Source organism: Serratia sp. PL7, from assembly GCF_945957435.1.
This window is the reverse complement of record NZ_CAMFLB010000018.1, coordinates 115,344-201,812: the sequence shown is the minus strand read 5'-3', so window position 1 is coordinate 201,812 and position 86,469 is coordinate 115,344. Positions and strand designations below refer to the sequence as shown.

Genomic DNA, 86,469 nt, shown 5'->3' with positions numbered 1-86,469 from the left:
CATTATTTGCGGCTCAGGCTGCCACGGCGGAACAGGTTACGGCGAATGCGCGTCATACCCGGTTTAGGTTTGCGCGGTTCATCCAGGCTGGCAAGCACCAGCTCCAGCACCCGTTCGGCAACATCACGGTGGCGCTGAGCCACGGCAAGCACCGGGCATTCCAGGAAATCCAATAGCTCATGATCACCAAAGGTGGCAATCGCCAGATCCGCCGGTAAACGCCCACGCTGTTTCAGCGTTACGTCCATCACGCCCTGCAACAGCGAGAACGAGGTGGTAAACAGCGCCTGTGGCATCGGATGGGTTTTCAGCCATTCCGCAAACAGCACACCCGCTGCTTCACGTTCATAGCTGTTGGCATACAGATAATCCACCTGCCGCTCATCATCCTGCCAGGCCTGGCGGAAACCCTGCTCACGCAAGAAGCTGACCGAAAGCTCAGGCAAAGCTCCCAGATACAACACCGACTTGGCGGGGAAAGTGCGTAACTCCTGTGCCAAGGCAAAGGCGTCTTCCTGATCGGCGCCCACCACGCTGATAAAGTGTTCACGATCCAGAGCGCGATCCAACGCGATAATCGGGAAAGGATCGTTAGCCCAGCGTTGATAGAAAGGATGCTCCGGCGGTAACGCGGTGGAGACGATGATCGCATCAACCTGGCGTTGCAGCAGGTGCTCAATGCAACGCATTTCATTATCCGGCTGATCTTCCGAGCAGGCGATCAACAGTTGGTAACCACGCTGACGCGCCTGGCGCTCCAGGTAGTTGGCGATGCGGGTATAGCTGGTATTTTCCAGATCCGGGATCACCAGGCCGATAGAACGAGTGCGGCCTGCACGCAGCCCTGCCGCTACGGCATTCGGGTGATAATTGTGCTCCCTGACCACGGCCATCACTTTTTCGACGGTTTTATCGCTGACACGATACTGCTTCGCCTTGCCGTTGATGACATAACTGGCCGTAGTGCGCGAAACGCCTGCGAGACGCGCGATTTCATCCAGTTTCACGTTAACCCCTTTAAATGACTCTCAAAATGACAATGGATCGTGTGGCGTTGTTTACCCCACGCTTTCAATATACGACTAAACATGCAGCGAACCGAAAGCAGAAGGGTAATGAGTAACCATGATAGTCACTATGGTTATTCAACCCGTAATGGCGATCTAACAGCAGAAAACACGGCCGAGCAACCGCTTTCGCCCAAAGGTGCCAGCAAATGGGCAAAAAATTAAAAAGAAAGGGCGCAGCAAACCTGCCACGCCCCGGATGCAGTGCAGAAAACCCGCTATCAGCGCATAATCTTGTCGCCGCGCGACACGCCAACAATCCCCGATCGGGCCACTTCAACGATTTCTGCCACTTCACGTACGGCGTTGAGGAAGGCATCCAGCTTGTCGCTGGTCCCCGCCAACTGCACGGTGTAAAGCGAGGAGGTGACATCCACAATCTGGCCACGGAAGATATCCGTGCTGCGTTTCACCTCTTCACGCCCGTAGCCACTAGCCTGCAGCTTCACCAACATGATTTCACGCTCAACGTGAGCCCCCTGCACCAGCTCACTGACGCGTAAAACGTCAACCAGCTTATGCAACTGCTTCTCTATCTGCTCCAGTACCTTTTCATCACCCACCGTCTGGATCGTCATGCGTGACAAGGTTGGGTCATCGGTAGGAGCAACCGTCAGGCTTTCGATGTTGTAGCCACGCTGAGAGAACAGCCCGACGACGCGCGACAACGCACCGGATTCGTTTTCCAGTAATACCGATAAAATACGGCGCTTCATCAGGTTCTCTCCGTTTTGCTTAGCCACATTTCGTCCATGCTTCCACCGCGGATCTGCATTGGATAAACATGTTCGGTCTCGTCGACGGTCACATCGACAAACACCAGACGTTCTTTTTCAGCCAGCGCCTGCGCCAGCTTGCTTTCCAGCTCATCCGGGGTACGAATGGCGATGCCAACATGGCCATAGGCCTCGGCCAGCTTGACGAAGTCCGGCAAGGAATCCATATAGGACTGAGAATGGCGGCCAGAATAGATCATGTCCTGCCACTGCTTCACCATGCCCAGGTAGCGGTTATTCAGGTTGACCACCACTACCGGCAAATTGTACTGCAGAGCCGTGGACAACTCCTGGATATTCATCTGGATGCTGCCGTCACCGGTGACGCACACCACCGTTTCGTCTGGCAGTGCCAGTTTTACCCCTAGGGCGGCTGGTAAGCCAAAGCCCATGGTGCCCAGACCACCCGAGTTGATCCAACGACGCGGTTTATCGAACGGATAATAAAGCGCGGCAAACATCTGATGCTGGCCAACGTCGGAGGTGACATAGGCATCACCCTTGGTCAGGCGGTGCAGCGTTTCGATCACCGCCTGAGGTTTGATGGTGCCACTGTCTTTGTTGTAGCCCAGGCAATCACGTGCGCGCCACTGCTCAATGGACTGCCACCAGTCACGCAGCGCATCGAAATCCTGCGCTTTGTCCTCATGCGCCAGCAGTTCCAGCATCTGCGTCAGGACCTGTTTGGCATCGCCAACGATAGGAATATCGGCATCCACCGTCTTCGAAATGGAGGTCGGGTCGATATCGATATGCAGCACCGTGGCATCCGGGCAATATTTGGCCAGGTTATTGGTAGTGCGATCGTCAAAGCGCACCCCTACGGCAAAAATCACGTCGGAATGATGCATGGTCTTGTTGGCTTCATAGGTGCCGTGCATGCCCAGCATACCGACGCTTTGGCGGTGAGTCCCGGGGAACGCCCCCAGCCCCATCAGCGTACAGGTGACCGGCAGGTTCAGCTTTTCCGCCAGTTGCAGCAACTCTCCATGGCACTCCGAATTGATGGCACCGCCGCCCACGTACATGATCGGCTTTTTAGCCGCCAGAATGGTCTGTAGGGCGCGTTTGATTTGCCCGCGGTGGCCTTGCACCGTCGGGTTGTAGGAACGCATGCTGACGTCCTGCGGATACGCGTAAGGCATTCTTATCGCCGGGCCGACGATATCCTTCGGCAGATCGACCACCACCGGGCCAGGGCGGCCGGTAGAGGCCAGGTAGAACGCCTTTTTCAGCACGGAAGGAATGTCTTCGGTACGCTTGACCAGGAAGCTGTGTTTTACCACCGGGCGGGAGATACCCACCATGTCGCACTCCTGGAAGGCATCGTAACCAATCAGCGAGCTCGGCACCTGGCCAGATAGCACCACCATCGGGATGGAATCCATATAGGCGGTGGCGATGCCAGTAATGGCGTTGGTAGCCCCAGGGCCAGAAGTGACCAGCACTACGCCCACTTCGCCGGTCGCTCGTGCATAGCCATCGGCCATATGCACCGCCCCTTGCTCGTGGCGTACCAGAATATGATCGATGCCCCCCACCGTGTGCAGGGCATCATAGATATCGAGTACCGCCCCGCCCGGATAGCCGAATACATGCTTAACGCCCTGATCGATCAGCGATCGGACGACCATCTCGGCTCCTGACAATATTTCCATGGGTTTGCCTCCAGGCTTACATAGCTTGTTCTTGTCTGACGCCGGAACGTAGCGCCTGTCCTGTCTGGGGCATGGCCCCAAAAATCTTATGGACGTTTTGGACTCTTAACATAGCGTCAGAATATGGGGCAGGCAAACGGCAAAATGGCTTATCACCGGCAAGGGTATTGCCATCAGGCTGGAGAAGTGCGGCTTGGCAAAACTATGCACTAGCTGAGCGGTTGTTCATCTAGGCATTATTTCGAGGGTGGGGGTAATTACAGAACTAAATCAGGCAAGGGCGACTGGGGATTTTTCGTCCGCCTGCCGCCCCTATCATCACTTTTCCTGATACATCGACTCTATCTCATGCTGATAACGCTGTAGGATCACCTTGCGACGCAGCTTCAGGGTCGGGGTGAGTTCCCCCAATTCCATCGAGAAGGCCGCCGGCAGCAGGGTAAATTTCTTCACCTGCTCAAACAGGGCTAACTCTTTTTGCATCTCCCGCAGACGCTTTTCGAACATTTCGATGATATGGCTGTTGCGCAGCAGTTCGAGCCGATCCTGATACTTCAGATTGACCGATTTGGCATACTCTTCCAACGACTCGAAACTTGGGACGATCAACGCGGAGACAAATTTGCGTGCATCGGCAACGATCGCGACCTGTTCGATAAAGCGATCCTGCGCCAGGGTGCCTTCCAGCATCTGTGGCGCAATGTATTTGCCGCCGGAGGTCTTCATCAGATCCTTCAGCCGCTCGGTAATAAACAGGTTGCCGCTATCGTCGATCATGCCGGCATCGCCGGTTTTCAGCCAGCCGTCAGCGGTAAAGCTATCGGCCGTCTCCAACGGTTTATTGAAATAGCCGCGCATCACGATTGGCCCCCGCACCTGGATTTCATTTTCATCGCCAATGCGCACTTCCACACCGGGCAGTGGCTTGCCGATCGAACCAAATCGGAAGTTGTTTTCTTCCCAGCAGGAGACCGTGGCACAGGTTTCCGTCATGCCGTAGCCGTATTTGATGTTGATGCCCATCGCCTGGAAAAACAGAATCACGTTGTCATCAAGTTTGGCACCGGCCGCTGGCAAGAAGCGCACCCGCCCTCCCAGGATCCCCCGAAGCTTGCTTAACACCAGCTTGTCAGCCCAGCGGTGAGACAGATCGAACAGCTTGCCTAACGGTTTCCCTGCCCTTTCCTGGAGGAACTTGCGTTCACCGCAGACGATGGCCCAGTGGAATAAGGCACGCCGCAACCAAGGCGCACGAGCGACCTTTTCATGCACCGCACTGAAGATTTTTTCATAAAAGCGTGGCACTGCGCACATCAGGGTCGGTTTGACATCGGCCATCGCTTCCCGCACCCAGTCGGTATTGGGCAGATAAACGTTCTGCGCGCCCGAATGCATGATAAAGAAGCTCCAGGCACGTTCAAACACATGTGACAACGGCAGGAAACTGAGGGAAACGTCATCCGCGGTTACCGTCAGGCGATCGTCATGCAGTTGAAGCTGTGCGGCCATATTGCGGTAATCAAGCATCACGCCTTTCGGCTCTCCGGTGGTGCCTGAGGTGTAGATCAGGGTAAACAAGTCCTGCAAATCGCGCTCGGCGATTCTTTGCTGACGCAGGACATCGAAACGCTCGATATCCGCAAGACGTTCGAAATGATGCAGATGTTGAGCAATCTCACAGCCGCGCAAATCGGCTGAAGCATCAAAGACAATAATATGGGTCAGTTGCGGGCATACGCCACGCAGCGCAATCGCGGCATCCAGCTGTTCTTGCTCGCCGACAAACAGAATGCGGATATCCGCATCATTAACGATAAATGCCGCCTGAGCCGGAGTGTTGGTGGCATAAAGCGGCACGCTGACCGCCCGCAGTTCGAGGATCGCCAGATCGGCCAACGACCAGGCCATGCTGTTGTTGGCAAAAATCGCGATACGTTCCTGTACTTCGACGCCCAATGCCAGCAAGGCGCAGGCAATATGTTGCATATGCGCCCCGACCTGCGACCAGGTCAGCCGTGTTTCTCCCTGCGGGGACCACTGACGGAAAGCCGTATGTTCGGCACGGTTAGCAATGTGATGCTGTATACGTTCGACCTGATGGTAATGCTGCAAGGTATTGGTCATAGCGCTCTATGCCTGAAATTAATCAATCAGTTAACCGCGATTGGAGCGGAAGCTCTCACATCTCAGCTTACACGTGTTTACTTTTTTTGCGCAGTCTACCTAGTCTCCGGCTGTGGGAAAAGGGATTTCAGCGTAGAAGTGTGAGCCAAAACGCGCTTGTGCTCACTTCTCTTGATCTTGGACAAAAGGGAGTGCAAAAGGTTTACGCCAAACAGACAAAGTGGGATCGACGACCAGAAGGGAGAGGTGACAGCTTAAAATAGCGGCGGTATCCTTTGGGGCAGAATAGAGTTTCACTCGCTCAAATTAATTAACCCTGGTGGGTGAATGATATTTCCACGGCGTTATTAGCCGGAATTATCTTAGTTTTACTTGAGCCTATTCTTATTATTCTTTCGCGCTATCCATTATCAACCCGACGCACTCGAAAGCGCGCTGGGCCAATAAATCACTAATTAGCGCAATACACCCGCTTGGCTAAGTACGGACTTCATCCACTGATGGCCTTCATCACGTTCGGCGGACTCATGCCAGGAAAGATAACAGGTGGCGGTTTTTCTCTCCCAAGGCAGCGGAATTAATTTTAGCTGCAAGGCTTGTGCGTGCTGTTGGGCAAACCAACGAGGAGCGATTGCCACCATCTCGGTCATGGCGACTAGATTCAATACGCTGAACAGGTCGGTACATTGCTGGGTGACGCTGCGTTGTAGGGTTTCGTCAAGATAGTAGGGTTTGCTAAAGGAACAAAAACGCTCTAAGGCGATGACGGCATGATGTTCCGCCAGCATCTGTTTCTGGCTAATGGTACCCACCAGGCGTGGGTGAGACTGCGCGGCAACCAGGGTCAATTCATCATCGAACAAGGCAATATCCTGAAACTCGGGATGTTCAAGGCGGCTATAGCCAATGACAAACTCGGTTTCCTGATAGCGTAACTGATGCTCGATGTTATTGCTCATGTAAGACTTGGTCTGTATCTGCACGTTGGGAGCCATGCTCTTGACGTTGTTGATTATTTTGGCAGTCAGACGAATATCTAGCGGGCTGCAGATAGAAAGCATAAAGAGGCGTTCACTGCTCAGGGCGTCAAAGCCAGCGCCTGGCAGCTCATTTTGTACCAGCTGCAGTGCCTGGCGTACCGGGCCAAAAAGTTGGCGGGCGCGCATGGTAGGCTGAATGCCACGGCCGAAGCGAACAAACAGCTCGTCGTTGAACATGAGCTTCAAACGCGACACGGCATTGCTGACCGCCGGTTGCGACATCCCTAAGGAATTTGCCGCCTTGGTAATATTCTGCATCTGCATAACCGCATCAAAAACAGTGAGTAAATTAAGATCCACACTGCGCAAATGAATATCACCGTTTTCTTTCCTCAAGACAGTTCCTGAATTATATTCGGACATATCCAAACTCCACTAAGTCCCATGTAGATAATCCCGCTAGCGCGCAGGGGAATAACGGGAAAAGACACGCTACGTTATTCCCACACAGCGAAATTAGTTATCCCTTTTGACTACTCTTGTAAGATAGCAATCGGGCATCATCCTATAAAAATATGACACAGCGGTGCATATTAGGCATTGTTCGTCGTCGGGTAGCCTTGGCACATCGGTTCGCAACTCGCCGATGGCACACAAACAAAATTGGCAGGCAAAACACCTGAGTTATGGATACCTGTTTGGTACACATCAACCTCTGGATCAGACCATAAAATGAGTTAATGGACAATCATACCAGAGCAAAATAGGTCTCTTTAGCCTCACTTAATTGATTGTAGCGGCTCAGTTCAGCGCTAAAAATACGAATTACGAATGAATTAACGACAACAAATTGACACCATGAATGCCAAGCCCACAACATCAGCTTCCCATCAAACCACGTTTGCTGGTTTTTTGCGCCAACGATAAATTTTAACCGAGTAGTCTTGCTAATCAATGCGGCAGTGCCACTTTCAAACCATTTATGCTAATAAACCCCCGATCACCTGTGGATTTAACGCTGGCCCTTGCGGATTTTACCGAATTTCCAACTGGTGCTATCCCTGTTGGTGCCACGCTTTTCAATACCCCTGTTTTAATCAGGTGTTGACATGCCCCGGCCAATAAAGTATCAAATTAGGCAACGAAACAATTTTAGAGAAGCTGACCGCCATGATCCGTACCCACCGTCTACTAGGCCTACTACTAAACGCATCTTATGTGCGCGGTACGCTGGTGGACGGGGTTCAAAGCTGATTCAGCCCATCATCTGCAAAACCCGCGCTACTGCGCGGGTTTTTTTTTACCCGCTTAGCGTGAAACAAACACGACAAGGAACAACACGATGAGCCAACAAGTCATTATTTTCGATACCACATTGCGTGATGGTGAACAGGCGCTGCAGGCAAGCCTGAGCGTTAAAGAAAAAATCCAGATCGCCATGGCGCTGGAAAGAATGGGTGTCGATGTAATGGAGGTCGGCTTCCCAGTCTCCTCCCCTGGGGACTTCGAGTCGGTACAGACCATTGCCCGCCAGATCAAAAACAGCCGCGTTTGTGGTCTGGCACGCTGTGTTGATAACGACATTGACGTCGCTGCCGAAGCATTACGCGTAGCCGAGGCCTTCCGTATTCACGTCTTCCTGGCCACCTCCACCCTGCATATCGAATCCAAATTAAAGCGCTCTTTCGACCAGGTGCTGGAAATGGCGGTGCGCTCAGTGAAACGCGCCCGTAACTATACCGATGACGTAGAGTTTTCCTGTGAAGACGCTGGCCGTACCCCGATTGATAACCTGTGCCGCGTGGTAGAAGCCGCCATCAACGCCGGTGCCACTACCATTAATATCCCTGATACCGTTGGCTACACCACGCCAAACCAGTTCGGCGGCATCATCACTACGCTGTACGACCGCGTGCCTAATATTGATAAGGCGATCATCTCCGTCCACTGCCACGACGACTTGGGCATGGCCGTGGGTAACTCTATCGCAGCCGTCCAGGCCGGTGCCCGCCAGGTAGAAGGCACCTTGAACGGCATCGGCGAACGTGCCGGTAACTGTTCACTGGAAGAAGTGATCATGGCCATCAAGGTGCGTCAGGACTTTATGCAGGTGCACACCAATATCAATCATCAGGAAATCTACCGCACCAGTCAGTTGGTCAGCCAGCTGTGCAATATGCCTATCCCGGCCAACAAGGCCATCGTCGGTTCCAACGCCTTCGCTCACTCCTCCGGTATCCACCAGGATGGCGTGCTGAAAAACCGCGAAAACTACGAAATCATGACCCCTCAGACCATCGGTCTGAAAGATGTCCAGTTGAACCTGACCTCCCGTTCCGGCCGCGCGGCGGTAAAACACCGTATGGAAGAGATGGGCTACAAGGAACAGGATTACAATCTGGACGTGCTGTACGCGGCTTTCCTGAAGCTGGCAGATAAGAAAGGCCAGGTGTTTGACTACGATCTGGAAGCCCTGGCATTTATCAATAAGCAGCAAGAAGAGCCTGAGCATTTCAGCCTGGAATACTTCAGCGTGCAGTCTGGCAGCAGCATTATGGCTACCGCCTCGGTCAAACTGAAATGTGGCGAGGAAGAGAAGTCCGAAGCCGCTACGGGCAACGGCCCGGTCGATGCTGTTTACCAAGCCATCAACCGTATTACCGGCTACCCGATTGAGCTGGTGAAATATCAACTGACCGCCAAAGGCCAGGGCCGCGACGCGCTGGGCCAGGTTGATATCGTGGTGTCTTACAATGGCCGCCGCTTCCATGGCGTGGGCCTGGCAACCGATATTGTGGAATCCTCTGCCAAGGCGATGATCCACGTATTGAACAATATCTGGCGCTCTCAGCAAGTAGAAAAAGAAAAGCAGCGCTTGCAGCAAACCAAACAGCAAAATAATCAGGAAACGGTGTGAACATGACTAAGACTTACCACATTGCCGTCTTGCCCGGAGACGGAATCGGCCCGGAAGTAATGGCCCAGGCCCACAAAGTGTTGGATGCCGTGCGCCAACGCTTTGGTATCCGCATTACCACCAGTGAATATGACGTCGGTGGCATTGCCATCGATCGCCACAGCACCCCACTGCCTGCTGCAACCGTTGCCGGCTGCGAGCAGGCCGATGCCATCCTGTTCGGCTCGGTAGGCGGCCCCAAATGGGAGCACCTGCCACCGGCAGAGCAGCCGGAGCGCGGTGCGCTGCTGCCGCTGCGTAAGCACTTCAAACTGTTCAGCAACCTGCGCCCTGCCCGCCTGTACCAAGGGCTGGAAGATTTTTGCCCGCTGCGTGCCGATATTGCCGCGCGTGGCTTCGACATTCTGTGCGTACGTGAGTTAACCGGCGGCATCTACTTTGGCCAACCCAAAGGCCGTGAAGGCCAGGGAATGCATGAGCGCGCCTTTGATACCGAGGTCTACCACCGCTTTGAGATCGAACGCATCGCCCGTATCGCCTTCGAGTCCGCCCGCAAACGCCGCAATATCGTCACCTCGATTGATAAAGCCAACGTGTTGCAAAGCTCCATCCTGTGGCGTGAAGTTGTGAGTCAGGTAGCCAAGGACTATCCGGATGTGTCGCTGTCGCATATGTATATCGACAACGCCACCATGCAGTTAATCAAAGACCCATCCCAGTTCGACGTGTTGCTGTGCTCCAACCTGTTCGGCGATATCCTGTCGGACGAATGCGCCATGATCACTGGCTCGATGGGCATGCTGCCGTCCGCCAGCCTGAACGAACAAGGCTTTGGCCTGTACGAACCCGCCGGGGGTTCCGCACCTGACATCGCGGGCAAAAACATTGCCAACCCGATCGCGCAAATTCTGTCTGCCACCCTGCTATTGCGTTACAGCCTGGGTGCCGATGAAGCCGCAGATGCGATCGAGCGCGCCATTAATCAGGCATTGGAACAGGGCTACCGTACCGCCGATCTGGCCGGTGCCGGCAAAGCCATCGGCACCAATGAAATGGGCGATATCATTGCCCGCTTCGTGGCTGAGGGGGCGTAAATCATGGCCAAGACCTTATATCAGAAATTATACGATGCCCACGTGGTGCATGAAGCGCCAAACGAGACACCGCTGCTGTACATCGATCGGCATCTGGTGCATGAAGTGACCTCCCCACAGGCCTTCGACGGCCTGCGTGCCATGGGCCGCAAAGTGCGTCAGCCGGGCAAGACATTTGCCACCATGGATCACAACGTGTCGACCCAGACCAAAGACATCAACGCCAGCGGCGAGATGGCTCGCATTCAAATGCAGGAGCTGATCAAGAACTGTGCAGAGTTCGGCGTCTCACTGTATGACCTGAACCACCCCTTCCAGGGCATTGTGCACGTTATCGGCCCTGAGCAAGGCATGACGCTGCCGGGCATGACCATCGTCTGTGGTGACTCCCATACCGCCACGCACGGTGCCTTTGGCTCGCTGGCGTTCGGTATCGGTACTTCGGAAGTGGAACACGTGCTGGCGACCCAAACCCTGAAGCAGGGCCGCGCCAAGACGATGAAGATTGAAGTCACCGGCGATGCGGCAGAAGGTATCACCGCCAAAGATATCGTGCTGGCCGTGATCGGCAAAACCGGCAGCGCTGGTGGTACTGGCCACGTAGTTGAATTCTGTGGCAAAGCGATCGAAGCGTTGAGCATGGAAGGCCGCATGACGCTGTGCAACATGGCGATTGAGATGGGTGCCAAAGCGGGCCTGGTTGCGCCAGACGACACCACCTTCAATTACCTGAAAGGCCGCCAGTTCGCTCCTACCGGGGAAAACTGGGAGCAGGCCGTGGCCTACTGGCGCACCATGAAGTCCGACGCCGAAGCCAAATTCGATACCACCATCACCTTGCGGGCGGAAGATATCGCGCCACAGGTCACCTGGGGCACCAACCCTGGGCAGGTTATCGCGGTCGATCAGGCGATCCCAACCCCCGATTCCTTTAGCGATCCGGTGGAACGTGCCTCAGCTGAAAAAGCGTTGGCCTATATGGACCTGAAACCCGGCATCAAGCTGACTGACGTCGCAATCGACAAAGTGTTTATCGGTTCTTGCACCAATTCACGCATCGAAGATCTGCGTGCCGCAGCCGCCATTGCCAAAGGCCGTAAAGTGGCCGCAGGCGTGCAGGCGATTGTGGTGCCTGGCTCCGGCCCGGTGAAAGCACAGGCGGAAGAGGAAGGTCTGGACAAGATCTTTATCGAAGCGGGTTTCGAATGGCGTCTGCCAGGCTGCTCCATGTGCCTGGCGATGAACAACGACCGTCTGAACCCTGGCGAACGCTGTGCCTCAACCAGCAACCGTAACTTCGAAGGGCGTCAGGGCCGCGGTGGGCGTACCCATCTGGTCAGCCCGGCGATGGCTGCTGCTGCTGCCGTTACCGGCCATTTTGCCGACATCCGTGAATTGCACTAAGGAGCACCAGCGTGGCTAAATTTACTCAACATACCGGCTTAGTGGTGCCTCTGGACGCGGCCAACGTCGATACCGACGCCATTATCCCTAAGCAGTTTCTGCAGAAAGTCACCCGCACCGGTTTCGGCCAGCACCTGTTCAACGACTGGCGCTTCCTGGACGATGCGGGTCAACAGCCAAATCCTGAGTTTGTGCTGAACCTTCCGCGCTATAAAGGGGCCAGCATCCTGTTAGCCCGGGAAAACTTTGGCTGTGGCTCATCCCGTGAGCACGCGCCATGGGCACTGACTGATTACGGCTTCAAGGTAGTAATTGCACCAAGCTTTGCGGATATCTTCTACGGCAACTCGTTCAACAACCAGCTGCTGCCGGTCACGCTGAGCGAACAGGATGTGGATACTCTGTTTAAGCTGGTGGCAGAACACGAAGGCACGGAGTTCGTGGTCGATCTGGAAAACCAGACGGTGAACGCCGGGGGCAAAAGCTACCCGTTTGAGATCGACAGCTTCCGCCGCCACTGCATGATTAACGGTTTGGACAGCATTGGCCTGACGTTGCAGCACGAAGCGGAGATTTCCCGCTACGAAGCGCAGCAACCGGCGTTTCTGAACTAAACCTCAGCCTCACCCGCCGCCCGGCGGGTGAGGCTTTCATCAAAATCACCAATAGCCTAACCACTTCCACCATACCCCACCAATCAGCGCCCAGATCAGCAGGTTGACCACGCTCATGATAAAGCCGGTTTTCCACCATTCCCCCAGGGTGGCATAGCCCGACCCAAAGATGATCGGCGCGGTACCGGTAGCATAATGGGTTAACGACATCATCAGCGAAGACGAGAAGGCCAGGATCAGGCCAAGCAGAGCCGGAGGCGCACCAAGGGCAATACCTGCGGCAAAGAACGCGGCGAACATGGCGGTCACGTGCGCGGTGGTACTGGCAAAGAAGTAATGCGAATAGAGATAGACGAGCGTTAGCAGAATGGTCCCTCCGACCCAGCTCATCCCCATATGATCGATACCCGAACCTACCGTTTGTGACAGCCAGGCAATCAGACCCAGTTTGCCGAGGTAGGTCGCCATCATCACCAAGGCGGCAAACCAGACCACGGTATCCCAGGCCCCTTTGTGCTTCAGCACGTCGTCCCAGCTCAGTACGCCAGTTGCCAGCAGGATCGCCAAACCAATCACCGCTGCCGTCGTTGGGTTAACCGCCAGTGCGGGGCCAAAAATCATCGCCGGAACTCCGGCCCACATCACCAGCAACAGGGCAAACACACCCAGCGTGATTTTCTCTGGCAGGGTTATCCGCCCCAGAGTTTGCAGCTTATCTTGTGCAAACAATGGCGCATCCGGGGTGCTTTTGATTTCAGGTGGATACAACCAATAAACTACCAGCGGCATGACGATCAGCGAACAAATCGCCGGTACCAGCGCCGCTACCGCCCACATACCCCAGGTCAGTTCAAACTCCGAACCGGCACCTTTGGCGATCAAATTGACAATCAGCGGGTTAGGCGCGGTAGCAGTAATAAACATCGCCGAGGTGATCGGGTTGATGTTGTAGTTCACCAGCGAGAGATAGCGGCCAATCTTGCCGGAGGTGTTCAGCTCGGGCTTGGAGCCAAAGCTGTCCGCTATCGATTTCATTATCGGGTGAATGATCCCGCCGCCACGGGCGGTATTGCTCGGCGTAACCGGTGCCAGCACGGTTTCCGCCAGGGTTAACGCATAGGCGATCCCCAGCGTTTTCTTGCCAAACAGCGAGATAAAGTAGTAGCCAATGCGCGATCCCAGGCCGGTTTTATTCAGGCTCAGGGAGATCATGATCGAGAAACCGATCAGCCAGATGAGTTGGTTGGAGAACCCGCTCAGTGCATCGTCCAGCGCGGCCCCCGGCTTGCCAGGGTTGGTCACTCCCGTCACGGCCACCAGCGCAATGGCAATGATGGATACGGCGCCGATCGGCATCGCCTTGCCGATAATGGCAATGATGGTACCAATAAACAGTGCCAGCAAATGCCAGGCATTCGGTGCCACCCCTTCAGGGACGGGGATCACAAACCAGATCAGCAGAGCAGCGATAACGGCACAGAGGGAGGGAACAGGTTTGAGCGGCGTTAGTTTATCCATAACATACCCACTTTTTTCAACGGGATCGGCATCTCAATAGCAAGATGGATAAGAGCGTGAAGCTCACGCTCTGAGTCCGTTTATCTTAGTGAGAATGGAGCGGTTTTCTCAATGATATGTATCAACTAACCGGGTGTTACAGCTCACACTTCGCGAACTTTGGCACACATCCACAGCGCCAGGATGGCAAGCAGAGTAATCAGGTAGTAAACCGCAGAGTGCCCAAAGTTTTCCACCAACGCGCCTTGCAGTACACCGGCCAGGATCACCCCCGTCGAAATGCTGTTGGTAAACATGGTGGTCGCGGCACCGGGCCGCCCCGGCATCAGATCCTGAAAATACAACATGCCGATCCCGGCAACAATGCCGATAAACACCGCGTTGAACAGTTGCAACACCATCAACGCCAGTTGGAACTTAAACAGCACCAGCCCGGCATAAAACAGCACGCCTGCTGCCACTGCAAACAGCATCATATTGCGTTTGCCAAAGCGTTTGACGTAATACCCCGCCAGCAGCATAGCCGGGATCTCCAGCCCGGCCGCGGTGCCCATCAGCCAACCTGCCAGCCGTTCTGGCAAGCCCAGATCGGCAGTGATGTACAGTGGCATATCGATGATATACATGGTGTTGCAGGTCCACATCAGCATCGAGGCCACAAACAGCAGGCGCACATCGGGATCGCGCCAGGCGCTGATTGGCGCGATAGGCGGAGAATCTACGCTGATCTCAACGTTGGCGCGGGGCACCGAAGGCAATATCAGCCACACCAGCAGCACGCTGACGACAAAAATCCCCGCCGCAATTATAAACATCACGGTAAAGCCGTAGTTCAGTGCCAACATAAACGACAGCGGCGGGCCGATCACCCAGGCCAGTGAAAGCTGAGCACGCATCACCGAACTGAACATCACTACTTCACGTGCCGAGCTGTCCGCATACTCACGCGCCAGGGCAAAAATCTGCGGCATGGCGGTATTGGCAATCGCGGCCAGCAATACACCAGCAGTGATCAAGGTCAGATAATCACGGTTGAACGCAAACAACAGGCTATTGCCCACCGCCATGGCACAGCACACTAGGATCAGCTTGCGCCGATCGCCACGGGTATCCGAACGCTTGGCCAACAGGAAGCTGACGGCAATCCCGGCGATGGCATTCACGGTATAGAACATACCCACCCATAACGGGCGCACCTTTACCTCGGTGGTCAAAAACAGGCTCAGCGTGGGGGCTTGCAGCGCTCCGGCAATGCCGGTCAGGAAGGCTATCAACAAGAAGGCGGCAAAAACGGGATTAAAACGGCGCGGCAACCAGCGTCTGAAACTCATGGCGATATCCCTATCCAGAAATAAAGAAGGCTATGCTACAGAAGGAAAATTGCCGAAGGAAGTCAAGACGGCAGATAAAAATGCCAGTGGGTTGCCCCACTGGCTGGTGAAAAGCACCATTACTCAGAAACACTTTGCGGTGAACGTCAGATACGCTCACGGTATTGCTTGTCGCTCAGCGTGGCGATGTCCCACTGGGTCAAATGGGCCAGCATCTCCAGCCGCGCCTGTTCAGGTACCACCCGCAGCCAATCGGCCTGCTGGCGGCGGATCGCGGTGAAATAACGCTGATAAAACTGTTTAGTTAACAGAACCGTCATTTGTTATCCCTCCGCTGATTCAACTGCCCTCATTATCGGCGTAATATAGGGAAAGATAAATTGACGACTTGATGCCAGAGAGTTCCTCTTTTATGTCCACCTCACGCCTGCAACAACAGTTCATCCGCCTGTGGCAACGCTGCCATGGACAAACCACCGAAACCACGCTGCAAGAGTTGGCAGAGGTGCTCAGTTGCTCCCGTCGCCATGTTCGCTCGCTACTGGGAGCCATGCAGCACGAGGGCTGGCTGACATGGCAGGCCGAATCCGGCCGGGGTAAACGTTCGCAGCTCAGCTTCCACTACACCGGGTTGGCATTGCAACAACAGCGTGCCGAAGAATTGCTGGAACAGGATCGCATCGATCAGTTAGTCCAGTTGGTGGGCGATAAAGACGTGGTACGCCAAATGCTGCTTTCCCAGCTGGGACGCAGCTTCCGCCAGGGGAAACATATCCTGCGCGTGCTCTACTATCGTCAGCTTTACAACCTGTTGCCCGGCTCGGCACTACGCCGTTCAGAAACTCACCTGGCAAGACAGATTTTCAACGGCCTGACGAGGGTAAACGAGGAAAACGGGGAACTGGAACCCGATCTTTCGCATCATTGGCAAACAATCACCCCTTTGCACTGGCGCTTTTATCTACGTCCGGCGATCCATTTTCACCATGGCCGTGAGCTGGAAATGGAAGATGTGATCCAGTCGCTCAACCGCCTGATCCCACAACCGCTATTTTCACATATCGACAGGATCGACTCGCCCACGCCCTATGTCATCGATGTGCATCTGCACACGCCGGACTACTGGCTGCCCTGGCTGCTAAGCAGCGTACATGCCATGATCCTGCCGCGCGAATGGCAGAGCCTGCCGGATTTTGCCCGCCATCCGATCGGCACCGGCCCCTATCGCGTGATACACAACAATCAGAGCCAGATGAAAATCCATGCCTTTGACGACTACTTTGGCTATCGCGCCCTGATCGATGAGGTCAACATTTGGGTATTACCGGAAATCACCGAAGAGCTGGCCCACTCCGGCGTCCAACTGCAGGGAGATGATACCGGTAGGAACGAGCTGGAAAGCCGTCTCGAAGAAGGCTGTTATTTTCTGCTGTTCGACCAGCGTTCGGCACTGGCGGCCGACCCGGAGATCCGCAGTTGGCTAAGCGAACTGATCAATCCGATCGCGCTGCTGAGCCATGCCGGGCCGCTCTACCAGCGTTACTGGGCTCCGGCCTATGGCATTCTCCCGCGCTGGTTACATAACCGTGTGTTGGGGCAGCAACCCAAGCCTGCGGGCTTAACTGAATTGACCCTGACCTTCTACAGCGAACATTCCGAGTTCCACGCAATCAAGCAGGCTATCGCCTCTCTGCTGGCTGAGCAGGGCATCAAACTCAATGTACAGGTCGTGGATTATGAAGCCTGGCATAAGGGCAAAGCGCAAAGCGATCTGTGGTTAGGCAGCGCCAACTTCACCCTGCCGCTGGAGTTTTCGCTATTTGCCACGCTGTATGAACTGCCGTTGATCCAACACTGTTTGACGGAGGATATCGCGCAGGATGCCGCTCAGTGGCGAGAAAATCGCCTGTCCATGGCCGAATTTTGCCAGCGCCTGGTCAGCAACCATCAGTTGCATCCGTTATTCCACCACTGGCTGCAACTGCATGGTCAACGCAGTATGCGTGGGGTACGAATGAATACCCTCGGCTGGTTCGATTTTAAATCTGCCTGGTTTGCGCCGCCGGAAGCATAATCGCCTTTCACCCACGCCGCTAAGCCTCTACAATAGCGCCGACTCAACGGGGTGCGGATAACCCGCCAATTTTTGGCCAACGGTTTTCCGCTGAGAGCACACCCGTCGAACCTGATCCGGTCAATACCGGCGGAGGGATTTGAGCATGGCGCGTTAACCTTCGTTAACCCAGTCCTCAGATACCTTTGCCCCCTTTACTATTAGGAGTGCAAAGTGGTCAAAAAATACCTGCCCTGTTTATTACTGCTAGCGGCGATGCCCGTCCTGGCCAAGCCAACGCTGACGGTCTACACCTACGACTCTTTCGCTGCCGACTGGGGCCCTGGCCCGGCGGTAAAAAAAGCCTTTGAGGCCGAATGTGACTGCGAATTGAAATTCGTGGCGCTGGAAGACGGCGTGTCGTTACTCAATCGCCTGAGAATGGAAGGCAAAAACAGCGCCGCCGACGTGGTTTTGGGGCTGGACAACAACCTGCTGCAAGCCGCGCAGCAAACGGATCTGTTCTCCGCCAGCCAAGTCGATACTAGCAAGCTCACGGTTCCCGGTGGCTGGCACAACCAGACCTTCGTTCCCTACGACTATGGCTACTTTGCTTTCGTCTACAACAAAGACAAGCTGAAGAACCCGCCGACCAGCCTGAAAGAGTTGGTAAGCAGCGATCGCCCCCTGAAGATCATCTATCAGGATCCGCGCACCAGCACACCAGGTCTTGGCCTGCTGCTCTGGATGCAGAAAGTATATGGCGACGAGGCACCGCTTGCCTGGCAACGGTTGGCGAAGAAAACCGTCACCGTTACCAAAGGCTGGAGTGAAGCCTACGGCCTGTTCCTGAAAGGGGAAGGCGACATGGTACTGAGCTACACCACCTCCCCCGCCTACCATCTGATCGAAGAGAAAAAAGACCTCTATGCGGCGGCCAACTTCAGCGAAGGCCACTACCTGCAAATCGAAGTCGCTGGCAAGCTAAAGGCCAGCAAACAGCCGGAACTGGCCGAGCGCTTCATGCAGTTTATGGTCTCCCCGGCCTTCCAGAACACCATTCCCACCGGCAACTGGATGTACCCGGTGATCAAGACGGAACTGCCCGCCGGTTTCGAACAGATGAGCGTGCCGCAAACGGCATTGCAATTCAGTGCCGAGGAAGTGGCACAACAGCGTGGTAACTGGATCCGAGCATGGCAAACTGCCGTCAGCCACTGATCCCCCGCTGGTTATGGCCGGGGCTGATGGCCGCAGGTCTGATCCTGCTGATCGCGTTGGCGGCCATGGGCTCGCTGTGGCGTCATGCGCCAGAAAGTGATTGGCGCAGCCTGTGGCAAGACAGCTACCTGTGGCATGTAGTGCGCTTTACCTTTTGGCAGGCGCTACTCTCTGCCGTGATCTCGGTGGTGCCTGCCATCTGGCTGGCCCGAGCGTTATACCGGCGGCGCTTCCCTGGCCGTAATCTGCTGCTGCGGCTGTGCGCCATGACGCTGGTGCTGCCGGTGCTGGTGGCTGTATTTGGCATGCTGAGCGTCTACGGCAGGCAAGGCTGGCTGGCAACGCTGTGTGGTTGGCTGGGCGTGAACTACAGCTTTTCGCCTTATGGCCTGCAAGGCATCCTGCTGGCGCATCTGTTCTTTAATATGCCGCTGGCCACCCGCCTTCTGCTACAGGCGCTGGAGAACATCCCCACCGAGCAGCGCCAACTGGCCGCACAGCTGGGGATGAACGGCTGGCAGCAGTTCCGCTTTGTGGAATGGCCTGCGTTACGCCGCCAGATCCTCCCCAGCGGCGCACTGGTGTTTATGTTGTGTTTTGCCAGCTTTGCAACCGTGCTGTCGTTGGGCGGCGGGCCACAGGCCACCACCATAGAGCTAGCGATCTATCAGGCCTTGAGTTACGACTACGATCTCAGCCGCGCGGCACTGCTAGCGCTGATCCAACTGGCTTGCTGCCTGGGGCTGGTGGTGCTCAGCCAGCGTTTGAGCCAGGCTCTGCCGGTTGGCCATACCCACGCCCAGCGCTGGCGCGATCCGCAGGACAGTCTGGGGCGGCGCATTAGCGATACGCTATTTATTGTCGCTGCGCTACTGTTACTGCTACCTCCGTTGCTGGCGGTGATCATCGATGGTGCCAACCAGACGCTGGTCACCGTGCTGCAACAGCCCATTCTCTGGCAGGCCCTGTTCACCTCGCTACGTATCGCACTAGGCGCGGGCATTTTGTGCGTGGTATTGACCATGATGCTGCTATGGAGCAGCCGTGAGCTGAAGCTGCGGCAACGGGCCGCCTGGGGACAGACGCTGGAACTGAGTGGCATGGTGATCCTCGCAATGCCGGGCATTGTGCTGGCTACCGGTTTCTTCCTGTTGCTGAGCGATACCACTGGGCTACCGCAATCGCCTTATGCGCTGGTGATCCTCACCAATGCATTGATGGCGGTGCCCTACGCGCTGAAAGTGCTGGAAAACCCGATGCGCGATCTGGCCGAGCGTTATAATCCACTATGCTTGTCTCTGGATATCCACGGCTGGCAGCGGCTGCGCTGGATCGAGCTGAAAGCGTTGCAACGCCCGCTGGCGCAGGCTTTGGCCTTTGCCTGTGTGCTGTCGATTGGCGATTTCGGCGTGGTAGCGCTGTTCGGCAACGAGCAGTTCCGTACCCTGCCTTTTTATCTCTATCAGCAGATTGGCGCATATCGCAGCAACGACGGGGCCGTGACCGCTCTGCTGCTACTGCTGCTCTGTTTCCTGCTGTTTACCCTGATTGAACGTTTACCGGGCCGCCATGCTGACGCTTGAAAAACTGACCTATCTGTACGAACACCTGCCGATGCGTTTTGACCTGCGCATTCAGCCGGGAGAACACGTTGCGGTGCTGGGCCCTAGTGGCGCAGGCAAAAGTACCTTGCTCAGCCTGATCGCCGGTTTTCTGCCGGCGGCCAGCGGCAAACTGTGGCTCAACGGAAGCGATCATACCGCTTCGCCCCCCGCCAAACGCCCGGTGTCAATGCTGTTCCAGGAAAACAACCTGTTTGCCCACCTGACTGTCAGGCAAAACATCGGCCTAGGGCTGGATCCTGGCCTGCGCCTAACCGCCGCACAGCAGGAACAACTGGCACAGATTGCCCAACAGGTCGGATTGGAGGGGCATCTGCAGCGCCTACCGTCGCAACTTTCCGGCGGGCAGCGGCAGCGGGCAGCCTTGGCGCGTTGCCTGATCCGCCAGCAGCCGATCCTGCTGCTCGACGAGCCTTTCTCTGCACTCGATCCGGCACTGCGCAGTGAGATGCTGCAACTACTGCAAAACGTCTGCGACCAGCGCCAACTCACGTTGCTGATGGTTTCACATAATCTTGAGGATGCCGCCCGCATCGCGCCGCGTACGTTGCTGGTCGTGGATGGGCGGATTTATTACGACGGCCCAACGCAGGCATTGGTAAGCGGCAGCGCACCGGAAGCCAAGGTGCTGGGTATTCCGGTTAAACCGTGATCTACTACGCGTTTTTTATGCTGAACCAATAAACCTGTTGTGCGAATTTTGCACCTGTGGTTTTATAAAATTCTGTTTTTTACTACTGATGATAAGGCTCCCTGTGATCGCATCCTCGCTGACCTCGACCCTACTAACAACCGCGCTACCAGCCGCGGTGGTCGTCGTGCGTGTGGTGGTGGTCGTCGGCAACGCGCCGTAGGGTCCGAATCAACGCATCGATTCCCAAACCCCGCCGGCGCAAACCGGGCGGGGTTTCTTGTTTTAGTCCCCCTGCCCAGAAAAGCTAACCGGCCCAGAGAAAAGGATAGGCACATGGCAACTTCGGGCACGCCACACCAAGGCCAACGTATTACCGGCGCACAGCTGATCGTGCATCTGCTGGAGCGTCAGGGTATCACCACTATTGCAGGCATTCCCGGTGGCGCAGCGCTGCCGCTGTACGATGCTCTGAGCCAAAGCACCGTCATCCAGCACGTGCTGGCCCGCCACGAGCAAGGGGCCGGTTTTATGGCGCAGGGCATGGCACGTACCAACGGCAAGGCGGCGGTCTGTATCGCTTCCAGCGGCCCAGGAGCCACCAATCTGGTGACCGCCATTGCCGACGCCAAGCTCGATTCGATCCCGCTGGTGTGCATTACCGGCCAGGTATCTTCCTCGATGATCGGCACCGATGCCTTCCAGGAAGTGGATACCTACGGCATTTCCATTCCCATCACCAAATACAACCACCTGGTCCGTGATATCAGCGATCTGCCGCAGGTGATCTGCGACGCATTCCGCATTGCCGAATCCGGCCGTCCAGGTCCGGTGTGGATCGACATCCCGAAAGACGTGCAAACCGCCGAAATTGAGTGGGATTTGTTACCGCCAATGGCCGTTCCAGACGCCCCACCGGCCTTTGATAGCAAGCAGGTCGAACAGGCTGCTGCAATGATCAACCAGGCCAAGCGCCCTATTCTGTATCTGGGTGGTGGCATCATCTGCGCAGAAGCCCATAAACCGGCGCTGGAAATGGCCGAGCGCTCCAACCTGCCAACCACCATGACGCTGATGGCATTGGGCGCAATGCCGGTAGAACACCCGCTGTCATTAGGCATGTTGGGGATGCATGCCGCGCGCAGCACCAACTTTATCCTGCAAGAAGCCGACCTGCTGATCGTGCTGGGCGCCCGCTTCGACGACCGGGCAATCGGTAAAACCGAGCAATTCTGCCCGAACGCCAAAATTATCCACGTGGACATCGACCGTGCCGAACTGGGCAAGGTTAAACAGGCCAATATTGCCATCCATGCCGATGTCGGCCAGGTGCTGCAACAGCTGTTACCGATGATCGAAGCACAGCCGCGTACCGAATGGATGAACACCGTTAACGATCTGAAGCGTGAATTCCCGATCAACATGCCAAATGTGGCTGATCCATTGAGCCATTACGGGCTGGTTAAAGCCGCAGCACGCTGCGTGGACGAAAGTGCCATTATCACCACCGATGTAGGCCAGCATCAGATGTGGGTAGCCCAGGCGTATCCACTGAGCCGCCCGCGCCAGTGGCTGACCTCCGGCGGTTTGGGCACCATGGGCTTTGGTTTACCTGCTGCGATTGGTGCAGCCCTGGCAGAGCCTCAGCGCAAGGTGCTGTGTTTTTCCGGTGACGGCAGCCTGATGATGAATATTCAAGAGATGGCGACCGCCGTTGAACACAATCTGGACGTGAAAATCATCCTGATGAACAACCAGGCCTTGGGATTGGTACACCAGCAGCAGACGCTGTTCTATCAACAGCATATCTTTGCCGCCACCTATCCAAAGCGTACCGATTTCCTGAAGATTGCCGCCGGGTTTGGCCTGGACACCTGCGATTTGAATGCCGAGGCAGATCCACAGGCCGCGTTGCTGGCGGCGATCCAACGCCCTGGCCCTTGCCTGATCCACGCGCTGATCGATATCAACGAAAAAGTTTACCCAATGGTGCCACCGGGTGCCGCCAACATCGAAATGATTGGAGAATAAGCCATGCAATCACTACAAAAGAATCCACAGGTGATCCTGGAGTTGGCGGTACGGAACCATCCGGGCGTAATGACCCACGTTTGTGGCCTGTTTGCCCGCCGTGCCTTTAACGTGGAAGGTATTTTATGTATGCCGCTGAAAGATGGAACCCAGAGCCGTATTTGGCTATTGGTGGCCGACGATCAGCGCCTGGTGCAGATGATCAGCCAGGTTGAAAAGCTGGAGGATGTATTACAGGTGAAACGCCATAGCGAAGATATGCGGGTGTTTGAGCAGTTGGAGGCGTTCTTCCAGTAAGCTTTCGCGGCTGAATGTTAAAGGCCGGGAGTGGTTAGCCCCCGGCCTTAGCTACGTTTCCATTATCAGTTCAGTAACTGAAGCACATAACGGATCAGTTCCAGCAACGCGATCAGCGCCCCAAGAACGATGATTGCCTTATCGATATCAATCATCCGGTTACTCCATAACATGGAGTGAGCCACCGCCGCTTACCCTTACATTGCCTGTCACAGCGCAGCACTCAGTTGTTAGATGAATGCGGCTTCACTCCGGCCAGAGCATCGGATAACGGCACCACCCGTACACCCGACCAGGGCTTGAATATGTACATGCGCACACCGAAGTAAAGACAGCAACAGAGCTAACCCGCTGATTATATCTTAATCAGTCCAAGGCACGACATACTAGATATCCGATTTCTGAGCTTTTGACATCAGAGGGTATCAAAGATAAAATTGATCCTGTTAGATGAATGCGGCTTCAACCGGTCAGAGTTACCCACTCGACACCGGGAAATAAAAAAACCGACCTCACCAGTCGGTTTTTTTACGCCTGAAATCAGCCCGCCAGCACTTTCCACAGCAGATGTCGATATACCGGCATCAACGCCTGCTGATGCATATAATAGAAACACACCAGCGCCCCTACCCAGCTAGCAATACAGGCCAACCGCAGCCGCTTCGGCGTTAGCCAGCGTGTCAGCTTATCAGCACTGCGCTTTCCTTCACGCCACCAGCGCCAACTCAGCCAGGCCGCCAGCCAGAACAGCACCACCACGCCAAACAACAGCCATTTGAATAACGCGCTGTTGGCGCTGGCAGGAATATCGATCGCGACCCCCGCTAGAATGCCGGGGAAGAAATAGACCGGCGGCCAGGTCAGGCAGCCGATGATATTGGGCAGGGCAAATTTGTAGGGAGGCAGATCGAGCATGCCGGCCACCATTGGCACCAGCGGGCGCGTCGGGCCCACAAAGCGGCCAATCAAAATGGTAACGACACTGTGCTGATGCAGCGCATGCTCGGTTTTATCCAGCATCGCCTTGTTCTTTTTCAGAAACGACCAGCGGTGCAGCGGTCCTTTGAAAGCCCGGCCGATAAAGTAGGAAATCCAATCCCCCAATAGGCAACCGACAATGCCAGCTCCCCAGGCCATATAAAAGTCCACCTGTCCGCTGCCGATCAGTGCGCCAATGCTGGCCATCATCACCGTGCCCGGCAATAACAAACCGACCAACGCCAGCGACTCCAGGAACGCCACCAACATGACCACCACCAGGGTGAAAGCCAATGACTGGGTGATCAACTGCTGTAAATAGGCTTCCATTAAACCTCTGTTGGTAAGCTAAACGTATGGGCGAAGGATTGTCCGGCTCGGGCCAGGGGGAGTCAATCGTTGAATTGTATGTAGATTTAGCCAATCCGGCCAGTAATAGACAATGACTGTATAAAAACCCATACTATAAACATCTATAGATCACCGATGCTCAGAAACTAGTGACATCTCTACAACAGGGTTTCTTACTCACCCGCCATTGGCGTGATACGCCCGCCGGTACCGAAGTTGAGTTCTGGCTGGCAACCGATAGCGGGCCACAACGGCTACGGCTGGCCCCACAGACCTCCGTGGCATTCATTCCCGCCGAACAGCGTCAGCGGGCCGAGTTGCTGCTGCGTGAAGAGCGGCATGTCGAGCTGAAACCCTTGCCACTGCAGGATTTCCATTCCCGTCCGGTGATGGGCCTTTATTGCCGCCAGCATCGTCAGTTGATCAAGCTGGAAAAACTGCTCAAAGAGGGGGGTGTCAACGTGTTTGAGGCCGATATCCGCCCGCCGGAACGCTATCTGATGGAGCGCTTTATCACCGCCCCGGTGTGGTTCAACGGCCAACCCGACGGTAACGGCCTGTGGCTCAACGCCCAGATGAAGCCCGCCCCAGACTATCGCCCCTCTTTAAAGCTGGTATCACTGGATATCGAAACCACCGCCCATGGCGAGCTTTACTCCATCGCGCTGGAAGGCTGTGGCCAGCGCCAAGTGTATATGCTCGGCCCGGCCAACGGCGGCACTGAGGCGCTGGATTTCGAGCTGGAATACTGCAACAGCCGTCCACAAATGCTGGAACGCCTGAACCAATGGCTGGAGCAGCACGATCCCGACGCCATTATCGGCTGGAACCTGGTGCAGTTCGATCTGCGGGTGCTGCAGAAACACGCCGAACGTTATCAGATCCCCCTGCGCTTTGGCCGTGGTGGTAACCTGTTGGAATGGCGCGAGCACGGCTTTAAGCAAAACCACTTCTTCGCCTCGGCCTCCGGGCGATTAATTATCGACGGTATCGAGGCGCTGAAATCGGCCACCTGGAACTTCCCGTCCTTCAGCCTGGAATATGTGGCGCAAACGCTGCTTGGGGAAGGGAAATCGATCGACAACCCTTACCAGCGGATGGCGGAAATAGACCGCCGGTTTGCCGAAGATAAACCCGCTCTGGCCCGCTATAACCTAAAAGACTGCGAGTTGGTGACGCGTATTTTCGCCAAAACCGAGCTGTTGACCTTCCTCCTCGAACGCGCCACCGTGACCGGCTTGGCGGCCGATCGCAGCGGCGGTTCGGTAGCAGCCTTCAACCATCTTTATATCCCGCGCATGCATCGTCAGGGCTATGTGGCCCCTAACCTTGGGGAGTTGCCGGAAGAGCACAGCCCCGGCGGCTTTGTGATGGATTCACAGCCCGGCCTGTATGATTCGGTGCTGGTACTGGATTACAAAAGCCTGTATCCGTCGATCATCCGCACCTTCCTGATCGATCCCGTCGGGCTGGTAGAAGGCATGCAGCACCCGGATGATGAAAACTCGGTGCCGGGTTTTCGCCAGGCTCGCTTCTCCCGCACCAAACACTGTCTTCCCGAGATTGTTCGCCAGATCTGGCAGGGGCGCGAAGCGGCCAAGCGCCACAACAACAAACCGCTGTCGCAGGCGCTCAAGATCATCATGAATGCCTTCTACGGCGTGCTGGGATCGAGCGGCTGTCGCTTCTTCGATCCCCGGCTGGCCTCGTCGATCACCCTGCGCGGCCACGAGATCATGCGCCAGACGCGGGAGTTGATCGAAGCTAAAGGTTACCAGGTGATCTACGGCGATACGGACTCGACTTTTGTCTGGCTGAAAAAGGCCCACAGTGAACAGCAGGCCGCCGAGATTGGCCGCGAACTGCTCGATCACGTCAATCAATGGTGGCAGCAGTATCTGCAACAGCAATATGGGCTGGAAAATGCGCTGGAGCTGGAGTTTGAAACCCACTATTCCCGCTTTTTAATGCCCACCATCCGCGGTGCCGAGCAGGGCAGCAAAAAACGCTACGCCGGGTTGATCAGCAAACCGGACGGTAGTGAAGAGATGGTGTATAAAGGGTTGGAAACGGTACGCACCGACTGGACCCCGCTGGCGCAGCAGTTTCAGCAACAGCTCTATCAACGCATCTTCAAGCGCCAGCCCTATCAGGACTTTGTGCGCGATTACGTGGCCAAAACGCTGAACGGCGAATTTGACGACCGGCTGGTATACCGCAAACGCCTGCGGCGCAAACTGGACGACTATCAACGCAATGTCCCACCCCACGCCCGTGCAGCCAGGCTGGCCGATGACTATAATCGTCAACAGGGGCGGCCTCTGCAATATCAGAACGGTGGCTGGATCAGCTATGTAATGACGCTAGCCGGGCCAGAACCTCTGGAAACCCGGCAATCTGCGATCGATTACGATCATTATCTCGAACGTCAGTTGCAACCGGTGGCAGACGCTATACTTCCCTTCCTGTACGACGATTTTTCGGCGTTGGTCACCAGGCAGATAGGCCTGTTCTGAGCGGTCAAAACAGAGGGTAATGCCACCCCATGGGGAAACCCTTTCTTTTCACTGGTGTTAGTCGGCATTTGGGAAGAAAAAATCATCGGGTTTTACAGGTGACGAATGCGCCGCCTTCCATTACCATAGCGCCCTTCCCAAATTCTGAACCACTATTCACAACATCGTTGTCGCCATGCCGTCACCAGACGTCTGGCGTAACAGGCTATTACCCGCTAAATGAAAATAAAGCTCGCCAACCGGTAACAACGCGGTAGCAGGCAAGATGCCGGGAATAGCCAGCAGTTGAAACAGGTTACCCAGGGCTTATCTGCCGGGTAGCAAGACTTACTTAATAAGAATCGAGCCGACAAACTATGCCTTTTACACTTGGTCAACGCTGGATCAGCGATACGGAAAGCGAATTGGGACTGGGAACCGTGGTAGCACTTGACGTGCGCATGGTCACCCTGCTTTTCCCCGCAACCGGTGAAAACCGCCTCTATGCCAGAAACGACTCGCCAATCACCCGCGTGATGTTTAACCCGGGCGACACCATCAGCAACCACGAAGGCTGGCAGTTGCAGGTGGAGGAAGTCAAAGAGGATAACGGCCTGTTGACCTATATCGGCACGCGTCTGGACACCCAGGAAAGCGGCGTCGCTATGCGTGAAGTGCTGCTGGACAGCAAGCTGACCTTCAGTAAACCACAAGACCGCCTGTTTGCCGGTCAGATTGACCGCATGGATCGCTTTGCGCTGCGTTTCCGCGCCCGCAAATACCAGAGCGAGCAGTATCGCCTGCCGTTCGCTGGCCTGCGTGGTATGCGCGCCAGCCTGATCCCGCACCAATTGCATATCGCCTACGAGGTCGGCCAGCGCCATGCACCGCGCGTTCTATTGGCCGATGAAGTGGGCCTGGGTAAAACCATCGAAGCCGGGATGATTATTCATCAGCAACTGCTGGCTGGCCGCGCCGAACGTGTGCTGATCGTGGTACCGGAAACCCTGCAACATCAGTGGCTGGTTGAAATGATGCGTCGCTTCAACCTCTATTTCTCACTGTTTGACGATAGCCGTTACTCCGAAGCGATGCTAGACAGCAGCAACCCGTTCGAAACCGAACAGTTGGTGATCTGCTCGCTGGATTTCGTGCGTCGCAACAAACAGCGCCTTGAGCAGTTGGCCGATGCCCACTGGGATCTGCTGGTGGTAGACGAAGCTCATCATCTGGCCTGGAGCGAAGACGCGCCGAGCCGTGAATATCAGGTGATTGAACAGTTGGCGGAGCACATCCCGGGCGTACTGCTGCTGACGGCCACCCCGGAGCAGCTTGGCCAGCAAAGCCACTTTGCCCGCTTGCGCCTGCTGGATCCCAGCCGTTTCCATGACTACCAAGAGTTTGTCACCGATCAACAGAAATACCGTCCGGTAGCCGATGCGGTGACGCTGCTGCTGAGCGGCGAGCGCCTGGCGGATGACAAGCTGAACCTGCTGGGTGAGCTGATCGACGAGCAGGACATTGAGCCCCTGCTGAAAGCGGCCAACAGCGATACCGACAACAGCGAGCAGGCACGCCAGGAACTGGTCACCATGCTGATGGATCGCCACGGCACCAGCCGCGTGCTGTTCCGTAATACCCGTAACGGCGTAAAAGGTTTCCCACGCCGCCACCTGCACCAGATCAAACTGCCGTTGCCAACGCAATATCAGACGGCGATCAAGGTGTCAGGCATCATGAGCGCCAAGAAAACCGTCGAAGCCCGCGCCCGCGACATGCTCTACCCAGAACAGATTTATCAGGAGTTCGAAGGGGAGAATGCGACCTGGTGGAACTTCGATCCGCGCGTTGAGTGGCTGCTGGATTATCTGGTCGCCAACCGTCATGAGAAAGTGCTGGTGATTTGCGCCCAGGCCGCGACTGCTCTGCAACTGGAGCAGGTGCTGCGTGAACGCGAAGCGATCCGTGCCGCCGTATTCCACGAAGGGCTGAGCATTATCGAACGCGATCGCGCTGCCGCCTACTTCGCTTCACAGGAAGAAGGTGCGCAGGTGCTGCTGTGCTCCGAAATCGGTTCGGAAGGGCGTAACTTCCAGTTTGCCAGCCAGATGGTGATGTTCGACCTGCCGTTTAACCCGGATCTGCTGGAACAGCGTATTGGCCGTCTGGATCGTATTGGCCAGATGCACGACATCCAGATCATGGTGCCTTACCTGGAAAACACCGCTCAGGCCGTGCTGGGCCGCTGGTTCCATGAAGGGCTGGATGCCTTCGAGCACACCTGCCCAACCGGCCGGCCGATTTATGACAGCTGCTATGAGCAACTGATTGGCTATCTGGCCGCCCCTACCGAGCAGGAAGGTCTGGATGAGTTTATCCATGCCTGTAACCAGCAGCATAAGCAATTGAAAACGCAGCTGGAACAGGGCCGTGACCGTCTGCTGGAAATGCACTCCAACGGCGGTGACAAAGCGCAGGCGCTGGCGGAAGCCATTGCGGCGCAGGACAACGACGTTAACCTGGTGAGCTTTGCGCTCAACCTGTTCGATATCGTCGGCATCAACCAGGAAGACCGCAGCGACAACCTGATCGTCCTGACGCCATCCGACCATATGCTGGTACCGGACTTCCCAGGGCTGCCGCAAGATGGCTGCACCGTGACGTTTGATCGCGAACAGGCGCTGTCGCGTGAAGATGCCCAGTTTGTCAGTTGGGAACACCCGATTATCCGCAATGGGCTGGATCTGATCCTCTCCGGCGATACCGGGAGCTGCGCAGTTTCCCTGTTGAAAAACAAGGCACTGCCGGTGGGTACTCTGCTGGTCGAACTGGTGTATGTGGTTGAGGCGCAGGCCCCTAAACACCTGCAACTGACCCGCTTCCTGCCGCCAACGCCGATCCGCATGTTAATGGATCGCAAGGGGACCAACCTGGCAGCGCAGGTCGAGTTTGAAAGCTTTAACCGCCAGTTGAACGCGGTCAATCGCCACACCTCCAGCAAGCTGGTCAATGCGGTGCAGCAAGAAGTGCATGTGATGCTGCAACAGGCAGAAAGCCTGGTGGAAGAGCAGGCGCGCGCTCTGATCGAGCAGGCCAAGCAAGAGGCCGATGACAAGTTGAGCACCGAACTGGCGCGTCTGGAAGCCCTGAAGGCGGTTAACCCGAATATCCGTGATGACGAAGTCGAAGCGCTGGAGTTCAACCGCAAGCAGGTGCTGATTAATCTCAACGAAGCGGGATGGCGGCTGGATGCTATTCGCCTGGTAGTAGTGACACACCAGTGATCCACACAGCGGGGAGCCAAAGCTCCCCGGTTTGCCCTTCTCAGCGGAGCTAACATGGAACCTTACAATCCCCCGCAAGATCCGATGCACGTGCTGTATCAGGATGAGCACATCATCGTGGTCAACAAACCTAGCGGGCTGCTTTCCGTGCCTGGCCGAGCCCCGGAGAACAAGGACAGCCTGATGACGCGCATCCAGGCAGACTTCCCGGCGGCGGAGTCCGTGCATCGCCTGGATATGGCTACCAGCGGGGTGATCGTGGTGGCATTGAACAAGGCCGCCGAGCGGGAGCTTAAACGCCAGTTCCGCGAGCGCGAGCCGAAAAAATGCTACATCGCCCGCGTATGGGGGCATATGGCACAGGATGAAGGGTTGGTGGATTTACCGCTGATTTGCGACTGGCCGAACCGGCCCTTGCAGAAGGTCTGTTTCGAAACCGGCAAGGCCGCGCAGACCGAATATGTGGTGCTCTCCCGGGATGCGGATGGCAGCACGCGGGTCAAGCTGCTGCCCATCACTGGGCGCTCACACCAATTGCGCGTCCATATGCTGGCATTGGGTCACCCCATTCTCGGCGATGGCTTCTACGCCCCACCAGAGGCCAAGGCGATGGCACCGCGCCTGCAACTGCACGCACAAGAGTTGCGTATCACTCATCCCGCATTCCAGACCCCGATGCATTTTCGCGTAGAGCCGGATTTCTGAGTTTATAGGGGCGCCGCACGCTACGCCCCCTACGCTTATTTAAAACCCTTCTCGCGTTTGATCAGGTCGTAGGCCGCCTGGATCTCCTGCGCTTTCTGTTTCGCCATTTCCATCATTTCCGGCGGTAACCCCTTGGCGACCAGCTTATCCGGGTGATGCTCGCCCATCAGTTTACGGTAGGCACGCTTGATGGTGGTGGCATCGTCGCTGCTGTTAACACCCAGTACCTTGCAAGCATCTTCCAGCGTTGGACCACGTTGCGCCTGCTGGTAGCCACCTTGAGAGTAGCCTCCTTGCTGCCCCTGCCAACTGCCGCCGCCAAACTGACGCCCGCCTTCGATCATACTGAGGAACTGATCGAACTGAGCGCGGGAAATTCCCAACTCTTCGGCGATCACATACAGCACCTGGCGTTCATTCGGATGCAGCGAGCCGTCGGCAAACGCGGCCTGGATCTGAATTTCCAGAAACATCCGAATCAGGTCAAAGCGACCAAAACAGATGCTGCGTAGCTGCTGCAAGGTTTCACGCAGCGGGAACTGGCTGTGCTTGCCTTCGCGGAACGCCTGCTGCGCCGCGGTACGGGCCTCGCCATGCAGTTGCAGGCGGTCCATAAACAGGCTGGCTATCTGGATATCGGCTTCGGTTACCCGCCCTTTCGATTTGGTCAGATGCCCCATAACCTGAAAAGTGGTGCGGAAAAATAACGTCTGCCGCGTTTGCTGATCGGTAAAGAAGCCCCGACTGCGCTTGTTATTACGTGCGGTATCGATCATATGACCAACAATCAACCCCAGCACGACACCCCAGAATCCGCCGCCAGCCCAAACGGCGACAATCACTCCGAGCAGTTTTCCCCAATACTGCATATACTCCCCAACTATCAAACCGTAATAAGCCGTGTATCCCTATCGGTACGCGCAAGGGTTAAGGCGATTTTTTCCAAGAATTCGATTATCATACCTGTCATTTATCTCTGCGCCTAACGACGACGCAATCGAACGGCAGGATTTAACACTAGCGCAACGCTGATGAGTGATATAGTCTCTGACCGTTTGCCGGACATGACGCCTCTGATGACGGAACACCAAAACCGCGTATGAAAAAAAGTTTCCCAACACTGCTGGCCACGTTGATTTGGACGGCAATTTATAGTCAGCACGCGCTGGCAGATCTGGCCGAGCAATGTATGCTCGGCGTGCCTGTTTATGATAAGCCCGTGATCAGCGGCGATCCCAACAGCCTGCCGGTCACCATCATTTCCGATGATTCGCAGGCCAACTACCCGAACAGCGCGCTGTTCAGTGGCAACGTCAACGTCGAACAGGGTAACAGCACCCTGACGGCGAAGCAGGTTGAGCTGAACCAGACGCAAAAAGACGGGCAGCCTGATCCTATCCGTACCGTTACCGCCACCGGTGATGTGAACTACTCGGATAATCAGATCAAACTGAAAGGCCCTAAAGCCTGGTCAAACCTGAACACCAAAGATACCGACGTCTATCAGGGCGACTATCAGATGGTGGGCCGCCAGGGGCGTGGTGACGCCGACAAGATGAAGATGCGCGGTCAAAACCGCTACACCATCCTGGAAAACGGCACCTTCACCTCCTGTTTGCCTGGTGATGACAGCTGGAGCGTAGTGGGCTCCGAAGTGATCCATGACCGCGAAGAAGAAGTGGCCGAGGTGTGGAACGCCCGCTTCAAGATTGGCAAGGTGCCAGTGTTCTACAGCCCCTATTTGCAGCTGCCGGTGGGCAATAAGCGCCGCTCCGGCTTCCTGATCCCCAATGCCAAATATGGCAGTAATAACGGCTTCGAATTCATGTTGCCGTATTACTGGAACATTGCGCCAAACTTTGACGCCACCATCACGCCGCACTACATGACGAATCGTGGCCTGCAGTGGCAGAACGAATTCCGTTATCTGCTGCAACCAGGTCTGGGTACCATGGCCTTCGACTGGCTGCCAAGCGATAGGCAGTACGAAAAAGATCACGGGGATGTCGACAGCAGTAAGCGTTGGCTGTTCTACTGGGCGCATAACGGCGTCATGAATCAGGTGTGGCGTTTCAACATTGACTACACCAAGGTCAGCGACCCTTATTACTTCACCGACCTGGATTCCAAATACGGCTCCACCACCGATGGCTACGCCACGCAGAAATTCAGCGTCGGTTATGCCGATGAGAACTGGGATGCCACGTTGGCTTCCAAGCAGTTCCAGATCTTCAGCGGGGTGGGCAACCAAAACGCCTACCGTGCGCAGCCACAGTTGGATCTCAACTACTATAAATCGGATATCGGCCCGTTTGATTTCCACACCTACGGCCAGGTTGCCAACTTTACCAGCGTCAACCCGAATAACCCAAAAGCCACTCGTTGGCATGTGGAACCGGCGATCAATTTGCCGCTGGCCAACAGTTGGGGTAGCCTGAATACCGAAGCCAAACTGATGGCAACGCATTTCCAGCAGACCATTCCAAACGGTTTTGCCGCCGACTATGCCAGCCGTAACCCGGGTAGCCCGGTTCCCGATCTGGAAGACTCGGTCAACCGCGTTCTGCCGCAGTTCAAGACCGATGGCAAAGTAGTGTTCGATCGCCCAATGGATTGGTCAGAAGGTTATACCCAAACCATCGAGCCACGTATGCAGTATCTGTACGTGCCTTATCGCGATCAAAGCAATATCTATACTTATGACTCAACCCTGCTGCAAACCGACTACTCGGGCCTGTTCCGCGACCGCTCCTACAGTGGCCTGGATCGCGTAGCCTCGCAGAACCGTGTGGCAGCCGGTGTCACTTCGCGTATTTATGATGATGCGCTGGTTGAACGTTTTAACGTTTCCGTAGGTCAAATCTACTACCTGAGCCGCTCGCGGACCGGGGATCAAAGTAGCAACTTTGATAATAGCGATGATACCGGCAGCGTCGTCTGGGCTGGTGACACCTATTGGAAGATTGACGATCGCTGGGGCCTGCGTGGTGGTGTGCAATACGACACCCGTCTTGACAGCGTCGCGTTAGGTGACGCGGTAGTGGAATATCGTCAGGATCAGAATCGCATGGTGCAGTTGAACTACCGTTATGCCAGCCCGGAGTATATTTCGGCAACCTTGCCGGATATCAGCAACCCAGGCTATCAGGACGGTATTTCACAGGTTGGTCTGGTGGCCAGTTGGCCAATTGCCGATCGGTGGGCAGTCGTCGGGGCGTATTACTACGATACTCGTGCGAAACAAACCGCCAACCAGTTGGTCGGCCTGCGTTATAACACCTGCTGCTGGGCGGTCAACGTGGGTTATGAGCGCAAGATCACCGATTGGGACTACGGTAATCAGGTCAGCAAGTACGATAACAAAGTTTCATTCAACGTCGAACTGCGTGGCTTGAGTAGCGATCACAGCCTTGGCACCAATGAAATGCTGCGCTCGGGTATTCTGCCTTACCAACGCGCATTCTGATATTGATAAACGAATTGAAAAAAAACAACTTTCACCCGCATTTGCGGAAACAGATAACGGGAAATGTATGAAGAACTGGAGAACGCTTCTTCTCGGATTGGTGGTTTGTGCCAATACCGCGTTCGCAGCACCGCAACAAATGGATAAAGTCGCCGCCGTCGTCGATAACGGCGTAGTACTCGAGAGCGACGTGAACGGCCTGATGCAATCGGTGAAACTCAACGCACAGCAGGCTGGCCAGCAATTGCCAGACGACAATACGTTGCGTCACCAGATCCTTGAACGTCTGATTATGGATAACATCCTGCTGCAGATGGCGCAAAAAATGGGGATCACCGTCAGCGATGCCGATCTGGACAAGGCGATCGGCAATATCGCCGCCCAGAACAAGATGAGCCTGGATCAACTGCGCAGCCGCCTGGCGTATGAAGGTCTGAACTACAACACTTACCGTGCGCAGATCCGCAAGGAAATGCTGACCTCGGAAGTGCGTAACAACGAAGTGCGTCGCCGTGTCACCATCCTGCCGCAGGAAGTTGACGCGTTAGCCAAACAGGTCGGCGCGCAGAACGGCGGTGAAACCGACATCAACATCAGCCACATCCTGATCCCGCTGCCAGAAAATCCATCGCAGAAGCAGGTTGATGAAGCCGAAGCGCTGGCGAAACGCCTGGCCGGTGAAGCGACCAGCGGTGCCGACTTCGGCAAACTGGCGATCACTTACTCTGCCGACTCACAAGCGCTGAAAGGCGGCCAGATGGGTTGGGGTAAACTGCAGGAAATGCCAACGCTGTTCGCAGAACGTCTGTCCAGCGCCAAAAAAGGCGATGTGGTTGGTCCGATCCGTTCCGGTGTCGGCTTCCATATCCTGAAGGTTAACGATATCCGTGGCGGTACCCAGTCGATTTCCGTGACCGAAGTGCATGCCCGTCATATCCTGCTGAAACCGTCAGTGGTGATGACCGACGATCAGGCACGCGCCAAGCTGCAAGAAGTGGCTGCGGCCATCAAGAGCGGCAAAGCGAAGTTTGAAGACGAGGCTAAACAGCTGTCACAAGACCCAGGCTCTGCCCTGCAGGGCGGCGATCTGGGTTGGGCTTCGCCAGACATGTACGATCCTGCCTTCCGCGATGCGCTGCTGAAGCTGCAAAAAGGCCAGGTCAGCGAGCCGGTACACTCTTCCTTTGGTTGGCATCTGATCCAGTTACTGGATACTCGCCAGGTGGATAAAACCGATGCGGCGCAGAAAGATCGTGCCTACCGCATGCTGTTTAACCGCAAGTTTGCCGAAGAAGCGCAAACCTGGATGCAGGAACAGCGTGCCGCTGCTTACGTGAAGATCCTCGATGGAAGCAATGCACCGCAATAACCGTATCGTCATCACCCCCGGCGAGCCTGCCGGGGTTGGGCCGGATTTGGTCACCGTACTGGCGCAACAGGATTGGCCTGTTGAACTGGTGGTGTGCGCCGATCCGGCCTTGTTGCTTGAGCGCGCCCGCCAGTTGGCGTTACCGCTCGCGCTGCGCGACTACCAGCCAGGCCAACCTGCACAGCCACAGCGTGCCGGGACCTTAACGGTATTGCCCGTTACAGCCCCTGCGGCCGTGGTCGCTGGTGAACTTAACGTCGCCAACAGCGCCTATGTGGTAGAGACTCTGGCTCGTGCCTGTGACGGTTGCCTGAACGGTGAGTTTGCCGCGCTGGTCACTGGCCCGGTCAACAAAAGCATCATCAACGACGCTGGCGTCGCCTTTACCGGCCACACCGAGTTCTTTGCCGATCGCAGCCATTGTGAACGCGTGGTGATGATGCTGGCTACCGAGGAGCTACGCGTCGCTCTGGCAACGACCCATCTGCCGTTACTGGCAGTCCCGGGTGCCATCACCCAACAGAGCCTGTTCGAAGTGATCACCATTCTCGATCGGGATCTGAAAAACCAGTTTGGCATTCCGCACCCGCTGATTTACGTCTGTGGGCTAAACCCACATGCGGGGGAAGGCGGCCATATGGGCCGTGAAGAGTTGGATGTGATTATTCCGGCTTTGGAGGTGCTGCGTAGCCGCGGCATCCAGCTGATTGGCCCGCTCCCGGCGGATACCCTGTTCCAGCCCAAATATCTGCAACATGCAGATGCGGTGCTGGCGATGTATCACGATCAGGGCTTGCCTGTACTAAAATACCAGGGGTTTGGTCGGGCGGTGAATATCACCCTCGGTTTGCCTTTTATCCGTACCTCGGTCGACCATGGTACCGCGTTGGAACTGGCTGGCAGCGGCACTGCCGATGCAGGCAGCTTCAAAACGGCCTTGGCTCTCGCCATTAAAATGATAATTAACAGCAATGAATAATAGAGTCCACCAAGGGCACTTTGCCCGCAAACGTTTTGGACAGAACTTTTTAACCGATCAGTTTGTCATCGATAGCATTGTCTCAGCCATTCACCCACAGCCGGGCGAAGCGGTGGTTGAAATCGGCCCAGGCCTGGGAGCCTTGACCGAACCGGTTGGCGCGCGGATGGATCGCATGACGGTGATTGAACTTGACCGCGATCTGGCAGCCCGCCTGGCCAATCACCCACAGCTGAAAGACAAGCTGACCATTCATCAGCAAGATGCCATGACGGTGAACTTCGCCGAGCTGGCAGCCGTGGAAGGCCAATCGTTGCGCGTGTTTGGCAACCTGCCGTATAACATCTCGACGCCGCTGATGTTCCACCTTTTCAGCTATACTTCAGCTATCCGCGACATGCACTTTATGCTGCAAAAGGAGGTGGTCAACCGTCTGGTTGCCGGCCCAAACAGCAAGGCATACGGGCGCTTGACCGTGATGGCGCAGTATTACTGCAACGTTATTCCCGTGTTGGAAGTGCCGCCGACTGCATTCGCGCCGCCGCCTAAAGTCGATTCTGCCGTGGTTCGTCTGGTACCGCATCTGGTGATGCCTAATATTGTCGGCGATGTGCGTATGCTCAGCCGCGTGACCACCCAGGCGTTTAACCAACGCAGAAAAACCATCCGCAACAGCCTGGGCGATCTTTTCACCCCGGAACAGTTGACGGAACTCGGCGTCGATCCGACGCTCAGAGCAGAGAATATTTCTGTAGCGCAGTACTGTAAGCTGGCAAACTGGCTTTCACAACAGCAGGCGCAGCAGCAATAAAGGAGCAGTTGTCATGATTGATTCGCCCCGTGTATGTGTGCAGGTACAGAGTGTGTATGTGGAATCACAATCGATACCTGAGGAAGAACGTTACGTCTTCGCGTATACCGTTACCATCCGTAATCTGGGGCGCTTTGACGTGCAACTGCTGGGCCGTTACTGGCTGATAACCAACAGTAACGGTCGGCAAACTGAAGTTCAGGGCGAGGGAGTGATCGGTGAACAGCCTATTATCCAGCCCGGCAGCGAGTTCCAATATACCAGCGGTGCGATACTCGAAACGCCGCTGGGCACCATGGAAGGCCACTATGAAATGGTTGATCAACAGGGTCAGCCATTCCGTACCGCTATTCCGGTGTTCCGTTTAGCCATCCCTACGCTGATCCACTAATATGTCGACATATCTTATCGGCGACGTTCATGGCTGTTTCGATGAACTGCAGTCGCTATTAGCTCAGGTTAATTTCGATCCCCTGCAAGACCAACTGTGGCTGACAGGCGATCTGGTCGCCCGTGGCCCCGGCTCGCTCGAAGTGCTGCGCTACGTCCGCTCTCTCGGCCCGGCAGTGCGTATGGTTCTGGGTAACCACGACCTGCATCTGCTGGCGGTGTACGCCGGTATCAGCCGTAATAAACCCAAAGACCGCATGACCCCCCTGCTCGAAGCGCCTGATGCTGACGAGTTGATCAACTGGCTGCGTCGCCAGCCGGTGCTGCAGGTAGATGATGAACGCAAACTGATCATGGGCCACGCTGGCATTACCCCACAGTGGGATATCGAGACCGCACAGATGTGTGCCCGTGAAGTGGAAGCGGTACTCAGCAGCGACAGCTATCCCTTGTTCCTGGATGCGATGTACGGTGACATGCCCAACAACTGGAGCCCGGAACTGAGCGGGTTGGCACGCCTGCGCTTTAGCACCAATGCCTTGACCCGCATGCGCTATTGCTTCCCTAACGGCCAGTTGGACATGATCTGCAAAGATGCGCCGGGCACCGCTCCCGCTCCGCTGAAACCCTGGTTTGATCTGCCACGTCTGGTCGATCCCGAATACAGCATCATCTTCGGCCACTGGGCATCACTGGAAGGCAGAGGTACGCCGGAAGGGATCATCGGTCTGGATACCGGTTGCTGTTGGGGTGGGGATTTGACCCTACTGCGTTGGGAAGACAAGCGCTACTTTACCCAGCCAAGCAACCGTCGTGATGCGATAGACGGCGCGGATACGCTGGCAGCGTCTTAAAACGACAATGGGCACCCAAGGGTGCCCATTTGATAGCTAACCCGCCTTAGCGGCGTTCCAAAATCTCAAAACAGTAACCATGCGAGTTCAGTGCATCCGCATCGTGGAAGGCGCTGAACGACGTTTCCCATTCGTCCGGCTCGTAATCCGGGAAGTAGGTATCGCCACCCACTTCGGTATCGATATGCGTCAGATACATCCGGGAAGCCCGTGGCAGGAACTGGCTATAAATGCTGCCACCGCCCATCACCATCACTTCCTCCACCTCGCCAGCCGCAGCCAAGGCCTCCTCCAGCGAAGTCACCCAGGTCACGCCAGGTTCTTTACCCGGCTGGCTGCTTAACACGATATTATGGCGGCCCGGTAATGGGCGGCCAATCGACTCAAAGGTCTTACGGCCCATAATCACCGGTTTATTTAACGTGTTACGTTTAAACCACGCCAAATCCTCCGGCAGGTGCCACGGCATGGCATTTTCCATACCAATAACGCGATCCGCCGCCAAAGCAGCAATCAGGCTGATAATCATTGTTTAACCCTGTATAGGCAGCAAAATTGTTCACACTATACGTAAAGCCCCGGCCACCGTCGATAGACGAATCGAGCGATAGTCATATATCGGACGGCTCTGAACATAAACTCCAATAATCCCAGATCCTTAGAAAAAGCCCTAAACGCCGGGACGTTTACGATACAGCCACAGACCCGGTACCGACAGGCCAATCGACAAGGCTCCCACGATAAAACAGGCTTTGAGGAAGTTGGAGATCATCACCGACATCAGGGCTTCGCTGTAGCCCAAATGTGAAATCTCCACCACGCTGATCATCGCGGTATAGGCTGAAATACCGGGGAACATCGGGATCACCGCCGCAACGGTAAACACCTTGGGATGCGCCAGCAGCCAGCGTGACCAGTAAATGCCGATGATACCGATCAGGATGGCGGCCAGGAACGATCCCCATTCGATATTCATACCGAAATGCATCATCAGCATCCGCGAACCGTGCCCCAGCGCCCCAAGCAAGGCACAGTAGCGCAGCGCTCGTAGCGGCACGTTGAACACCATGGCAAAGCCGAGCGCGGGTACTGCCGCCAGCAGCATGTCCTGTAACAACGCCCACAGCAGGCTCATGACCACCCCCGTAAATCCCACAGCGACATCGCCATCACCACGCCGATGCAGGTTGCCAGCGTCAGTAAACTGGCCATCGCCCAGCGGGCCAGGCCGGTATTCACGTGGCCTTTAAACATATCGGCTACCGCGTTGATCAGCGGGAAACCGGGCACCAGCAACAGCACGCTGGCCGCCATCGCTACGCTGGAGGTTTGGTGGAAAAACGGCACACGTAACAGCAGGCCGGAGACCGACGTGGCGACAAAGGCCGTCAGGCAAAAGTTGATCAGCGGATTCATATGGCGAGCGGTCAGCATCTGGCGCACAAACATCGCCAGACCACTGGCCATAAAGGTGACCGCAAAAGCATCTGGCCCGCCGCCGTTGAGCATGCTGAAACAGCCACAGGACAACCCCACCATCAGCACCACCAGCCAACGCGGATAGCGCAGCGGACGGATTTTTTCAAAGCGCCGCGCCACGTCATGGACGTCAGCCAAATGGTGTTCCGCCAGGATCACAATGTGCTGCACCTCGGTCACCATTTGCATGTTGATCCCACGATCGACGTTCTTTCGCGTGGTGGTCAGGCAGGCATCATTGCTGATGGTGGTAAGCACCACGGCGTTGGCCGAGATGGAGCTTTCTACACTATCCATGCCAAGCGCCAGGCCCAAACGAGTCGAGAGTTGTTCCACCACCATGCTTTCCGCCCCGTGCTGTAGCAGCAGCAACGCACACTGAATACACAGACGGGTGATCTCACGCTGTTGCTGGTTTACACCGGGTATCTCTGCGGTTAATTCCTTTTTCATGTCGCTCAATCACATCCTCTTAATGAAGACCCATCATATAACCAGAGATTAGTGCAATAGGTTGATGCACGTCAGGAGGAGTGGCGTTATTATCAGCAGAATTAGGCCTTTTTCAGAGACTCGCTCATGCTTGAAACCTCATTGTTTGTCGCCGGTATTGCCACGCTCGGCATGCTTTCCCCCGGGCCAGACTTTTTTCTGGTGATTAAAAACGCGGCGCGCTATCCGCGCCTGGCAGCAATGATGACCGCGTTCGGCGTGATCTGCGGCGTGGCAACTCATATGTCTTACTGTGTCGCGGGCCTGGCGGTAGTGATCACCACCACGCCGTGGTTGTTCAACGTGCTGAAATACGCCGGTGCGGTGTACCTGATTTGGGTCGGTATTCAAGCCTTGTTGTCACGCGGTGGCAGCAAGATGAACGTCAGCAGCCTGCCTCAACAGCAGGTCAGCCTGAAAAGCGCCTTTGTACAAGGTTATCTGTGTAATCTGCTCAACCCGAAAGCCACGCTGTTCTTCCTCGCGGTGTTTACCCAGGTATTGCAAATCAACTCCGGCCTGGGTGAAAAACTGTGGTATGCCGGGATTATTTTCGGTCTTTCCGCCGTTTGGTGGCCGGTGCTGGTGTTTTTAATCCAAAGTGGGCCGGTGCGCCGTGGGCTGGAGAAAACCCAGAAGGTGGTCGATAAGCTGCTGGGTGGGATGTTAATCGCCTTGGGCATCAAGGTCGCGCTGAGCTGAGAAACCGGCGAGGGGCACCCCCTCGCCAGCCAATTACCCTTTCGCTTCCACTACCTCTTCCTCAGGCGCTTTGCCATCAATACTGCCGCGCCAGCCGTTTTGTTGCACGTGAGATAGGCGCATCTGATCTTGCTCGATGGCCGACGACAGCATTTCTTTAGCCCGTTGCAAGCTGGCGACACGGAACTCGGTATCTTCGTAGTTCTCCAGCGTATCCTCCAGCATCTTCAGGTTATAACGCCGGAAGGTATCCGCCTTTTCACGGGCTTCGTAGGCGTCCAACCCCAGCAGTTCGAGAGTTTCTCTGCCGATCAGTAACGAACTTTCAAAGGTTTCCCGCGCAGGTTTTTCCACTCCCAACTGCCGCAGTTGATACCAGTGGTCCACATCGCGGGCACGCGCCACCACTTTCAGGTGCGGGAAATGGCGTTTGACCAGTGCCGTCAGTTGCAGGTTCGCCTCCACGTCGTCGATGGCGTTAATCAGGATTTTGGCATGTTCCGCTCCTGCCGCTTCCAACAGATCGGCCCGCGTCGCATCACCATAGAACACCTTGGTGCCAAATTTGCGCAGCGTTTCGATATGGTCCGGATCGTGATCCAGCACCACGGTATGCACGCCGTTGGCCAGCAGCATACGGCCAGCGATCTGGCCAAAACGGCCAAAACCGGCGATGATCACGCTGGCATTCTCTTCGTCGATCACATCTGCCGGGCGTTCGTCCTGCGGGGCATTCTTGGCCAGGCGAGCGGCAACCACCAGCAGCAATGGCGTGGCAGCCATCGAAAGTGCAACGGCCAACGTCAGCGATTTAGCCCATTCGAGCGGCAACACACCGGCCATCTGCGCCGCAGCGAAGATCACAAAGGCAAACTCACTGCCCTGCCCCAGCAAAATGGCGAACAGCCCGCGCTGGCGCTTGGGGACCCCTAGCATTGGCGCAACCAGCCACAGTAGCACCGCCTTCAGCAGCATGAAACCCAGCAACAGCGAGGCAATCAGCAACGGGTGATGGAACAGCGTGCCAAAGTCGATCGACATCCCCACGCCGATAAAGAACAACCCAAGCAGCAGGCCTTTAAATGGCTGAATATCGCTTTCCAGCGCATGGCGATATTCGGAACTGGCCAGCAACACGCCAGCCAGGAAGGCCCCCATCGCCATCGATAGCCCAGCCATCTCCAGCAGAATGCCAAAACCAAACACCAGGAACAGCGCCACGGCGCTGAAGACTTCACGCATGCCGGAACGCGCCACAAAGTGCAGCAAAGGCCGGGTAACATAACGCCCCAGCAGCACCACGACCGCCAGCGCCCCCACCACCTTGGCGGCAGAAAACACAAAAGCACCCAGCGTGGTAGCCGCTCCGCTGCTGGCCAACAGTGGGATCATCGCCACCAGGGGAATAGCGGCAATATCCTGGAACAACAGCACCGCAAACGAGCTGCGGCCAATCGGCGAAGGCGTCAGGTTACGCTCACTCATCGCCTGCATGGCTATCGCCGTTGAGGAGAGTGCTAACGTCAAGCCAATCAGCAAGGCGACCTGCCAATTCAACCCGAGGAAATAGCAGAAGGCGCTCAACACCAGGCCGCATCCCACCATTTGGATGCTCCCACCACCAAATACCGCTGCCCGCAACGTCCACAGCCGCCGAGGATCCAACTCAAGCCCGATGATAAACAGCATCAGCACTACGCCAATTTCGGCAAAGGTCAGTATCGACTCCGGATCGGAAACCAGTTTCAGCCCCCAGGGGCCAATGACACAGCCCGCAATCAGGTAGCCGAGTACCGATCCCAACCCCAGGCGTACGGCAATCGGCACCAACAACCCGGCCGATCCCAGATAGATCAGCCCTTCAATCATCATCGAGTGATTATCCATTCACTGACTCCTGCTCTGCTGCTGGCTCGCTGTGTTCCATCAGATACTGCACCAGCCGCTGACGATAGGCTTCCCCTGCGGCGATCAAAGCCGGTTCGTTACAGGTAAAGGTGTTGTGCACGGCAAAATACGGTTGCCACTTCATACCGCAGTAAATCGCCGTGGCCTGTAGTGGCTGACCCAGAGCGGCAAAGTTGGGGTAATCGCCCAAAGCGAAATGCTGCTCATCTCCGCCGCTGGTGACAGCCCACAGGCAGTCTTTCCCCACCAGGGCGTTGCCCTCGTGGCCATAGGCCCAGCCATGCTCCAGCACTTTGTCGATCCACAGTTTCAACAATGGCGGCAAGCTGTACCACTGCATCGGATGCTGTAAAACCACCATATCGGCCCGTTCCAGCGCCCGCTGCTCGGCGTTGATATCGATATTAAAATCTGGATACAGTTCGTACAGCGTGCGAACCTCCACACCGGGAATGTCTTTTACCGCCTGTAGTAACCGTTGATTGGCATGAGAATGCCGGGGATAGGGATGAGCGTAAATAATCAGGATCATGCGCTTCTCGTTGTTGCGTTTCATACAACGAGTATATACCAGTCACCGTGCCGCCATTACTGGCATAAAAACTTGCTGCCCCAATGCCCCCATCCTCTAACCATCAGGATACGGGGGCAATATGGCATCACTGGCTTACGGTAATTATTGATTTAACGTGTTGATAATCTCAAACAAACGGTCAATTTCCTGGCGAGTGTTGTAATGCATCAATCCGATCCGCACGACACCGCCACGTTGCTCCAGACCCAGTTGGCGGATTAGCCCCAGCGCATAAAAATGCCCGTTGCCGACACAAATATTGTGCTCTCCCAGCGCTCTGGCAACCGATTCAGGCAGCCCGTGTTCAAACGTCACGGCGAAAGTCGGGGTTCGGCAGTTGGCATCAGGCCGATCGATACCGTACAAACGCGCCCCCCTGACTTGCCGTAGCTTATCCAGGAAATAAGTGCTAAGCGCTTCTTCATGTTGGCTGAGTTGGCTAAAGCTGTCTTGCAAGCGCTGCCGCAATGGCGCACCCGGTTCTCCCCACTGAGCCAGGTATTCGATCGCAGCAGTCACCCCCGCGAGCCCTTCAAAACTCTGAGTTCCCGTCTCGAAACGCCCAGGGCCAAGATCGGTGGCCGGCTCGACCTTGTAAGGACGTAACGTTTGCAACCACGGCGTAGCCAGATAGGCAATCCCGACGTGTGGGCCAAAAAATTTATACGCGGAACACAGGAGTATGTCGCAACCCAACGCCTGAACATCAATAAGGCGGTGCGGGGCATAGTGCACTGCATCTACATATACCAAAGCGCCAACCTGGTGTGCCGCCTCGACGATACGCTTTATATCCACGATCGAGCCTGTGGTATTTGACGCATAGGTGACTGCCACCAACCGGGTTTTGGCGTTCATGAGCGCACAAAGTTTATCGACGTCTAACGTACAATCCTGCGTATTAACAGGAACCTGATGGACAACGACCTGTTTATCGGCAGCGGCCTGTTGCCAGCTCGAAACGTTCGCATAGTGATCCAGAGCGGTGACGATCACCTCATCCCCGGCTTGCCAATCCCGGCTGATAGCGCGGCTCAGCTGAAAAGTCAGTGAGGTCATGTTGGCGCCAAAGACAATGTTGTCGGCCGAGTTGGCATTCAAGAACGCCCGCACGGACTCTCTGGCTTGTAACATCACTCGCTCAGTGGCTTTGCTGGAAAAATAATGTCCCCCCAGGTTGGCATTATGGTGGCCCAAATAATCGACCATCTTGTCTAACACTGTGCGCGGGACCTGTGAGCCACCGGGACCATCAAAGAACACCACGCTTTTTCCTTGATACAGCTGACCCAGAGCGCTGAATTGCGTCCGGCTTTGTTCAGGCGTAAATTTCATGCCACCCTCGCTGTCAGAACAAAAACATCCATATGCCCTTCTTTATCGGTCACGACGGCACGGATTGGGCAGGCGTTATGCCACAGCTTACTATCAGCAATCATCGCAACTTCGCCATTTTCCAACACCTTACGGAAAAATGGCTCTTCGCGATTGCTGTTATAGAGCAGGATATCCCCCCCGACAATGTTATGCCTGTCGATACCGACTATCGCGATATGATCAAAACCATCACGATGGATGCCTTCTGGTGCCACCTGAGTTTCATCATAGGTGGTGGTAATGCGGATTTGGTGGATCTCGATTTCCTGGTTGTTCGGTAGATCATTGCTGTCAACAAAGAGCCCACACATTTCGCGCATGCCCTCATTTTGCCAGGTCGTGGCCAGGAGCGGTTCGAACTGGCGGACAATATTGCCCTGAAAATGGTTGATATCCTCAGATTGTACAAACTCATGTTTGCCCGTCTCTACCACTTTTCCATCCTGAAAACGCATGACGGAATAACGCCGCAGGCGGTACTTGCCATCCGCATGCTGGGTGTGGGGAAGCGTGTTGAATGAAGGAGCCAGTTGAGCAATCCCCTCCTGGCTAAGATGGGTGATCTGCAGGATATTCTCGTGTTTGTTTAGCATGATGACACCTTATTGAACAGGCCCGTTTTACAACAGAAAATAACAGTAATCATCATTAAAAATAGATAAAGATAATGAGATATCAAATTTCTCATCACAAAAATATGACGTACGCCCACAAAATCAGCACAAGCCGTAAACCACCACCTTTGGGTTGCTGCGGCAATAAAAAAGGCGCTGCAAAAGCAGCGCCTCAGTGGTAGCCAAGTTATTAACTTACTTGGTGATACGTGCGTGCAGTTCCTGTACCGACGTGACCTGCTCGGTTGGATCGGCCTTCATCGCCATCGAGGTAGCAAAGCCGCCGTTCATCGTGGTGTCGTAGTGCACTTTATACTGCAGCGCACTGCGGCGGATCAGCTTGGAGTCTTCAATCGCCTGACGCCCCGCCGTGGTATTCACGATGTAGGTGTATTCGCCGTTCTTGATGCGGTCCTGAATGTGCGGACGCCCTTCATGCACCTTGTTGACCAGGCGTGGGTTAATCCCCGCTTCGCCCAGCACCACTGCGGTGCCGTGGGTAGCATCCAGTTCAAAGCCCTGCTTGAGCAGGCTGGCAGCCAAATCCACCACGCGAGCCTTGTCCCCACTGCGAACTGACAGCAGCGCACGGCCTTTCTTCATGCCGGAGTTACTGCCCAACATCGCCTTGGAGAAGGCTTCGGCGAAGGTACGGCCAACGCCCATCACTTCACCGGTCGAGCGCATTTCTGGCCCGAGGATCGGGTCAACGCCTGGGAACTTGTTGAACGGCAGCACCACTTCCTTGACCGAGTAGTACGGCGGGATGACCTCTTCAGTCACGCCCTGTTCGGCCAGTGATTTACCGGCCATCACGCGCGCCGCCACTTTTGCCAACGCTACGCCGGTAGCCTTGGAAACGAACGGCACGGTACGTGCGGCACGTGGGTTCACTTCGATCAGGTAGACTTCGTTGTTCTTCACCGCAAACTGCACGTTCATCAGACCACGAACCTGCAACTCAAACGCCAGTTTTTCTACCTGCTGGCGCATCACGTCCTGGATCTCTTTGCTCAGAGTGTAGGCTGGCAGTGAACAAGCGGAGTCGCCGGAGTGGACGCCAGCCTGTTCGATATGCTCCATGATGCCACCAATCAGCACGCGCTCGCCGTCACAGATAGCATCCACATCCACTTCTACCGCATCGTCCAGGAAGCGGTCCAGCAGCACTGGCGCGTCGTTGGATACGCTGACCGCGTTCTGGAAGTAACGACGCAGGTCGATGTCGTCGTAAACGATCTCCATCGCACGGCCACCCAGTACGTAGGATGGGCGCACCACCAGCGGATAACCGATGCCGGCCGCTTTCTCAACCGCCTGCTCGATGGTTGCCACAGTGGCGTTGGCTGGCTGCTTCAGGCCCAAGCGGTTAACCGCCTGCTGGAAGCGTTCACGGTCTTCGGCACGGTCAATCGCATCAGGGCTGGTGCCAATAATCGGCACGCCTGCCGCTTCCAACTCACGCGCCAGTTTCAACGGGGTTTGCCCGCCATACTGCACGATCACGCCTTTTGGCTTCTCGATACGGACGATTTCCAGCACGTCTTCCAGCGTCACTGGTTCGAAGTACAAGCGATCCGAGGTGTCGTAGTCGGTAGAGACGGTTTCCGGGTTACAGTTGACCATGATGGTCTCGTAGCCGTCTTCGCGCAGCGCCAGCGAGGCGTGTACGCAGCAATAGTCGAACTCGATGCCCTGGCCGATACGGTTCGGGCCACCGCCCAGGATCATGATTTTCGGACGATCGTTGGTCGGGTTGGATTCACACTCGTCTTCATAGGTGGAATACATGTAGGCGGTGTCGGTTGCAAACTCGGCCGCACAGGTGTCCACACGCTTGTAAACCGGGTGCATGTTGAAGCTGTGGCGCAGCTTGCGGATTTCGCTTTCAGCCACGCCAGCCAGCTTGGCCAGGCGCGCATCGGCAAAGCCTTTACGCTTGAGCGTGCGCAGGAAATCAGCGTTCAGACCGTTGATACCCGCTTCGGCAACCTGCTCTTCCAGACGCACCAGCTCTTCAATCTGCACCAGGAACCAGCGGTCGATGTTGGTCAGGTTGAACACACCATCAACGGACAGACCGGCACGGAAAGCATCGGCAATGTACCAGATACGATCGGAACCCGCATCCTTGAGCTCACGGCGGATCTTGGTCAAGGCTTCCGGATCGTCCAGGCTCACTTTCGGATCGAACCCGGTCGCGCCCACTTCCAGGCCGCGCAGCGCTTTCTGCAATGACTCTTGCTGAGTGCGGCCAATCGCCATCACTTCGCCGACCGACTTCATCTGGGTGGTCAGGCGATCGTTGGCACCGGCAAACTTCTCAAAGTTGAAGCGTGGGATTTTGGTGACGACGTAGTCGATGGAAGGCTCAAAGGAGGCTGGCGTACGGCCACCGGTGATGTCGTTCATCAGCTCATCAAGGGTGTAACCCACCGCCAGCTTGGCGGCGATCTTGGCAATCGGGAAGCCGGTCGCTTTCGAGGCCAGCGCCGATGAACGGGATACGCGTGGGTTCATTTCAATCACGATCAGGCGGCCGGTTTTCGGGTTCACCGAGAACTGCACGTTGGAGCCGCCGGTTTCCACCCCGATCTCACGCAGCACCGCCATCGAGGCGTTACGCATGATTTGGTATTCTTTGTCGGTCAGCGTTTGCGCTGGAGCCACCGTGATGGAGTCACCGGTATGGATACCCATCGCATCGATGTTTTCGATCGAGCAGACGATGATGCAGTTGTCATTCTTATCGCGCACCACCTCCATCTCGTACTCTTTCCAGCCGATCAGCGATTCGTCAATCAGCAGCTCTTTGGTCGGGGACAGATCCAGACCACGTTCGCAGATTTCTTCGAACTCTTCGCGGTTATAGGCGATGCCGCCACCGGTGCCGCCCATGGTGAATGACGGGCGGATAATGCATGGGAAGCCCACGTCGGCGGCCACCGCCAACGCTTCTTCCATATTATGGGCGATGCCGGAGCGCGCCGTGTCCAGGCCAATTTTCTTCATGGCGATATCGAAACGGCGGCGGTCTTCGGCTTTATCGATGGCATCGGCGGTAGCACCAATCATGGTGACGCCAAACTCGGCCAGTACACCCTGACGTTCCAACTCCAACGCACAGTTCAGCGCGGTTTGCCCACCCATGGTTGGCAGCACCGCATCCGGGCGCTCTTTCTCGATGATTTTACGCACCACTTCCCAGTGGATCGGCTCGATGTAGGTGGCATCGGCCATTTCCGGGTCGGTCATGATGGTGGCCGGGTTCGAGTTGACCAGTACGACGCGATAACCTTCTTCACGCAGCGCCTTACACGCCTGGGCACCAGAGTAGTCAAATTCACACGCCTGGCCGATAACGATCGGGCCAGCGCCGAGGATCAGGATGCTTTTTATATCTGTACGTTTTGGCATGGCTTTTCTGGCTCCTGATTATTTGGCGTTGGTACGGTAAGTCTCAATCAGTTCGATAAAGTGATCGAACAGCGGCGCGGCATCGTGCGGGCCTGGGCTGGCTTCTGGGTGGCCCTGGAAGCTGAACGCGGCTTTATCGGTACGATGGATGCCCTGCACCGTGTGGTCGAATAGGGATTTATGCGTGACCCGCAATGTGTTCGGCAGATTATTTTCATCGACGGCAAAGCCGTGGTTCTGCGCGGTGATCATCACGGTATTGTTATCCAGATCCTTCACCGGGTGGTTACCGCCGTGGTGGCCAAGCTTCATCTTCATGGTTTTGGCACCGCTGGCCAGCGCCAACAGTTGGTGGCCCAGGCAGATACCAAATACCGGGATATCGGTTTCCAGGAAACGTTTGATGGCGGTGATGGCGTAATCGCAAGGCTCCGGGTCACCAGGGCCGTTGGACAGAAAGATGCCGTCCGGATTCATTTTCAGTACGTCTTCCGCAGGGGTTTGCGCTGGCACCACAGTGAGGCGGCAGCCGCGATCCACCAGCATACGCAGGATATTACGCTTGGCGCCGTAATCGTAGGCCACTACATGGTAAGGCAGTTCGCCCGCAGGTTTAGCCTCCGGCAAATCGCCTTCCAGCGTCCAGCTCCCCTGTTGCCAGGCGTAAGCTTCTTTGGTGGTGACCTCTTTTGCCAGGTCCATGCCTTTCAGGCCAGGGAAAGCCTTGGCTTTTTGCAGCGCCAGATCGGCATCGGTGAGGTCGCCCGCGATGATGCAGCCGTTCTGTGCGCCTTTCTCACGCAGCAGACGAGTCAACTTGCGGGTATCGATATCGGCAATCGCCACAATATTGTGACGCTTGAGGTAATCGGCCAGGCCCATTTCGTTGCGGTAGTTGCTGGCAATCAGGGGCAGGTCGCGGATGACAAGGCCTTGAGCATGAACAGCGGAGGATTCTGCGTCGGAATCATTGGTGCCGACATTGCCGATATGAGGATAAGTAAGAGTAACGATCTGGCGGGAGTAGGAAGGATCAGTGAGGATTTCTTGATAACCGGTCATCGAGGTATTGAAGACCACTTCCCCCACTGCCGTACCTTCTGCCCCGATGGCCCGACCGTGGAATTGGGTTCCGTCTTCCAGAACCAATAGCGCTGACTTAATCAAAACACCCTCCGAGGAATAATCAATCACAATATTTGCATATTAATTCAGATTTCACGCCCTAAATCAATGCAAAAACCGCCCTCAAGGCCAATTTTTGGCAAATTGGGCGCATTTTAATGATGAGCGCCCCGCTTGTCTAGATAAAGCGCCATTTTTTTCATTATTTTTGCAGCCTTCAGGGTTTAAAGGGTGTCACAGGCACAAAAACACCAGCAAACTTGACCGGGTAAACGGTTGCGAGACACAGTGACAGAAAAAATGGCTTAAAACAGCTTAAATCTGCGTGGGGAGCAATAAAGATGACAGAAAAAACAGGAATAAGACTAGATAACATATAAAAAAAATAGCTACATCATTAAAAATGATCGTAACCATCATTTTCAATGTTAAAAAAAAGGACAATAAAATTATTGTCCGATTATCATATCATTATGATCAACACAACCACATCACGATGGTGTTCATTAAAATTATAACTGGTCTAAACCGAGCACATCACGCATATCAAACAGCCCATTATGCTGGTTTGATATCCATGACGCAGCACGCACCGCGCCATTGGCAAACGTCATCCGGCTTGAGGCTTTATGGGTGATTTCTACCCGCTCGCCAATATCGGCAAACATGGCGGTATGTTCACCCACAATATCCCCGGCACGAATGGTGGCAAAGCCGATGCTCTTTGGATCGCGCTCACCGGTATAGCCCACGCGTTCATAAACCGCGCACTCTTTCAGATCGCGTCCCAAGGCACCGGCAATCGCCTCGCCCATAGCTAACGCCGTTCCTGAAGGGGCATCGACCTTGTGGCGGTGGTGAGCTTCCACAATTTCGATATCGGTATAATCGCCCATTACCTTGGCCGCTTTTTCCAGCAGCTTGAGCACCACGTTGACGCCCACGCTAAAGTTGGCGGCAAACACGATGCCAATCTGCTGTGCCGCGGCCTGGATCGCCGCTTTACCTGCATCATCAAAACCGGTGGTGCCGATCACCATGGCTTTGCCGTGGGCCACGCAAAACGCCAGATGGGCCAGGGTGCCTTCCGGGCGGGTGAAGTCGATCAGGATATCGAAATCGTTGACAACCTTTTCCAGGTTATCGCTGACGGTGACACCCAATGCACCAACGCCAGCCAGCTCACCGGCATCTGTGCCAACCAGGCTAGAACCCGGGCGCTCCAGTGCCGCCCCCAATACCACGCCCTGTGCCTGCTGCACGGCCTGGATCAATTGGCGCCCCATGCGGCCACCGGAACCCGCAATCGCGATGCGGATTTGTGAATCAGTCATACTTCGCTCTCTTTTATGGTCAAAAGCCACTCCTCGGCTATGGGTTCAGGGTAACTTCCCTACCCTATCACTACCAGAGGATTTGCTTACGGATTAGAAAATTATGATATGCCCGGTATGTTATCAGTAACGCTGTCAATTGATTAACAATTACCCGATTAGCGTCAACCGTCTGGTGCTACATAATCATGCACTATTTATGCATTACGATGAATGGCGATAAAGTCGATTTTTGCTCATTCTGCTCGCTAAAGGACGAGCTTAATACTGCAACACATAAAGCCTAAGGCAGGTGGGAGACATACAGGTTAGCCGACCGTTTAGCGCATGGATGCGCGATTCTAGCCCCCAGAGACGGGTTTACGGCGTGTCGGCGTTCTGTATGGCTCCCACCTGTTACACGATTAATTACAGCGAGTTAAAACGCAAAACGGGAAGCCAAGGCTTCCCGTTACTTAATGATATTGGCAACGATCAGTCGATCTGCTTGATATCCATGCGCAGTTCTTTCGGCACTTCAAACACGATATTCTCTTCACGGCCGCTGAGCTCCTGCACGTCTTTGCCGCCCAATGCTTTCAAGCGGCTGATGACGTCCTGAACCAGCACGTCCGGCGCAGAGGCTCCGGCGGTGACGCCAATGTTGCTGGCGTCTTTCAACCAGGATTCCTGAATGTCCGCCGCCGAATCGATCAGATAGGCCGGTTTACCCACACGCTGGGCAAGTTCCGCCAGGCGGTTGGAGTTGGACGAGTTCTTCGACCCCACCACCAGCACCAGGTCGGCATCACCTGCCAAGCTGCGCACCGCTTCCTGACGGTTGGTGGTGGCATAGCAGATATCGTCCTTGCGCGGCCCGATAATATCCGGGAAGCGCTTACGCAACGCATCAATAACGTCGGAAGTATCATCCACCGATAAAGTGGTCTGGGTCATAAAGCACAGGTTATGCTCGTTCTTCACCTGCAATTGCCAGACATCTTCCGGCGACTCAACCAGGTACATGCCCCCCTCAGGGTTACTGTACTGGCCCATGGTGCCTTCCACTTCCGGATGCCCGGCATGGCCAATCAGGATCGCTTCGGTGCCCTTACGGCTGGCCCGAGCCACTTCCATATGCACCTTGGTCACCAATGGGCAGGTGGCATCAAACAGCATGGTCAGATCGCGGGCCTTAGCTTCGGCCCGAACAGCCTGCGACACGCCGTGGGCAGAGAAGATCAGGATTGAGCCGTCCGGCACTTCCGCGATCTCTTCGATAAATACCGCCCCGCGCTCGCGCAGGCTTTCGACCACATAGCGGTTATGCACCACTTCGTGACGTACGTAAATCGGCGCACCATAAATCTCCAGCGCACGTTCTACGATGCTGATCGCACGATCGACCCCGGCGCAGAAGCCACGCGGGTTAGCCAGCAATATTTGCATGCGCTTCCTCCTGCTGCGGGTCAATCTCCAGCACTTCGATATCGAAGGTCACCGGATGCCCCGCCAACGGATGGTTGAAATCAACGGTGATCGAATCTTCCGCCACTTCACGCACCACACCAGGCATTTCACTGCCGTCGATGGCGGTAAACAGCATGATGGTGCCAACATCTGGCACGCCGGTTTCGTTAAAATCGCGGCGTGAGAAGAACTGGATCAGATCCGGGTTCTCCGCACCGAACGCGGCTTCCGGTTGCAGGGTAAACGCACATTTGTCCCCTGCCCGCAGGCCGATCAGTTGCTGTTCCAGCGGAGCAGACAGGCTGCCATCGCCCAGGCGGAACAGCGCGGGTTTGCCGTTACCCTGGGTTGATTCCGCGGTCGTTCCATCTGCCAGTTTCAGCGTGAAATGCACCAGCACTGCGCTGTTGCCGTTAACCTGAGCCGTCATATCACTTACCTTCGCTGTTGACGCTTTTCTTCGCCGGCAAGAACCCTTCCAGCACGATCATGGCGGCACCGACGCAGATAAAGCTGTCCGCCAGATTGAAGGTCGGGTAATGCCAGTTGCCGATATAAAAGTCGATGAAATCGACCACAAAGCCATGCCACAGACGATCAAACAGGTTGCCGAGCGCACCGCCGATAATAAAGGCATAGGCGATATTGTTCAGCTTCTGCTGGGCACTGCTGCGATACATCATCACCAGCAGCACCACCACGATGGCGACCGCAATACCGGCAAAGAACCAGCGCTGCCAGCCACCGTGATCCGCCAGGAAACTGAACGCCGCACCGTAGTTACGGGCGTAGTACAGGTTGATTGACGGGAACAACGGCTGGGTCTGGCCCAGCACGAAGTTACTCAGGATCCACTGTTTGCTGAAAAAATCCAGCGCCAGCACCACCACTACCAGCCATAGCCAGCGCAAGCCGGTCGAACTTATCGGTCTACTCATCAGGCGCTTGATCTCAGGCAAAGTTACGTTTTTCGCCGTCACCGGCTACGTTGGTCACACAGCGGCCACAGAGTTCTGCATGCTCCGCCACCTGGCCGACATCGGTGGTATAATGCCAGCAGCGCGGGCACTTCTCACCATCCGCTTTGCTGAATGCAATTTTCAGCCCTTTCAACAGTTCGCTCTGCTGCGCATCGGCAGGAGCATCTGCAAACGGTGCTACGCTGGCCGATGAAGTCAGCAACACAAAGCGCAGTTCGTCCTGCAGGCTGTTCAGACGTGCTGCCAGATCGCTATCGGCGTACAGCGTAACCGCCGCCTCCAACGAACCGCCAATGTGCTTGTCAGCACGTGCCTGTTCCAGCACCTTGTTCACTTCACCACGCACTTTCAGCAGATCGGCCCAGAACGCATCGTTCATGCCTTCGCCTGCTGCCAACCCGAACAGACCGTCGTACCACTCTTCGGTAAACACGTACTGCGTGCGCTCACCCGGCAGGAAGGCCCAGATTTCATCGGCGGTAAACGACATGATCGGCGCCATCCAACGTACCAGCGCTTCCGCAATGTGGAACAAAGCGGTCTGGCAGCTGCGGCGGGCAACGCTGTCGCTTTTCGCGGTGTACTGACGGTCTTTAATGATGTCCAGATAGAAGGACCCCATTTCTACCGAGCAGAACTGCATCAGGCGCTGCACCACTTCGTGGAAATCGTAGTTGGCATAGGCCTGCTCGATATCCTGCTGCGCGGCCATTGCACGGCCTACGGCCCAGCGATCCAGTACCACCATCTCTTCCGGTGCCACGCAGTCAGTGCTTGGATCAAACCCGTTCAGGTTGGCCAGCAGGAAACGCGCGGTATTACGGATGCGGCGATAAGAATCGGCAGCACGCTTGAGGATTTCGTCGGAAACCGCAATCTCGCCGGTGTAATCGGTAGAGGCGACCCACAGACGCAGAATATCGCCACCCAGCTTGTTCATCACGTCCTGCGGGCTGACGGTGTTGCCGATTGATTTGGACATTTTGCGGCCCTGACCATCGACGGTAAAGCCGTGGGTCAGCACTTCTTTGTAAGGCGCTTTGCCCTTCATGGCGGTCGAAATCATCAGCGATGACATGAACCAGCCACGATGTTGGTCGGAACCTTCCAGATACATGTCGGCAGAGTGGCCGTTGAATTCTGGACGCACGTCAACCACGGAAGAATGGGTTGAACCTGAGTCGAACCAGACGTCCAGGGTATCTGGCACTTTCACATAATCGGCCGCTTCGGCACCGAGGATATCGGCAGCGTCCAGATCCCACCAGGCCTGGATCCCGTCTTGCTCAACACGCTTGGCCACTTCTTCCATCAGCTCTACGCTGCGTGGGTGAAGCTGCTCGGTGTCTTTGTGCACGAACAGGGACATTGGAACGCCCCAGGTACGCTGACGTGAGATACACCAGTCTGGACGGTTTGCGACCATGGTTTCGATACGCGCCTGGCCCCAATCCGGGATCCATTGCACGCCTTTGATCTCTTCCAGCGACTGCTTGCGCAGACCCTTTTGATCCATGCTGATAAACCATTGCGGCGTGGCGCGGAAGATGATCGGCGTTTTGTGGCGCCAGCAGCACGGGTAGCTGTGTTGCAGTTTTTCCACGTGCAGCAGAGCGCCCTTTTCACGCAGCAACTCAACGATCAGATCGTTGGCCTTGAACACGAACTTGCCGTCCAGCGTTGGATAGGTGCCGGTCAGGTAGCAGCCGTTCGGGCCAACCGGGTTAGCGACTTCCAGGCCGTATTTCTGGCCGATCACGAAGTCATCCGGGCCGTGGCCAGGAGCGGTATGTACGGCACCGGTACCGGCATCCAGCGTAACGTGATCGCCCAGGATCGCCGGCACGTCAAAGCCCATAAACGGGTGGGTGAAGCGCATCAGTTCCAGGTCGCTGCCCTTGCAGCTACCCAGCACTTCCCAATGGCTGATGCCTGCACGTTTCATCACGCTTTCTACCAGGTCCGCTGCCAGGATCAGGCATTGGCCTTCAACCTGTACCAGATGGTAGGTGAACTCTGCATTCAGCGAGATCGCACGGTTGGCAGGCAGCGTCCACGGTGTGGTCGTCCAGATCACCAGTGACACTGGGCCATTAACGCGGGTTACGCCAAATTTGCTGGCCACGGCCGCCGCATCAACCGCGTGGAACGCGACGTCGATGGATGGCGAGGTTTTGTCGTAATATTCAACTTCCGCTTCCGCCAGGGAAGAACCACAGTCCGTACACCAGTGCACCGGCTTGGCGCCTTTGAGCAGATGACCATTGCTGATGATCTTGCCCAACGCACGGATGATGTTGGCTTCGGTTTTAAAATTCATGGTCAGGTACGGATGATCCCAGTCACCCAGCACCCCCAGACGGATAAAGTCTTTCTTCTGGCCTTCTACCTGCTCGGCGGCATATTCACGACATTTCTGGCGGAACTCTGCCGGTGTCAGTTTCTCACCCGGTTTGCCATACAGTTGCTCAACCTTCAGTTCGATAGGCAGACCGTGACAGTCCCAGCCTGGAACATAAGGCGAATCAAAGCCAGCCATCCCTTTTGACTTGATAATAATGTCTTTGAGGATCTTGTTTACCGAGTGACCAATGTGAATGCTGCCATTCGCATACGGAGGGCCGTCATGCAGAATGAAGGATTTCTTGCCCTTTTTGGCGGCACGAATGATCCCGTACAGATCCTGTTCATACCAACGTGCGAGCATGCCAGGTTCACGCTTGGCGAGATCGCCACGCATCGGGAACCCTGTTTCCGGCAAGTTCAGGGTATTCTTGTAGTCACTCATTAGATTCTCGATCTCGTTTCGGTTCGTAGATTAAGCCGGTGTCTGTAGCCCGAAGAACGTCCGGGCCGTCACCACATCATTGGCGATTTGCTGCTTTAGCGCATCGAGCGAAGCAAAACGCTGTTCATCGCGCAATTTTGCGCGCAGCACCACATCCAGGTGGCGCCCGTAAAGATCCATGGTTACGTCCAGCAGATGCACTTCCAACTGCTGACGTACGCCTGCCACCGTAGGGCGGGTGCCGATATTGGCCACGCCAGGCAAAGGCTCGGGGCCCAGGCCATAAACATCGACGGCATACACCCCTTTCACCGGGGCAACCAGGCGTTTGAGCGGCAGGTTGGCGGTAGGGAAACCAATGGTTCGCCCCAGTTCATCGCCATGCACTACGCGCCCGGAAATACTGTAAGGATGCCCCAGCAGGGTTTCTGCCAGTGGCAAGTCATCATCACGCAGCGCATTGCGGATGGCGGTGCTGCTGATGCGCAGGTCGCCTTCACGGAAGCTTGGCGTGCTGACCACCTCAAAGCCGAACTCTTGCCCGGCAAGCTGTAGCAACGGGAAATCCCCCTGGCGACCAGCACCAAAGCGGAAATCATCCCCCACCATCAGGAATTTCACCCCCAGCTTCTCGACCAGCAGCTCGGCAACGAATGCCTGAGCGGTATGGGCGGCAAAGCGGGGATCAAACTTGACGCACAACAGGTAATCAACTCCGGCCTGCGCCAGGTATTTGGCTTTGTCACGCAAACGCGTGAGGCGGGCCGGAGCCTTATCCGCGGCAAACAGTTCCAGCGGCTGTGGCTCAAAGATCATGACGATTACCGGCAGCCCCAGGCGTAGCCCTTCCTGCTTCAACTGCCCCAACAGCGCCTTGTGACCGCGATGGACGCCGTCAAAGTTGCCGATGGTGAGCACACAGCCACGGTGGCGTGCCCGGATATTATGGATGCCGCGAATTAGCTGCATAGCTGGCCCAACACAGTGGAAATCGGCGGATTATACCTTGTACAGCGGTCAAGGTTAACCCGCGATTGGTTCCTTTGATGTAATAGTCATACCATACCGGAGGATAATCGCCTTAACCACCGTTTATCTGGCCCAATGCGTGCTATATTAGCGCGCTGATAGCGAGCGTGGCTTCTGGCCGACGCTTGAAAGACGGGGGATAACCCACCAGGACCAACAGCTTGCAGACTGTGATGCAAATCACATGGCGATTTTTCTCGTGAAACACTGTATTCCCATGGCTGAAGCTGGTAAAATCCTGCGCCATCACAACGTAGCAAGTGCCGCCCGTACAAACGGCGCTTATTTGCACAAATCCATTGACAAACGAAGGCTAAAAGGGCATATTCCTCGGCCTTTGAATTGTCCTCAATATATATATTTGGGAGTTGGACCTTGGCTAATATCAAATCAGCTAAGAAACGCGCCATACAGTCTGAGAAACGTCGCAAGCATAACGCTAGCCGTCGCTCAATGGTGCGTACCTTCATTAAGAAGGTTGACGCAGCTATCGCAGCTGGCGACAAAGACGCAGCACAAAAAGCATTCCTCGTAATGCAACCACTTGTGGATCGCCAGGCTGCTAAAGGCCTGATCCACAAAAACAAAGCAGCACGTCATAAGTCAAACCTGACGGCGCGTATCAACGCAATGCAATAAGCATTACGTTGTGTGCTTGTTAAAAAAACCGGCCTCGGCCGGTTTTTTTACGCCTGACGTTCAAGCCTACAGCGCGAACAGCGCCGAGAAATCCTTGTTGCACACCCGCTGTACCGCCGGATGCTGGATCATTCGCTCGGCAAAAATGATGTAATACTCTTCCTGCACGCTATCGACACGCCCTATCTCCACCACGTCATCATCGCTATAGGTATCCAGCGCATACAGCGTTGGCGCTACGAAGATCGCGTTGTGGTACAGGCCGAAAGCCTTCATCAGGGCCGCATCGTCAAACTCCCCCAGTATCTCAACCTTGATACCTTGCGTATTGAACCAGTTGAGCAACTTACGCCCCAGCATCGAACGCCTTCCCGGGATCAGCAAGCGGCGCTGTTCCAGACAGGCAGGGAACGGTAAATCGGGTATCGGCTGACGACAGAAGAAACTGACGCCACACTCGCCCAGCTTAAGCGAAAACAAACCTTCCTGCTGGCTAGAGTCAACCGGGCAATCCGACAGGATCATATCCAGCTTATGCTGGCTCAGTTGCTCCAACAGCATCTCATGGGTTGATTCAAAACAGCGCAGGTGGATTTGCTCGTTGTCCACCACCGCCGTTTCCAAGACCTGGCTGACCAGACGTTTGGATAGCGCATCCGCTACGCCCACGTCAAACAGCAGGTTAGACTCCTTGCGGTAGTTGACGATATCCAGCATTTCCTGGCTGAGCATAAACATCTTGTCGGCATAGCGGAACACCAGTTGGCCTAGCTCGGAGGGGACCAGCCCGCGCCCCTGGCGTTTGAACAGCTTACCGTTGAGCCGTTCTTCCAGTGCCTTGATTTGGCCGGTGATGGTCTGCGGCGTGAGGAACAGGGCTTCTGCCGCTCCCACGACCGACCCCTCCTTGCAGACCTGCCAGAAGTAATACAGGTGGTTAAAGTTGATATGAGACATTCTCAAAACGTTCTCTCCTTAGGTTTCTCATCGGCAAACGGTCTGCCGTGATGAGCGACAAACTCCCTATCGTTAATTTCGGACAACGCAAAGTTATCTTTAATCCCAATGCAGCGCGGCTGACGAAGCCACGCTGCAGCTACTATTGTAATAGCCCTTCAACAATTAGGGGTAAACACAAAGGTCATCGACTGCGAGGCAAACTCAAACGCAGCAGGCCGTAGCCCACTACCGCAGCGCTGGTCGATCCCAATAGTATGCCTAATTTGGCATAGGTACTGAGAGCCACATCCGCATCGGCGAAGGCCAATGAGGCAATAAAAATCGACATGGTGAAACCAATACCACAGAGCACGGCCACCGCAAACACTTGTTTAAAGCCGATATCCTGCGGCAAACGGGCAATCCCCAGCTTCACCGCCAGCCAGCAGAAGACGAAAATCCCCAACGGCTTGCCGATAAACAGCCCGGCAGCAATCCCCAGCGGCAGCAGTGAAGTCAACCCGCTCAAGGACACCCCTTGCAGCGATACCCCCGCGTTGGCAAAGGCGAACAGCGGCAGGATCAGGAAAGCGACCCAAGGGTGCAGCTCATGTTCCAAGGTTTCAGAAGGTGAAGGCTCACTCTTGGCATTCAGCGGGATCATAAAGCCGACAATCACCCCGGCCAGCGTAGCGTGAACGCCTGACTTGAGGATCGCTACCCACAGCACCAATCCGACCATCATATACAGCGAGGTCTTACCCACTCCCCGCCAGTTCATTAGCGCCAATACCACGATCGCCGCAGCCGCAACGCCCAGCGCCACCATCGAGACCTGATGGGTATAGAACAACGCGATAATGATAATGACCCCAAGGTCATCGATAATCGCCAAGGCCAGCAGGAATACCTTCAGGCTGGTCGGCACCCGGTTGCCCAGCAAGGCCATCACGCCCAAGGCAAAGGCAATATCCGTTGCCGCCGGGATCGCCCAGCCCTGGCGGGTCACTTCATCGGCACCGTTGAACAGCAGATAGATCAGCGCCGGAGCCAGCATGCCGCCTAACGCGGCAATCGCCGGGAAGATGGCCTTCTCACGCCCAGCCAGGGAACCTTGCAGCAGTTCACGTTTGACTTCAAGCCCCACCACCAGGAAGAAGATGGCCATTAAACCGTCGTTAATCCACAGCAGCAGCGGTTTGGCTATTTCCAACGAGGCGATGCTGACCGCCACGGGTAAATTGAGGAAGGCCTGATACAGCCCCTGTACGGGGGTATTGGCCATGATCAAAGCCACCACGGCAGCAGCGATAAGAATAATGCCGCCAGCGGCTTCTTGACGCAGAAATTGACGAATAATAGTAGTCACAGTACGTCGCTCCAAAATGCCCGTCGTGCTTCAAGCTGCAACTCGAAATCCATAGGGCATAGATAAAGAGGCAAAGCGCCCCGGTTTCCAGACAATGAAACGAGTATAGTCGAGTAATCACCTCGAAAAAATCAGTTTATAAATGCAAAATAACTCGATAAAACCGATCTATTTGAGCTGTATATCACACTTTTAATAAGGGTATTGATACAGCAAAGATAAAAAAACCCCGGTTTGCTTAAACCGGGGTTTGAGGAGTGATGCGCAGCGAAAGTTGATTAACGAGTCAGGTCGTCAAAAAACTTTTTCACGCCGTCGAAGAAGCTTTTCGAACGCGGGCTGTTTTTATCCCCAGAAGGGCCACCCAGACTCTCTTCCAACTCTTTGAGCAGCTGCTTCTGCTTCTCGTTCAGACTCACCGGCGTTTCTACCACCACGCGGCACAGCAGGTCACCCTGGCTGCCACCCCGGACCGATTTCACCCCTTTGCCACGCATGCGGAACAGTTTACCGGTCTGAGTTTCTGCCGGGACTTTCAGCTTGACGCGGCCATCCAGCGTTGGCACTTCAATCTCGCCACCCAAGGCAGCCATAGCAAAGTTGATCGGCACTTCACAATAGAGGTTATTGCCTTCACGCTCGAAGATCGGGTGAGCACTCACCTGAACCTGAACGTACAGATCCCCTGCTGGCGCACCGTGTTCACCAGCTTCACCTTCACCCGCCAGGCGGATGCGGTCGCCAGTATCTACGCCCGCCGGGATTTTCACCGACAGGGTTTTGGATTTCTCTACGCGACCGTGGCCGTGACATTTGTTGCACGGATCCTTGATGATCTGACCACGCCCGTGGCAGTGCGGACAAGCCTGCTGCACGGTGAAGAACCCTTGGCGCATCTGCACCTGGCCCTGACCATGACAGGTCGGACAGGTTGCCGGTGAACTGCCCGGCTTGGCACCGTTGCCATGGCAGACATCGCACTCTTCCAGCGTTGGAATACGGATCTCTTTGGTCACGCCACGCACGGCTTCTTCGAGCGTCAGATCCATGTTGTAACGCAAATCGGATCCACGGCTGGCACGTTGACGGCGTCCGCCGCCAAAGATATCGCCAAACACGTCGCCAAAGATATCGCTGAAGTCGGCACCGCCGCCACCAAAGCCACCACCACCGCCCATACCACCTTGCTCAAAGGCCGCATGGCCGTATTGATCGTAGGCAGCACGTTTTTGATCGTCGGTCAGGATCTCGTAGGCTTCCTTGACCTCTTTAAACTGGCTTTCGGCGTCTTTTTCCTGATTACGATCAGGGTGATACTTCATCGCCAGGCGCTTATACGCCTTTTTGATTTCGCGCTCGTCTGCCGTCTTGGCAACGCCGAGCACCTCGTAATAATCTCTCTTCGCCATTATTTCTCTTACCCTTAACATGCGTGCACGGGCGTAGAGTTGCCTCGACGCCCGTGCTGGTTTCCGGTTACGGCCTGTGGCCGCACCGTGCCCGCTTAAGGGCGATTATTTTTTGTCTTTCACTTCTTCAAACTCGGCGTCAACCACGTCGTCGTCTTTCTGCGCCGCGTTGTCTGCACCGGCATCAGCACCCTGAGCCTGCTGCGCTTGAGCCTGGGCCATTTCCATCAGCTTGCCGGAAACCTGCACCAGAGCCTGGGTTTTCGCTTCGATTTCGGCTTTATCTTCGCCTTTTACCGCCGCTTCCAGATCTTTCAGCGCGCTCTCGATAGCGGTTTTGTCTTCGGCTGGCAGTTTGTCGCCCGCTTCTTCCAACTGCTTACGAGTACCGTGGATCAGGTGATCCGCCTGGTTACGAGTTTGCACCAGTTCTTCGAACTTACGGTCAGCTTCAGCGTTCACTTCGGCATCGCGTACCATTTTCTGGATTTCTTCTTCGTTCAGACCAGAAGAAGCCTTGATGGTGATCTTCTGCTCACGGCCGGTGTTCTTGTCTTTCGCAGACACGTGCAGAATACCGTCGGCGTCGATATCGAAGGTGACTTCGATCTGCGCCATACCGCGTGGTGCCGGCTGAATGCCGTCCAGGTTGAACTGGCCCAGTGACTTGTTGTCATTGGCGCGTTTACGCTCACCCTGCAGCACATGGATGGTCACTGCTGCCTGATTGTCTTCGGCAGTAGAGAACACCTGGCTGTGCTTGGTCGGGATAGTGGTGTTTTTGGTGATCAGCGGCGTCATTACGCTGCCCATGGTTTCGATACCCAGTGACAGTGGGGTAACGTCCAGCAGCAATACGTCTTTCACATCACCGGCCAACACACCGCCCTGAACCGCAGCACCAACGGCAACCGCTTCGTCCGGGTTAACGTCTTTACGTGGTTCTTTACCGAAGAAGTCAGCAACTTTCTTCTGAACCATAGGCATACGGGTCTGGCCACCGACCAGGATCACGTCCTGAATGTCAGAAACCGACAGGCCTGCGTCTTTCAGTGCCACTTTCAGCGGCTCGATAGAGCGAGCAACCAGATCTTCTACCAGCGACTCGAGTTTTGCACGGGTCACTTTGATGTTCATGTGTTTTGGACCGCTGCCATCTGCAGTGATGTACGGCAGGTTGACGTCGGTCTGCTGAGCAGAAGACAGCTCGATCTTGGCTTTTTCAGCGGCTTCTTTCAGACGCTGCATCGCCAACGGATCGTTGCGCAGATCCATGCCCTGCTCTTTCTTGAACTCTTCCACCAGATAGTTGATCAGGCGGCTGTCGAAGTCTTCACCACCCAGGTGGGTATCACCGTTGGTTGCCAGAACTTCGAAGGTTTTTTCACCGTCAACGTCGTCGATCTCAATGATTGAGATATCGAAAGTACCGCCACCCAGGTCATAAACCGCGATGGTACGGTTGCCCACTTCTTTGTCCAGGCCATAAGCCAGGGCCGCAGCAGTCGGTTCGTTGATGATACGTTTCACTTCCAGACCTGCGATACGGCCAGCATCTTTGGTCGCCTGACGCTGAGCATCGTTGAAGTAGGCAGGAACGGTGATAACCGCTTCAGTTACCGGTTCACCCAGGTAATCTTCCGCCGTTTTCTTCATTTTCTTCAGGACTTCCGCAGAGATCTGCGGTGGTGCCATTCTCTGGCCCTTCACTTCCAGCCAGGCGTCACCGTTATCGGCAGCGACGATGCTGTAAGGCATAATAGCCTTGTCACGCTGTGCTTCTTCATCCTGGAAGCGACGGCCAATCAGGCGCTTGATCGCAAACAGGGTGTTTTGTGGGTTGGTAACAGCCTGACGCTTAGCAGGCTGGCCAACCAGAATTTCACCATCCTGGGTATATGCGATGATTGAAGGGGTGGTGCGATCGCCTTCGGCATTCTCCAGCACGCGCGCCTTGCCACCATCCATAATTGCTACACAAGAGTTGGTTGTACCCAGGTCGATACCAATAATTTTGCCCATCTAAACATCTCCACTAATAAATTCATAATCGGTCAGGTTGCTAACTATATGCGGGCGTTTTTTTGCTTTTCAACTGCCCGGCATCTCAGTGTTACCCGCGGTCAGCAACTGCGGTTGCCAATAAGATGGGGCCATCCACACCAGCATCAAGGGGCTGGGCAAAAAAAATTTCGTTTTTATCCGCAGCGAGATCATTGTTTCCTGACGTGGGGATCATTATGATGCCGCGCGCTCTGATGGAAGTTATGGGTTTTTCGGCCATTCAGACCAATTATTAAATTACCTATCCATTTTCGTTACAATTCTGTTATCGCAGAGGACATATGCACTCCAACAAGTTGGCAAATCCCGGCCCCCTGGGTCTGATGGGCTTCGGGATGACTACCGTCTTGCTGAACCTGCACAACGCGGGCTTTTTCCCACTGACTTCCGTCATCATCAGTATGGGGATTTTCTTCGGTGGCATGGCTCAGATTTTTGCCGGTATTCTTGAGTTCAAGAAAGGCAACACCTTCGGCTTGACCGCCTTCACCTCTTACGGCTGCTTCTGGCTGAGCCTGGTAGGCATCCTGCTGCTGCCACGCATGGGCCTGGCAGAACCGACCGACGCGAACGTCCTCGGCATCTACCTGGCACTGTGGGGCGTCTTCACCCTGTTCATGTTCTTCGGCACGCTGCGCACCAACCGCGGGTTGCAGTTCGTGTTTGCCAGCCTGACCGTGCTGTTCGCACTGCTGGCCGTCGGCAACATCACCGGTAACCACGCGATCCTGACGTTCGCCGGTTACGAAGGCATTATCTGTGGTGCCAGCGCGATCTATCTGGCAATGGCTGAGGTGATCAACGAACAGTTGGGTCGCACCGTACTGCCAATCGGCCCGGTGAAAGTTCAGCAGGCCACACCTGCTGCTGTTACTGCATAAATCCGTACTAACGTGATATGAAAAAACCCTGCGGTGTTCAATCGCAGGGTTTTTTATTGGGCTAAAATCGCTTAGCTCAAGAGCGGCTTTTCACTGTTCAGGTCGCGACGCAGGTAGATCCCCAGCAGCAGGCCGAGCGTCGACAATGCCAGCATATAGTAAGCGGGCGCTAACGGGGTTAACTTCATGATCAGCGTGACAAATACCGGGGTTAAACCACCAAAAATCGCGTATGCCACGTTGTAGGAGAACGAAATCCCGCTAAACCGCACTTCCGCCGGGAAAGCCCGCACCAGCACGTAAGGCACCGCGCCGACGATCCCCACGCTGAAGCCAACCAGCGCGTAGGTGGCAAACAGCATTTCCGGATGTGTTGCCACCGACTGATAGAACAACCAACTGCACCCCGCCAACAGCAAACTGCCGACGATAAAGGTTTTGCTGGCACCAAAGCGGTCCGCCGCAGAACCAGAGACGATACAGCCAGCAAACAGCATGATGATCGCGATGCTGTTGGCCTGCAGTGACAGCGCCGGGGCTATGCCAAACTGTTTTTGTAGGTAGGTGGGCGTCATCAGGATCACCACCACAATGCCTGCCGACAACAGCCAGGTCAGCAACATCGAGACCGCGATCTCTTTACGGTGATTCATCACCACCGATTTCAGCGGTAGCTCTTCTGCCAGCGCTTTGCGCGTCTGCATCTCGATAAAGATTGGCGTTTCCTGCAACCAGCGGCGCAGATACATGGCAAACAGGCCGAAGATGCCACCCAGGAAGAACGGGATACGCCAGCCTCCGTCATGAATAGCCTGTTGGCTGAGCGTGGTATTGATAATGGTGGCCACCAGCGAGCCGAGCAGGATACCGGCCGTCAGGCCAGCAGTGAGCGTGCCACAGGCGAAACCAATGCGTTTACGCGGCACATGCTCCGCCACAAACACCCAGGCACCAGGGACTTCACCACCGATCGCCGCGCCTTGCAGAACCCGCATCAACAGCAGCAGCAACGGTGCGGCGATGCCGATATTGGCATAGGTGGGCAGCATCCCCATCGCCAACGTCGGTAACGCCATCAGCAGAATGCTCAGGCTGAACATCTTTTTACGGCCCACCAGATCGCCGAAGTGCGCCATGATAATGCCGCCCAGTGGCCGAGCCAGATAGCCCGCCGCAAAGATACCGAAGGTCTGCACCTGGCGCAGCCACTCTGGCATATCCGCCGGGAAGAACAGATCGCCCATTACCGCAGCAAAGAAAACAAAAATGATGAAGTCATAAAACTCCAACGCACCGCCCAGAGCAGCCAACGTCAGAGTCTTATAATCTTGCCGGTTGAGCCGGCGATTATTATCGTGATGCATAAGATACCGTTAGAGGAAACAGGAAAGACACAGAAAGCATAACGGCTGACTGTAAAAAGTTTCTTACTATAACGGCAAAATACTTTCACACCAGATGCGCTGAAGGTTATCCCGCAGATTGCTGAAATTTAGAGATTTATCTCGCGCCGCGCATTCTTGGGACGAAATGCTGCTACCACAGCCTCGTGGGTCTCTACATAAGGGCCTTCGAGCAGTTGGATGCAATAAGGCACGCTGGCAAAAATACCGTGCACTACCACCTTGCCTGCCGCGTCCTTCACCCCTTCCAGCGTTTCTTTAATCGATTTGGGTTGCCCCGGCAGATTGATGATCAACGCCTGTTTACGGATCGCGCCAACCTGGCGTGAAAGAATTGCCGTTGGCACATAGTGTAGGCTGATTTGGCGCATTTGCTCGCCAAAACCCGGCATTACCCGATCGGCAATCGCCAGCGTAGCATCGGGAGTGACGTCACGCCGGGACGGCCCGGTGCCGCCGGTAGTCAACACCAGATGGCAGCCCATTTCATCAACCAGCTCACACAACGTATGCTCAATCAGCGTCTGCTCGTCAGGGATCAGTCGGGTTTCCAGGGTGAACGGCGTTGCCAAAGCGCTGCCCAGCCACTCTTCCAGCGCCGGGATCCCTTTATCCTGATAAACGCCCCCTGAAGCGCGGTCCGAAATAGAAACCAAACCAATGCGTAATGTATCCATGTTTTACCTCTGTCTTATGCCCCGATTACCGAAGGGAGATGAATGACGGGAGTATAGGGGGTTTGCCCGATGAGGTGGATATTCAGGTATAAAAAAAGGTGGCCGAGGCCACCTTCTGCACGACTTTTCGTAATTACAGCAAGTCGGCGATCATTTTTTCGAGCTTGCCCTGGTCTACGGCAAACTTGCGGATACCGTCGGTCAGTTTCTCAACCGCCATTGGATCCTGGTTGTGCTGCCAGTAGAACTCAGGCTCGGTCAGCGGTGCCGGACGCGCTTTCACTTCGCCGGTATAAGACAGTTTACGCTCCAGTGTACCTTCGCTCTCCGCCAGCTCTTTCAGCAGTGCAGGGGCGATGGTCAGACGATCGCAGCCCGCCAGTTCGATGATTTCACCGACGTTACGGAAGCTGGCACCCATCACCACGGTTTCATAGCCGTGCTGCTTGTAATACTGATAAATTTCAGACACTGAAACCACGCCCGGATCTTCGTGCGGGGCAAACTCTTTCTTGTCGCCATTGGCTTTGTACCAGTCAAGGATACGGCCAACGAACGGCGAGATCAGGTACACGCCAGCTTCGGCGCAGGCACGTGCCTGAGCGAAGGAGAACAGCAGCGTCAGGTTACAGTTGATGCCTTCTTTTTCCAGGCGCTCGGCCGCCCGGATGCCCTGCCAGGTGGAGGCCAGTTTGATCAGGATGCGATCGTTGCTGATGCCCGCTTCGTTATACAGTTTGATCAGGCGCTTGGCTTTGGCAACGCTGGCTTCGGTATCATAAGACAGACGCGCGTCTACTTCGGTGGAAATGCGGCCCGGGACCAGTTTCAGGATCTCCAGACCAATGTTGACGGCCAGCTTGTCTGCGGCATCGGCAACCTGCTGATCGCGATCGTTGCTCTGCTCGCGCGCCCAGGCAATGGCTTCATCAATCAGTTTGCGGTATTCAGGAATTTGCGCTGCATTGAGGATCAGCGAAGGGTTGGTGGTGGCATCTTGCGGTTGATATAGCTTCATTGCAGCGATATCACCCGTATCCGCAACTACCGTAGTCAGCTGGCGTAGGGACGTTAATTTATCGGTCATGTTGGCATTATCTCATCGTTTGTGCATGAACTTTTGGCATCGTTCAACCATGCCTTGTCCTGATAATAACATGCACGTAGCCCGGCGCAAGGCAGGAAAATCACGCGCTGGCGGCGGTTGTTTTATCCTTGTGCGAGCAACCGGTTACGCACCGATAATTCGCAATTACCGAAGCTATGCCACGGCATTATCGCGCTGTCCCCCCTGAAAATTATGTTAAATTCCCGCCAACTTTTTATTCACCGCAACAATCCAGAAGAAGGCTGTAATTCCCGTCAATGGGATGATTTTAGCCAAGTTCTTGTAGAGAACTGACTCAAGTTTTCCGAACCAAGGTCGAAGAACCAGAGGTGCAGTAATCTTAACAAGGAGAAACATGTGACGGATCTGATTAACTTTATCAATAACATCCTGTGGAGTTCAGTACTGATCTATTTGCTGTTGGGTGCCGGCATCTACTTCACCTTACGTACCCGCTTTATTCAAATTCGTCACTTCAACCATATGTTTTCCGTGCTGAAGAACAGCACCAAAAGCGACGGTGCGGGTATTTCATCCTTCCAGGCACTATGCACTTCATTAGCCGCTCGTGTCGGCACCAACAACCTTACCGGCGTGGCGATAGCGCTTACGGCTGGCGGCCCCGGCGCCATCTTCTGGATGTGGGCGATCGCGTTTATCGGCATGGCGACCTCTTTCATTGAGAGTACCTTGGCACAGCTCTACAAAACCAAAGACGATAACGGCCACTACCGTGGCGGCCCGGCCTACTATATGGAAAAAGGCTTGGGTATGCGCTGGATGGGCGTGATGTTCTCCATTTTCCTGCTGATCGCATTCGGCCTGGTGTTCAATGCGGTACAGGCCAACTCCATCGCCCTGGCCAGTTCCGTGGCCTTTAACATCGACCCCATGTACGTCGGCATAGTGTTGGTGGTGCTGAGCGCCATGGTGATCTTTGGCGGTATCCGCGCCATCGCCCGCGTCGCAGAAAAAATCGTACCGTTTATGGCCTTGGCTTACCTCCTGCTGGCGCTGTGGATCATCGGCCTGAATATTGAGCATATGCCCGCCATCCTGGCGTTGATCTTCAAAAGCGCTTTTGGCGTGCAGGAAGTCGCTGCCGGTACCCTGGGCTACGGGATCTCCCAGGCCATGACTCAGGGTATACAACGCGGGCTGTTTTCTAACGAAGGCGGGATGGGATCGGCCCCCAACGTGGCCGCTTCCGCTACCCCTTATCCGCCACACCCTGCCTCGCAGGGCTATGTGCAAATGCTTGGCGCATTTGTCGATACCATCGTCATCTGTAGCGCAACGGCGGCGATAATCTTGGCCTCTGGTGCACTGGATAGTCCCCCGTCCGACATCAGCGGCATCGATCTGACCCAGCGGGCCATGGCCAGCGCCGTCGGTTCCTGGGGCGCGCCCTTTGTCGCGATCGCCGTTTTCCTGTTTGCCTTTACCTCTATTATTGCCAATTATGCCTATGCCGAGAACAACCTGATCTTCCTTAAGCACCACCATCCGACCAAGCTGACGATTTTCCGCTGCTTTGCCTTGGGGATGGTGATGTTTGGCTCTATGGCAGAATTATCCACGGTGTGGAAAATGGCGGACATCTCGATGGCGCTGATGGCGATCACCAATCTGACCGCTATCTTGTTACTGTCCGACGTGGCCTTCAAATTGGCCAAGGATTACAACTACCAGCGTTCACTTGGCAAGCTGCCCACCTTTGACATCAACCACTACCCGGAGCTGGGATCCCAACTCGAACCGGGGATCTGGAAGCCGAGCAGGCAGAGTTAATCCTCCAGGGCGTGCGTAAAGTGCGCCCTATCACAGCCATACCTCCTGGTCTTGCGCGCTTTTTGCTACAGTAGCCACATGTTGATAAACAGGATGTGACCATGCTCATTATTATTTCACCTGCCAAAACCCTCGATTATGCAAGTCCGTTAGCCACCGAACGCTTTACTCAGCCCGAATTGTTGGATCAATCGCAAAAGCTGATCAAAATCTGCCGTAAGTTGACCCCGGCACAAATTTCCGGCCTGATGAGCATCAGCGATAAGCTCGCGGGCCTGAATGCCGCACGCTTTGGCGAATGGCAGCCTGATTTCACCCCGGACAATGCTCGTCAGGCGCTGTTGGCGTTTAAAGGTGACGTTTATACCGGCTTACAGGCGCAAGACTTCAGCGAAGAGGATTTCGACTTCGCACAGCAGCATCTGCGGATGCTCTCTGGCCTGTACGGGGTGCTGCGCCCGCTGGACCTGATGATGCCTTACCGGCTGGAGATGGGGATCAGGCTGGAGAACCCGCAGGGCAAAGATCTATACAGCTTCTGGGGCGAGCGGATCACCGAAAAGCTGAATCAGGCCCTGGAGCAGCAAGGCGATGATGTGGTGGTGAATCTGGCTTCGGATGAATACTTCAAATCGGTAAAACCGGCCAAGCTGCGCGGTACGCTGATCAAGCCGGTATTCCTGGACGAGAAAAACGGCAAGTACAAAGTCATCAGCTTCTACGCCAAGAAAGCGCGCGGGCTGATGAGCCGCTTTATCATCAAGAATCGCTTGGAGCGCAGAGAACAGCTGGTTGATTTCAATCTGGAAGGGTATGCCTTCGATGAGGCGGCTTCGGCAGGTAATGAGCTGGTGTTCAAACGCCCGGAGCAGTGAGAAATCCGTTCCCTCTCTCAACAAGGAGAGGGAACGGGTTTTATCAGACTGGCAACGTCATCATGAATTGGCGCAATGCGGCAAAATCCGCCGCCATGTTATGCGACAACAGCGGCAACTGTGCGCGCACCGCCAAGGCCTGGGGTAACGGTAACTCCTGGCCGAGGATCTCTTCAACGCTTTCCTTGAACTTGGCCGGATGTGCCGTGCCCAGGAACAGACCAAACTCCCCTGCCTGCAGTTGATCGCGCAGAACGCGGTAGGCGATCGCCGCATGAGGCTCTGAAAGGTAGCCCAAGGCAGCCAACTCCTTCATGGTTTCCTTGGTGGTTTCATCGCTCACCGCACCATGGGCCAACTCCTTCAACTGCCAGATTTTACGGCGGAACAGCTCTTCCACACGCGGCCAGTTGTTAGGCTGGCTGACGTCCATCGCATTGGATAACGTCGCCACGGTGGCGTTTGGCTGCCATTCACCGGTGGTCAGGAAGCGTGGCACGGTGTCGTTAGCATTGGTGGCGGCGATAAAGCGTTTCACCGGCAGCCCCAGGGATTTCGCCAGCAGCCCGGCGGTCAAGTCGCCAAAGTTGCCGCTTGGCACGGAAATCACCAACTGATTGCGGGCTTCCTGCGGCAGTTGCGCCACGGCTTCAAAGTAGTAGCAGATTTGCGCCAGCAGGCGGCTGATATTGATCGAGTTGGCCGAGTTCAGGTGAACGGCCTCTTTCAGTTCCTGATCGTCAAACGCCTGCTTCACCAACGCCTGGCAGGCGTCAAAGTCGCCATCGATAGCGATGGTGTGGATGTTGCCACCCAACGTGCAGAACAGCTTTTCCTGAAGCGAACTGATCTTGCCCTGTGGATAGAGGATCACCACGCGCACGTTTTTCAGGCCGTAGAAGGCATGAGCAACGGCTGCGCCGGTGTCACCGGAGGTTGCAGTCAAGATGGTCACTGGCTGATCGCCCGCGACTTCCGCCAGCATCTGCGCCATAAAGCGGCCGCCGAAGTCTTTGAACGCCAGCGTCGGACCGTGGAACAGCTCCAGGCAGGCGACATCGCTCTCCACCTGTGCCACCGGGGCCGGGAACTCAAACGCGGCCTTCACCCGCTTGTACAGCGCCTCTTCGCCGATCTCGTCGCCAATAAAAGCGGACAGGATCTTGCTGCTGCGAGTGACAAAGTCCATCTCCAGCAGCTTATCAATCTCGGTCAGTTCGAATTCTGGCAGTTCCAGCGGGAAAAACAGCCCTTGCTGCTTACCCAGGCCCTGTTTGATAGCCTGCGCGAAGCTGACCTGTTCGTTATGATCTTTCAGATTGTACAGTTTCATGCGTTATCCCAATAGTCGAGCGCCAGCGGTATCCAGGCGGCAAATATGAACAAAACCTTCGTCGTTTTGCAGGTAATGGTTGGTCAGCCAATCGGCCATGCGTTGCGCCGTTGCGCCGTCATCACAGACCGCAAACAACGTCGGGCCGGAGCCGGAAATGCCGCAGGCCAAGGCACCGATATCCTGTGAGGCTTTACGCGCTTCAGCAAAGCCTGGCAACAGGCGGGTGCGATAAGGCTCGGCAATCACATCCTGCATCAGCTTGGCCGCCAGACGCGGTTGCTGAGTGTGACAAGCGTGAATAAAGCCCGCCAGATAACGGCCATGGCTGATACAGTCCTGGCGGCGGTATTGCGCGGGCAGAATGGCACGCGCCTCTGCGGTGGATACCTTGATGCCCGGATAGGCCATCACCCACAGCCAGTCTTTAAAGCCAGGCACTTCCTGGCTGATGATCCCTTCTTCTTCCAGCATCAGCTGCAAGCCGCCCAGATAGCACGGCGCAACGTTATCGTAATGCACGCTGCCGGAAATACGCCCTTCCAGTTCGCCCATCAGGGCCAGCAGTTGTGTCTCGTTGAGCGGGCGATCGCAAAATTCGTTCATCGCCATCAGACCAGCCACCACCGAGCAAGCGCTGGAGCCCAGCCCGGAACCGATCGGCATGTTCTTCTCCAGCCGCATCGCTACCGGTACTTCACGGCCAATCGCCTGGCAGAAACGCTCCCAGCACTGGTAAACAATGTTCTCTTTAGGATCGCTCGGCAGCTTGCTGACAAAACGCCCGCCATTTTCCAGGCTGAAGCGGCTGGCCGCTTCTACACTGACGCAATCCCCCAGCAGCGTGCCGTCGATAGGGGAAACCGCAGCTCCCAGCACATCGAACCCGACGCTGACGTTACCAATTGAGGCCGGTGCATACACCTTAACCATATTAGACTCCCAACTTCCATGACAGTGTGCGCAACAGATCGGCAAATACCCCGGCCGCCGTCACATCATTACCGGCACCATAACCGCGCAGCACCAGCGGTAATGGCTGATAGTAACGGCTGTAGAAGGCCAGGGCGTTCTCACCGTTCTTCACTTTATACAACGGATCGTTGCCGTCTACCGCATCAATACGTACCAGGCAGCGGCCTTCTTCGATTGCACCCACATAACGCAGCACCTTACCTTCCGCGGCAGCAGCAGCCACACGGCGGTTAAATTCGGCATCCAATTCCGGCAGGCGGGCAATAAAGTTCTCCACATCACCGCTGGCATCAAACGACGGAGGTAACACCGATTCGACTTCAATATCGCTCAGTTCGAGCGTATAGCCTGCTTCACGCGCCAGGATCAGCAGCTTGCGAGCGACATCCATCCCCGAGAGGTCATCACGCGGATCTGGCTCGGTGTAACCGAGGGCCTTGGCCTGCAAGGTGGCCTCTGACAGCGACATCCCCTCATCCAGTTTACCGAAGATAAAGGACAGTGATCCCGACAAAATACCGGTGAAACGCACCAACTCATCGCCCGCATTGAGCAGGTTCTGCAGGTTTTCGATCACCGGCAGGCCCGCACCCACGTTGGTGTCATACAGGAACTTGCGGCGAGAACCGGCTGCGGCGGTGCGCAGTTGCTGGTAATAATTCATCGACGAGGTGTTGGCCTTCTTGTTTGGCGTTACCACGTGGAAACCATCGGCCAGGAAATCGGCATACTGATCGGCCACTGCCTGGCTGGAGGTACAGTCGACAATCACCGGATTGAGCAGGTGGCACTCTTTCACCAGGCGGATCAGGCGGCCCAGATTGAAAGGCTCTTTGGCTTCGGCCAGTTCGTCCCGCCAGCTTTCCAGCGAGATACCGTGTACGTTGGTCAACATCGCCCGTGAGTTGGCAATGCCACAGATGCGCAGATCGATGTGCTTTTGCTTCAGCCAAGGCTGCTGGCGATAAACCTGCTCGATCAGCGCCCCGCCGACGCCGCCCACGCCAATCACAAACACTTCGATCACCTGATCGGTGTTGAACAGCATCTGATGGCTGACGCGCACACCGGTGGTGGCAGAATCATTATCAACCACCACGGAGATTGAACGCTCGGAAGAGCCTTGAGCGATCGCCACGATATTGATGTTGGCGCGCGCCAAAGCAGAGAAGAAGCGCGCAGAGATGCCACGCAGAGTGCGCATACCGTCTCCGACGACCGAGATGATTGCCAGGCGCTCCATCACGTCCAGCGGCTCCAGCACGCCGTCTTTCAGCTCCAGGTAGAATTCGTCCTCCAGGGCACGACGAGCGCGTTGCAGCTCGCTCTGGGGCACACAGAAGCTGATGCTGTATTCGGAAGAGGACTGGGTGATCAACACCACCGAGATCCCGGCGCGTGACATCACGGCAAACACACGAGCCGCCATGCCGACCATGCCTTTCATACCAGGGCCGGACACGTTGATCATCGCCATATTGTTCAGATTGGTGATGCCCTTTACCGGCGTATCATCAGCCACGCTTTCGCCACCGATCAGGGTGCCGGGAGCTTGTGGGTTGGCGGTGTTTTTAATCAGGCAAGGGATTTGGAACTGGGCAATCGGGGTGATGGTACGCGGGTGGAGAACTTTGGCGCCGAAGTAGGAGAGCTCCATCGCCTCGCGGTAGGACATCGACTTCAATAATCGGGCATCCGGCACGGTACGCGGATCGCAGGTATAAACCCCGTCCACATCGGTCCAGATCTCGCAACAGTCGGCACGCAGGCAAGCGGCCAGCACGGCGGCGGAATAATCGGAGCCGTTGCGCCCCAGCACGACCAGTTCGCCTTTGTCGTTACCGGCAGTAAAGCCCGCCATCAGGACGATATGGTCAGAAGGAATGGCCGCTGCAGCGATACGCAGGGTGGACTCGGCAATATCAACGGTCGACTCCAGATAGTGGCCCTGAGCCAGCAGCTTCTCTACCGGGTTAATCACCGTCACCGGGTAGCCCTTGGCTTTGAAGACGCCTTCCATGATGGCAATAGAGAGTTTTTCACCCCGGCAGATGATGGCCGCATTGACGCTATCCGGGCACTGCCCCAACAACGCCACGCCATGCAGTACCTGTTTGAGCTGCGCGAACTCCTGCTCGACCAGTGCCTTGAGGCGATCGTACTCAAAGCCAGGCAGCGCCTTGGCCAAACCGCTGAGCAGGTCGGCAAAGATGCGCTCGGCGTCGCTCATGGTTGGCAGAATATCCTGGCCGGCTACCGTTTTTTCAATCATCGCCACCAGGTGATTGGTGATCTTGGCCGGTGCGGACAATACCGTGGCTACCTGTCCCTGGCGTGCATTGTTCTCCACGATATCGGCAACGCGCAGAAAACGTTCCGCATTCGCTACCGAGGTTCCACCAAATTTAAGCACTCGCATTTCTGTTATCTCCTGAATTTATGCCGAAAAAAAAGCCCGCACTGGTTAGGTGCGGGCTTTTTTCTTCTGTTTCCTGTACGCGTCAGCCCGCCCCGTTACCTGTGGTATCGGTGGTGGTAATAATTGTCGTATTCAGGCTGATGTTTCGCATTTTGTCTGTCTGTCTCATTAGAATCTCTGTCCCCTCTATTGGTTAAAGCAATCGCCTGGCCAAGTCAAATTATTTCTTTGTTTTGCCTATTTACTGGCCATAGTGGGATCTGCGCGATGAAGCCGATAAAAAAACGGAATTGCAGAACAAAAAATCACAACAAAGCCGATTAAATAGTGAATAACACCAGACAAGCAACAGAAAACGCCTACATCACTTCGTCAGTTTTTTTTCAATATCATGCAGCAACCGGTGCAGCATGACAGTGTCGCGCTGCTGCAATACCCCGAGCCGCTGGTGTAACCAATCGCGCAATTTTTGGTCATCTGCCACGTCCAGCGCCTGTAACAGGCGATCTGCCCGTTGCCGCAACGCATTGAGCTGCCCGGCATCGGCCAGGGGTTCCTGCTGCGCGCTGACTGACATTAACTGCGCCAGTTGATAGCAATACACCATCACCGCCTGGCCGAGGTTCAACGAAGGATAATCGGCCACCATTGGGACGCCGGTCAGCAGATCGGCCAACGCCAGCTCTTCATTGGTCAGGCCCGAGTCTTCACGGCCAAACACCAGTGCAGCCTGATGCACCCATTGCTGGCGTTCCGCCAACTGCTCCGTCAGTTGCTGAGGGGTACAGTAATAATGGAAGCGTGCGCGGCTGCGAGCGGTGGTCGCAACGGTAAAGTCCACGTCTGCCAATGCCTCTTGCAGGGTAGAAAACGTCTGCACCGCATCCAGAATATCGCCAGCACCGTGGGCGACCCAGCGGGCGGCGGGCTGAAGATGGGCCTCGCTGTCGACGATGCGCAACGAGGTGAAGCCCATGGTTTTCATCGCCCGCGCTGCTGCGCCAACATTTTCCGCCCGAGCGGGCGCGACTAACACGATATGAAGCTGCATCAAGACTCCAGAAAAATAAAGAGAATAGTTCTTTGACTGTTGGGATTTGTCTGATTATATTTACAAACGATTAACATCGTAAATGACCGCTTGCTATAATATTATTAAACAGGCACTTCATCCTATAAAGCAGACGAAACATTCATAACTACAGGTTAAGTTTTAATTTTCATTAAAAACAAAGCACTGTATTTTCATCCCAAACAGTTAGCTTTCAATTGTAACGCATCGGCTCCAACAAAGCTGAATCGTTCACAGAATTTGACGATCTGTGACTTAACTTGGCAGTTCTGTAAGTGTTTTTCACAAAACTGTTAACGTGCTACAATTGAATTTGATATATGTCAACAAAGCGTAGTTTTGTTAGGTGATGAATTCGGCACACACTGTTATATTGCTGTTAATAGGGTTAGGATATGCGCCGTTTTGGCATCATTCGGGGTGGTAAAAAATAGCCCCCCCACCCAGCTAGCGATCTTGTTGACATTGATGGAAAGCGCATCAAGAACGAGTTTACGTACTGTAGTCGTTTGGTAGTTGAGGGAACGTGAGCGGTATCTCTGCCCTCCATGGAAGAACACCAAGACTGCTGTACTTCCTATTTTCTATTTTGTTGGCAATTTTAGGTAGCAAATATGCAGACCCCGCACATTCTGATTGTCGAAGACGAGTTAGTCACTCGTAACACCCTGAAGAGCATTTTCGAGGCGGAAGGCTACATTGTTCATGAAGCCAATGACGGTGCAGAAATGCACAACATCCTGTCCGAAAATGATATCAACCTGGTTATCATGGATATCAACCTGCCAGGCAAGAACGGCCTTCTGCTGGCGCGTGAACTACGCGAACAGGCCAGCGTCGCGCTGATGTTCCTGACCGGTCGTGATAATGAAGTCGATAAAATCCTCGGCCTGGAAATCGGCGCCGATGACTATATCACCAAACCGTTCAACCCACGCGAACTGACCATCCGTGCGCGCAACCTGCTGTCACGCACCATGAATCTGGGTAGCGTCGGCGAAGAGCGCAAGCTGGTTGAGAGCTACAAGTTCAACGGTTGGGAGCTGGACATCAACAGCCGCTCTCTGATCGGCCCTGCTGGCGAACAGTACAAACTGCCACGCAGCGAATTCCGCGCCATGCTTCACTTCTGTGAAAACCCGGGCAAGATCCAGTCCCGTGGTGAGTTGCTGAAGAAAATGACTGGCCGTGAGTTGAAGCCGCATGACCGTACCGTAGACGTGACCATCCGTCGTATTCGTAAGCACTTCGAATCCACGCCGGACACGCCGGAAATCATTGCCACCATTCATGGTGAAGGTTACCGCTTCTGCGGCGATCTGGAAGAATAAGCCTGTCTTAACGTCACAGGTTAAAAAGGGTTCAGCTTGCTGAACCCTTTTTTATTGAGACCAGACGCGATGCCATCTGAATGGGCTCACAACGTAGGGGGCGCTGTATACTGCGCCCGTCTGGATTACTTGGCTTCACCCCAAGGGATGATTGGCACCGCGCTCAGGGCATTTTTCGGTGAACCATCTACCACCCGATCGGAATAGCTCAGGTAGATCAGCGCATTACGATTGGCATCATAAAAACGCACTACCTGCAGCTTTTTGAACACCAAAGAGGTGCGCTTCTGGAACACCACGGTTCCTTCAGCCTTGCCCTTCTTAATCTTGTCGCTCAGCTCAATCGGGCCAACCTGCTGGCAAGAAATGGCCGCATCCGAGGTATCCTCTGCCAGCCCTAACCCCCCCTTTATCCCACCGGTTTTAGCCCGGCTGATATAACAAGTTACATTTTTAACATCAGGATCGTCGAACGCTTCAACCACAATTTTATGATCTGGACCAAACAGTTTGAACACCGTATCGACCGATCCTACCTGTTCCGCCTGCGCGCTATTAACCGTTGCGCAAACCAGACCGAACAAAAATATCCATCCTTTTTTCATTCACTTAACTCCAATAGAACAGCGTGTTAAATCACAGGGCTGCTAATAAGAACGCCGATGCTTCAGGTCATAGAAATGGGTTTTCCTCGGCCCAGGCAGCTCTTTTTAGCACAGAGAGCGAAAAAAATCTTTGGGAGTCGTGGAGGAAAAAAGTTGCTATTATGCGGCATCGTCATCGCTTAATGCCTGTTAACACCAGTTTCCCCCGCTTCCCGCAACGCATATCGCAAAAGCGCCGTATGTAATGCAACTGATTGATCAATAAGTCAGTGAGCATCAGGTATCAGCATGACAAATCAAACAGTTCGGGTTCCGAACCTGAAGCTCTACGAGGAAGATCTATGGATCAAGCCGGTATCATTCGTGATCTGCTTAGCTGGCTGGAAAGCCATTTGGACCAACCTTTGTCACTGGATAACGTGGCGGCAAAAGCGGGTTACTCTAAATGGCATCTGCAACGGATGTTTAAGGATATCACTGGGAACGCCATCGGCGCCTATATTCGGGCAAGAAGGTTGTCCAAAGCCGCCGTCGCATTACGCCTCACCAGTCGGCCTATTCTGGATATTGCTTTGCAGTATCGTTTCGACTCACAGCAGACCTTCACTCGCGCATTCAAAAAACAGTTTGCGCAAACCCCGGCGCTGTATCGCCGTTCAGAAGACTGGAACGCCTTCGGCATGTGCCCGCCAATACGTCTGGGCGCCTTTACGCTGCCACATCCAGAGTTTGTCACACTACCAGAGCTGGACCTGATCGGCCTGACGCAGAGCTACTCCTGTACGTTAGAGCAAATCTCCAACTTCCGCTCCGAGCTGCGTACCCAATTCTGGCAACAGTACCTGGGGCAGATAGAAACCCTGCCACCGGTGCTTTACGGCCTGCACCACTCGCGGCCAAGCCAGGAAAAAGACGACGAGCAGGAAGTGCTGTATACCACTGCCCTGGAGGCGCAACACGTTCCGACCAAGGTGCAGGAAGGCCAGCCGATCACGCTGCAGGGTGGTGAATATGCCATGTTCAGCTATCAGGGGCCAGCATCCGGCCTGCAGGACTTTATCCTGATACTGTACGGCACTTGCCTGCCAGCATTGGAACTGACCCGTCGCAAAGGGCACGATATTGAGCGCTTCTATCCGCAAGGTGACCGGCGTCCGCCTCAGCCACCCAGCGAGATCCGTTGCGACTATCTGATCCCGATCCGCCGTTAGCGCTGTAGCTCATCCAACGCGGGCATGTCCAGATGCGAGATATCGCCCGCGCTTTCCACAATCCAGCCTGGAGCCAACCAAGGGCTTTGCTGATAGTCGACGCGTGACAACGAGCAGTTGCGCAAACGCAGACGGCGCTCGGCATAGGCCGGTAGCCCTAAAACTGTCCCGATCAGGCACCCCAGCGCGATGCCGTGGCTGACAATCAACGGCTTGCTGCCTTGCGGCAGTTCCAGGCACGCTGTCAGCGCCGCATGCATCCGCGTGGCCAACTCCGTCATAGATTCACCTTGAGGGATACGGCCGTCAGCAGTACCATCGACCATCTGTTTACGCCACAGCTCTTCCTGCGGTGTCAGGCTGTCGATCAAACGTTCTTCCAGAACGCCCATATGCAGTTCACGCAGCCGGGCATCTACCATAACGTCGCAACCGCAAGCGTCCGCAATGATTTGCGCGGTCTGACGGGTGCGGCCCAGATCGCTGGAAATCACGTGCGTCACGCCCTCACGGCTAACGCGTTTGCCAACCAGATGAGCCTGGTGAACGCCAGTGGCGGTTAATGGGCTGTCGGATTGGCCCTGAATGCGGCGTGCTGCGTTCCATTCCGTTTCGCCGTGGCGAACGAGGTATACCTGTAACATTATGCTTTTCCGTTATACTGCGTGAAACTTGAGTTTATCTGTGGCTCGTGCCTTGCACTACGCATAACTTGCCGCCATCAAAAATCATGGCAAGACACAGCCCCACTTTAAGGAAGCTAAAGCCGTTATGTATCATGTTATCGCTGCAACTACCAACCCGGCAAAGATCAGGGCTATTCAACTGGCTTTTGAAGATACCTTTGGCGCAGACCAATGCCGCATAGAATCGGTTGACGTCGCCAGCGGCGTTTCACTGCAACCCATTGGCAATACCGAAACCCGTACCGGCGCACGCCAACGCGTGATGGAAGCGCGGCAGGTGCGGCCAGAAGCCGACTTTTGGGTCGGAGTAGAAGCCGGGATCGAAGAAAATATGACGTTCGCCTGGATGACGGTAGAGAACCCAACGACCCGTGGCGAATCGCGTTCTGCCAGCCTGATGCTGCCAGAATCAATTTTACAGGGTATTCGAGCTGGTCGCGAGTTAGGCGATGAAATGGCCTTGATCACCGGCAATAGCGAAGTCAAACGTCAGGGGGGAGCCATCGGTATCTTTACCGACGGTCGGCTGAGCCGCACCAGCGTTTACCATCAGGCACTGCTGCTGGCGCTGGTGCCGTTTCACAATCCGATTTACCGCAGCCACAACAGCAATAATACGCCGCAGCAATAAGCCACCAGGGGTGATGGCTTCACCCCAGTAATTGCTGTTCCAACCACTGTTTCAGCGCTGGCGTCGCCATCTTCAGGCTGTTTGACCCTCTGGTGATGGTTGCGATACCGGCCCCGAGCTCATTCTTCAGCTCGCGCTGGCTCATTTCGCCGCGCATCAGTTCCTGAATAATCCGCACCCGTGTCCCCAGCGCAGTACGCTCATCCGGCGTCAGCAGCAGTTGCATCAACGGTTGGTGTAATTCCTGATCGAACGAGCTCTGCAGCAGTGCGACAAAGCGCAGCCAATCTTCATTGCCTTGTTCTGAAAGAGCGGGGTCGTTTAGCGATAATTGCGTCATGCCAGCCACCATACTATTTAACTAGTACAGCAGCATAGCATAGACCAGGTAGCCGTCAAAATGCCGCTGACGTTAAGCTAAATAGCTGCATGTATTGGTGCGACAGGTGGGGGCCATGCAGAACGCCGACACGCCGTAAACTCATCCCTGAGGGCTCGAATCGCGCATCCTTGCGCTCAACGGTCGGCTAATCTGCATGGCCCCCACCTGCCTCTGACTTTCGTGGTGCGGTATTAAACACCGTTATTTAGGTAACTATCTTATCGAGAATTAGTAGCGTCTTTGCCACTCGGCATCCGTCAATACCTTCGCTGGTCGATGCATGAAGTAACGATAAAATGCGTCATAGGCCAACACGTTCTTCACGTAAGAACGGGTTTCCGAGAACGGAATGCTTTCCACAAACGCCACGGCATCCACCCGGCCATCGGTATTACCTAACCAGGTATTCACCCGTGATGGACCAGCGTTATAGGCCGCAGACGCAAGAATACGGTTACGACCAAATTGCTGATACACCGACTCCAGATAGCTGGTGCCAATGGTGATATTGGTTTGCGGATCAAAAAGTTGGCTCGGGCTGCTGTAGCCTGGGATGCCGAACAGATCCACCGTATGTTTCGCGGTGCGCGGCATGACCTGCATCAAACCTGCGGCCCCGACCGGCGACTGCGCTTTCGGGTTCCAGGCGCTCTCCTGGCGGGCTATCGCCATGGCATAGCTCGGCGTAATGCCTTTATCTTCGGTAGCACGGCGGAACTCCTGCGGCCAAGCCATCGGGAAACGTTCTTCGAGATGATCCCACAGTTTGCCAACAATGGTCGCCTGTACGCTCAGATCGGCCCATTTCTGCTCAAAGGCATAGCGGGCCAGCGCTTCCTGCTCCGGGCGGCTACGGCTGGCGACGAATGAGCTCCACTCACTGCGCGCCAGGTTATCCATATTCCAGTACATCAGTTCACGCACCCGGGCAATCTCCGGGCCACTCACCAGATCGGCGCGCGGTTTTGCCGCCACGGCGACCATTACCGGATAAGGCACCTGCAGTTTTTGTGCAGCCACCATCGGGTAGAAGCCGCGTTCGTTCATCAGGCTACGCAGTATCGCTTCACCTTCGCTGCGTTTACCTTCATCGATCATTACACTGCCACGCCAGTAGCGCCATTCATCCTTGTTACGCGATTCTTCAGGCAAGCGTGCCAGCCAGGTTTTCAGCCCCTGACGATCGCCAACGCCCAGCGCCATACGCACGCGACGCTCCAGCAAGGCTGGCTGTTGGCTGCGCAGGATCACCTGATCGCGCCATTGGGTCTGCTCAAAAGTGGCATCATTGCCCATCAACCGCCAGGCCACCTCTTCCTCCATTGCCAACTTCTCGCTCTCGCTCATTTTCTGCAGGCGGGCCAGCGTTGGGATCATGGCTCGAGCATTTTCTACATCCTGACGGGCAAGACGAGCGAATACGATGGTGGTAGCCGAACGGGTAAAGTCTGTCGGGCCAACGCTACGGGCAAAGGCTTCCAGCGTGGCAGGATCGTTTTGCAACCGTACCAGCGCATCTCCCATGGTCTGATAATCGCTGGGCAGTTGGCGGTACAGGTAATTCACCAGGCTGCTGTTGCCCTCTTTCAGCGCCAGCTTCATCCGCGCCAGCGTGTTCAACGGCGTTTGCTTACCGGCAGCCTGCCAGACGCTGAACAGCTTATCGCAGGAACCCGGCAAGGTTTTACCGCTCATCCAGATATCATCGGCACCGGCCCAGGCCGCCTGCTGATCGCCAGTGGCCCACTTGGCGTAATAAAAATTACAGCGCGCCGCAACAGGTTTAGGCTCTTGCGGGCTGAAGGACAGCAGGGTAGTCCAGTCTTGACGGCTCGCCAGTTCGTTCACGAAACGGGCAGAAAGCGATTTTGCAGGTGGCAACGTAGGATGCAACCGCAAAAACTGCTGGACCTGAGCCGCGCTGGCCGTACTGAGATCCTGCGTCAACTGGCGATATTCCAGATAAGGGTACAGGGGGTAATCCTGCAGCGTTGGCATCAGTTGCGCCACCACGTCCATCTGTTTACTGTCCCAGGCCTGCTTGATTTGCAGATAACGCTGGCGTTCACCGTCCAGGGAGTCTGCCAATGTTGCACCAGAAAATGCCGTCAGGCACAGCCCTACAGCCCACAACCGCCATTTGTCCACCTTGACCATACTTACTCTTTCCTCGCTGGGTTAGCTTGCCAGAACCGATCCACCCCGCTGCCGCGCCGCGTCAGCAGCCAACGGGCCAGTGGATCCTGCTCTGCGAGTGTCTCACGCCCCACCGTGGGAAGCCACGCCGGGAACAAAACCGTGCCACCACCATGGGTTGGCATCAGGTACTAATCATAGACAGCAAAAACGTGTATCCATTCATTACTTTATAACAAGTTTATCAGCGTAGATGAAAACCACGCTGTCAGACTATCGCGTCAGGCAGCACAGCAAGACGACGTTTTGAAAAATCATGGGATTATGGGAAATTTTTTCATCACGCAATAACGCCAGTGTTCTATAGTTTTCTATGCAGACACGAGTTTTCCTATACAAAAAATGACGTTACAGAGACATTAATAGAGAAACATTTGCTCACCGATTAAAACAATTCCTATTACTTTGTTTTTATTATCTCAGATCAAAAACTCAAGTTTGCGATTATTTACTATCACGCGGCAGATAATTGGCCATCCACTAACTGAAATTATTACCATTCACGTCTGTGTGACAGAAAACAATGGAATATCAACCCGGCAAAAGGGCTGCCGACACAGATGGGGACTTAGATTCGAACGACTTTAAGGAGAGGCACTCCATGCCAAAACATTCCCCCACTGCATACCAAGAGCCGCCCAAACCGGAAAAAGCCTGGTATCAATATGATATTGAACAAACGCTTCAGCATTTGAACGGCCAGCAACAAGGCCTGAGCGAGCAGGAAGCCGCCGAGCGGCTGAAGAAGTTTGGTCCCAACGCCCTGCCGGAGCAGGCAGGCAAAAGCGCCTTTATGCGCTTTATTGCCCACTTTAACGATGTGCTGATTTATATTTTGCTGGCCGCCGCCTTCCTCAAAGGCATTATGGGACATTGGGTCGATACGGTGGTTATTCTTTGCGTTGCCGTGATCAATGCCCTTATCGGATTTGTGCAGGAAAACAGCGCAGAGAAATCGCTGAAAGGCATTAAGAATATGCTTTCCAGCCAAGCTATTGTGGTGCGTGACGGAATTAACCACACCGTGAATGCGGAAGATTTGGTCCCGGGAGATATCGTATTATTGCGCCCTGGCGATAAAATTCCCGCCGACCTGCGGTTACTGGAATCTCACAACCTTCAGGTTGAAGAGGCCATCTTGACCGGAGAATCCACCGTGGTCTCGAAACAAACCGACGCTATCCCTGATGAAGTGATGATTGGCGATCGCACCAACCTGTTGTTCTCCGGCACCACCATCAGCGCCGGGAATGCCAAGGGCGTGGTTATCGCGACTGGCGGCTATACCGAACTCGGCCACATCAGCGAGATGATCTCGACCGTTAAAACCCAGCGTACCCCGTTACTGCAACAGATGGATCGCCTAGGCAAAAACATCTTCATCCTGATCCTGGTGATGATGGTGCTGCTGTTCGTGTTTGCCTTCACGATGCGTGATATGCCACTCGGTGAGCTGCTGGTGGCGCTGATCAGCCTGGCGGTGGCCTCGGTACCCGAAGGTCTGCCTGCCATTATTTCCATTATCCTGTCTCTGGGCGTGCAGTCGATGGCACGTAACCGCGCGATTATCCGCAAACTGCCTACGGTAGAAACCTTGGGCTCGATGACGGTGATCTGCTCGGACAAGACCGGCACGCTGACCATGAACGAAATGACGGCAAAAAACGTCATCATGGCCGACCATGCCTACCGCGTGGAAGGGGAAAGCTATGAACCGGTTGGCGGCATTTTCTTTGCCGACAGTAACAAACCGGCGCAAGTTCAAGATATCCCACCGTTAGCGCAGTTCATTACCGCGATCACCCTGTGTAACGACAGCCAGGTAAAGCAGGATGGCAGCGGCCGCTGGGCGATCACAGGTAGCCCGACGGAAGGCGCACTGAAAGTGCTGGCGATGAAAGCCGGATTGGAGATAGGTGAGGCTCGCCAACTGGCTAAAATCCCGTTCGACTCCAGTTACAAATATATGGCCGTGCGTAGCCAGGTAGCAGGCAAGAATCAGGTGTTCCTTACCGGCGCACCAGACGTACTGTTCGCACTGTGCGAATTCGAACTGACCGATTCTGGTATCAAGCCCTTCCGCCGCGGCTACTGGGAAGCGGAGATGTCGCGCTTTGCCGAGCAAGGTTTACGTATGGTGGCCGCCGCCAGTAAAACCACGCCAGATGGCGAAGTGGCGCTGGAT

Annotated in this window: 71 protein-coding genes, 1 pseudogene, 1 riboswitch and 1 other annotated feature (1 of these 74 cut by a window edge); of the genes and pseudogenes, 29 read left to right on the top strand and 43 right to left on the bottom strand. The window is 55.3% G+C overall.

What is annotated here, in order from left to right:
* Window positions 1-2: 2 nt before the first annotated feature.
* From cra to leuO, 5 genes are all read right to left on the bottom strand, one after another.
* Complete coding sequence (cra, locus tag N6G83_RS40170; RefSeq protein ID WP_021179314.1) at window positions 3-1,007, bottom strand: catabolite repressor/activator; 1,005 nt, start codon at window positions 1,005-1,007, stop codon at window positions 3-5.
* A 281-nt stretch (window positions 1,008-1,288) separates the two neighbouring features.
* Complete coding sequence (gene ilvN / locus N6G83_RS40165; protein ID WP_021179312.1) at window positions 1,289-1,783, bottom strand: acetolactate synthase small subunit; 495 nt, start codon at window positions 1,781-1,783, stop codon at window positions 1,289-1,291.
* Window positions 1,783-3,501, bottom strand: a complete 1,719-nt coding sequence (ilvI, locus tag N6G83_RS40160) for an acetolactate synthase 3 large subunit (RefSeq protein WP_024527178.1) — start codon at window positions 3,499-3,501, stop codon at window positions 1,783-1,785. Before ilvI ends, ilvN (N6G83_RS40165) begins: the two co-directional genes overlap by 1 nt.
* A gap of 318 nt (window positions 3,502-3,819) precedes the next feature.
* Window positions 3,820-5,625, bottom strand: coding sequence for an AMP-dependent synthetase/ligase (locus tag N6G83_RS40155; RefSeq protein WP_074028479.1), 1,806 nt, complete (start codon window positions 5,623-5,625; stop codon window positions 3,820-3,822).
* A 455-nt stretch (window positions 5,626-6,080) separates the two neighbouring features.
* Entirely contained in the window at window positions 6,081-7,028 is a 948-nt protein-coding gene (leuO, locus tag N6G83_RS40150) for a transcriptional regulator LeuO (protein ID WP_024527180.1), read from the bottom strand.
* 919 nt (window positions 7,029-7,947) lie between these two features.
* On the opposite strand from leuO, the gene leuA reads away from it, so the two are divergent.
* The 4 genes from leuA to leuD are packed head-to-tail and all read left to right on the top strand — an operon-like array spanning window position 7,948 to window position 12,634.
* Window positions 7,948-9,522 carry a 2-isopropylmalate synthase gene (leuA, locus tag N6G83_RS40145; RefSeq protein ID WP_024527181.1) on the top strand — a complete coding sequence of 525 codons (1,575 nt, stop codon included), beginning with the start codon at window positions 7,948-7,950 and terminating at the stop codon, window positions 9,520-9,522.
* Window positions 9,523-9,524: 2 nt separating this feature from the next.
* Entirely contained in the window at window positions 9,525-10,616 is a 1,092-nt protein-coding gene (gene leuB, locus N6G83_RS40140; RefSeq protein WP_199061207.1) for a 3-isopropylmalate dehydrogenase, read from the top strand.
* Window positions 10,617-10,619: 3 nt separating this feature from the next.
* Entirely contained in the window at window positions 10,620-12,020 is a 1,401-nt protein-coding gene (leuC, locus tag N6G83_RS40135) for a 3-isopropylmalate dehydratase large subunit (protein WP_024527182.1), read from the top strand.
* Between the two features lie 11 nt (window positions 12,021-12,031).
* On the top strand, window positions 12,032-12,634 hold the full coding sequence (gene leuD / locus N6G83_RS40130) for a 3-isopropylmalate dehydratase small subunit (protein ID WP_024483541.1): 603 nt from the start codon (window positions 12,032-12,034) through the stop codon (window positions 12,632-12,634).
* Between the two features lie 45 nt (window positions 12,635-12,679).
* On the opposite strand, the gene N6G83_RS40125 is transcribed toward leuD, so the two are convergent.
* The 3 genes from N6G83_RS40125 to sgrT all read right to left on the bottom strand — a co-directional run bounded on the left by N6G83_RS40125 (window position 12,680) and on the right by sgrT (window position 15,803).
* Window positions 12,680-14,152: a DASS family sodium-coupled anion symporter gene (locus N6G83_RS40125; protein WP_211134506.1), complete on the bottom strand. Its 1,473-nt coding sequence runs from the start codon at window positions 14,150-14,152 to the stop codon at window positions 12,680-12,682.
* A gap of 143 nt (window positions 14,153-14,295) precedes the next feature.
* On the bottom strand, window positions 14,296-15,483 hold the full coding sequence (locus N6G83_RS40120; protein ID WP_024527184.1) for a sugar efflux transporter: 1,188 nt from the start codon (window positions 15,481-15,483) through the stop codon (window positions 14,296-14,298).
* Between the two features lie 146 nt (window positions 15,484-15,629).
* A complete protein-coding gene (gene sgrT, locus N6G83_RS40115) occupies window positions 15,630-15,803 on the bottom strand; it encodes a glucose uptake inhibitor SgrT (RefSeq protein ID WP_071784940.1) in 174 nt (57 codons plus the stop codon).
* 92 nt (window positions 15,804-15,895) lie between these two features.
* Between sgrT and sgrR the strand changes: the two genes are divergently transcribed.
* The 7 genes from sgrR (at window position 15,896) to ilvN (N6G83_RS40080) (ending at window position 23,338) form a co-directional block, all read left to right on the top strand.
* Window positions 15,896-17,557, top strand: coding sequence for an HTH-type transcriptional regulator SgrR (sgrR, locus tag N6G83_RS40110; protein WP_024527185.1), 1,662 nt, complete (start codon window positions 15,896-15,898; stop codon window positions 17,555-17,557).
* A gap of 37 nt (window positions 17,558-17,594) precedes the next feature.
* Window positions 17,595-17,713: riboswitch (TPP riboswitch) on the top strand.
* 57 nt (window positions 17,714-17,770) lie between these two features.
* The gene (gene thiB / locus N6G83_RS40105) at window positions 17,771-18,757 is read left to right on the top strand and encodes a thiamine ABC transporter substrate binding subunit (RefSeq protein WP_211134507.1); all 987 of its coding nucleotides are present in this window, start codon (window positions 17,771-17,773) and stop codon (window positions 18,755-18,757) included.
* Entirely contained in the window at window positions 18,733-20,340 is a 1,608-nt protein-coding gene (thiP, locus tag N6G83_RS40100) for a thiamine/thiamine pyrophosphate ABC transporter permease ThiP (RefSeq protein ID WP_074028475.1), read from the top strand. The genes thiB and thiP overlap by 25 nt, the downstream gene beginning before the upstream one ends.
* Entirely contained in the window at window positions 20,327-21,031 is a 705-nt protein-coding gene (gene thiQ, locus N6G83_RS40095; RefSeq protein ID WP_024483547.1) for a thiamine ABC transporter ATP-binding protein ThiQ, read from the top strand. Before thiP ends, thiQ begins: the two co-directional genes overlap by 14 nt.
* An 88-nt stretch (window positions 21,032-21,119) precedes the next feature.
* Entirely contained in the window at window positions 21,120-21,233 is a 114-nt protein-coding gene (ivbL, locus tag N6G83_RS40090) for an ilvB operon leader peptide IvbL (RefSeq protein WP_193569011.1), read from the top strand.
* 113 nt (window positions 21,234-21,346) lie between these two features.
* Window positions 21,347-23,041 (top strand): acetolactate synthase large subunit, encoded by a 1,695-nt coding sequence (ilvB, locus tag N6G83_RS40085; protein WP_024483548.1) that lies wholly within the window; start codon window positions 21,347-21,349, stop codon window positions 23,039-23,041.
* A gap of 3 nt (window positions 23,042-23,044) precedes the next feature.
* Window positions 23,045-23,338: an acetolactate synthase small subunit gene (ilvN, locus tag N6G83_RS40080; RefSeq protein ID WP_024527189.1), complete on the top strand. Its 294-nt coding sequence runs from the start codon at window positions 23,045-23,047 to the stop codon at window positions 23,336-23,338.
* A gap of 65 nt (window positions 23,339-23,403) precedes the next feature.
* Here the strand turns inward: ilvN (N6G83_RS40080) and dinQ are convergent, their stop codons facing one another.
* Window positions 23,404-23,493, bottom strand: a complete 90-nt coding sequence (gene dinQ / locus N6G83_RS40075; RefSeq protein WP_138106268.1) for a damage-inducible type I toxin DinQ — start codon at window positions 23,491-23,493, stop codon at window positions 23,404-23,406.
* Between the two features lie 385 nt (window positions 23,494-23,878).
* Window positions 23,879-24,646, bottom strand: coding sequence for a DedA family protein (locus N6G83_RS40070; protein WP_024527190.1), 768 nt, complete (start codon window positions 24,644-24,646; stop codon window positions 23,879-23,881).
* A 170-nt stretch (window positions 24,647-24,816) separates the two neighbouring features.
* On the opposite strand from N6G83_RS40070, the gene N6G83_RS40065 reads away from it, so the two are divergent.
* The 3 genes from N6G83_RS40065 to rluA all read left to right on the top strand — a co-directional run bounded on the left by N6G83_RS40065 (window position 24,817) and on the right by rluA (window position 31,151).
* A complete protein-coding gene (locus N6G83_RS40065; protein WP_211134508.1) occupies window positions 24,817-27,183 on the top strand; it encodes a DNA polymerase II in 2,367 nt (788 codons plus the stop codon).
* Between the two features lie 356 nt (window positions 27,184-27,539).
* On the top strand, window positions 27,540-30,446 hold the full coding sequence (gene rapA / locus N6G83_RS40060; RefSeq protein WP_024483551.1) for an RNA polymerase-associated protein RapA: 2,907 nt from the start codon (window positions 27,540-27,542) through the stop codon (window positions 30,444-30,446).
* Window positions 30,447-30,500: 54 nt separating this feature from the next.
* Complete coding sequence (gene rluA, locus N6G83_RS40055; protein ID WP_024483552.1) at window positions 30,501-31,151, top strand: bifunctional tRNA pseudouridine(32) synthase/23S rRNA pseudouridine(746) synthase RluA; 651 nt, start codon at window positions 30,501-30,503, stop codon at window positions 31,149-31,151.
* Between the two features lie 35 nt (window positions 31,152-31,186).
* On the opposite strand, the gene djlA is transcribed toward rluA, so the two are convergent.
* Complete coding sequence (gene djlA, locus N6G83_RS40050) at window positions 31,187-32,020, bottom strand: co-chaperone DjlA (RefSeq protein WP_024527192.1); 834 nt, start codon at window positions 32,018-32,020, stop codon at window positions 31,187-31,189.
* A 230-nt stretch (window positions 32,021-32,250) separates the two neighbouring features.
* Between djlA and lptD the strand changes: the two genes are divergently transcribed.
* The 6 genes from lptD to apaH all read left to right on the top strand — a co-directional run bounded on the left by lptD (window position 32,251) and on the right by apaH (window position 39,020).
* Window positions 32,251-34,617, top strand: coding sequence for an LPS assembly protein LptD (gene lptD, locus N6G83_RS40045; RefSeq protein WP_074028469.1), 2,367 nt, complete (start codon window positions 32,251-32,253; stop codon window positions 34,615-34,617).
* Window positions 34,618-34,684: 67 nt separating this feature from the next.
* Window positions 34,685-35,986, top strand: coding sequence for a peptidylprolyl isomerase SurA (surA, locus tag N6G83_RS40040; RefSeq protein WP_074028468.1), 1,302 nt, complete (start codon window positions 34,685-34,687; stop codon window positions 35,984-35,986).
* The gene (gene pdxA, locus N6G83_RS40035; RefSeq protein WP_211135871.1) at window positions 35,973-36,965 is read left to right on the top strand and encodes a 4-hydroxythreonine-4-phosphate dehydrogenase PdxA; all 993 of its coding nucleotides are present in this window, start codon (window positions 35,973-35,975) and stop codon (window positions 36,963-36,965) included. Before surA ends, pdxA begins: the two co-directional genes overlap by 14 nt.
* Window positions 36,958-37,776, top strand: a complete 819-nt coding sequence (rsmA, locus tag N6G83_RS40030; RefSeq protein ID WP_021179275.1) for a 16S rRNA (adenine(1518)-N(6)/adenine(1519)-N(6))-dimethyltransferase RsmA — start codon at window positions 36,958-36,960, stop codon at window positions 37,774-37,776. The genes pdxA and rsmA overlap by 8 nt, the downstream gene beginning before the upstream one ends.
* A gap of 13 nt (window positions 37,777-37,789) precedes the next feature.
* Window positions 37,790-38,167, top strand: a complete 378-nt coding sequence (apaG, locus tag N6G83_RS40025; RefSeq protein WP_024483557.1) for a Co2+/Mg2+ efflux protein ApaG — start codon at window positions 37,790-37,792, stop codon at window positions 38,165-38,167.
* 1 nt (window position 38,168) lies between these two features.
* Window positions 38,169-39,020: a bis(5'-nucleosyl)-tetraphosphatase (symmetrical) ApaH gene (gene apaH / locus N6G83_RS40020; RefSeq protein ID WP_024527196.1), complete on the top strand. Its 852-nt coding sequence runs from the start codon at window positions 38,169-38,171 to the stop codon at window positions 39,018-39,020.
* A 46-nt stretch (window positions 39,021-39,066) separates the two neighbouring features.
* On the opposite strand, the gene folA is transcribed toward apaH, so the two are convergent.
* From folA to N6G83_RS40005, 3 genes are all read right to left on the bottom strand, one after another.
* Window positions 39,067-39,549: a type 3 dihydrofolate reductase gene (gene folA / locus N6G83_RS40015; protein ID WP_024527197.1), complete on the bottom strand. Its 483-nt coding sequence runs from the start codon at window positions 39,547-39,549 to the stop codon at window positions 39,067-39,069.
* 141 nt (window positions 39,550-39,690) lie between these two features.
* Window positions 39,691-40,155 carry a threonine/serine exporter gene (locus tag N6G83_RS40010; protein ID WP_065683562.1) on the bottom strand — a complete coding sequence of 155 codons (465 nt, stop codon included), beginning with the start codon at window positions 40,153-40,155 and terminating at the stop codon, window positions 39,691-39,693.
* Window positions 40,152-40,952, bottom strand: a complete 801-nt coding sequence (locus tag N6G83_RS40005) for a threonine/serine exporter ThrE family protein (protein ID WP_024527198.1) — start codon at window positions 40,950-40,952, stop codon at window positions 40,152-40,154. The genes N6G83_RS40010 and N6G83_RS40005 overlap by 4 nt, the downstream gene beginning before the upstream one ends.
* Before the next feature lie 126 nt (window positions 40,953-41,078).
* On the opposite strand from N6G83_RS40005, the gene N6G83_RS40000 reads away from it, so the two are divergent.
* The gene (locus N6G83_RS40000; protein ID WP_021179269.1) at window positions 41,079-41,693 is read left to right on the top strand and encodes a LysE family translocator; all 615 of its coding nucleotides are present in this window, start codon (window positions 41,079-41,081) and stop codon (window positions 41,691-41,693) included.
* A 33-nt stretch (window positions 41,694-41,726) separates the two neighbouring features.
* On the opposite strand, the gene kefC is transcribed toward N6G83_RS40000, so the two are convergent.
* The 12 genes from kefC to ribF all read right to left on the bottom strand — a co-directional run bounded on the left by kefC (window position 41,727) and on the right by ribF (window position 58,228).
* A complete protein-coding gene (gene kefC / locus N6G83_RS39995; RefSeq protein ID WP_024527199.1) occupies window positions 41,727-43,580 on the bottom strand; it encodes a glutathione-regulated potassium-efflux system protein KefC in 1,854 nt (617 codons plus the stop codon).
* Window positions 43,573-44,133 carry a glutathione-regulated potassium-efflux system oxidoreductase KefF gene (gene kefF, locus N6G83_RS39990; protein WP_024527200.1) on the bottom strand — a complete coding sequence of 187 codons (561 nt, stop codon included), beginning with the start codon at window positions 44,131-44,133 and terminating at the stop codon, window positions 43,573-43,575. Before kefF ends, kefC begins: the two co-directional genes overlap by 8 nt.
* 144 nt (window positions 44,134-44,277) lie before the next feature.
* Window positions 44,278-45,510: a cysteine desulfurase-like protein gene (locus N6G83_RS39985; protein WP_211136154.1), complete on the bottom strand. Its 1,233-nt coding sequence runs from the start codon at window positions 45,508-45,510 to the stop codon at window positions 44,278-44,280.
* The gene (locus N6G83_RS39980; RefSeq protein ID WP_211136155.1) at window positions 45,507-46,145 is read right to left on the bottom strand and encodes a 2OG-Fe dioxygenase family protein; all 639 of its coding nucleotides are present in this window, start codon (window positions 46,143-46,145) and stop codon (window positions 45,507-45,509) included. The genes N6G83_RS39985 and N6G83_RS39980 overlap by 4 nt, the downstream gene beginning before the upstream one ends.
* Before the next feature lie 216 nt (window positions 46,146-46,361).
* Window positions 46,362-49,583, bottom strand: coding sequence for a carbamoyl-phosphate synthase large subunit (gene carB / locus N6G83_RS39975; protein WP_024527203.1), 3,222 nt, complete (start codon window positions 49,581-49,583; stop codon window positions 46,362-46,364).
* An 18-nt stretch (window positions 49,584-49,601) separates the two neighbouring features.
* Complete coding sequence (gene carA, locus N6G83_RS39970; RefSeq protein ID WP_029710773.1) at window positions 49,602-50,750, bottom strand: glutamine-hydrolyzing carbamoyl-phosphate synthase small subunit; 1,149 nt, start codon at window positions 50,748-50,750, stop codon at window positions 49,602-49,604.
* Window positions 50,751-51,220: 470 nt separating this feature from the next.
* Entirely contained in the window at window positions 51,221-52,042 is an 822-nt protein-coding gene (gene dapB / locus N6G83_RS39965; RefSeq protein ID WP_098928836.1) for a 4-hydroxy-tetrahydrodipicolinate reductase, read from the bottom strand.
* A 474-nt stretch (window positions 52,043-52,516) separates the two neighbouring features.
* Window positions 52,517-53,470 (bottom strand): 4-hydroxy-3-methylbut-2-enyl diphosphate reductase, encoded by a 954-nt coding sequence (ispH, locus tag N6G83_RS39960; protein ID WP_199061222.1) that lies wholly within the window; start codon window positions 53,468-53,470, stop codon window positions 52,517-52,519.
* Window positions 53,451-53,921, bottom strand: coding sequence for an FKBP-type peptidyl-prolyl cis-trans isomerase (gene fkpB / locus N6G83_RS39955; protein WP_024483572.1), 471 nt, complete (start codon window positions 53,919-53,921; stop codon window positions 53,451-53,453). Before fkpB ends, ispH begins: the two co-directional genes overlap by 20 nt.
* 1 nt (window position 53,922) lies before the next feature.
* The gene (gene lspA, locus N6G83_RS39950) at window positions 53,923-54,429 is read right to left on the bottom strand and encodes a signal peptidase II (protein ID WP_024527207.1); all 507 of its coding nucleotides are present in this window, start codon (window positions 54,427-54,429) and stop codon (window positions 53,923-53,925) included.
* Between the two features lie 13 nt (window positions 54,430-54,442).
* On the bottom strand, window positions 54,443-57,259 hold the full coding sequence (gene ileS, locus N6G83_RS39945) for an isoleucine--tRNA ligase (protein WP_211136156.1): 2,817 nt from the start codon (window positions 57,257-57,259) through the stop codon (window positions 54,443-54,445).
* A gap of 30 nt (window positions 57,260-57,289) precedes the next feature.
* The gene (ribF, locus tag N6G83_RS39940) at window positions 57,290-58,228 is read right to left on the bottom strand and encodes a bifunctional riboflavin kinase/FAD synthetase (protein ID WP_211136157.1); all 939 of its coding nucleotides are present in this window, start codon (window positions 58,226-58,228) and stop codon (window positions 57,290-57,292) included.
* 435 nt (window positions 58,229-58,663) lie between these two features.
* Between ribF and rpsT the strand changes: the two genes are divergently transcribed.
* Complete coding sequence (gene rpsT / locus N6G83_RS39935; RefSeq protein WP_024527210.1) at window positions 58,664-58,927, top strand: 30S ribosomal protein S20; 264 nt, start codon at window positions 58,664-58,666, stop codon at window positions 58,925-58,927.
* Window positions 58,928-58,993: 66 nt separating this feature from the next.
* Here rpsT and nhaR read toward each other — a convergent pair whose 3' ends face one another.
* The 4 genes from nhaR to dnaK form a co-directional block, all read right to left on the bottom strand.
* On the bottom strand, window positions 58,994-59,890 hold the full coding sequence (gene nhaR / locus N6G83_RS39930) for a transcriptional activator NhaR (RefSeq protein ID WP_024527211.1): 897 nt from the start codon (window positions 59,888-59,890) through the stop codon (window positions 58,994-58,996).
* Between the two features lie 178 nt (window positions 59,891-60,068).
* Complete coding sequence (gene nhaA, locus N6G83_RS39925; protein WP_024527212.1) at window positions 60,069-61,235, bottom strand: Na+/H+ antiporter NhaA; 1,167 nt, start codon at window positions 61,233-61,235, stop codon at window positions 60,069-60,071.
* Between the two features lie 278 nt (window positions 61,236-61,513).
* Window positions 61,514-62,644, bottom strand: coding sequence for a molecular chaperone DnaJ (gene dnaJ / locus N6G83_RS39920; RefSeq protein ID WP_024527213.1), 1,131 nt, complete (start codon window positions 62,642-62,644; stop codon window positions 61,514-61,516).
* 105 nt (window positions 62,645-62,749) lie between these two features.
* The gene (gene dnaK / locus N6G83_RS39915) at window positions 62,750-64,666 is read right to left on the bottom strand and encodes a molecular chaperone DnaK (protein WP_024527214.1); all 1,917 of its coding nucleotides are present in this window, start codon (window positions 64,664-64,666) and stop codon (window positions 62,750-62,752) included.
* A 323-nt stretch (window positions 64,667-64,989) separates the two neighbouring features.
* On the opposite strand from dnaK, the gene satP reads away from it, so the two are divergent.
* Window positions 64,990-65,589 carry an acetate uptake transporter gene (gene satP / locus N6G83_RS39910; protein WP_024527215.1) on the top strand — a complete coding sequence of 200 codons (600 nt, stop codon included), beginning with the start codon at window positions 64,990-64,992 and terminating at the stop codon, window positions 65,587-65,589.
* A gap of 71 nt (window positions 65,590-65,660) precedes the next feature.
* On the opposite strand, the gene N6G83_RS39905 is transcribed toward satP, so the two are convergent.
* The 3 genes from N6G83_RS39905 to tal form a co-directional block, all read right to left on the bottom strand.
* Window positions 65,661-66,953, bottom strand: a complete 1,293-nt coding sequence (locus N6G83_RS39905; protein ID WP_029710774.1) for an MFS transporter — start codon at window positions 66,951-66,953, stop codon at window positions 65,661-65,663.
* Between the two features lie 128 nt (window positions 66,954-67,081).
* Complete coding sequence (gene mog / locus N6G83_RS39900) at window positions 67,082-67,669, bottom strand: molybdopterin adenylyltransferase (protein WP_074028460.1); 588 nt, start codon at window positions 67,667-67,669, stop codon at window positions 67,082-67,084.
* Window positions 67,670-67,802: 133 nt separating this feature from the next.
* Complete coding sequence (tal, locus tag N6G83_RS39895; RefSeq protein ID WP_074028459.1) at window positions 67,803-68,756, bottom strand: transaldolase; 954 nt, start codon at window positions 68,754-68,756, stop codon at window positions 67,803-67,805.
* Window positions 68,757-69,134: 378 nt separating this feature from the next.
* On the opposite strand from tal, the gene N6G83_RS39890 reads away from it, so the two are divergent.
* Both N6G83_RS39890 and yaaA read left to right on the top strand, forming a co-directional pair.
* Window positions 69,135-70,568 (top strand): alanine/glycine:cation symporter family protein, encoded by a 1,434-nt coding sequence (locus N6G83_RS39890; protein ID WP_024527217.1) that lies wholly within the window; start codon window positions 69,135-69,137, stop codon window positions 70,566-70,568.
* A gap of 101 nt (window positions 70,569-70,669) precedes the next feature.
* Complete coding sequence (yaaA, locus tag N6G83_RS39885) at window positions 70,670-71,443, top strand: peroxide stress protein YaaA (RefSeq protein ID WP_211135592.1); 774 nt, start codon at window positions 70,670-70,672, stop codon at window positions 71,441-71,443.
* 43 nt (window positions 71,444-71,486) lie between these two features.
* Here yaaA and thrC read toward each other — a convergent pair whose 3' ends face one another.
* The 6 genes and pseudogenes from thrC to N6G83_RS54840 form a co-directional block, all read right to left on the bottom strand.
* Window positions 71,487-72,776, bottom strand: coding sequence for a threonine synthase (gene thrC / locus N6G83_RS39880; RefSeq protein WP_024527219.1), 1,290 nt, complete (start codon window positions 72,774-72,776; stop codon window positions 71,487-71,489).
* Between the two features lie 3 nt (window positions 72,777-72,779).
* Window positions 72,780-73,709: a homoserine kinase gene (gene thrB / locus N6G83_RS39875; protein WP_021179245.1), complete on the bottom strand. Its 930-nt coding sequence runs from the start codon at window positions 73,707-73,709 to the stop codon at window positions 72,780-72,782.
* Window position 73,710: 1 nt separating this feature from the next.
* Window positions 73,711-76,170: a bifunctional aspartate kinase/homoserine dehydrogenase I gene (gene thrA, locus N6G83_RS39870; RefSeq protein ID WP_199061234.1), complete on the bottom strand. Its 2,460-nt coding sequence runs from the start codon at window positions 76,168-76,170 to the stop codon at window positions 73,711-73,713.
* 25 nt (window positions 76,171-76,195) lie between these two features.
* Window positions 76,196-76,314 (bottom strand) — a sequence feature (Thr leader region).
* Window positions 76,253-76,321, bottom strand: coding sequence for a thr operon leader peptide (gene thrL / locus N6G83_RS39865; protein WP_071998276.1), 69 nt, complete (start codon window positions 76,319-76,321; stop codon window positions 76,253-76,255). Its footprint overlaps the feature before it by 62 nt.
* Window positions 76,322-76,534: 213 nt before the next feature.
* A complete protein-coding gene (locus N6G83_RS39860; RefSeq protein WP_024527221.1) occupies window positions 76,535-77,221 on the bottom strand; it encodes a tRNA/rRNA methyltransferase in 687 nt (228 codons plus the stop codon).
* Window positions 77,222-77,610: 389 nt separating this feature from the next.
* A pseudogene (locus N6G83_RS54840) lies at window positions 77,611-77,748 on the bottom strand (hypothetical protein); the annotation flags it as partial.
* 108 nt (window positions 77,749-77,856) lie between these two features.
* Here N6G83_RS54840 and arcA point away from each other — a divergent pair.
* The gene (arcA, locus tag N6G83_RS39855) at window positions 77,857-78,573 is read left to right on the top strand and encodes a two-component system response regulator ArcA (protein WP_024483588.1); all 717 of its coding nucleotides are present in this window, start codon (window positions 77,857-77,859) and stop codon (window positions 78,571-78,573) included.
* A gap of 125 nt (window positions 78,574-78,698) precedes the next feature.
* Here the strand turns inward: arcA and creA are convergent, their stop codons facing one another.
* A complete protein-coding gene (gene creA / locus N6G83_RS39850) occupies window positions 78,699-79,178 on the bottom strand; it encodes a protein CreA (protein WP_021179241.1) in 480 nt (159 codons plus the stop codon).
* 341 nt (window positions 79,179-79,519) lie between these two features.
* Here creA and robA point away from each other — a divergent pair, with 341 nt between their 5' ends.
* A complete protein-coding gene (robA, locus tag N6G83_RS39845; RefSeq protein WP_024527222.1) occupies window positions 79,520-80,389 on the top strand; it encodes an MDR efflux pump AcrAB transcriptional activator RobA in 870 nt (289 codons plus the stop codon).
* On the opposite strand, the gene gpmB is transcribed toward robA, so the two are convergent.
* Window positions 80,386-81,033 carry a 2,3-diphosphoglycerate-dependent phosphoglycerate mutase GpmB gene (gene gpmB, locus N6G83_RS39840; protein ID WP_024527223.1) on the bottom strand — a complete coding sequence of 216 codons (648 nt, stop codon included), beginning with the start codon at window positions 81,031-81,033 and terminating at the stop codon, window positions 80,386-80,388. The genes robA and gpmB overlap by 4 nt on opposite strands.
* Window positions 81,034-81,160: 127 nt before the next feature.
* Here gpmB and yjjX point away from each other — a divergent pair, with 127 nt between their 5' ends.
* Complete coding sequence (gene yjjX / locus N6G83_RS39835; RefSeq protein WP_024527224.1) at window positions 81,161-81,706, top strand: inosine/xanthosine triphosphatase; 546 nt, start codon at window positions 81,161-81,163, stop codon at window positions 81,704-81,706.
* Window positions 81,707-81,725: 19 nt separating this feature from the next.
* On the opposite strand, the gene trpR is transcribed toward yjjX, so the two are convergent.
* The gene (trpR, locus tag N6G83_RS39830) at window positions 81,726-82,046 is read right to left on the bottom strand and encodes a trp operon repressor (RefSeq protein WP_211135591.1); all 321 of its coding nucleotides are present in this window, start codon (window positions 82,044-82,046) and stop codon (window positions 81,726-81,728) included.
* A gap of 270 nt (window positions 82,047-82,316) precedes the next feature.
* On the bottom strand, window positions 82,317-84,236 hold the full coding sequence (gene sltY / locus N6G83_RS39825; RefSeq protein WP_024527225.1) for a murein transglycosylase: 1,920 nt from the start codon (window positions 84,234-84,236) through the stop codon (window positions 82,317-82,319).
* A gap of 649 nt (window positions 84,237-84,885) precedes the next feature.
* Between sltY and N6G83_RS39820 the strand changes: the two genes are divergently transcribed.
* Window positions 84,886-86,469, top strand: partial view of a cation-transporting P-type ATPase gene (locus tag N6G83_RS39820; protein ID WP_211135590.1) — the 5' portion only. Its footprint extends 1,146 nt past the window's final position; only the first 1,584 of its 2,730 coding nucleotides appear in the window; it begins with the start codon at window positions 84,886-84,888; the stop codon falls past the right edge of the window.

What these genes read in the sequence shown, in the direction of transcription:
- ilvN (WP_021179312.1), bottom strand. Translation starts at nt 1,783, where the DNA reads ATGAAGCGCCGTATTTTATCGGTATTACTGGAAAACGAATCCGGTGCG.
- ilvI (WP_024527178.1), bottom strand. Translation starts at nt 3,501, where the DNA reads ATGGAAATATTGTCAGGAGCCGAGATGGTCGTCCGATCGCTGATCGAT.
- N6G83_RS40155 (WP_074028479.1), bottom strand. Translation starts at nt 5,625, where the DNA reads ATGACCAATACCTTGCAGCATTACCATCAGGTCGAACGTATACAGCAT.
- leuO (WP_024527180.1), bottom strand. Translation starts at nt 7,028, where the DNA reads ATGTCCGAATATAATTCAGGAACTGTCTTGAGGAAAGAAAACGGTGAT.
- leuA (WP_024527181.1), top strand. Translation starts at nt 7,948, where the DNA reads ATGAGCCAACAAGTCATTATTTTCGATACCACATTGCGTGATGGTGAA.
- leuB (WP_199061207.1), top strand. Translation starts at nt 9,525, where the DNA reads ATGACTAAGACTTACCACATTGCCGTCTTGCCCGGAGACGGAATCGGC.
- leuC (WP_024527182.1), top strand. Translation starts at nt 10,620, where the DNA reads ATGGCCAAGACCTTATATCAGAAATTATACGATGCCCACGTGGTGCAT.
- N6G83_RS40125 (WP_211134506.1), bottom strand. Translation starts at nt 14,152, where the DNA reads ATGGATAAACTAACGCCGCTCAAACCTGTTCCCTCCCTCTGTGCCGTT.
- N6G83_RS40120 (WP_024527184.1), bottom strand. Translation starts at nt 15,483, where the DNA reads ATGAGTTTCAGACGCTGGTTGCCGCGCCGTTTTAATCCCGTTTTTGCC.
- sgrT (WP_071784940.1), bottom strand. Translation starts at nt 15,803, where the DNA reads ATGACGGTTCTGTTAACTAAACAGTTTTATCAGCGTTATTTCACCGCG.
- sgrR (WP_024527185.1), top strand. Translation starts at nt 15,896, where the DNA reads ATGTCCACCTCACGCCTGCAACAACAGTTCATCCGCCTGTGGCAACGC.
- thiP (WP_074028475.1), top strand. Translation starts at nt 18,733, where the DNA reads ATGGCAAACTGCCGTCAGCCACTGATCCCCCGCTGGTTATGGCCGGGG.
- thiQ (WP_024483547.1), top strand. Translation starts at nt 20,327, where the DNA reads ATGCTGACGCTTGAAAAACTGACCTATCTGTACGAACACCTGCCGATG.
- ivbL (WP_193569011.1), top strand. Translation starts at nt 21,120, where the DNA reads ATGATAAGGCTCCCTGTGATCGCATCCTCGCTGACCTCGACCCTACTA.
- ilvB (WP_024483548.1), top strand. Translation starts at nt 21,347, where the DNA reads ATGGCAACTTCGGGCACGCCACACCAAGGCCAACGTATTACCGGCGCA.
- ilvN (WP_024527189.1), top strand. Translation starts at nt 23,045, where the DNA reads ATGCAATCACTACAAAAGAATCCACAGGTGATCCTGGAGTTGGCGGTA.
- dinQ (WP_138106268.1), bottom strand. Translation starts at nt 23,493, where the DNA reads ATGATTGATATCGATAAGGCAATCATCGTTCTTGGGGCGCTGATCGCG.
- N6G83_RS40070 (WP_024527190.1), bottom strand. Translation starts at nt 24,646, where the DNA reads ATGGAAGCCTATTTACAGCAGTTGATCACCCAGTCATTGGCTTTCACC.
- rapA (WP_024483551.1), top strand. Translation starts at nt 27,540, where the DNA reads ATGCCTTTTACACTTGGTCAACGCTGGATCAGCGATACGGAAAGCGAA.
- rluA (WP_024483552.1), top strand. Translation starts at nt 30,501, where the DNA reads ATGGAACCTTACAATCCCCCGCAAGATCCGATGCACGTGCTGTATCAG.
- djlA (WP_024527192.1), bottom strand. Translation starts at nt 32,020, where the DNA reads ATGCAGTATTGGGGAAAACTGCTCGGAGTGATTGTCGCCGTTTGGGCT.
- lptD (WP_074028469.1), top strand. Translation starts at nt 32,251, where the DNA reads ATGAAAAAAAGTTTCCCAACACTGCTGGCCACGTTGATTTGGACGGCA.
- surA (WP_074028468.1), top strand. Translation starts at nt 34,685, where the DNA reads ATGAAGAACTGGAGAACGCTTCTTCTCGGATTGGTGGTTTGTGCCAAT.
- pdxA (WP_211135871.1), top strand. Translation starts at nt 35,973, where the DNA reads ATGCACCGCAATAACCGTATCGTCATCACCCCCGGCGAGCCTGCCGGG.
- rsmA (WP_021179275.1), top strand. Translation starts at nt 36,958, where the DNA reads ATGAATAATAGAGTCCACCAAGGGCACTTTGCCCGCAAACGTTTTGGA.
- apaG (WP_024483557.1), top strand. Translation starts at nt 37,790, where the DNA reads ATGATTGATTCGCCCCGTGTATGTGTGCAGGTACAGAGTGTGTATGTG.
- apaH (WP_024527196.1), top strand. Translation starts at nt 38,169, where the DNA reads ATGTCGACATATCTTATCGGCGACGTTCATGGCTGTTTCGATGAACTG.
- folA (WP_024527197.1), bottom strand. Translation starts at nt 39,549, where the DNA reads ATGATTATCAGCCTGATTGCTGCTTTGGCGGCGGATCGCGTTATTGGT.
- N6G83_RS40010 (WP_065683562.1), bottom strand. Translation starts at nt 40,155, where the DNA reads ATGAGCCTGCTGTGGGCGTTGTTACAGGACATGCTGCTGGCGGCAGTA.
- N6G83_RS40005 (WP_024527198.1), bottom strand. Translation starts at nt 40,952, where the DNA reads ATGAAAAAGGAATTAACCGCAGAGATACCCGGTGTAAACCAGCAACAG.
- N6G83_RS40000 (WP_021179269.1), top strand. Translation starts at nt 41,079, where the DNA reads ATGCTTGAAACCTCATTGTTTGTCGCCGGTATTGCCACGCTCGGCATG.
- kefC (WP_024527199.1), bottom strand. Translation starts at nt 43,580, where the DNA reads ATGGATAATCACTCGATGATGATTGAAGGGCTGATCTATCTGGGATCG.
- kefF (WP_024527200.1), bottom strand. Translation starts at nt 44,133, where the DNA reads ATGATCCTGATTATTTACGCTCATCCCTATCCCCGGCATTCTCATGCC.
- N6G83_RS39985 (WP_211136154.1), bottom strand. Translation starts at nt 45,510, where the DNA reads ATGAAATTTACGCCTGAACAAAGCCGGACGCAATTCAGCGCTCTGGGT.
- N6G83_RS39980 (WP_211136155.1), bottom strand. Translation starts at nt 46,145, where the DNA reads ATGCTAAACAAACACGAGAATATCCTGCAGATCACCCATCTTAGCCAG.
- carB (WP_024527203.1), bottom strand. Translation starts at nt 49,583, where the DNA reads ATGCCAAAACGTACAGATATAAAAAGCATCCTGATCCTCGGCGCTGGC.
- dapB (WP_098928836.1), bottom strand. Translation starts at nt 52,042, where the DNA reads ATGACTGATTCACAAATCCGCATCGCGATTGCGGGTTCCGGTGGCCGC.
- ispH (WP_199061222.1), bottom strand. Translation starts at nt 53,470, where the DNA reads ATGCAAATATTGCTGGCTAACCCGCGTGGCTTCTGCGCCGGGGTCGAT.
- fkpB (WP_024483572.1), bottom strand. Translation starts at nt 53,921, where the DNA reads ATGACGGCTCAGGTTAACGGCAACAGCGCAGTGCTGGTGCATTTCACG.
- lspA (WP_024527207.1), bottom strand. Translation starts at nt 54,429, where the DNA reads ATGAGTAGACCGATAAGTTCGACCGGCTTGCGCTGGCTATGGCTGGTA.
- ileS (WP_211136156.1), bottom strand. Translation starts at nt 57,259, where the DNA reads ATGAGTGACTACAAGAATACCCTGAACTTGCCGGAAACAGGGTTCCCG.
- ribF (WP_211136157.1), bottom strand. Translation starts at nt 58,228, where the DNA reads ATGCAGCTAATTCGCGGCATCCATAATATCCGGGCACGCCACCGTGGC.
- dnaJ (WP_024527213.1), bottom strand. Translation starts at nt 62,644, where the DNA reads ATGGCGAAGAGAGATTATTACGAGGTGCTCGGCGTTGCCAAGACGGCA.
- dnaK (WP_024527214.1), bottom strand. Translation starts at nt 64,666, where the DNA reads ATGGGCAAAATTATTGGTATCGACCTGGGTACAACCAACTCTTGTGTA.
- satP (WP_024527215.1), top strand. Translation starts at nt 64,990, where the DNA reads ATGCACTCCAACAAGTTGGCAAATCCCGGCCCCCTGGGTCTGATGGGC.
- N6G83_RS39905 (WP_029710774.1), bottom strand. Translation starts at nt 66,953, where the DNA reads ATGCATCACGATAATAATCGCCGGCTCAACCGGCAAGATTATAAGACT.
- mog (WP_074028460.1), bottom strand. Translation starts at nt 67,669, where the DNA reads ATGGATACATTACGCATTGGTTTGGTTTCTATTTCGGACCGCGCTTCA.
- tal (WP_074028459.1), bottom strand. Translation starts at nt 68,756, where the DNA reads ATGACCGATAAATTAACGTCCCTACGCCAGCTGACTACGGTAGTTGCG.
- yaaA (WP_211135592.1), top strand. Translation starts at nt 70,670, where the DNA reads ATGCTCATTATTATTTCACCTGCCAAAACCCTCGATTATGCAAGTCCG.
- thrC (WP_024527219.1), bottom strand. Translation starts at nt 72,776, where the DNA reads ATGAAACTGTACAATCTGAAAGATCATAACGAACAGGTCAGCTTCGCG.
- thrB (WP_021179245.1), bottom strand. Translation starts at nt 73,709, where the DNA reads ATGGTTAAGGTGTATGCACCGGCCTCAATTGGTAACGTCAGCGTCGGG.
- thrA (WP_199061234.1), bottom strand. Translation starts at nt 76,170, where the DNA reads ATGCGAGTGCTTAAATTTGGTGGAACCTCGGTAGCGAATGCGGAACGT.
- N6G83_RS39860 (WP_024527221.1), bottom strand. Translation starts at nt 77,221, where the DNA reads ATGCAGCTTCATATCGTGTTAGTCGCGCCCGCTCGGGCGGAAAATGTT.
- arcA (WP_024483588.1), top strand. Translation starts at nt 77,857, where the DNA reads ATGCAGACCCCGCACATTCTGATTGTCGAAGACGAGTTAGTCACTCGT.
- creA (WP_021179241.1), bottom strand. Translation starts at nt 79,178, where the DNA reads ATGAAAAAAGGATGGATATTTTTGTTCGGTCTGGTTTGCGCAACGGTT.
- robA (WP_024527222.1), top strand. Translation starts at nt 79,520, where the DNA reads ATGGATCAAGCCGGTATCATTCGTGATCTGCTTAGCTGGCTGGAAAGC.
- gpmB (WP_024527223.1), bottom strand. Translation starts at nt 81,033, where the DNA reads ATGTTACAGGTATACCTCGTTCGCCACGGCGAAACGGAATGGAACGCA.
- yjjX (WP_024527224.1), top strand. Translation starts at nt 81,161, where the DNA reads ATGTATCATGTTATCGCTGCAACTACCAACCCGGCAAAGATCAGGGCT.
- trpR (WP_211135591.1), bottom strand. Translation starts at nt 82,046, where the DNA reads ATGACGCAATTATCGCTAAACGACCCCGCTCTTTCAGAACAAGGCAAT.